Here is a 115,343-nt window from a genome sequence, read left to right on the forward strand (position 1 = left end):
GACTCATTAAATTTCTTTTTATATTCTCTATCTATATTTCTTAATGTATCACGAATATTTACTATGCCTAGTTCCTCTCCTACGTCATTTGCATTAAACCAAACTTCTTCTCCATTTTTGGACCACATTACTTTTACATTTTTATCTTGTAAAATTTTCAACATACTACTACCTCCTAAATTAGTTATTAATAAAGGGTGCTCAACTTGAACACCCTTATTTTCTGTTATCAGAGTTACTGATATCTAAAACTTATTAAATTTTTGTATAAAAAAGACCTAGAAATTAATCTAAGCCTTTTTAATGGGGGATACATATTATTAAGGGAGCAAGTTCTAGGAATCGAACCTAGATTAAACCACTACCTGCATGGTGAGTGAGGTTACCAAGCCCCACCCGATTTTTTAGATTTCTGAATTAAGATACAAAACTGTATGAGATTTTAATCTTAATTCAAATACTTAATATAGTGTATCAATAGATTTTGAACATAGTTAGAATTGAACTAACAGCGTCCTCACGCCCTGCCTAGTCTGTTCATATTGCTAGATTAGCCCTTTAAACTAACCTAGCAATTATTTAGTTTTGAGAGGGAAATCTTTCATTTCCACAATATTATTATCTCATGGTTTTGCCAATAAAAAGTCTCACGATAGTCTCCAAAAAGTCTCAAAATAGTCTCATTTTTAAGCTTTCCATGAAAAAATAGGCAACTCAAACTCTTTTATTTTTGGATATAACATATCTATAATCTTACAAACTATCCTCTTTCTTATTCTAAAGCAATGACTTCTATCTATGTGCATAGCATTAGACATATAATCCATGTTTATCTTTTCATTGTTCATGTACATTTCATTGAAGAACTCTGTTTCAAAGCTATTTAGACTTGTTAATGCACATTCTATAGTTTCTTTTTCAATTTCTAATGTTTTCTTATCCTCTTTTAATCTATTTAAATCTTCTTCTCTCTTAATAACTTCATTTTCAACACTTGAACTTATATTATAAGTAGGTCCTGTTTTTTCTTCATAACTTTGAGCCTTACATCCACAAAATTCATTTTCTAATTTTTTAATATATATATCTTTTATTCTTATTTGACTTTCTAGTTTTTTATAGTTATATAATCTACCTTCAACCTCTTGAAATAGTGTCTTTTTATTCATACTTCCACACTCCCATCAATTTTTTATGTTTTTATGTTATAATAATATTTGTATATAAAAGTTTTATATTTTTGACAAGTGGAGTGTGAAAGCACTCCTTTTTTCTTTTTATTAACAGAAATTATCTTTTTCAAAGAAACTAATTTGATTTGTTTTTCTCTCAGATTTTATAATTCTGATTGATTCATCTATTAAGTTTAATGAATTAAGTAATACATCTTTCGGGATATCCTCCCATTTGTCAGCACCTAATGCCAATAGAGTTCTTTTCTTAACTAATTCAAATTCTTCATTAACTTTTGATATACCTAGTCTTTCTTTTATATAAGAAGATATATCATATTTAGTTTTAGAGGTTGGTCTATAATATTCTGAACACTCTTTTTTAAGTTGCTCTATTTGGATATTATGTTTAACTTCCATCTTAAGTAATGATTCATTCACAATAGTATTAATTTGACTAAGCTGTGAATTTGATAAGGTTCTATTTAGTAACTTTTCTAATCTTATAAAATATCTTCTTATTTCTCTTCCTTTATTATTGTTTTGTACCATAGCAAGTTCTTTTGCTACATCAAGCTTCAATACATATTCTTTTGAAGGTCTCCCTCCAGTTGAGTTTTTCATATTTTTGTGAAAAACTGAATAATCCTCATTTTCCTTAAATCCATATTGTTTAATTCTATCTTCAATCCAGTCTATAAACTGTCTCTTAACTTCTAAGTTATTATGTAGTTCTCTTGCAAAAACTATTTTCTCTCCTGTATCAGTTTCATAAACTGTAACTAAATCATCTGCTACAACTCTTAAATTTTCATTTGTCATAATCTCATTCATATTTATAGTCCTCCTTAAATAATATCTTCTAATATAACCTCAACCCTTGGCTTATCACTATAGTATTTACTAGCTACAACCTCAACAATCTGTGTATCATCTTTATAAGCTATCTCATTTAGTGAATCAGCTATAATCTTAACCACATTATCAATATCGGGTTTCTTGCTAGGTCTTAACACATTATTTCTTTTCTGCTCTTTAACTTTTTTACTGTTACTTTTAGCTATAGAATAGTAACATCTTAAAGTCATTTTTATATAACCTTCAAAGTAATGTTTAACTTTAGATTGATATAGCCATTTTATTAGGTCCTCGTAATTTTTAGTTTTATTAGGTGTATAGGTCCTTTTAGTTATAGAGTTCATTCTAGGTCTTTCTTTGCCAACTGGCTCTCCATCTATTACAAGAAAAACTTTCATTTTTTCACCTTCTTAGCCTTCTTTCTACATTCCTTACAACAATAAACATCCTTAGATTTTTCCTCAAGATAAAATAATTTGCCACACCAACTGCATCTTCTTCGTTTCATAAACTCACTTCCTAGTCACAAAACATTTATTTTATTCCTAAAACAACATACCCATCTTGCAGATAATTGCTATTATCAAGTAAATAAGTAATTTCTTTGCGTATCTCAAGACCTGTGTATTTTTCTCCATCAAATTCCTGCAACACCAACAAGTCGCCTTTTTTAAAACCTCTATCATTTTTCCTAACTTCAAAATTTTTGTTCCCATTTACAACTTCTTTAAAATATTGAGGTAATATTTTTAATTCATGTATCATAAGCTCACACCCTTTAAAAGTTTTAGTCTATTTCCCCTTTTTCAACTTGTTCATCTTCTATTTGCGATATCACTCGTTCGTATGCTATACGACCTTGCCATTCTTTTATTGCAGCATTTTCAATATCTTGTACAAATATAGCTAACTTGCCATTTACATTCGCTATTTTTAACCATATAAGTTCATGTGTGTTATTCTTTTCTACCCATATGGTAATTTCCTTATTTTCTTCCAAACATATATTATTTAGATATATCTCATTATTTATCTTATACATTTGAGTAGTAATCATAATCTCGCTCCTTTTAAAAGTTAATTTTCTCAAAAATTTTTTTATATTTTTTAATAAAATATAGCAATACCAATGACTCTATTTTATTTTTTATGGTCCTACAATTTTTTAAAACTTTTACAGTTTTCTCCATTATTTTTAAACTTTTTTTCATATCCTCTGCTACAATACTCTTCTCTACATATACCTCCTTCATAACTTCCATCTGAGTAAAAATAAACTTCTCCATCTTCCTCATAAGCTCTATATTTGCAATCTTCACATTTATTCATTTTATTACCTCCTATTTTTTAAAAACTCCCTTTTATAAGTCAAAGTAAGTCTATAGACTTCTAGTTTCATTCACAAACTTACCTTGACCAATTATTTTATTTATTTTTTCTTCTTTCATAGAAATCTTTATTAATCCATGAAGTTAAATTTTCAAAATAAAATGCTTCTCCACAAATCGGACATACTGGTAACATTTTTTTACCCCTGTATTTACTTTCAAGCCTCTTAAAAACTATCAAGTGAGGTTTATAACTAGCTATTTCTTTTCTCTGTTTTAATAATGTGTTTACTTGCCCATTTACTCTTTCAAAGTTCATTGCTAGTTCATATAGGGCATCATATGGTTCTACTCTAAATCCACATTCTGAACAATGAACAGATTTATTGACTGTATCTACTATAAATTCTCTATTCTTACACTTACATTTCTTATCATTATTTCTATTAATTCTTAATATATCAATTTCGATAACATTATCTGGTAAATCCATTTCTAAACCACTCCTTTACTAAAGAAACTTATCTGTCTTTCATTTTCTATATCTTCATTACTAAATCGCTTTTCTAGGTCATTCACTGTGACCCCATTAGCTCTAAAAGGTACAGGGCTATCTCTATCAAACTTAAGCATCTTTTGCCACAAAATGGGATAGTATTTTCTTAGTGTTTTTAGGCTCTCTAAGCTTTGTTTAGGGCACAAATAGCAACCAGTTCTCTTGAATCTGTGATGTATCTCATAGTAAAAGTCTTTTTCCTCTAGATACTTCAAACAATCACTTTCAGTCATTTTTTCTTCAAACAATGGTGCTATACAGTTTTTTTCTAGTCTTTTATATCTGCTAGGTTCATCGTACGCAATTCCAATATACCTCTTATGCTCTCCTAGTTTATTAAAATATTTATTAGCAGGAGCAAGCTTTAATCTGCTATTACACCATGCCCCTAGAGTATACGGAAAACCCCATATTTGCCCTTTGCGTTTGCCTTTTTCATTTACAGTATAAAAGTATTCCTCAAAAGTTTTTTCTGCTTTAATTCTTGTTATTTTAAAGTTTATTCTTTTCTCAAAATCATCTATTATATCATAAATTTCTTTAAATTCTAGTCCTGTATCTATGAAAACTATGTCATCTAATTTAAGACCTTTTTCTAATATTAAAAGAAGCATTGCAGCCGAATCTTTTCCTCCACTAAAACTTGCAATATACTTCATAAAATCACTCCTTGCATTTTCTAAATGATTCAACTAACATTTCAGTCTCTCCACAAGTATCTTCTGTAAAATCTATTTGTCTCCCATTAAATTCTCTTATATAATCTGCTATATCATATACTCTTTGACATTTATTCTCTATACAATGGCAAATGTCATTTATACTTATTTCTTCTGGTATTTCAACTATAATTTCATGTTCTAAAGTTACTTTTTCCTCAAACTTAATTTTATATTTTTTCATTTTAAATACTCCTTTATTTCGTTTTTGAGAGTTACAAAACACTTCAACAATAATTTATACTAAAAGACATTTTGCAACTCTCTAAACTGTTTTAATTAGATATTTTCTGTATATAAAAATCCTTTTAATCTTTCTATTTCTTTGCTTATTTCATCATTCCAGATGTTTATAGCTGTATCTCTATTTAAAGAAGCAACATAACTAGCACTTTTTACATCAAGTACATTTTTATTAATAACTCTTAAATATTGACTATTACTCCCCACTTTGAATCTACCTTTTGTTCCTTCTAGTATTTCAACTTCTTCTACTCCTTGTGAACTGCATATATAAAGTTTATCCATTATTCTTCTACCTCCATATAAAGCCATTCTTTGAACCCTTCGGGACTTTCATAACATATATAACCACAAGGTTCTCCCTCATATATACAATACTCACAAATACAATCTGTACTTCCAAAAAAATTAGCCATTCCATCCTCATCCAAACTTTTTATCATTTCAAAATTAGTCATTTTTAGCACCCTCTTCATTTCTCAATAATTCATGAGCTTTTTCTTCATCATAACTGCAAATATTTCTACCATCACAATAATGACAAAGTAATCTAGTATTTTTAGTAATGATAGGAAACATTTTTTTGCAAATCTCCAATCTATCATCCATTCTTATACACCTCTTTTGTTATCACAATTTTCACACTCTTTAAGATTCAATCTATACTCATAAACTCTACCAGCTATAAAACTAATTCCTATCAGTAGCACACTAGCCAAGATGTTCATTTTCCAACATCTCCTTACGTTCTAAGAACTCTTTTTTAATTTCTTCCAAATTCTCGCATTCATTACCAACTACTACATATTTTTTGCTATTCATTATAGTTGCTTTACTTGTAATTTCCTCCCATTTACCTTCAAATTGCTTTAAATAATGCCATTCAACATATAATTCAAGAGCATAATTTTCTTGTCTTACAATTCCATATTCATATTTATTTTTAGTATTATAGGGTTCTTTCAATATATCTCCCTCATAAATTTCTTCATTATTTCCAGACCAACATTTAGAGAATACTCCAACATTAGATACTTTTTGCCATTCGCAATTCTCTTTTAGCATAAATAAACAATCTACTGCATCACTCCACTTTATTGTTTCAGAATAAATCCACTTCTCATTCTCAAAATCATAACCTCTGTACTTAATTAAACTCACTTTTAATCATCTCCTCATATTCTTCTCTAGCCTTATCTATAGCAATAAATATGTCCTCTCCATTGTCATACAACTCTTTTGCTCTTTTAATTGTGTATTCAGTCCTTGAAACTTCCATTATTCCTCCTTAATATATTCAGCTTTCCAGCCACTTCTTGTTTTAGTTTTCTTTTTAATTGTTTGGTAAACTGCCTGACTCTGTAGTCTTAAAAAACACGCTGCACTATCTATAGAATCAAATATTTTTTCTTCACCAGTTTTGGCATTAATCAACTTTACCTTTGAACCTTTCTTTTTCTTTTTTCTATTTTTATCAACATTAAACTCTATTAGCATTTTTTCAGAAGTTGGAAATACAAGCTCTCCATTTTTTCTTACTCCATGAACACAACAATATAGTGCTAAGTAGTTTCTAAGAGTCAAATCATCTTCAAATATGTTATCTGCAACAGAACCATTAAAATATTTTTCAACCTTTAACATTTCAGCTCCCTCCTTATTCAACTGGCATTTCAAACACTTTTTCTTTGTTGCATCTAACCCCGTCTTTATTTATAATGTCAAACTTAGTTCCTGCAATAACAGCATTCTGTATCATGTTTAATACTTCAATAGCTCTTTCTTCTGATTTATACCTACCTATTTCTCTAGCATTTGATTCCTCTTCAAACACTGCACATACTTGTTTATTACTTATTTCAACTCTATTAACTCTCATTAAATCTAATCTATCTTGACTTCTAATTATTATCATCCCTAATCTCCCCCTCATCACATCTTCTTATATCATTTAACTTACTTAAATCTTCATATATATTCCCATCAATCTTAACTATTGCAAGTTCAGATAATCTAAAGCAATCTCCTGACATTTCATTCACTGCAATAAAACAACCATCTTTAAATTTTACCTCCCCTGCAAACTCTGTAAAAAATATACTTCTACATAAAACAATATCGCCTTCATAGATTTCTTTTCCATCACAATCCTTTAAACCTGTGTATATCATAACCTCAAAATTTTCATTGTTTTTTGGCAAATAAACACCACTATAAACCTCTCTAAGCAAATTTTTAGAATAGCACACCATTTCATCATAACTATACATTTCTTTACCATTTTTATTCCATTCTCTAAATTTTAACTCCATCTTTCATCCCTCCAATATTTTTCAACTCCTAGGAAGTAATATTGTATAACTACCCCCTAGACTATTTAACTTAATTAAAAAGGTATATCGTCATCATCTATTGCTTGAAAACCTTGTGGGTCTAATCCTGGTAGTACATATTCTTGTTTAGCATTATTATCATTTTTACTAGAAAGTAGTTCTAAGGCATTTACATTAACCTTAGTAATAGATTTCCAGCAACCATTTTCATCTTTGTAATTATATATATTTAACTCTCCAATAGCATAGACAGGCTTAGCTTTAACAAGATATTGCACTAGATTCTCTACATGTTTTCCTAATTGTTCACATTGAATAAAATCAGTTATTTTATTTCCATTTTTATCTTTAAACCTTCTATCTACTGCCATTGAAAAGGTTATTTTTGGAGTACCCGAATTTGGAAGGTACTTCAATTCTGCATCTGCAACTAATCTTCCAACTAAAGTTATTGTATTCATTTAACTAGCCCCCTTCTATTTTTCTTCCTGCTCTTCTGTATACTCAACAAAGTAAGTATAAGTTGTCTTGCTATTTTGCTTCTCTCTAGCAATCTTTACTGTATATCCAGCTTTCCCAAGTAATCTTAATAATTCCAATCTATCTTGTTCGTTTAAAGAACCACTTCTTTGTGCATATATTCTCGCCATTTTATACCTCCCCTTTCTAGGAAGTAATATATTGATATTTACTTCCTAGAAGTATAATTTTATTTAAATTTAACCTTTTGACTTTTCTTAATTATGTCATCTAGTTCGTCAGGTGAATATTGAGTAAAGGTTTCATTGAAGTTATGAAACTTATTTTTACTCACATTAGGAGTATTCACATTTTTATGATTAGACTGCTTCTTCTCCTGTTTATTCTTTTTCTTCCTCTCAAACTCATTTTGATACTCTGTAAGTTCTAAATTAGTTTTTACACCTGCTTCTATCCAATTGTTTAATATTGTCTTTACATACTTATAATTCTTAACTCCATTTGATATTGCTTCATCAATAGCTCTTATAATTACATCAGCTTCCATTCCATCATCTAAGTAACTCATTAACTCTATAAAGTTATTAGGAGTAATCACACCTATATATTTTTCAAAGTATTTTTTTATATAGGTGGTTTTATCTTGTTGAGGTTGTTCATTAATAACAATAGTAGTAATATCATTATTTACTTTAAAGTCATTACTTACTACTTCCGTGTTTTCCGGTTTCCGAGAAACCCGGTTTCCGGGAAATCCGGTTTCCGGGAAATCAGTTTTTCGGGATTTTAGCTTCTGAGGATTTTCAAGTGGTATCTCATATACTTGATAATCATATCCTCCAAGCATCTTATTAGTATTAGAATCTCGACAAGGTGTTCTTGTTATATATCCATTTTCTATGAGCTCCCTTAAAATATTTGCTGTAGCATCCCTCCCATTTTTACTTCTTTTATATAAATCATTAACATAGATTTTCCAATGGTCGGGCTTACTAATCAGATATGAATGTAAACCTTTTGCTTGCCAGCTTAATTTTACATCTTCCAAACAAGTTTTATTTAAAACCACATATGGATTATCTTTGTCTTTGCTTACTCTTATAATCCCCACAATATCACCTGCCCTTATTGCTTATTTTCATAAGCATTACAAATAGTGTCATACTCTTGTTTTGTTAAATCTTTTATCTCTTTTCCAAATCTTTTAAATACTTTTTCTTTCAAACTTTCTTTATCAACATTTGCATTACTTGCTATTGCATATAACCTACTTAATTGTTTATCTGTTAAAATTCTATTGTTAGAATTACTTTTAGCTTCATTTTTGCCACTGGTTGCGTCAAAAGTGTCACTTTCAGTTATATTAAGTAACTGAATATATAAATATCTAGTTTGATAGGTTTCTATACCTCCTAGTGCTTGTAATTCATTAGAACCTTTAAGTTGCAAGTCTCTCATTGGAGAAGTGAATACAATCTGCTCTGATGGGTTTTCTCCATTAATTAATGTTAGAGTTGCATATTCATTTGTAAAGGTCACTATAGGGCATAGCTTAGCTTCTTCAAGTAATCCAGTTGCTTGTGGTAGAAAGTCTGCTAACTCAAAATACTTGAAGTTAGCGAACTTATTTTCTCCACTTTTCTTTAAATTCAACTTACTAAATTTAACTCTTACATTCATCAATTTAATGTAAATATTATTAATTTCCATGGTCCTCACCTACTCTTTTTTAGCTTTTGGAATTGTTAGTGTAGTTCCATATTCAATCCTGCAACCTTCGACCTCATGACCTTTTTTAATAAAGTCTTTTATACTATTTTTATCTACTTTTACAACTTGCTCTACTGTTTTATATATAGCAGGTATCTTTTCTTCATCTTCTATGACTAAGCTACCTGCTGACTTTCTTATACTTATATTTCCTAAAAATGTTTCTACTTTTTTAGTACCAAGTAGTTCCATACATTCCTTTATATTGCTTTTTAATCTGTCAAGAGCATTCTTCTTAATCTTCTTTAACTCTTGCATTCTCTTAATCTCTGAATCTATAGAGTTTATATCACTGTCAATGTTTAATATTACTGAAACTATCCTAGTGTTTTTATTTTGTATCTCTTGTTTTATTATTTCTTTTATTTCCTCTAGTTTTTCAGTTTCATTTCCTGTTGTTTCTGTTAAACCTTCTTCTATTTCTAATAAATCTGTAGTTAATTCATATAAAGTACTCATAATTTCCCTCCGTTTGTGCTATAATTAGCTTAATTAAATTTTGATATATTTATTTGAATTGAGCCACGGCAATGGCTCTTTTCTTATATCTGAACATCTATAGGTCTATCTCTTTCAAGTTCTTCTAAAATTAATTGAAATATCTTGCAATCCTCATTTTCTTCATATTCTTTTATTTCAATTTGTGTATCTATAATTTCTAGTAATGACTCAGCAAATATTTTTAATCTTTCGTTTACACTTTTTTCTCTTAAAGCATTACTCAATTCAATTTCTTCTGATATATTTCTTTCTTCTTTTTTTCTAAGTTTTGTATAAAGTTGCTCGTTTTTATTTATTTCTAAATTAGCTCTATTTAGTTGTTGTTCTACTGCATTTCTCACTATAATTAAACTTTTCATGATTAATCCCCCTTAATTTAGCATTTCAATACAATAATCATAGCTTATTGCATCATCTATAGTTATAGACGATTGTACTAAATCATCTAATTCTTTATCAAAATAAACTACTGTTAATTCAAATTCTTGTGATTGAGTTATTATACAATCGCTTTCAAAACCAAATCTTGCACATGTTACTCTGATTGCTTTACCTGCTTTAAGAATTTTTGTAGGAAATTTTACTTTAAGTATTTTCATATCACTATCCCCTTATTGTATTTTTTAAGACCTTCAAAACTTGCTTTCTTATTGTATTGCTTACAGAATTGTACATAAGCTATCAGTACTCTTACATTCAACTAAATCACCCCCTTTCTTTTTTTCATTACATCTTTATCTTTCATTGCATTTTTCATAATAAATTCTTCAAATGATATTCTATCAATCATGTACTTTCTTCCTATTTTTAAAGCAATAAAATCTTTTGTTATCATGGCTTCTCTTGCCATGTTTCTAGCTGTTACATCAGATATTTTCAAGTACTCACAAAATTCTTCTATAGTCATTAACTCCATTCTTTTAATTCCTTCTCTATCTAAAAACATCTTGATGATGTCTGTTGTATCATCTCTTCGCATTAACTCTTGTACTAAGTCTTTTGTGTCTATGAATTGTAATGCTACACTCATTTTCAAACCTCCTTCTCATATTAATTGAATATCCTGTATTTAGTTTTCAAGGTACTGTCATGATTTAACCTAATTTTTGCTTAAATCACTTGATATTCCATATTTTAAAGCCATATCTTTTACAATAGCCACATACCCCTCTATTAGCTTCTTATCATCTTGTATTACATCTAAATTGTTAACTTTCTCTCTTTTAGATTCAGATACACCTTCTTCTGCCATTTTTCTTCTTTTATTGATTAATCTTCTATGTAGGTCAACTCCAAATCTCTTATTTAATAATTCATAACTTTCTGTTCTAAGCATATTTATATGTTCAAAACCACCTTGTTTTTTTGCTATTCTTGCAATTAGTTGATGTGTATTTGTTCTCCAACTATTTGAGTCTAATGAAACTACATCTTTTATTGTTTCAACCTCTGTCTTTGCTTCTAAAGCAATGCTATTTGCTTGATTAACTTGAAGTCTTAAATCTTTCATTTCTTTTAAACTTTCTATTAATACATCTTCTATACAAGTTGGCTTATGTTGCTTAACTTTGAAATATGTTTCTTCTAAGTTATCAAACTGCTCCCAAGCTTTGTCAGTATCCAATATTTTGCAGTGTCTATTTGCTCCTCTTTCAGTCCAAAGATACATTTTTGAAGTAAATTTTAGGTTTTCATATTCTGTATGAATACCTTTAAAATTTTTTAAATCATCACCTTGCAATAAAAAATAATGTTTACCTTCAATAAATCTATCTTTGTTATTGTTAAAATTGTTGCTTATATTTCTTGCATCTGTTTCATATACATCTGCTAGTTGCTGTGTAGTTAAAACTCTTTCGTTATTTCTTTCTATTACTTGTAAGTTATTCATATTTTTCAGCTCCTTTTTCTTTAAATGTACTTTTAGTACAGTTGTTTTTCAAAAAAATATACTCTATTGAAGTATTGAAATAAGCTGCTATTTTTACAGCTGTATTTAGAGACGGTACTCTTTCGCCATTCTCTAAGAAAGCTATATACCTACTTGTAAGACCTAATTCAGCTCCTAACTGATTTCTACTTAGTCCTTTTTGTATTCTAAAATCTTTTAGTTTATTCATTTTTTCACCTTCTTTTACTTTATCTTATGTACTAATAGTACAGTACTATTAGTACATTGTCAATAGCTTTTTTAAAAAAAATGAGCTATAATTGATAATTAAGAACTAATAGTTCAATATAAATTAAAAAGGTGGCTAAATAACATGATTGGATATAGAATAAAGGAATTAAGAAAAGAAAAAGATATTACTCAAAAAGAACTTGCAACTTTTTTAGGTCTTACTCCTAAAATGATTTCTTTTTATGAGAAGGAAGAAAGATTTCCTCCACATGACATAATTTTAAAATTATCAGATTTTTTTAATGTATCTACAGATTATTTGCTTGGAAAGGTCAATGTAAAAAATATAGACAATCTTAGTGAGTTAGAGCTAATTGAAAATCTAAATTTCTCTGATGATATAAAAGAAGCTTTAAAACTAATTAGCGAATTAAGTCCTTCTAGTCAAGAAAAAATGTTCAAAATAGCAAAAGTATTTCTTGAAGAAGAACTTAATGAGAAAAAATAAGAAAGAGAAGAAAACTATTCTCTTTCTTTTTTATTTTCTTGTTTATAATATTCTTTTAATAATTCTATGTACTTTTCTAACTTCTCACTATTATTTTCTCTTAATTTGTTCAATGTATCCCCTGTGTCAATTAGTAGTTTTTTTGATTTTTCCACACGCCTTCCCCCTACTATCAGAACTTACGTTCTTATTTTTAGTCAAAATTCCCTAATGAATTTTAATAAAATATAACTATGTATTTTCATTTCTAAAAATATTTTTAGATTATTCAAAATTTTCTTGGATAATTATCTTACTTACATAATAATACTTTTGTTAAATATATGCAATAAAAAAAGGGGAATTGTAACAAAAAAATCGAATTTTGTAGAGTCTTGGTTATTTTTTCCATTCCTGTGTATTATTAATCGTCTTTTTAATTATAATTTTTTGTATTTTCTTGTTTATATAATATTTTTTATTATTTAATTTTAAAATCTTCGTTTTACTTTTTATACCATATAAATATAGTATTCTTTTCAAAACTATTTAATTCTATGTTTTTTCCTAATATACATAGCATTTATACAGAAAGTTTTATATACTTAAATTGTTATTGTCACAAAGTAGAATACACTAGAAATTAATTAAATACAAAAGGAGTAATTTTTTATGAGCATTTTGAATCTATTTAGAAAAAATAAAAACAAAAATAATGTTGATTGCAATGAAAAATCGAACGAATCAAAACAAAGCTATAATGATAGTACTACACTTTCACTAGAATGTAATTCTAATTCACCTCATAACATAGAAGTAAAAAATGAAATTAATAAAGTGCTGAATGTAAGTTGTAATGATACAACAAATTTATATGAATTAGAAAAACAAGCAAGAGAAAAATCAGATGCTTTATATGATATACATACTAATAGTATTAATAAGTTTAACCCACAAAACAATATATTAGAAACAGATACTAAACCACTTACATCAATAGAAAAATCTTTCCTAAAATACATAATTGGAGAAAATATATACGAGCCTTATATAGCAACCTATTGGACATATGAATATAATATTAACTATTCATATTTAATTTCTAAGTTTTTCAACATGGATTATCTTAAGATTTCAAATTACATTGAAGACCTTACTAAGTTAACAGTTTCGGAATTGAAAGAAATATTAAAATCTAATAATATTAAATCAACTGGTAAAAAGGCTGAATTAATAGAAAGGATAGAAAAAGAAATCTCATGCAAAGATTTATCTAATTTTTTTAATAGCTCCAACAAATATTATGCTTTAACAGATAAAGGAAAAGAACTGTTGAAAGATGTGCGTAAATCTGTTACTAAAAATACTGACCTAGAAGACCAGTGTTTAGAATTAATTTATATTGATAAATATGAGGAAGCATATGACTTAATTTGTAAATATGAATCCTCTAAAAATATCCAAAGAGGAATTAATATAAACTGGGAAAATCATAAAATTACACCTATGAAAATTGAGTCTTACAAAGCCATAAAGGAATTAGATATAAATTTAAAAGACACACTTTTAGATAACATAATTAAATCATCCTATATACTTTGTGATATGTTAGGAAATAACTCCAAAACTTCTATATTAGTAAAACGTTTGGTAGGAGAAAAAATTGATAATATCGAAATTAATAATGCTATAAATAGTATAAATGATGTAATATACAATCACTCTACTATAACATATAACGCAAATGATAGTATTAATAATAAAAATTTACATTATATGGATATTGTTAAAAATAACAAATCAATACCATTCGAAGTTAATAATAAAAATTACAACTTCAAAATTAATGAAAATGAAATCTACTTTTTTAATATACTTAAAATTAAAATGTACGAAAATGAATTAAAAAATAATTTTGTCTTTGATAGAATGTCAGATGGAGCATTTAATGTATTTGATACTTCAGATAACTTCATTGGTAAAGTTAAATTGCAAGGTAGAAAAAAATGGATAATGTACACGAAAAATGAATTTGGTTCAGAACATATTTATGGCGAATTAATTCACTTAATCGATGGTATTGATGCTTGGATTAAATATTCAAAGGAGTATCTAAAATAATAAAAGAGCTACTTAAAATGATTAAAACTAATTTTAAGTAGCTTTTCCTTATGTTCAAAATACTGATAACATACTTTTATAAGAATGTTATATTATTTTTATAATTTCTGTTAACATACCTTTATAATCCAACTAAATTCTTTTAAATAACTACCATTTTGTTTTATTTTTACCTTTTTTTGCAAATATATGGAAATTGCACATAAAATTTTATATACTTAAATTATTATTATCATAAAGTAGAACAAAAAATAAAAAAGGAGTTTTGATATGAACAATGAAAATGAACAGTTAAAAAGTGATTTACTCATCAACGATGAAAAAATCAAAAATCTTAATTTCAAGATACCCTGGTATTATTCTTTATGGACTATATCCATACTAATTCTTTCTACGTTTTCAACATACTCTATATCATTTATAGTTGCAATAATATTCTTATTTAAAAGAAATAAGATAATGAAAAAACATAAAGATAGCATTAGTATACTATTATCTGATGTCGAAAAAATCAATAATAAATATATTTTATTAAATGATGAAATTAAAATGAAAGAAAAACACTTTGAAGATTTATGTGAATCAAATGAAAATAAGTTAAAAGAATTATCCAATCTATTAGACAAAAAGAAAGTTGAAATTGATAAATTTGATTCAGAAAACCAAGATAAATTTAAACTTATCGAAGAACTAAAAATAGAAAAAGAAAGACTTGATAATCTTATAAAAGATAAAAATATACTTAAAGATAATATTAATACTTTAAATTCTCATTTAGAAGAATTAAAAAATGAAAGGGAAGAGCTTAGAGATATAAACACAACTTTAAAAAATAAAAAAGAAGAGCTAAAAAGATTATCAGAAGAATTAATACAGACTGAAGATGAGGTTCTGCTTCAATCATTTGGATTATATAATCCAAAATATGATTTTGAAAACTCTGATGAATATATGGAAAAATTAAAAGAAATAAGAGAAATGCAAAAACTATTAATAAGAAATAAAACAGGTGTAAAATATTCTGATTCTTGGACTGTTGATGGAAGTGTTCAAAAAGGTAGAACTATGACTAATCAAAATATTAAAACAGCTCTTAAACTCTTCAATAGTGAGTGCGACATTGCTATGTCAAAAGTTAGTTTTAAAAATATTGATTCTATAGAAAAAAGAATACGAAAAGCATTTACTGATACAAATAAATTAAATACTTCAAATAAGGTTTCTATAAAAGAAAACTATCTTAATTTGAAAATAGATGAGCTTTATTTATATTATGAATACCTTCAAATGAAAGAAGAGGAAAAAGAAGAACAAAGAGCTTTGAGAGAACAAATGAAAGAAGAAGCTCTTGTTCAAAAAGAAATTGAAAATCAGAAAAGAAAACTAAAAAAAGAAGAATTACAATTCAAGAATGAATTACTTAGACTAAAATCAACTATCCCAGAAGATGAAAATGATAAATTAGAATGGGAACAAAAAATTAATTCTATAGAAGAAAAACTAGCTTTGCTATCAAAAGATTTAGATGATGTATTAAATAGAGAACAAAATACAAGAGCAGGACATGTATACATAATCTCCAATATTGGTAGTTTTGGAGAAAATATATATAAAATAGGAGTAACTAGAAGATTAGACCCAACTGAGAGAATAAATGAATTAAGTAGTGCATCAGTTCCTTTTAAATATGATATACATGCGACTATATTTAGTGAAGATGCACCTAAATTAGAATCAGCTTTACATAAAGCTTTTGATAATAAGAGAGTTAACAAGGTAAATAATAGAAAGGAATTCTTCAAAGTTACGCTTGATGAAATAAGAACAGAAGTTGAGAAAAATTTCGATAAGACTGTGGAATATACAAAATTGGCAGAAGCACAAGAATATAGACAAACATTAAAAATACAAGAATTAAATAATAAATTAGCTTAAATATATTCAAACAATTATACTTTAATAAAATATTATTTTTGAATATCTATACCAATTTGTGATATAATAATAGCAAGGAGATAAAATTTACTTTTTAAAAGGTGAATTTCTCTAATTGATTAGAATTTAAAAGTTATTTCTTTAAATCACCCTTATTGGCGTTTGGGTGATTTTTTATTTTGTCATATATGAAAGCTGATACAATACCAGCTACTATACTCAATAAAAAGTTAATTAACATATAAATTCACCTCCTTCCTATATTGGAATTTGGCGTTTATATGAGAAAATCACCCTTCGCTTTTCAATTTTATTTTCCTTGCTAAAAATATTATAACATATAATTCTTACATATTTTACCTATATATTACTTTTTTAAAGATTCGTCTATATATTTCTGTATACATCTACTCTATCATCGAATAGAATTTATAACTTAGATTTGATATAATAAAACCATAGTTATTCAATATATTTTAAACATGAATAATACTTATAAAGGAGTGTACATATATGAATATCAAATCAGCTTTTATAAGAAAAAGAGGGGAAAAATTTCATGTATATGTGGAGTACATAGAAGAAACAACTGGCAAAATAAAGCAAAAAAGTTATGGAAGCTATGAAAAGAAAAAGGATGCTGAAAAACATTTAATTGAAATAAAGTCTACTATAAACAATAATAAGTTTATAACTCCAAACAAAACAACTCTTGTAGAGAGATGCTATAAGTACATAATGACAAATGAAAAAAATTGGTCTCCTTATACAGTTATAAATAGGAAATCTTGGGTTAAGAATTATATAGAACCTTTTTTTAAAGATACAATATTGATAGATGTAAACCCTAGCCTTCTTCAAATCTTTATAGATAAAAATTTTGATGGTTCTGCACCATCAACTGCAAAAGTTAGATATAATTTTCTATCTTCTGTTTTAAAAGAAGCTTATAGGCTAAAAGAAATATCTGAAAATCCTTGCGATTTTGTAAAATTGCCAGCTCAAAATGTTACATATGAAATTGAAATATATAATAGAGAAGAAACGCTATTGTTAATAGAGAAGTTGAAAGATAGTTTGATAGAGATACCCATTCTCTTAATGTTGCTGTTAGGTTTAAGAATTGGAGAGGTAGCTGGTCTTAGATGGTCTGATGTTAATTTAGATAATAGTATAATAAATATTAATCAAATTCTCATATATGCAAATAGCAAAATAACTTTTAAAGAACCAAAAACTGCAAAATCAAAAAGAGCGTTATCTGTTCCAAAAGAGTTAGTTGAAAAACTAAAAATAGAAAAATTAAAACAAAACAAAATGAAATTACAAGGTACACTTATAAATGAAAATAACTTAGTATGTCTAAATACAAATTTTAATGCTTGGATACCAACTGCATTAAGTAAAACTTTTCATAACTTTATTAAAAGAAATAATTTAAGAAATATTAGAGTACATGATTTAAGACACACAAACGCAAGTTTGCTTTTGCTAGGAGGTACAAATATGAAAGTTGTTTCAGAAAGATTAGGTCATACAGATATAAAAATAACTATGAATAGGTACTCTCATGTGTTAGAGGAAATGGACAAAGAAGCTTCTGATAATTTAAGTAAACTTCTATTTAAATAATAAAAACTGACTGTCAGTTAAATGTCAGTTGAACCTAAAAAAATAGGTTTTGTCAGTTAAATGTCAGTCAGTTAGTTTATAATAATTTCTTTTAAATACCGCTAAAACTGCACGTTTTAATACTTATTTATGTTTGTTTATATGTATTTATTATTCTTTAATAAAGTAGTAACTTCTTTTATTGCCTCATCACCTTTTGAATGACCGTAGTAATCATTATATTCTTTGAAAAAATCGATATCAACCATAACATATCCAATGGATAAAACCTCATCATCTTGGATTAATTTACTTATAAGTTTACTGCTGTATCTTCGATTATAAATTTTTGTAAGTTCATCTATATCTGCTACTGTTTGTAGTCTAACTTGCTTTTCCAACATAAGGTTTTGTTCTTTTTCTGTTTCATAGAGAGAAATAAGACTTTTGAAGCTTTCCCCCATTGATATCTTACCTATCACTTCTCCTTTTAATATGGTTTCATAAAAAGTTTCATAAATTTCATCAGTCTCATGTCCAAATAGAATTGCATATTGAACATGTAATTTTTGAATTTGTATAGTTATATTTTGATCCTTGTTGTTATACAATGTGTCTAATTGGTTTAAGCACCAGGCTGCCTCTTCTTCTCTTTTCAACAAAAGCAAAAACTCTATTAAATACAAATAAGTGGATTTCAGCAAAAACGCATCTTCCTTATTTTCAATCAACTTTTTTATCAAACTATCTATTTTATGTAATGCTTCTGTTTCCTTATTTTCTAATAATAGAAGACGTATTTCTCCTTCCATAAATAATAAAGGTAAAATGCCAACTTCACATTTTACACTTAAACATTTTTCATGATACTTCAGAGCTTTATCTAATTCTCCTTGAACACAAGAAAGGTGTAATAGATTCACAAGTATAGACTTGTAGTAAAAGAGTACACTTTTTATAGGAACATCTTTTATAACATCTAATGCTTTTGTATAGAACTGCTCTGCAATTGTATATACTCCACTTGTATAAAATATATCAGCAATATTGTTATAGAAAATAGCACATGATTTTTTATCTTTAATTTTATATGCAATTTTGATACCTTCTAAATATATAGTAAGAGCTGCTATTTCGTCACAAATAGTAACATTTCGCAAGCCCTCAAGTTTAAAATATTCAATTAACACATCAAAATAGTTTTTATGTTCAGCAAGTTCTCTTGCTTTTTCTGAATGAAAATTATAGGCATCTCCATCCCACTTCATCTGAAAATATTGTGCTAAATACACATGAGCCAGTGCTTGTCCATAGAAGTAGTTTAACTGTTCTGATATAGTTAGCAACCTATCACAATCGTGTTTATTAAATCTAGAATTATGTTCAAAACGATGCTGAATTCGATCAATCAGCAATTGAATTTGTTCAAGTGCTACATTATAGTTAGTCATTATGCACCCCTTCCATATCAAGTATTGATTTAGCATTATTTCTACCATTATTCTTAACAGCATATAGTGCTTTATCTACTTCGTCAAACAAATTAAGTACATCAACTTTAGTTGAAACGGTCTTATTCCCATAGCCAATTGACAATGTTATTATTTTTGAACATCGTGAATGTATATGTTCGATACTTTTTAATTTTATTGCTTCTTTTATTTGATTCACATAATTAGCCATTTGTTCAAGATTCAAGTCCCAACTAAGACAAATAAATTCATCGCCACCATAACGAAAGACTGCCATTTGTTCATTTGCATTATCTTTTAGGATACTAGCTACTTGTTTTAATATTTCATCACCTGCCAAATGTCCATAATAATCATTGTATTCTTTAAAGTAATCAATATCAAATATTGCAAGACCAATATTAGTATACTTATTGCTATTGAGAATTTCATCTTGCTTAATATTAAAATAATAACGATTGTATATATTGGTCAATTCATCATAATTGACAAGGTCATATAATTCTTTTAATACTTTTTTTGATTGATTATACTTAGTATATGTATCATTTAATTCAATCTTAGCACACAAACCCTCTATCTTTAACAAATTTGATTGAGCTTGTGCTTTTAAATATAAGCTATAGTAGTCACGATAATGAAGATACAGTTCCTTTTTTGTTTCAAATTGCTGTGAATACTGAATTTTCAACTTACACAATTTCAATAAAGGTTCTGGTTCATCTTCTTTTATTAATTCTTGTAAAGATTGTAATAATTCACTTGATTTTATTTTACTTTTAATATGTATCATTGCTTCTATTGCATTCATCAAAAATTCTATTAAGTAAACGCGATTTGGAAAAGTCATAAGTCCATCATTCTTCATTTCCTGCAGATAGTATAAACTCTTTTCTTGATTTTGTATCTCTGCATAATAAAGTAAATATCCATAATCAACATAGATTTTTAAATCTTTCTCTTCAAATGGAAGTGAACTCAATTCTTCAATAGTTGATTTCATCAATTCAAGCTTACCTAGTTTTAAATATATACTAATGAAATTAATTAACAACATTCGAAGAAAACGTGGTTTTGTATCTGGCAAAGAACGCAATACTTTCATTGCTTTATCTAAATAAAGCATTGCTTCATCATATAATTCGTAATCCAAATAATAAGAACTAATATTTCCATAATTTATACCAATTCGGTATTTAATGTCTAATCTTTCAGAAATGTCCAAGGCTTTTAAAGTATATTTAAATGCAGATTTTTTATCATATGAATTTGAAAAAAGCAAACTATGCATTGCATAAAATTTTTCTAATAACTCACTTGGTTTCTTTTCATCAATATACTCCTGTGCATACTCTAACTCTTTTGATACGCATTTCATATTTGATTCTACATAGAAATAATAATCGGCACGCCATACATATCCAAAAGCCACACTTTGCCAATCTTTATTTTCTTTTGCAAGCGAAATCAGTTTATCACAAATTCCACAAACAATATCATCGTTCACATTAATGTTTTTATGTATTTTACTCTTTAATTCCTCAATTTCACACAAAGTGTAGTTTTCAATCATGACATTACTCCAAATTTATTTTTTATAACATTATAACACGCAAGTGTAGCTTTTCACAATGAGATGTTTACAACACCTGTATTTGCTACATTTATCACATAGGTTAAGAGTTCTTCGAAAACACCTTTTTTATTTTTTATATAAAAAAGGAGATGATTCAAATTGTTATTTTGAGGCATCCCCTTATAGTAATTATATATTATTAGGTTTTATGTTATAGACTTTATAGGTTATGGGCTATATAAATCAATATATTTAATCTTCAAAATACCCTTCTGGATATAATGGGAACTTAGATATAAGCTCTTGAGCTTCCACTTTACAATCATCTAGTACTTCTTTATTATCAATATTTTCTGCTACCTTATTCATTATTCCTGCTATTTGTATAACTTCTTTTTCTTTAAGACCTCTTTGAGATATTGATGTAAGACCTATACGAACACCACTAGTTACAAATGGTGACTGTGGGTCATCAGGAATAACATTTTTATTAACTGTTATTCCTACATATTCAAGAGCTTTTTCAAATTGTTTTCCTGTAAGATTTTTGCTTCTTAAATCAACCATAACTATATGGTTATCAGTTCCTCCACTTACAATACTAAAACCATGTGAAATAAGTTCAGATGCTAAAGTTTGAGCATTTACTACCACTTGTTCCATTATTTTTTTAAATTTATCTGTGCTTAAATACAATAGTGAAAAGGCTTTTGCTGCAACTGTATTAAGATGTATAGAACCTAATGTTCCTGGGAAAACACCTTTGTCTAGTTTCTTTGCATGTTCAGCTTTACAAAGTACAATACCACTTCTTGGACCACAGAAAGTTTTTGTTGTAGATGAAGAAACAAAATCTGCATAAGGTACAGGGCTAGGAATTACTTTTGCTGCTACCAAACCTGCAACATGTGCCATATCTACCATAAAGTAAGCCCCTACTTCTTTTGCAACCTTTGATATTCTTTCATAATCTATTAGTCTTGGATATGAACTTGCTCCTGCAATTATAAGTTTTGGTTTACATTCTTTTGCTTTTGCTTCAAGAGCGTCATAATCTATACGTCCAGTACTTGGGTCTACTCCATAAAATTCATACTTATAAATGTCATGTAAAAAATTAACTGTGCTACCATGTGTTAAATGTCCACCTTGGTCAAGACGCATACTTAAGACAGTATCATTTGGTTTTAATATTGATGAATATACACAATAGTTGGCTGTAGAACCTGAGTATGGCTGTACATTTACATGTTCTGCTCCAAATACTTCTTTTGCACGTTTGATTGCTAGAGTTTCAAGTTTATCTGCTTCTTCAGAACCTGCTTGAAAACGAGCCCCTGGATAACCTTCTTCTGTTTTATTTGTAAATACACATCCACTTAATTCGAGTACTTCTGTTGGTGCTGTACTTTCAGAAGCTATCATCTCAATATTATGCTCTTGTCTAACCAACTCTCCAGCTACAATATTATATAACTCTGGGTCTGAAATTTTTGTTGTTTTTAACATAATAATCCTCCTCTTAATTAAAGAATATATTTTATTGATTTAATCTTTATTAATAAATTTATTATAAAAACCTATAAAATGTAAGATATTCCTCCACCAGGTCCTAATGGTATGCCAATCCCCATGAACAGTAATAACAATATTATTTCTATTAATGTAAATACCACCGAGTATGGAATCATATTCGATATGACAGTACCTATACCTAGATTCTTATCATATTTTCTAGCAAAAGCTAATATAACTGGGAAATACGGAAAAAGTGGACTTATTGGATTTGTTGAAGCATCCCCAATACGATAAGCTATCTGAGTTAATGCTGGATTAAAATCTAGTAACATAAACATTGGAACAAATATAGGTGCTAAAATAGCCCATTTCGCAGAAGCACTTCCTACAAATAAATTGATAAATCCAGATAGAAATATAAATCCTATTATCAATCCATAACTAGGTATCCCGGATTCTGCCAAGACTTTTGCTCCTGCTATTGATAAAATTGTTCCCAAGTTACTAAGATTAAATAGATTAATAAATTGAGATGCTATAAATGCTAAAACTATATATCCACCCATATCACTCATACTACTACCCATCATAGATACTAAGTCTTTGTCATTCTTTATCTTCTTACTTACTTTTCCATACACTAATCCTGGAGTTAAAAATATAATAGTGATTATAGGAACTATACCTTTCATTAAAGGTGCATTACTAGATAGTATGGAGCCAGTTTCTGAATCTTTCATAAATGCATTGTCACCTATACATAAAGCAACTATTACTACCACAACAACTAACAATGATAATAAAGCGTATTTTATACCTTTATTTTCAAGTTCACTCAATTCCTGCATATCCTTATCATTCTCTGAATCACTGTATTTTGAAAAACGAGGAGCTATAAATTTTTCAGTTACAAATGCTCCTGCAAAAGTTAAAACTATTGCTGATATAAAAGCAAAATAAAGGTTCATTGCTGGATTACCTTGATAAGATGGGTCCATCATTTGAGCTGCTGGTATTGTAAATCCAGCTAATAATACATCTGTCGTACTAAGCATGACATTTGCTGCAAATCCTCCTGCAACACCTGCAAAGGCTGCAAACATACCTACAAGAGGATGTCTTCCAATGCCTAAAAAAACAAGTGCTGCAAGTGGTGGTAATATTATAAATCCTACATCTGCTGCTGTATGTGATAACATACCTGCAAATACAATTGCTACAGTTACAAGTTTTTGTGGAACTTTACTTATCCCTTTTTTCATTAATACTTCCATAAATCCAGATTTCTCAGCAACACCTGCTCCAAGCATCGTAACTAATACTAATCCTAATGGAGCAAATGACTGGAAGTTTGTAACTATACTACCTAAATAGGATTGAATCTGCTCTTTCTCTAGTAGATTTACTACTTTTACAACCTCTTTTGTAGAAGGGTGTATTTCTTCTACTCCTAAACTGGATATAACTGCTGACAATATTAAGACAATTATACATAGTAGTAAAAATATGGTTACTGGGTCTGGAAGTTTATTACCTGCTCCCTCTACAACATTTAATGCTCTCATTAACAATCCACTATCTTTGTTTTTTTCCTGTGAATTAATTTTTCTCAAACTAATCCCCCCCATAAACTTTATCTCCAGAAACACTCTATGTTAAATTTTACTTTTTAAATTTATCCATATAATTTATAACAGATTGACATAGTACGTTTGTACCTACTAAAATAGAATTTTTATCAGCTTTAAATTTAGGATTATGCCACTGATACGTACAACCTTGTTCTTTGTTGCCTACACCTAACCAGTAAAAAAATCCTGGTGCTTTTTCCATAAATATAGAAAAATCTTCTCCTCCTGTGGAAGGTATTGGATCAACTACAGCATCTTCTGAATACAAGTCACATACAGATTTACAAGCTATTGTGTACATTTCTTTACTGTTTATAACAGCTGGTAAATCAAATAAATAATCTAGTTTTGCAGTTGCTTGATATCCACGTGCTATTTCACAAACTATATTTTCCAAATTTTCAGATATTTTCTTTCGTACCTCATTACTAAAGCTTCTACATGTACCTGTCATATCTACTTTTTCTGAAATTACATTATTTGCAGTTCCTCCATTTATAGTGCCTATTGATATAACAGCTGATTCTAATGGACTTATATTTCTACTTACTATTGTTTGAATACCCATTATAATTGCACTTGATGCTACTATAGGGTCTATTGTTCTATTTGGTATACCTCCATGCCCTCCAAAACCATTTACTTCTATCTTAATAGTATCTACTGCTGCCATTAATCCACCCAACTTAACACCTACTTTTCCACAAGGTATATCTGGATGATTGTGAAGACCAAATATAGCATCAACTTTTGGATTTTCCATTACTCCTCGTTCAACTAGCATCTTTGCTCCTTTATTAACTTCTTCTGCTGGTTGAAATATAAACTTTACATTTCCATGAAGGTTATCTCTAATATGGGATAGTACATATGCACATCCTACAAGACAAGATGTATGTATATCATGTCCACATGCATGCATTATACCATCATATTGTGATTTGTACTCAATATCAACCTCTTCATGGATTGGTAAAGCATCAATATCTCCTCTTAATGCTACTGTAGGACCATCGTACTTTCCTTTCAATAACCCTACAACTCCTGTTTCCATTCCCATATCTAATATCTCTATATCTAAACTTACTAATAAATCTTTTATAGCTTTTGTAGTCCTAAATTCTTTAAAACTTAGTTCTGGGTGCATATGAATATCTGTAAAAAACTCTAAAATATCTTCTTTGTACTTTTCTGATATCAAAATAAGTTCATGCATACTAACACCTCTCCAAAATTTTTATTTTTGATTTTTCTACTATGTTAACTACAAATTATATATAAGTCATTAATATTAATAAAGATATTTTTTATAAATTCAATTTAATTTCATTTATATTTATATTTTACTACATCGTTTTAATTAAATATATTATCATATCTTGCAATTTATTTAACTATTTTGACTTTTTAAAATCTATATTATATAAAAAACTTCCCTTAACTATAATCTATTGATAAGTAACCCTATTCCTGACTTTGTGTTGATTTTTCTCTACATGTAATAGCTTTATATACCATACAGACTAAAATTAAAAGTCCCATATAACCTGTATATGGATATAGAATGTTTACTAGTTTACCAAATGGTAAAAATCCACCTATACAAGCCAAAACAGCTATTACTGTTGTTACAAGTTTAAATTTAGGGTGTTCATCTTCAACAATCCTATTAGTTACAGACCATAAAAGTGGAACAGCAGTCGTATAAATACCTAATATAAGTGCAACTGAGAAAAGTACACCTACAATAGGAGCTATATTATCTGCTAAATAAAGTGATGGTATTTCTTTCATATATAAGTTTCCTATATCTGAAATCATAGCCAAATACATAACTATTCCAGCAGTCATAAATACTACTCCACCTAATAGACCTCCCCAGAAAGCATCCTTTTTACTTTCAATAGAAGCTCCCATTCCTGTTAAAAAAACAATCATTACAATAATATTTAATGTATTATAAATTACTCCTGAAACTATTGGACTTCCTGATGCTTTTGTAACTTCAATATTCTTCATAGCTTCTCCAACCATAGATAATCCATCTAAATGTTTAAATAAACTTATTAGCCCAACAGCAATCGTAAATACTGCTATTACTGGTCCAATACGACCAAGTATACTTACTAATTTTTCTAAACCCATAGACACTGTGATTAACGTAGCAACAGCCATCAAAACTCTTCCCAAATAAGGATTTATACCATAGTATTCAGTTAAAGTTGAGCCTGCACCCGAAATCATTACTATAAGAATTCCAAATAAAAATATTGGGCTAAACCATTCATAGAATTTACCTAAAATCTTTCCACAATAAAAAGTATAAATTCTCGTTGGTTCTTTAAGTTTTAATTCTCTACCTCTAGTTATAACTTCAGCTCCAAGAAATGAAAATAACACCATTGATATTAATGCTCCAACTAGCCCCATATACCCTTGGGAGGCGAAAAATTGGAGTATTTCTTGACCTGTAGCAAATCCAGAACCAATTGCTGTTGCTAAATAAGCCCCTGCAATACAGATAATATTTTTCACATTTACTTTGTCTGACATATTAAATTACCTCCATTATAAAGTTACCTTCTTCAACAAATATAAATCCTCAGCAAATTAAATGAAAATTCTGTCTTTTTAGAATAGTATTTGATTTGCTTTTTTTATTTTGTATATCTTTTTATTTTTATTTATATATATTTTTTTATATAAATAGGTACAGCTTTTATAAGGTTTAATGTTATTAAATATGTTTAAAGCGCTTTAATTTTTACTATAATTAAAGTATACTTATTCAGGCACACTCAAACAATTATCTATATTGACTTTTTATTTATCAATTTCAATTTTTAGTATTTAATTTATAGACTTTAGGAGTCATTCCTTTTTCTATCTTGAAATTTTTGTAGAAATTATTTAGACTATTATAACCAACCATTTCTGCAATCTCATTTATACTTTTCGTAGTATTTTCAAGTAACTCAATAGATTTTTCTATTCTTATATGATTTAGATATGATATAAAAGTTGTATTCAAATTACTTTTAAAAATCCTAGATATATTAGATGGATTAGTTAAAAATAATTTAGCACAATCATTTAGCTTTAAGTCCTTACTATAATTTAAGTTTACATACTCTAGTATCTCATTTAATAAATTATTATTAGTATATTGATAACCGATAATATTTTCTACAGACTTATTAAACTCGTTCATGTCTAATGGTTTAAGGAGTATATCTTTTACATTTAATCTCAAGGCTTTTTGTGCATATTCAAAATAGTCAAAAGCAGTTATTACGACAAAGTTTATTTTTTTGGCTAGGTGAGATGTTTTTTCTATTACCTCTAACCCATTATATATTGGCATCTGAATATCTATAAACACTATGTCTGGCTCTAAATCAATTATTTTAGCTACTGCTTCATCACCAGATGTTGCTTTACCAACAATCTTTATTGGCATATCTTTCATTTCTATAAAGTGTGTTATTATTTTTAGAACAGCTTCTTCATCATCTATTATTAGTGCTCTTCTCATGAGAATTCCTCCCTTTTAGCTTAATAATATAAAAAAGTAAGATATATAAAACAACATAAAAACATCTAATATATTTCTTAACATTTATAAAACTTATTAATTTTTCATAAGCTCTATACATGTTCCTTACAATTTTCAATAGGAATTTTAATCATTATGTAAGTCCCCTCTTTATCACTTGACTTTATATTCATATCAAAATCATTTCCATAAGCAGATGTAAATTTTGTATATATTAAAGACAATCCATGACCATTATTACTACGAATACCTGCCCTTATTTTGTCTATACTGTTCTCCTCTAAAATAGTTCCATTATTATGAATTTCTATAATAGCATACTCAGAATCAACTCTTGCAATTATCTCAACTCGTTTTTCCGTATCAATATCTCTAAATCCATGTGTAAAAGCATTTTCTACAATAGGTTGAATAAAGTTAAACGGTACAGAAAGACTATAGAGCTTCTCAGGAATAAGATACTTTACTTTAAGCGCATCTCCATAACGCAATTTCTGTAAGTTTAAATAATTTTTAATATATAGTATTTCCGATTCTAATTCTACAAAGCGTAAATCAGACCTCATTGTATATCTAAACATTTTAGATAAATCTATTATTGCACTATACAAATCATAACTACCATCATCAAGTGCTATACTTGCCATTGAATTTAGAGTATTAAATAAAAAGTGATGGTTTATTCTTAAGTTGGTAACCATATCTTGAGCTACCTTTAAATTCATTTCAAGTTGCTCGCCATAATGATATGTTCTTGCAATAGTATTCTCTTTTTCTTGTAAATCTTTTCTTATGTCATTGAATGAACAAAAATTTATTATATTTTTAGATATTTGTTTTAAGAGACGTTTTATACTTCTAGCAGCACCTTCTGGTATATCATATAAATTACTATGTGTTGTATCTAAATTTAAATCAGATAATAATACATATCCTCCTCTTATCACTCCTATACTATTGTTTTTGTATAATATTGGAATATTATATATTGTTATCCCATACTTACATACAAACTGGTTGCTACTTTTTTGATTCATACAATCACAGTTTTGAGGAAATTTCATAGGGTTACATTTTTCAAAACAAAATAGAGGAAAATAAGGATTTTTTAAAACTATATTCCATGAATCATCATATATAATCAATGGAATTTTGAATGGGTCTATAAATTGACCACGAATTGATTCTATTGCTGCATACAAATTTAAAGTACTTTCGCTATAATTTATTAAAGTTTTCTTCAAATAATTATTAGGATTAACATCTATAACCTCACTCTCTCCTACATCGTTTACATTATTTGAAACAATAAGTTCTTTTATTGGTCTATCACCTGTATTTATAGTTTCATGTGTACTGCCAGATTCTATATAAAAAATCATACCTTGGTAAAATGGCTTCCATACTCCATTTATGATATACAGACCTTCTCCTTCTAAAATATATATCATTTGCTCTTGACCATAATGAACATGATTAAAATGTTTTTTACCTTGCATAGTTACTGCAATATATATATTCATAGCTTGTTTTGGATTGTTTTCATCATAAGTGTGTTTCCATTCAATATATCCCCACTCTGTCTTTTGAATTTTCATAAAAAATTCCTTTCTACTTGTAAATTATTTATGTTTATTTTTTAATAAATTTAGTAAATAAAAAAGTATACATACTCTTTCATATGATAGCTTACTATATCAATATTCATTAGTTTGTACACTTTTTTATATTCATTATTATTTTTTAATTACTTCTAGCTTATTGTATTATTTAAAAATACATAATTTAACTCTTATTTAATAACAGAAACTCCCATATATGGTCTCAAAACTTCTGGAACAACTACAGAACCATCTTCCTGTTGATAATTTTCCAATATAGCTGCAACACTTCTTCCAATAGCTAATCCAGAGCCATTTAATGTATGTGCATATTCAGCTTTAGAATCTTTATCTCTTTTAAATCTTATTCCTGCTCTTCTAGCTTGGAAATCTTCACAGTTTGAACAAGATGAAATCTCAACATATCTATTATAACTTGGCATCCAAACTTCTACATCATATTTAAAAGAAGCTGTGAATCCTAAATCACCTGTACATATCTTCACTACTCTATATGGTAATTTTAATAATTGTAGCATAGTCTCAGCATTGTTAGTAAGCTTTTCTAACTCATTGTAAGATTCTTCTGGTGCTACTATTTTAACCATTTCTACTTTGTTAAATTGATGTTGTCTTACCAATCCTCTTGTATCTCTTCCAGCAGAACCAGCTTCTGACCTAAAGCATGGAGTATATGCTGTATAATTTATTGGTAATTGTTCAAATTTAAGTATTTCATTAGCATGTATATTGGTCAAAGGAACTTCTGATGTTGGAATTAGAAAATAGTCCAGTCCTTCTATTTTAAACATATCTTCTTCAAACTTAGGAAGTTGCCCTGTACCTAAAAAACTATTTCTATTTGCCATAAATGGTGGAATAACCTCTGTATATCCGTTTACTGTTGTATTTGTGTCTAAGTAAAAATTTAATAATGCCCTTTCTAACCTAGCTCCTAATCCTCTATAAAGAGTAAATCTTGAACCAGTTATTTTGCTAGCTGTTTCAAAGTCAAGTATACCTAGTCCTGCTCCAATTTCCCAATGAGCCTTAGATTCAAAATCAAAATTAGTAGTCTCTCCCCAAGTCCTTACCTCAACATTATCTTCATCAGTTTCACCTTGTGGAACTTCTGGATGTGGTACATTTGGTATTCTCATTAACAGATATTCCATCTTATCTTCTACTTGTTTAAGGTTTTGGTCTATAATTTTAATCTTGTCAGATAACTCTTTTAACTTGACCTTTTCAATTTCTACATCTTTACCTTCTTTTATAAGATTTGGCATATTTTTAGATGCTATATTTAATTCATTTTTCATGACTTCAACTTCTTGAAGAATTTTTCTTCTTTCATCATCTAACTTAACTACTTCATCAAGGCTAAAGGCTTTTTCACCCCTTCTTTCCATAGCTTTTTTTATACCATCTAGATTTTCTCTTATTCTTTTTATATCAAGCATTTTTTCCTCCTCAGTACTTAAGATTGGATGTTATCTCTTAATCTCAAATAATTTTGATAATATGTTTTCTGTCTGAGGTTAAGAAATCTTTTTTGTTTTATCCGAACCTATTTATTTTTATTTAATTTATTTATATTTTACTAACTTTTTTATATGTTGTCAAATTATATTTAATTAAATTAATACAATTTAATTTTTAATTGTTGTTTTTATAATTAACTTCATTATAATTATATCGATTTTACTAATCAATTATCTATTTTGACTTTTTATTTACCAATCTTATATAATTATTAACTTTCATATAAATTTTTTTACCTTATGATATAATTCTTTATAAATAATTTATTTGAATAGGAGGATTTAGATGAGCGATTCAAATATAGGTAAGAAATTGACTTTATGTAGAAAAAAACAGAATCTCAGTATAAAAGACTTATCTAAACTAATTAAAGTTACACCTTCATTAATAAGCCAAATAGAAAAAGGAAGTGTAAATCCATCCATAAGTTTTTTAAAATCAATTTCAAATGCTTTAAATGTACCATTAGTCAATTTTTTTATTCCTTCTATAGATAATTTAGAACTAATTGTGAGAAATAATCAAAGAAGGATATTAATTCTGCCAGACTCAAAAGATATTTTATATGAAATGTTATCAAGTAATCCATTTAATGAATTTGAGTTTGCCATTATGAACTTAGCTCCTAAGTCTTATTGTAAAGAAAAAAATGGGCATGACGGAGATGAAGTTGCATATGTTCTCAAAGGAAGTGTCCAGCTTAGCTTAGAAGACGATATATTTCAACTAAATGAAGGTGATAGTGTAAAAATTCCATTTGGCATGAGACATAAATGGGGAAATCCTAATGAAATTGAAAGTAAAGTAATATACATAATTGTTTCATAAACTATTATCTACTTAATTATCTGACATACTACATAGATAACTCAATAAATTGATATTTATTTAAGAAGGTAGAATTAACAAAATTATACTGGTAAATCTTCAATATAATAAATTGTTGATTTAGCTATAATATCATTTAATTCTACCTAATTTGTTATTTAAGTCTATTTTTATATAGTAACAAACTCATGTAACTTGTATCTATTTTAAAGAATATAATACTTCTCCTTCTCTTATAGTCTTTAGTACTTTAATATCTTTTATTTTCATAGGGTCAATTGTAAGTGGATTTTCATCTAGTATTATTAAATTAGCTAATTTACCTTCTTTAATCGAGCCTTTTTTGTCTTCTTCAAAATATTGATACGCTGCATTTATAGTAACACCCTTTAAAGCATCTAATGGGCTTATCTTTTCATTTTCTCCTATTTGCACATCTTTTTTCGTAATTCTATTAACAGCACACCATACTGTTTCAAGCATATTAGGAGCTATTACTGGTGTATCCTGATGTAAAGTGTAAGTTAGACCTTTTTCTATAGTTGTTTTAAGTGGACTAATTTTAAATGCTCTATCTTCTCCAAGGTTTTTGATATGAATATCTCCCCAATAGTATGTGTGAGCTACAAAGTATGAAGGTATCATATTTATTTTCTTCATATCATCAATTTGGTCTTCTCTCACTGTTTGAGCATGTATCATAACTGGTCTTACATCATTTTTACTATTTTCTTCTTTTAAGTTTAAAACTTTTTCAAATGAATCTATCAACTGGTCTGCTGCCGCATCTCCATTACAATGAGTTAGAAGTTGCATTTTTTCTTTTAATGAAATATTTATAAATTTCTCTACTTCTTCATTTTTATATATAGGATATCCACAATAATCATCATCTGAATTTTCGTATGGTCTAGTTAACCATGCTGTCTTACCTTGTGGAGAGCCATCCAAAAATATTTTATATCCTCCTATTTTAAATCTATTTGTATATTTCTTTATAAAATCTCTATTTCCATCTGCTACAGATTTACTTTTTTTCAAATCCACATATCCTACAATATCCATCTTTAATTTCTTTTGACTTGCCATTATTTTTAGAAGGTTAAACTGATTCTCTGCCATTAGACCTTCTTGAGCTGTTGTAATACCATAGCTTAGATATATGTCCTGTGCTTTATCAATTGATTTAAAAATCTCATCTGGTGATGGTTGCTTTATTTTAGACGATACATTAAAAAATGCATTCTCCTCTAAGTATCCATTTGGTTCTTGACTTCCTTCTACTCTACCAATATGCCCACCTTCTGGGTCCTGTGTTTCATGAGTAACACCAAGTTGCTTTAATCCTAGTGTATTTGCAACACCCATGTGACCAGAAGCATGTGAAATTAGTATTGGATTCTCTAAAGATGCACTATCAAGTACATCTTTATCTGGATGTCTATTTTCTTCTAAGAAATTATTATCATATGAAAATCCAATTATCCATTCGCCTTTTTTTATATTATTTTTATCTTTGAAATCCTGTATTTTTTTTACTATATCTTTAAAACTAGTTGCATCTTCTAAAGGAATTAACTTTAGTGTAGTAGCAAAAGCTATCAAGTGGCTATGTGAATCAATAAAAGAAGGCATCAATGTCTTCCCTTTTAAATCTATAACTTCTGTATATTTATTTTTTAAAGCAAAGACTTCTTCTTTTGTTCCTATCTTTTTTATTATCTTATCTTTTATAAGAATAGCATCTCCACATATTGAATCTTCCATTGTAATGATATTTCCATTGTAATAAATTTTTTCTTTCATAAAATTCTCCTTAAGCTGTCTATTTTTATAAATTTTCTTCATTGTTTTCTTTTTAATTATATTACATTACATTAAATTTGTTTCTTTAGACTTTATTCATGTAAAAGTTTTGTTTTTAATTATTGTTCGCCAAGAAATAAATACTATTCATTATAAATAAGACAATTTAATAGTCTTCATATTGCTAAAAAGCTATTATAAAATAGTGAGATTAAATATTTGAACTTACTTGTTTTTGCACAATTGTAATTTTTTAAATCATGATGTATCATTTTAAGTATACAGTTACATCATTATTCACAATATAAAGACTTTACTTATCAAATATCATTTGATGTAGTCTGTTCAAAGCAACAAATTTAAATATTTTTAGGAGGTTTTTTATGAGCAAAGAAAATAAAAGTGTAAGAATTGCTGTTGTTCAGGCATCACCAGTCATAATGGACTTAGAAAAAACAGTTGAAAAAGCATTAGAATTAATTAAAGAAGCTGGTAAAAAAGGAGCAAATATTGTAGTTTTCCCAGAAGCATTCATACCTGCATATCCAAGAGGTCTTTCATTTGGATTTGTTGTTGGAAGTAGAACAATGGAAGGTAGAGAAGATTGGAAAAGATACTATGATAATTCTGTGCCAGTTCCTAGTGCTACAACAGATTTATTAGGAAAAGCAGCTCAAGAAGCAGGTGTATACTTATCAATGGGTATAACAGAAAGAGATGGTAATGATATAAACTGTACTCTTTATTGCACAAACTTATTTTTCTCTCCAGAAGGTAAACTTATTGGTAAACACAGAAAACTTAAACCTACAGGAACAGAAAGATGTATTTGGGGCGAAGGAGATGGAAGTACTCTTACAGTAGTTGATACTCCATATGGAAAAATGGGGGGCTTGATTTGTTGGGAAAACTATATGCCATTAGCTAGAACAGCTCTTTATGCTAAAGGAGTAAAACTTTATATAGCTCCTACCGCAGATTCAAGAGAAGAATGGCAATCAACTATGAAGCATATTGCTTTAGAAGGAAGATGTTTCGTTATCGGATGTAATCAATACGTTGAAAAAAATATGTATCCAACTGACCTTAATTACTATAAAGAATTAGATGTCGAACCAGAAATTATGTGTCCAGGAGGAAGCTGTATAGTTGACCCTTTTGGAAAATATGTAGCTGGACCTATTTTCAATAAAGAAGAAATGTTAATAGCTGATTTAGACTTAGAACAGATAGTTCTTAGTAGACTAGATTTTGACTCAGAAGGTCATTATTCAAGACCTGATGTCTTTGAATTAATTGTTCATGAATAATCCTTTACATAAAAATCAAAATGAGATACTCCTAAATAAATTTAAGGTATCTCATTTTTTCTTAATATTCTAAAATTATATTTGCTTAATATCTAAAATTATACTTATAAATTTAATTTAACTACCTACTTTTTTTCTAAATCAACTACTGTTCTTCCTACATGCTTTCCTGCCATTATTGAATCTATACTATTATTTAATTCCTCTAGCGATACTACATTTACCATATCATCTAAATCATGTAATTTCCATTCATTAGATAATAAATCCCATATCTTTAATCTTACATTCATTGGGCATTCTACAGAGTCTATACCATATAAAGTAACTCCCTTTAAGATAAATGGATACACTGAACTTGTAAACTCAATTCCACCTGCATTACCACAAGTTGTCACTGCTCCACAATAATTAGTTGTCTTTATTGCTGTTGATAAAGTATTTCCTCCTACTGTATCTATCACTCCAGCCCATCTTGGTCTAAGTAGAGGTCTACCTGAATTATCGTCTACTTCTGACCTATGTATAACATCTTTAACTCCTAAATCTAACAGTACTTCTTTCTGTTCTTCTAGTTTTCCTGTTGATACTACAACTGAATAACCTAATTTAATCAATATTTTGGCTGCAATTACTGCAACTCCTCCTGTACCACCAGTAACTAATACATCTCCCATATCCTTATCTACAGAGTTTATAAATTTGTATATAGATAAAGCTGCTGTAAATCCTGCTGTACCATAATCCATTGCTTCTTTCAATGAAAGATTTTTGGGAAGTCTCACTACCCATCTAGAAGGAACTCTTATATATTCTGAAAATCCACCAGAAGTATTCATCCCCAAATCATAACCTGTTACTAAAACTTCATCTCCAACTTTAAAATCATCACAACTACTAGATTCTACTATACCAGATGCGTCAATTCCTGGTGTATGAGGATATTTTCTAGTAACACCCTTATTTCCATTTGCAGAAAGTGCATCTTTATAATTTAGAGAAGAATATTTTACTTTTATTAAAACTTCTCCTTCTGGCAATGAGTCTATTTCTCTTTCAACTATATTTCTCTTAAAACTGCCTTCTTCTTCTGTAATATATAATGATTTAAATTTTTTATTCATAAATTTCCTCCCAATATAATTAGTTTTATGTTAAACTAATTATAGTTTATAAATAGTTTTATGTCAAACTAATTTAAATAGATTAAGGATTGGAGATTAATTTATGGAAGATAAATATATTATACATTTCATAAGTAAAACAAAAGCTAATATGGTTAAGTTTATTGAAAGTAAACTTAGTCAAAATGGTTTAGATGAATTGATACCTACTCATGGAAATATTTTAACTGCACTTTATGAAAACAACAGAATACTTACAATGAAAGAAATTGCAACTAAAATAGGAAAGGATAAGTCTACTGTTACAGTATTGGTTAATAAACTCATAAATCTAGGATATATAGAAAGACAAAAATGTACTAGTGACAAGCGTATTACATATATAAAACTTACAGAAAAAGCATTACTTATAGAAGATACTTTTAATAGTATTTCAACACAAGTTAAAGAGACAGCATACCATAATATTACAGAAAATGAAAAACAAGAATTTCTTAGAATTTTAAAAAAAATCAATGATAATTTTAAAAATGCTGACTAAATTGAGCATAATTATATCTCCTATTGGAATAATAAATAAAAAGAATCAAATATTGTAAAAATTTATTGTGATAGAGAGGTAGAATATGAATTTAAAAGATAGTAAAACTAAAGAAAATTTATTAAGAGCTTTTGCAGGTGAGAGTCAAGCTAGAAATAGATATAATATTTCTGCATCTGTAGCAAAAAAAGAAGGATTATATATAATAGAATCTTTATTTAATTATACTGCTGACCAAGAAAAAGCACATGCAAAACAGTTCTTTACTAAACTAAAAGAATTTGCTGGTGAAAATATAAATATATCAGGAGCATATCCTGTAGATTTATATGATAAAACAGCTCAACATCTTAAAGCAGCACAACATAATGAGCTTCAAGAATGGGATGATGTATATAAAAACTTTGGAAAAACAGCTCGTGAAGAAGGATTTGAAGCTATAGCTAAATTATTTGAAAATATAGCTGAAATAGAAAAGGTTCACGGTGATAGATTTGGTAAATATGCTACTGATTTAGAAGAAGGTACTTTATTTAGAAGAAATGAAGATATACAATGGATATGTACACATTGTGGGCATATCCATGTAGGTAAAGAAGCACCAAAAGCTTGTCCTGTATGTCTTCATCCACAAGGATATTTCTTAGATTTTAAAAACTCATTATTTGAATAAAGCAATGTAATTATTTTATTTAAATAGTCTATTATATTTATACAGGTGGCGTTTAGTAATTCCCACAAGGGAAGATAGAAACGCCGCTTTTTTATGCCCTCATGTCACACAGTAGGAGCATACAGAGCCTTATCACGTAGCTTTGCTGTCACAATGGTGGCTAGTTATTGGCTAGCAAACTTGATTCTTTTTTTCTATTTGTCTTTATATAAAAGTGAAAGGCACATAAATACAAACTATACTGGCATATAAGAACTTCTAAAGAAATAATCAAAAAGTATAGGTTTGATTTTACTTAAATATGTTTATAAGTACCATGTTATCTTCATAGCAGTAAAATGAACCATAAAGATTACTATAGATATAAAATATCCTTTGAATATAATTTATAGTAATACATTATGGTTCATTTTATTATTCCTTTAAAACTATAACTTCGTCTAAATTTATCTTAGCTAATTTAGATAGGATAATCTACTATGACAATCTTATACTAATGTCATTTATTTCTTTCATCAAATCGATTTCAATAATCTTAACTACATCTTTTTCAAATCTTATCTTTTTGTAATCTAAACATCCTACTACAAATGGAACTCCAAACTTTCTAAATAAATAAATCTTACCATTTTCATTATATATTGCTGTAAAGTTTTCTTCTATTATGTTCACTATAAGTTTTAATTCTTCAAAAGTTATTGTAGATTTAACTAAGAATTTCTCTATTATATTCAATATAAGTAGTTCTTTTTTACCTATACTCTGCTCTTTTTTATATAAGTTTTGAAATATTTCCTTTGTATAATTACATATAACTTCTTTACTGAGAATAAAATCAATATCGAATTCTTTATTAGTATCTTTTTTCATAAACATATTTGCAATATCATCAAGAGAAGTCTCTTCTTTCATAGATAATATTAGTTCTATTCTCTCTAGTATTTTATCTCTTGGAAAGAACGTTTCTTGACCTGTAAAAGCTGATTTTTTTATAAACCATTCTTCTGGTATAATATTTTTTCTTTTCCATCTATATAATTGACCATAAGATATATTAGTTTTACTCAGTAAATCTTTCTTAGATATTAATTCTTCCATAACTTCTCTAGCCCACCTTTATACTGTTTTTTACAGTAGAATTATCTGAAATTGATAAATTATCACTGTATTCAATATTTCCAACATCACAATTATCTACTAAAGATATATTTTTTCCACGTATATCTTTTATTGATGCATCCTCTAATTCAATAGTATCTCCCTCTATCAAATCACATTTAAATTTTCCAGAAAAAATATTAATAATTTTGATTAATTGAAAAGCATTTTTACTTCTTCCTATTTGTATATTAGTTGCTCCTATCTCCTTACAGTAAGAACCTCCTCCTGAATAAACATATATATTTTCTCCATTTAAAAGGCCATCACATTTTATAGCTCCATATACCTTTATATCTTCACATTCTATATTTGCTTTATTTCTCATTTCACCATATATTTTTATATCTTGTGCATACATATTTTCATTTACACTTAATTGTCCTTTTATTGTAACATTATTACATTTCAGTTTCCCATCAACTTTCTGTTGAGCAGTTATAACCAAGTCATCTACCTCTGCATCTCCATCTATACTAAGTTGACCATTCACTCTTACACGTTCTGCTTTAAGATTACCTCTTATAACAGCCTTTCCATTTACTACAAAGTTTTTTATATTTATATTACCTTCAAACTTTGCATCTCCAAACACTTTTACTTCATCACTTGTAACATTGCCTTTTGATTTAGCACTTCCCATGATTTTTATGCTTTCATATTCCCCACTGCTTACAAAGCCTTCTCCAAGTATTTTTATAGACCCTTTTTCCATACTATTACCTCATTTTAAATTTTATTTTTAAAACCATTTATTACTTATCTTTCTTTAAGTTTACTGTCTCATTTATATTCTTTATTTCAGCAACTATTGAATCTTCATCAATCTCTATACTTTCACTGTACTCTAGACTTTCTATATAACAGCCCTTACCTACTTTAATATTTTTACCTCTCACAACTTTGATTTCACTATTTTCTAAGCTTATTTCATCTGCTTCTATAATATTTGCAAATAATTTACTTTCTGTATATGTTCTAATTGATAATAGACCTAAACCTATTAAATTTGAAGATACTTTTTCAAAATTTATGGACTTTTTTTCCAATATATGAAACTTTTTACAATAGTCTCCATGACCTTTTTTTATATTTATCCTACTTGCTCCAACTTCATTAAAATTAGAAATTCCATTCAAACTAATATTAATTTCTTCACAGTTTAAAAATCCGTTACAATTTAAAATTCCACTTAAATTGATGTTTTCACAATCTATATTCTCATTGGCCTTTAAATATCCTTTTCCATGAATAATATCCGACTTTATATTTCCCTCAACATTAATAATTCCACCAGTATCTATTTCGATAGAATTAATATTTCCTGTGCATTTAAGAAGTCCAGATATATCCACTTTTGAAGCCAATATATTTCCTTCCACTTTACTTAAACCTGATGTAAAAAATTCATTACATTCTGTTGTTCCAAACACTTTTGCTGAACCAGAAGAATCAAATTTACTACATTTTACATTTCCTTCTATCTTTCCTGTTCCTTTTACATTAACATTATCAAAAATTCCACCTTTACACTTTCCAACTCCATTAAAGTCTAGTGAATTTAATCCTTCATTCATAATGATATCCTTTCATTAACATATTTTATCCTTAAATTTAATATAACAAAACATTGTTACGTTGTCAAGTATAATAATTATACTCAATAAAACAATCCTCATTTAATATCTATTTCAATTTATATAAATAATCAAAAAAATAATAGGGAAATATTATATTCAAACTATAAATCTAAGTCGCTTAGATTTGTGGTTTAAGTAAAATATATCCCTATTACTCAGTCTTTATATATTTTTTTATATAAACTTATAAAGTATTATTCTCTAAACTCTATAATAATTCACAATCCGTCACCTTCTACATATTGATGAATTTTTCGATTATATCAGCCAATCTCTCCATGTCTGTTGGATAAACTTCTCCTATACTACCTATTCTAAATGTATCTATATCAGTCAATTTTCCTGGATAAATAACAAATCCATTCTCTTTTAGATAAGTATAAAATTCCATAAATTCAAATTTTGCATTTTTAGGATATAAAAAAGTTGTTATTACAGGTGATTGAGCACCATCATTTACTAAAGTGTCAAAACCTAAAGATTTTAATCTTGATGCTATTGTAAACTGATTCTCTTTATATCTAGCGTATCTTTTTTCAACAGAACCTTCTTCTTCTAACTCCAATAATGCTTGATAAAATGCTCTTACAACATGTGTAGGTGAAGTAAATCTCCATTTACCATTATTCTTCTCCATAGTATCCCATTGTGCATATACATCAAGAGACAATGACTTAGCTATACCTTTACATTTAGATAATTCTTCTTTATTAGCTATTATAAAACCAAATCCAGGTACTCCTTGTATACACTTATTAGAGCTACTAACTAGAAAATCTATATTAAAATCTTCAACATCAATCTCAATTCCTCCAAAACTACTCATAGCATCAACTATATAAATCTTATTATATTCTTTTGCAAGTTTTCCTACTTCTTGTATAGGATTTAATCTACCTGTAGTAGTTTCACAGTGAACCATTGATATATGTGTTATATCTTTATTTTCCTTCAATAAATTTTCTACTACATTTAAATCAACTGCCTCTACATCTTTAAATGTACAATCAATAAATTCTATATTTAAATAATTACATATATCTTTCATTCTCTTTCCGTATGCTCCATTTGCAATTACAAGAAGTTTACCATCTTCTGGAATGGTACTTCCTATTGTAGCTTCCACTGAGAAAGTCCCACTTCCTTGCATTAATACACTTGTGTACTTATCTGTATTTTTTGTTCCTAGAGATACTAATCTTCTTCTGACATCTTGTACTAAGTCATTATATTCAACATCCCAAGTACACCAGTCTTTTAACATAGACGCCCTTACTGATTTAGTAGTAGATAGTGGCCCTGGTGTAAGCAATATGTAATCATTTTCTGGTACAAAGTCTGACTTAATAGTTTCATTTTCTATTTTTACTAAAACATCTTCTAATTGAGCCATAGTTTCTATTACAAAATGTGCACCTGCTTCTTTAAATTTCTTTGAAACTGCATCCATCTTAACTTTTAACTCTTCTTTATCCATGTTATCTACTTCTTCTTGTGTAAGTCCTAATTCACTTGAACCTTTTATTACAGCAACACTCCACATTCCTGCATTTACGCCTTCTTTTACATCACTTATTGTATCTCCTACTTTTACAATAGAACTCATAGGTGATACTCCTAGAGCTTCAGCATTTTTATAGCACATCCAAGGATATGGTCTTCCTTGAGATACTTCTGATGGTGTTACAAGAAAATCTGGTGAGTACCCTTTTTTTGCTGCGTTTGGTTCAACTATATTCATCATCTCTCTTGTATAACCTGTTGTAGAACCTATTTTTAATCCATTCTTTCTTAATTTCTCAACAGTTTCAACAACATGAGGAATTGGAGTTGTATATTCTTCTAATGTTTCAAATAACATTGGCTCAAATTCAGCATAAAGCTCATTCACATCTTCTTCAGTTGGTACTTTACCAAACTTTTCTGACCAAAGTTTTTTTATTCTATCCATTTCACACATTTCTCTTATATGGTCTATCTTTAATTTTCCCATAGGCTTTCTTGCTTCTTCCATTGTTACATCTATACCTCTTCTTTTAAATATCTCTATGAATACATTAAGAGGTGCAAAACATCCATAATCAACTGTTGTTCCAGCCCAATCAAATACTACTGCCTTTATTTTTTCTCCATATATCTTTTTCATATTTATAGCCCCCATAGATTTTTTTTAGAATTTTTGTGTTTTTAATTGTTTTTACTTTTAAAGTATAACTTTTACATGTTAATTATACATCATATTTAGGTTAAATGTATATTAAATTTCTGTTTTTAGTTGGTTTTAGTTGGTTATACTTGTTTTTACTATTCTATATAAAAACTTCACAAAACTCCAAATTATAAGTTGAAATTTCCTTTTTCATATAAATCTATGAGTCAGTTACATTTTATAATTTTATTGTATTTATTTTGCTTCTATCCATGTTATGTTTATTTCATTTAATTTATCTCTCCATTCATTTGGAGGTTCTATATCACAAATTACAAAATCCAATTCTTCTAAATCTGCTATCTTATACATACTTACAATTCCAATTTTAGAACTATCGCACAGTACAAAACTCTCTTTTGAATTTTTTATATATTCTTTTGATAACAGTGCTTTATTTTGGTCTATACTACTAATCCCAAAGCTATCAAGTATACCTTCACTAGATATAAAAGCTTTATCTACATATAAGTTTTTCATAGTATCTATTGACATTGGACATGCTGTTCTTTGATGCTTTAAATTTACTTTTCCCCCAATAAATATAACTTCCCCATCAAATAAACCTTGATTTTCATAAGAAATCAACTTTGATAGTACAGGATAAGAATTTGTAATAACTTTTAGATTTTTTACGGATACTATGTAATCCACAATTTGTAAATTAGTAGTACCTTCATCTATGACAATTGATTCATTATCATTCACGAATTTAGCTGCATATTTAGCAATAATCTGTTTTTTATCTAAATTAGTACTATTTCTCTTTATATGCGCTGGTTCAATTACTCCATAATTTATTTTTACAGCACCACCATAAACCTTATTTAATTTATTTTCATTTTCTAATTCTTCCAAATACCTTCTTATTGTTTCTGATGATACCTCTAGTTTTTTTACTAACTCTTTTGTATTTACTTTACCTTTTGAATCTAATAATTTAAGTATTTCTTTCTTTCTATCTATTGAATTTAAAGACATTGACTTTCCTCCTAAATATGTATATTTTGCTCCTATAATATTACAATAATACCTACCTTTACAAAATTATTATTCCATGATAAACATTTTCACTCAATTAAAGTTCAATTTAAAAGAATGTATATTATAATAAAAAAAGTCCATCAAATATTAATATCAGATGGACTTGGTAAAACTTTATTTTATAAAATAATATTTAAAACTTAACTATTAATTTATTTTCTTGTCTCCAAGAATTTTACTAAATTATTTACAGTAGACATATCTTTTCTCTCTAAATCAGTTGGTTGAAGTTCTATACCTAGTCTATTTTCAATTTCAAGTAAAACCTCAATTATAGCTAATGAGTCTAAAAGCTCTGTCTCAAATAAGTTAAGGTCTAAATCTTCTCTTATCTCATCAGTTCCTAATACATCTTCAAATATTTCTATAACTGTTTCTTGCATAAATTTGCCTCCTTAAAATTAAGCTAAATAACCTGAGAATATCAGTAATCCAAAACATACAATATGGAATGTAATGAAAATTTGAACTCTCTCGAACCATTTTTCTTTTTTATGTTTTTTATAAAATTTAGATTTTCTCTGATATATATCAGTTAAAACAAGCGCTAGTCCTTGATATACTCCATATGCAACGTAATACCAAGTTAGCCCATGCCAAAATCCCATAGTTATCATGGTTATCATCTGAGCTACATGAGCAGCAGTAGTCCTTTTCTTAAACCTTTTCTTTCTCATTGATGACATAACGAATCTTGAAAAAATATAATCTCCAAACCATCTTGAAAGACTTATATGCCATCTTGTCCAGAATTCCTTCATATCTTTACTGATGAATGGCTTGTCAAAGTTTATAGGTACTTGTATTCCAAATATGTATCCTGCCCCTATAGCAAATAGACTATAACCTGCAAAGTCGAAGAATAAGTATAAGCTGTATGCATACATATAGCTTAAAATATTTATAAAACTCATATCTTTAGGTATTCTTGATACCCAATATGTATTTATCAAAAATGCTATAACAAATTTATAACCTACACCCATAACAATATTTTTTATTCCAGGCAGTAAGTATTCTTCTAGATACTCTTTTCTAGATATTTGTTTTTCCAAATCTTGCTCAAAACGTCTTGACCTGTCAATAGGACCAGAACTTAATGTTGGAAAAAATAGCATGAAATAAAGCATTTTTGAAATTTTAACTTCTTTTATAGCTCCATCATAAATCTCAATAACCATTTGTATAGTTCTGAAATTTAAGTATGATATTCCAATAAATCCAATTATCCCAAAAGAAGTAACTGGAGATATTTTGTTGATTATTATTGGGAGCATTGATGCAAACAAGAAGCCCCAATATATGTATTTATTTTTAGTTTTTCTTCTTACATATTCATATCCTTTAACTATTATCACTTCAAAAATAATAAATATCACTAGGTATTTTAGTTGGACATCTATTCCTACAATTAAGAATACCATGAATAAACTTGCCAACATACCATAATACTTTATATTCTTACCCATTAGACCTAAAATCACTGCTGGTATTGATGTTAATAATAATATATAAAGATAAAAATAATCTCCATACTGTGAAAAAATCATTAAATTTCCTCCATAAGTTTCTTTCTGTCTATTTTACCATTGATATTTGTTGGAAACTTAGAGATTATTGAAATATTTCTTGGAATCATATATGAAGGTATATATTTTCCAAGTTCCTTTTTTATTACCATCCCATTTTTAATATTACTTAAATCATTCTTTTCATTTAACTCAACAATACCTTTTAAGTAAGCAATTTTTTCATCCTTATATATTGGTAAAACTACTGCATTTTTTACATTATGTACTTTTCTTAAGTTATTCTCTATATCTTCTATTTCAATTCTAAATCCATTTAATTTTATTTGGAAGTCTTTTCTTCCACAATAGTATATGTTTCCATCTAGAAGATATCCCATATCTCCAGTTTTATAAGCTCTCCATTTTACACCATCTATTTCATCATAGAAGAATACTTCGTCAGTTTTTTCTTTATTATTAAAATAACCTTTAGAAACTGATGGCCCAATTATTATAATCTCACCTTTTTCATTTTCTTCAAGCTCATTTCCATCCTCATCAAGTATTTTTATTTTGCAGTTTGGCATAGGATATCCAACTGGAAGACTTTTTTCATCCTCTATGGCTTCCTGAGTCATATCATTTACACTCACACCAACAGTAGCTTCAGTTGGTCCATATCCATTGATGACTCTTGTATTTGGAAATCTACTCATAAGTTCCTTAGTGAGATTTTTTGAAAGTGCTTCTCCTATGAATATCATTGATTCAAGTTTAGGAAGCATCTTACTATTAAATTCTTTTTCTGTTACACATACACCTGCAAAAGACGGAGTTGACACCCATACAGCTATATCTGACATACTAAACTGTCTAAATAGTTCTTTATAGTCTGCTAATACATCTTTTGATATTGAAAATAAGGTTGCTCCATGAATAAGACCAGGATATATTGTTGTAACTGAAAGGTCAAAAGAATATGCTGCTTGATTCATTATTACTTTTTCACTTCCATCTATATTTAGATATGGGCTTATCCAATCCGAAAAGCTATCTAAATTGTTTGAACTTATTTGAACCCCTTTTGGTTTTCCTGTACTTCCTGAGGTAAACAGTATATATGCATTTTCATCATCTTTTACCCAGTTTTCTTTATGTAATGATTTTCCTTGATATTCATTTATTATGTTATTTAGTTTGTCCATATCAATTACATTGATATCTCCAAAATCTTTTTCATCACTAAAATTAAATAATACCTTTGGTTTTATCTCTTTAGTAACTTCAAAAACTCTATCTATTGGAAAACTAATGTCAAGAGGTACATATGCTCTACCTGATTTTAAAGCTCCTATCATACATGCCATTATCATATTTTCTTTATTTCCATAAATCACTATTGGAGTATCTTCTTCTTTGTATACATCTTTTAGAAATACTGATATAGCATCTGAATACTGATTTAAATCTTTATAAGAAAGTTTATTTCCATTACACATTAGTGCTATTCTATCTGTATTTGAATATTTTTTTATTCCTTCAATAATTTTCATATAAAAATGCTCCTTTAAAATCCGTTATAAATAAATGGCAATTCTTTAAATGGAGTAAATGTTAGTACTCCTATCGCCAATATTATAACCATAGTTAAACAAATACTAGTTACCAATTCCTTATTGCTCTTTAAATATTTTAAATAATCTCTCACAGACATCTACCCATCCTTTCGTACCAAGATGCATTACATCTCTTAAATAATATTTATCTGACCCTTTATCTTTAAGATTTAGAACTTCAAAACCCTTACTTTCTGCTATTTTTTGTGCTTTATCATAGTATTGGTCTCTTTCTTTTTCAGATATCCCAGTCAAATCATAGAATTTACCCATACTTGGGATTAGTACAACAACTGGCTTAATATCTAAGTCAGTACATACATTTAGCATAAGTTTATAACTTTCAAACTCCTTAGAAGTTAATAAATCTACGTCTTTATCTCTTCCTTTAAATTGTTCTATACCATCCTTAAAATGCATTTGATAATAATATTTATCAATATTTAGTGGATTTTTACCAACTCTTTTTTTAGCATCTTCAATAGCTTTCTTTCTCTCATGTGACCAATTTATTGACCCTTTTCTTTTTCCTTTTCTTCTTTCATCTAGCCTAATTAATTTTTTATAAAGTATCCCTTTTTCTTTAAGAGCTATACAATACTTTCTTCCTTGAAAATAAGGCTCTAAAATCACCTTCTCAGCTTTTTCCGACAAGGTCTTAGGTTCATATAATTTTGCATATAGTGCCTCTGCTTTATACTCGTCACTTCCCCATAATAGTTTGCTTGATTTTTTTGCATATTCAATCTTATTTTCTTTAGATATTTTTGGATTATCTAAAAACCTATAAAATTGTATTGGTGAAAATCTAGACTGATAATGATGGCTTGTTACCCCATCCTTCTCCATAAACCATTGCATAGAAATTAACAAGACAACTTTCTTATTGTCAACATTAGGATTCATACTTCCTAATATTGCAGCATCTTGTAATGTCTGAGTATAGGCTCTCCCAATTGCAAATACCTTATCTTTACTTCTATCTGTGTTAAAATAGTACTTTGGATGTTGTTTTGTTGAATTACCAAGTTCTGATGACCCCAAAATCATAATATCTTTTTCTCTTAAAAAATGATTATTTGCTGTAACTCCTTTATCCTTTATATCACTTAAAGTATCATCCATAATTGGAATTAGATTTTTCTCCCTCAAAAGTTCATCAGTTTTAGAATCAAGAAATTTGTCTAGCCCAAATAAAAATACTACGCCTATTATAAACGGAGTAATAAAGTATATCAATTTTCTCATATTTTCTCTCCTCTAAAAATATTCAAATTTATGTTATTATTAATCATATTAGTTTTGATGTATATATTCAACTACAAAATTGTAATAAAATCGTCAAAACTTTTTTTGATACTGTTACAAAATTGTAAAAAAAATAAAAAAAAAGTACTAAAAGAGAGTTTCCTCTTAGTACTTTTTTATACTTATAATCTGACATTTTAATACTTAATTATGTATACATTTTAACTTAATCTAAAATTAAATTTATTCAAAAGTATACTTTAATCCCCATTGATTTCTTATCTCATCCATTAAATCCATAACATCTACAGACAATTCTATAGTATCAGCTTTTACTTTATTTAAGATACAATTATTAATATATTCAATTTCATACTTTAGAGCTTTTTCTGTATATCCACATTCTATATTTTCAATTCTTCCATCATCTGTATAAGTTATTGTAGCTTTTGATGCTCTTGGAAAATTTTCTACAGCTATAAATCCTAATTCACCTGCAACAATACCTCTTTTAGGCATCTTAGCTCTCATAGTTAATGATATTACAGCCATCTCATCGTTAGAATTTTTTAAAATTATTCCAGATTGTTCATCTACACCTGTTTCAAAGTTTTTAACAGTTGTTAAAATCTCACTTGGTTGAGTTGACATAAAGTATCTAGTAAATGAAAGTGCATATGTACCAATATCGAGTAATGCTCCTCCAGCTAAGTCTTGGCTAAAAAATCTATTATTAACATCATACTCTTTACAACTTCCGAAAGATACTTGTATCATTTTAATTTTTCCCAAAGTTCCAGATTCTATTATATCTTTTAATTTTTTATATAAAGGCATATAATAAATAGTCATTGCCTCAGCTACTATTAAGTTCTTTTCATTAGCTAAAGTTACAATCTCTTTTAGTTGACTTCCATTTACTGTTATAGCCTTTTCACAAAAAACATGTTTTCCATTTTCTAAGCTTTTCATTATATATTCATAATGGTTACAATGTGGAGTAGATATATACACTACATCTATTTCCTCATTCTTTAACATTTTATCATAATCATCATACACTTTTTCTATACCAAACTTGTTTGCAAAGTTCTCAGCTCTTTCAATACTTCTTGAAGCAACTGAATACACGCTACAATTTAACTCATTCATAGCTTGTGCAAACTCTGAAGCAATAGTCCCAGGTCCCAATACAGCCCACTTTATATTATACATATACATCTCCTCACACTTTTATATATTATCAATACTTTACAATATAAATTACATACTATCAGCTGGATAAACAATATTACATTGTCTTCTTATCTCATCCATAAGTTCCATTACAATTATTGAGTTTTCATGAGAGTTTATATTAGACTCTATTTTATTGTTATTTATAAGACTTATAAACTCCACAAGTTCATAATACATTCCTTCTATTTCTCTAGGTTTTTCCTCTTCTTTTTCTTTTAAAATAGATATATCTTCTTCTCTTCCATCTCTATACTTTATAATAGCTTTTTCAAATAGATTCAGTTTTTCAATTATTATGCTACCTTCTTCTCCTTGTATCTCAGATGGTATATAAGAATCAGCTATTTTTGAATATTGAATTATTGCATCCATATCGTCATATTGAAATACAGCTGAACCTTCTCCATCAACTCCAGTTTGAAGTATATGAGAAGTTGCCTTTACTGACTTTGGAGCTCCAAATAAATTTACCATAGGATGTATACAATACACCCCTATATCCATTAATGCACCATTCGATAATTCTTTTTTAAAAGCATTTTCTATAATTCCATTCTTATATTTATCATATCTTGAAGAATACTGACAATAACTTCCAAAGTATCGTCTTATCTTTCCTATTTTATACAAGTTTTCTTTAACTGACTTAAAGTTTGGAACACATGTAATCCTCATAGCTTCCATAAGAAGTACATTATTATCTCTAGCTGTTTCTATCATTAGTTTTACTTCTTTTAAATTAGATGCTAATGATTTTTCACAAAGTACATGTTTTTTGTATTTTAAACAAGTAAGAGCTTGTTTTGAATGTATAGCATTTGGAGAAGCTATATATATAGCATCTATATCGTTTGATTTAGCCATTTTTTTTAAATCATCAAAAAAAATACTTGCTCCATGTGACTCTCCAAATTCCTTAGCTTTTTCTAAGTCCCTTGAATATACAGCAACCAATTCAAATTCTTTAATTCTAGAAGCAGCTCTTAGAAATGTTTTTGCTATATTACTTGTACCAATAATACCAAATCTTACTTTACTCATTATCAATCACTCCCTATTTTATATGATTTATTTTGATTTAAGTAGAAAACTTTATAACCTATTATAATATTCTCAAATAAATTCATCAAATAAAAAAGAAAGCTAATTTTAAATGATTTCATCATTTTAACATAGCTTTCTTTCTACTACAATCTAAGTTTAACCTATACTTTTTAAAGTTATCTTTCTACTATATCTCTATTTCCTCTCAATAGTTTTATAGTAAAAATTTCATCTATAAACAGTGCTATCAATAGTACAGTTACAAGAATTGGCCAATAAGGCATTATAAGTCGATACAAGTTATCAACTATATATACTTGAAAATATCTTACTCCAATAAAAGTCAATATAGTCCAGTACATAGAAAACTTTAGACATACTATTCCTCTACTATTGTACTTGTAATCAGAGTAATCCCAATATACCTTATTAAAATATATTTTCATAAGTATACCTGTAATATATTCTACGGTTGTTGGTACCAGTAAACATAACAAAAGCAATGCAAATATATTATTAGGGTCAATAAATCTTGAGACCTCTACTATAATCGACATTGCAATTGCATACATTGGCTTAAATGGACTGTTTAAAAATCCATCCTCTTGAAAATGACCTTGTGTATAATAACTGTATAAGTTTTCAATTATCCAACCTATAAAACCATACAAGAAAAAATTAAATAAAAAATATAATAGAGAGCTTACATTATCCATGAATATTCCTCCTAGTTGTTTATAATTATTTTTTCTCATATTCATGGATTTATTCTAAATCAAAGAAATTATATTTAATTTGTTTAATTTAACATTTTATATTATAGGTTATTACATGTTTTAGAATTTAAACTTTTTAGATATTCTCTAACTTCTAGTAAATTTTCAAGTATCTTATGTGATTGTGCTTTAATCTGTTCATCTGGTTCTTTTAAATCTGGTACATTTATACACCTTATGCCACCATTATATGCAGCTTCCACTCCCATAGGGGAATCCTCTATAACAATACAATTTTGGGGATTTACATTTATCTTTTTAGCTGCTTTTAAGAATATCTCTGGATTTGGTTTAGAGTTTATAACGTCGTCACCACAGACTATAGCATCAAAGTAATTTTTTAAATTTGCTTTGGCTAATCTCTTTACTGCTCTTTCTCTCTTTGTAGATGTAGCAACAGCCATTTTATATCCACTTTCCTTTAAAAAAGAGATTAATTCATTTACTCCTAATTTGATAGGAGCCCCTTCTCTATCCATAAATTCAATCATGTTTTTAGTTTTTTCATCATATAAATCTATTATTGGCACAGAGCTATCGTATATATTCGTAAGACCTTCTATTATCCCCTTACGATTTCTTCCCATAACTGATGTGTATATTTCTTTAGTCATAGTATATCCATGCTTTTCAAATGTCTCTATCCAAAATTCAAGAGATATTCTCTCTGAATCAAACAAGACTCCATCCATATCAAAAATAATTCCTTCTACTTTTTGCATACAATTCCTCCAATATTTTTTGATATAATTATATTACACTTTTTATGATTAATTTTACAACCCTCAATTTATCTAATTCTAATATGGTGAAATTATAATTTTCAAAAGTCACACTTTGATTTACTTTAATATTTGAACCAAGCATATAAGATATCCATCCACCTATACTGTCAAACCCATCATGTTCTATATCAAGCCCAAAATACTTATTAATATAGTTAATCGACTCAGTTCCATCAACTAAATAAGAATCTGCTCCTATTTTCTTAATATGAGTCTCTTCTTTATCAAATTCATCTTGGATTTCTCCAACTATTTCTTCTAGTATATCTTCTATTGTAACCACGCCAGATGTACCACCGTATTCATCCACGACTATAGCAAGTTGAAGCTTCTCTTTTCTTATTCTTTCAAGAGCTTTATCTATAGTTAAGTTTTCAGATATATATATAATATCCCTCAACATCTGTTCTAGTTCAATTTTATTTTCATTTATCTTTTGATTATATAAATCTCTTATATGTACAAAACCTAATATATCATCTTTATTTTTTCTACATACTGGGTATCTTGTAACACCTTCTTCGTTTAAAGTAGATAATATCTTTTCTTCTGAATCACTTTCATATATACATACCATATCAGTTCTAGGCACCATTATCTCTCTAATTTTCTTTTCCTCAAATTCGAAAATATTATCAACCAATCTTTGCTCTGATTCATCTATAAGCCCACTTCTATAACTTTCTTCCACCAATAATCTTATTTCATCACCTGTATGTGGTTCATCAACCTCATCACCTTGTGAATATCCAAAGGGTTTAAGAAATAAATCAGTACTTAGGTTGAAAAAATATATTACTGGATAAGTTAACTTGTAAAACCCTATTAATAAAAAAGATGTACTTAGCATTATTTTTTCTGTATTATAAAGTGCTAAAGCTTTAGGAACTAATTCTCCTATTACAACTTCTACCATCGTTATAATTAAAAATGAAATAGAAATTGATATAGTATATATAATACTTTCACTAAGATTAAAGATACTTATTATTGGTAAAATTAACTCTTTAACTGTAGATTCTCCCATCCAACCTAATGCAAGTGAACAGAGTGTTATCCCAAGTTGACATGCAGAAAGATAGGAATTTAAATTATCTTTTATTGTTTTACATCTTATTGCATTATTATTGCCTTCAGCTATCATAGTATCTATTCTAGAACTACGAAGCTTTACCATAGCAAATTCACAAGCTACAAAAAAAGCATTTATCAAAACAAGTACTGCTATAAGTGTTACATTTAATAAATCCCGCATAAAGTATTGGTTCTTATAATATAAGAAATCTATAAGAACTCAAAGTTCCCCCCTTATATTTCTAAAATTTAATTTATAATATATATTCTATCATATTTATTAATATATCTTACTTTATTACAAATAATTTTTATATACCAAATAACCCCTTTTAATATTTATGATAGTCTATCTAATAAACATTAAAAGGGGTTATTTAAATATATATCAGCAAATAAATTCTAGTGGTCTTTTACTGGACTCTTTTCATCTTCACTTAATATTCCTAGTTCATCTTTTTCTGTATTCCATTTTTCAAGTCCATATTTAGATACCTTAACAGCTTCAGCTATCCCTCTACCAAGTCTTTTTATAGTATTCATACCTACCTCATCTTCTTTTGCACCTTGTTCCTTTGCGTCCTTACTCCAAATACTAGCACCAGTATATCCCCCAATAAGACCTCCTGTTACCAACACCTCATGCATTAAAAAGAAATTTATAATTGGCAACCTAGCCATTTCTTGACCACCATATCTAGTCCCTCCAGTAGTTATGGCAGCACCTACCTTGTTTTGTAAATTACACCCATGTACCAAATACATATGTCTCAATCTATTTAATACAGCAGTCAATTGAGCAGTTATACCCATATCATAAACAGGAGAACCTATTATAAATCCATCTGCTTCTAGTAATTTTTTTTCTAATTCTCCCATATCATCTTGTATTGTACATTTTTCTGCTTTTCTCATACAAGCATCGCAATGTATACATGGGGCTATATTCTTCCCTCTTACAGTCCAAAAATCAACTTCTATCCCTGGTATCTTTTTAGCTTCTTCCAGTGCTTGTAGTATTGCATATTCAGTTGCTCCCTTTCTTGGACTTCCACATATTCCCAATATTTTAGCCATGACTATACCTCCTATAAATTTTAATTTAAGCCTCTATTTTTATATCATTAGACTTATTCGATTTTATTGATAATATATACTTAATTATCATTGCTACGATAAATACTGATACTATACAAGAGTTTCCAACTAAAGTTCTAATAAGCTCTGGAAACTTTTCCAATGTCTGAGGTACAGAAGTTATACCTATACTTAAAGTAATTGATACTCCAGCTATAAGATTGTTATCTGATGTAAATCCTGATTGACTTATCATATCATAACCAGCCATAGCAATTGATGAAAATACGATTAAAGTAACGCCTCCTATTATACATGAAGGTATAGTTGTTATTATTGCTCCCAATAATGGCGAAAATCCAACCAGAATTAATACAACACCTGTAATTGCCAATACAAATCTACTAGTAACCTTGTTTATAGCTACAATTGCAGCATTTTGACCAAATACTCCAGTTGGTATTGAACTAAATATAGATGATATTATAGATGTTAATGCATTTCCCATTGTAGCAGATTCTAACTCTTTATCTGTAACCTCTCTATTCATAGCTCCCATGGTAGCAATTGTTGCAGCTCCCATCATATCAGCTATAGCTACCATAAACAGTATGGCAAACATCAATATTAAATCAAGTCTAAATTCTAGACCAAAAGCTAATGCTTTTGGAAATGAAAATATAGGAGTCCCTTGAACTGCTGAAAAATCAACCAATCCAAATACAAGTGATACTATATAACCAAATATTATGCCTATTAAAATTGCGGCATCTTGAACCAGTCCCTTACCAAATTTCATAAGCAAAATTATAGCTATAACGACCATAAGCCCAATCATGAAGTTTATAGGTTCTCCAAATGTCGCTGAACCTTCTCCTCCAGCTAAATTTTTTACAGCAGTTGGAAATAGGCTAATACCCATACAGGCAATCATTGTACCTGCTATAATTGGAGTAAATAAATGTCTTATCTTTTTAATTCCAAAAGCTATAAAGAATACTACTATTGCTCCACCAATTTGCGCTCCAAAAAGAGCTTTAAGTCCATATTTACCAGCTACTGAAAGACATGCTCCTAAAAATACATAATTTGTGCCCATTATTACAGGAAGCTTTGAACCCAACCTATAACCTTTAAATAATGGTATTGAATATAATTGCAGTAAAGTTGCTATTCCAGCTACCAACATAGCTCCTTGCATAAGCATAGTCGACATCTGTTTATCAAGTCCTACTATATTTGATATAAGCATGGCTGGAACCATGTTACCTGCAATCATTGAAACAAAATGCTGTAACCCTAAAGGTAATGCTTCCTTTAAAGGTGGTCTTCCCTCTAGATGAAATTTTGATGTATCGTGCTCTTTCATAAATAAATCCTCCCATAAATTTTATTTTCTTTACGACCATGAATTTATTAACAATCAATTTTGAGCTATACACACCTTAATATAGTTAATTTTCAACTTGAATGATGCTTATTTTGACCACAATATTATCTATGTATAGTTTTTAGTGACACTCAATTTTATTCCTTGTATTCTCTAAGTTTATATCTTTTATTGACCTCATGCTCTGCCTTTATAAATTCTAAATTTCCCTCACCCATCAATTCAGACATTTTTCTCTTTCTATCATAGAGCCAGTTTTTATCAATATTTTTATAGTACTTATAATCAGTCCAATATATTATTGATGTTATTTCTCCTGGATTACTTTTACTAATCCATATCTCAGAACCAGCAAATCCCTCTAATAATTCCAGACCTTTAATCCAAATCTCATAATCTAACTGTAAGTACTTTTCTATTAAGTTGGTATTTATCCTGAAAGTTAGTTCTTCAACAAACAAAGGTTTTTCAAATACTTTTAATTTCATATTATATACTCCCTTCTTTAATATTTGACTACTTTTTCTATCCCACTATTTTCAATTTAATCCACCTATATATAACCACTTCTTATTCTTACATTTATTTATTACAATATCATTTTCTGACAGGTGGCATGTGTATTGATTTATCTAATATTCCCATAGATGCTTCTAAAAAAGCTTCTGATAAAGTTGGATGTCCATGCATAATACTTGCAACTTCTTCAACTGTCAACATAGCTTTCATTGCAACCACAGCCTCATGTATTAAATCGCTAGCATTAGGTCCTATAATATGAACACCATATATTGTAGTTTTATCCTTTGAGGCAATTATCTTAACCATGCCTTCTGAATCATTCATTGTAAGTGCCTTTCCATTCCCAGAAAACTGAAACTTACTGACAACATAATCTAAGTTTTTATCCTTAACTTCTTCCTCAGATAATCCAACTGTAGATACTTCTGGAAAAGTAAAAATTGAATTTGGCACTAAATTATAATCTACACTCGTTTTTTCTCCTACTATTCGTTCAACAGCAACTTTGCCTTCTTCAGATGCTACATGTGCAAGCATTACCCCTCCAATCACATCACCAATTGCATATATTCCTGGTATAGACGTACAATAATTTTCATCAACTTTTATCCCTTTTTTATCATATGTTACTCCTATACCATCTAGATTTAATCCCTCTACATCAAGTTCCCTTCCTGTGGATATAAGTATGTTGTCACAGGCTAGTTTTGTTTTTTCTCCATTCTTACTTATCTCTGCAACTAATCCTTCGCCATTCTTATATATTTCTTCTACTTTAGATGAAACCATTATTTTAATTCCTCTTTTATTTAGTAATTTGCTTAATCTAGAAGATACCTCTTTATCAACCATAGGAATTATAGTATCCAAAAATTCAACAATAGTCACATCTGAACCAAATTCGTTTAAGATTCCTGCAAACTCAATTCCTATAACTCCTCCTCCAACAATTACAATTTTCTTAGGCAAATTATTCATTTCTAAGGCTTCTTTACTCGTTATTACGCCTTCTAAATTAGCTCCTTTTATTGGTGGCTTAGAAGATTTTGAGCCAGATGCAATTAAAATATTTCTACCTTTAATTATTTTCTTAGACCCATCATCCAAATTTACTTCTACAGAATCTCTACTTATTAGTTTTGCTTCACCTTTTTCTATTACTACTTTATTAGCCTTTAATAGTCCTTTTACACCACTAGTTAAAGTTTTTACTACCTTTTTCTTTCTTGATTGTACTTTTTCTAAGTCCAGTTCATATTTGTCAACTTTTATACCGTATTCTTCAGCATGATTAAAATAATTTAAAACTTGTGCATCCTTAAATAATGTCTTTGTAGGAATACAACCTGTATTTAAGCAAGTACCTCCAAGTTCATTTTTTTCTATAATTACAACATTTAATCCAAGTTGAGCTCCTCTAATTGCTGCAACATATCCTCCTGGTCCACCACCAATTACTATTAAATCAGTGTTCATCTTCACTATTCCTCCTTTTAAGTCATAAATATTAATCCACTATACACAAAATTTTGTTATCAATATTTATACGCTGTTAAATCTATTTGATTTTTAATATCATAATGAAGTTTTTGACGTGTAAATATAAAATTATTTTTATGAATTCCTATTGTCAATAATTCTGAATGTGGATGTTCTAAATGGCTATAAGGTATTGTACAACCTGGAGTCATACTTCCACCTACAAATACCATCGAATAATTTATAAAATATTCATCGAGTAACTTACTCTCTATTAAGTGCGTACAATATGAAGGAGATTCTACACACACTTTTTCTATCCCTAAATTTTTAAGAACATAAAGCAATACCTCAGAATCTGGCGTACTATCTTTTCCAGTGACAATTACAGGAAAAACATCAAAATCTTTATATAATTCTTCAAATATATAATCATCAACATCCTTAATTGAACTAAAATTTCCTATACATACATGTTTTAAAGGAGAGTTTTCTTTTATATACTCCCATCCGTTTGGAGATGTAGCTATAACCATTTTGTATTCTTGGCTTTTATCAACCTTAAATGTATAGTGATTAAATGGAATATCTGTAGCATCAAAAGAAACTACTACCCCACATGGTTGATATTTTTTATTTAAACAATCTTTTCTTTGTTGTGTCAGACCTTCATCATATACATGACATGTTATTCCAGGTTCATTTTGAAGAGTTCTGGCTCCAATAATCACAGCATCTGAACAAGCTCTTAATACATTTAAAACCCAAAAATCTGCTAGGGCACCATCTGGGTCTATAAAATTATTTTTCCCAATTAAAGGTCCTGCCTTATTATCTTCATAGGCCATCTTTCCATCTGAAGATAACACCATAGATGAAAATATGTATGGTCTTTTTTCACTTGCCTGAGGAAAAAATAATTCTGTATAATACTCTACAACATCTGGTACACATACATCTTCTTTAGAATTTGACTTTATTGTACTTAATATCTTTTCATTTCTATTTAATACATCTATTTTTAAATTACCTCTTGGTATACTGAAAAATTCAAGATTATTCATACTCTTACCATCCTCTCTTAATTGTTTTACAATCTATAAATTCTTTTTCCCCACTGTACATTACCTAGACCAACATCAGCTATTAATTTACTTGCTATTTGTTGAGTTTTATATAATACCTTTTCTTCATCTATAGTTGTTATCTGATTATTCTCCATAACCACTTTTCCATCTATAATAGAAGTTTCTATATTATTTGGAGTAGATGAATATATTAGTGAACTAATTGGGTCGTGAATTGGTATAGAAATTGAACTTTTATATGGGTTATAAATTACAATATCGGCGTTTTTTCCTACCTCTATTGAACCTAGTGAATCTAATTTATTTATAGATTTTGCTCCCCCCAACGTTGCCATTTCAAGTACACTTGATGAAGGTAAAAGTTTTGCATCTCTATGAGTAACCTTTTGTAATAATGTAGTCATCTTCATTACTTCTAGCATATTTTGAGTATCATTACTAGCTGAACCATCGCATGCCAAACTTATAGTTAATCCCTCTTCTATAAACCTTGGAATTGGTGCCACTCCTGCTGCTAGAACCATATTAGATACAGGGTTATGAGATATTTTAACATCATACTTTTTAAATAACTCTATGTCTTCATCTGACATGTGTATACAATGAACTGCAATAAAATCAGGACCCAAAATCCCCATTTTTTCAAGATATGGTACAGTTCTCATACCTCTATCATCTAAACAATATTTATCATCATCTTCAGTTTCAAGTAAATGCATTGTTATTGGTATATTAAGTTCATCAGCTATCTTTCTTATCTCTTTATAGCCATCTTCTGTGTTATCCCATATAATCCCAGGTGCCAATGCCATACTAATTCTTGAATGGTTTTTATATTTTTTATCTAATCTTCTGACATCATCAAAGAATTTTTGCTCTGTATCATGATAAGTACAACCAAATTCCTCAGGAAATTTACTTGTATCTGTAAATCCTCTGCCAAGTATCCCTCTTATTCCTAAGTCTTCAAATGCTCGTATTATACTATCATCAAGCCCTTCTTTTCCATGACAATACATATAATCGAGTATAGTAGTTGTACCTGTTTTAATTGCTTCTATACACCCTGTTAATGCTGCATAATAGCAACACTCTTCATCTATCTTATGGATAGCTCTTCTAACAGAACTATCAAGCCAGTCTAGCAATAATTTATCTCTTCCTAATCCCTTTAACAAAGTCTGAAATAGATGAGAATGAGTGCTTATGAATCCAGGAAAAACCACTTTACCTTTAGCATCTATAGTTTTTTCTGAAATATATTTTTCTAATAAATTGGCTTTCCCTATATCAATTATCTTGCTATTTTCAATTATTATACAAGCATCATTTAATATTTCCCTCTCAGTATTCATTGAAACTAGATAAGCGTTTTTAATTATCAAATCTACTTTTCTCATGCAGTAACCTCCATATAATTTTCTGCCATACTTTAATTTTGACAGATAGTTTGGAGAGAAAAATCTTTCGATAAACGCATAACAAACTATCTGTCGATTACTGTGGTGCTTATAATATTATTTTACATCCATCTAAAATCTAAGAGATTTTGAGTAACTTCTTGAAGAAAACGTGCACCAGGGGCTCCATCTACCACTCTATGGTCATGAGTCAAACTCATATTCATTATAGAACCAGCATAAAATGCACCATCTTTTACAAGAACTTTTTCTATTATACTTCCAATACCTAAAATAGCACTTTCTGGTGTATTTAATACTGGAGTAAAATATGTTATTCCGAACATGCCTAAATTAGTTATAGTAATAGTTCCATTACTCATTTCATCTTGATTTAACTGATTATTTTTAGCTCTTTCACTTAAATCACTCAACTCTATACATATTGTTCTTAAATCTTTTAAATTTGCATTCTTTATTACAGGTACTACTAATCCATTTGGAATGTCTACAGCTACACCTACATTAATTTCATCATTTATTTTAAAATGATTTTCATCAAATACTTGTGTTCTAAGTTTAGGATGATTTTCGAGTGCTTGGGCTACAGCTTTTATTATAAGAGCTGTATAACTCAATTTAACACCTACATTTTTATACTTTTCTTTTAGACTTTTATATACTTTGGTTAGATTTGTAATTTCTAATTCAGTAGCAATCGTAGTTTGAGCTGTTGTCAATAAACTCTCATGCATTTTTTTCGCTATTATATTTTGCATTTGAGTCATTTTAGTTACCACATCATTTTCCCCTATAGTTGCCTTAGCACTCTTTATTTGAGGAATAGATGTAGCATCTTGCCGTACTCCTTTTTCAGCTACTTTAATTTGATTAGTTTCAACGACCTTTTCTTCTAGATTTTTATTCATGAAATTTTTTAAATCATCAATTGTTATTGCTCCATGTATTCCTGTACCCTCTATGTTTGAGTAGTTAATGCCTTTTTCTTCAGCTATTTTTTTAGCTCTTGGAGTTATTTTCTTCTCTACCACTAAATTTTTTACCTCTGTTATCTGCTCTAAGCTTGGAGTATCTTCTTCTTTTTCTATATCTGCTTTAACTGTTGGGTTAAGCCCACTAATATCTTCATTTTCATCTGCAATTATACAAATTATTTCTCCACAGTCTACAACTTCACCCTCTTCAAACAGTATCTTTCTTAGTACTCCATTTTCTGTAGCTTCAACTGTATTTGTTATCTTATCAGTTTCAATTTCTAAAAGTTCATCTCCCTTATTTACAATGGCACCTTCTTCAATCAACCATGTACCAATTGTCCCATCTTCCATAGAAAGACCAAACTTTGGCATTTTAACCTCTGTAATCATGACTTATCCTCCCTTGATTAATATTGCATAACTTCTCTACAAGCTTTAACTAGATTTTCTAATTTTGGCAAAACGAAATCCTCTAAAACTGGTGCATATGCCACTGGAGCATCAATTGATGTAACTCTTTTTATTGGTGCACTTAGATACTCAAATACATCTTCATTTATCATGGCAGATATTTCAGCTGCCCATCCTCCTACTCTTGGTCCTTCTTGAGCAATGACCAATCTGCTAGTTTTTGCTACTGATTCTACTATAGTTTTTTTGTCATAAGGAAAAACAGTTCTAAGGTCGATTATTTCTACATTAATTCCTTCTTTTTGAAGTTCATTTGCCGCTTTGTGTGCTAGACCTAACATCATTTGAGTAGCTACTATTGTAACATCACTACCAACTTTCTCAATCTCAGCTTCATATAGAGGAATCTCATATGGTTCAACTGGTACTTCACCTTTAACGTTATATAGCATTTTATGTTCCAAAAATAATACTGGATTATCGTTCTTTATAGCCGAAAGTAACATTCCCTTGGCTTCATAAGGTGTTGTTGGTGAAACTACTACAAGCCCTGGAGTGTTCATAAACCATGATTCTGCACAAACTGAATGATGATATGCACAACGTATACCAGCCCCCTGTACAGCACGAACGGTAATTGGACAATGAGCTTTTCCCTGAAACATAAAATTAAGCTTTGCTGCATTATTTACAAGTTGGTCAAAACAAACACCTAAAAAGTCTGCAAACATTATCTCAGGTACGGGTCTTAGTCCACAAAGTGCCGCTCCATTTGATAATCCTAATATAGCTGACTCAGATAAAGCTGTATCCTTGATTCTATTTGGCCATTTAGCCATTATTCCTTTGGTAATTCCAAAATCTCCACCCATTTTAGCGACATCTTCACCTAATATAAAAACTCTATCATCATTTTCCATAGCTTGATGAAGTGCTTCATTTATTGCCATTCCATACGAAAGTTTTCTTCCCATTATCTTATTTCCACCTCTCTATCAACATATGTGTGTGTAACTGCATCTTTAACATCTGGTGATGGACTCTCCAATGAGAATCTTAGCATTTCTTGAACATCATCTTCTATCTCTTCTTCAATATCTTTAAGTACATCGTCTGACATACCTTCTCTTTCAATAAGTATTTTTCTCGTTAACTTTATTGGGTCTCTGTCTTTCCAGTACTTAACTTCTTCTTCAGGTCTATATGCTGCTGGGTCCCCTGCAAAATGACCTTGCCAACGATAAGTAAGAAACTCTATCAACGTTGGACCTTCTCCTTTTCTTGCTCTATCTGCTGCTTTTTCTACTATCTCAATTACTGCTTCTACATCATTACCATCTACTCTATAACTTGGAATCTCGTATCCTTCACCCCATGTTTTTAATTCTTTTTGAGGGTGAGAATCTGTATAGTGTGTAGATATAGCATACTGATTATTAAGCAAACAGTATATGATTGGTAGTTTCCATGTGGCTGACATGTTAAGGCTTTCATGACAAGTACCTTCTCCCAAAGTGCCATCACCTAAAAATACTGCTGTAACATCGTCAGTTTCTTTATATACAGATGCAAAAGCTGTACCTAGGCAAGTTACCATCGTAGAACCTTGTATTCCATTGAATCCCATATTTCTACATTCAATATCATTTATATGCATTGAACCACCTCTGCCACCATTTATACCTGTAGCTTTAGCAAATATTTCAGCCATTACAAGTTTTGGGTCGGTTCCACAAAGTGCTATAGTTCCATGTCCTCTATGGTCTGGAAATTTATAATCTGTTTTTCTAAGTGCATCTACTATACCTGCTTGACAAGCCTCCTGCCCTATACTTAAATGCACAAATCCTGGTATAGTTCCATTTGCAGCATACTCTTCTATTACTTCTTCAAATCTTCGAATCATAACCATATCACGGTATAATTTTTCTAATCTTGTTTTATCTAATACCATTTTGTATCCCCCTAAACTAATAGAATTTAAATCATTTATTTTAAGAAACTTCTTTCAAGAGCTGAATAGTTTATCTCTCCTGATGAAAATGATTTTCCAGTATTTATATTGTGTATCTGTATTTTGCCAATTGAATGTACATCATGGTCTACATAGAAAAAATCTCTTCCTGCTTTTTCAAATACATCCTCAAACAACTCTCCATAATTTGGAGATGATGTTTTTCCTGCCAATTGGTGTATAGTCTTTGCAATAGCAGTGTCAGTTGAGTCTACCCAAAACTCAGTTTCACTACCATAAATTAATGCATCATTTATTCTTCCCATAGTTTTAATTTCATCTTTTACTATTGGTGCTATTGGCGCTTTTCCTCTTGCAAGTACAATTTGACCTGCATCGAAGTTTTTTTCAAACATTTTATGACATACTTGCTCAATGATTCTTGCTGATACTTGCATTGATGCTACAATACATGTACTCGGTGAAATCAATATATATGTGTCTTCTGGTTTTACTCTACAAGCATTTGCAATTTCTAAAATGGTTTTCTCATCAGGGTATTTTACATCTTGAATGCATAAGACTGCTTCATGATAATCATCTTCATATGGAGTCATTTCAAAATACCAATCTGATTTAACTCTTGCTAAAGCTCTTGCTGGACCTGACCCTATAGTTGCAAACTCTCCTTCACCCAGTTTCCATCCTGCAATCTGTGAACCCATACATGCAATTAAAGGCTTATCTATGAATACTTCAACAGATGAAAAAGAATATTCTTCATTTAATTTAAAATCTCCCAGTGTTACTATTCCTAAATCACCTATAGAAGCTCTGGTAAATAAAACACCTGCTTTCCAACTTCCACTACAATTTAGACCCATATCAATTATAGTTGCTCCACAATCTGTCTTAATAACTTCACATCCTAATGATTCTGCATCTTCCAGTATTTCTCTTACTACTACCATTGCCTTTTTATTTAAACTTATCATTTTTATACCTCTCAATATATTTTATTTATGCCTTTTTTCCACAGACATCAATTGCAGCCCCCATTATTGGACTAGCTTCATCAGATGCTAAAAAAGTCACAACCTTTGATACTTCTTCTACTTGCAACATTTCTTCAAGTGGTATTGTAACTGCATCATCATAGTCAAATCTTTTTCTTGTATATTCTGTATTTGTCATTCCTAAATATATTGCGTTTACATTAATTCCATATTCTTTCACTTCTTCAGATAAAGTTTGAGTAAAACTTACCACGCCTCCTTTAGAAGCTGCATATGCACCAAATCCTGGAAAAAAGTGCTTTGCTGCTGTAGAACTAATATTTATTATTTTTCCATATCTTTTATCTATCATTGTCTTGAGAACAGCCTTAGTACAATAAAAAGTTCCACTCAAATTCGTCTTTATTTGAGCATCCCATTCTTCAGCTGTAGTGTCAATTACTGGAGATGATTTATGAATAGCAACATTATTAATCAAAACATCTACAACTCCAAAGTTTTCTATTAAATTTTTAAAGCAATTGTCTACTTCTTCAGAGTTACTTACATCACAAACTGAAACAAATGCTCTACCGCCAGATTTGATGATTTTCTCTGCAATACTATCCAACTTACTTTTAGTTCTACCAAGCAAAATTACAATTGCCCCTTCTATACCAAAATCTAAAGCAAAACCTGCTCCTAAGCCTTGACCTGCTCCTGTTATCACAACAACTTTATCTCTAAACCTTAAATCCACAACCATCACACCCCTTACATTTACATAATTTATACTTACTCTAGAGAAAATTATTACACTACAATATCTAAAATTTCTTAAATAGTTTTCTATTTTTTATAAGAGAAGATTAAATATTTATATTCTCTAGTAAAATATCTTTCTTTAATGGCAAACTATAAAAATCACACTTCAATGCATTTGCTACAGCATTTGCCACTGCTGGTGCTGATGGTACTACTGAACATTCCCCTATACTCTTAGCTCCAAATGGACCTCCAGGTTCTCCACATTCTATCATCCCTACTTTTATCTTAGGCATTTCACTTGCTTTTATCATGTGATATGAGCGAAATGAATTAGCCTTTATTCTTCCTCTATCATCAAATTCAAGTGCCTCTGTCAACGCATATCCTATTCCCATTTGAATTGCTCCTTCAATCTGACCTTCTACAGACATTGGGTTTAGTGCTTTTCCTACATCATGTACTGCCACATACTCTAACACCTTTACATTTCCTAATTTTGTATCAACTTCAACTTTGGCAAAATGTGCACCATATGAACTTGCACCAGTATTTGAAGCAAATGTTTCAACCCCAATAATTTCCCTTAAATTTACTCTTTGTGCATGTATCATGACATCACATAATGTAGCTTGTTTATCTTTATTCTTAATAGAATATACTTTGTCATTTTTTAATTCTATACATTCCTCATCCTCTTCCAAAAGTTGCGATGCTTCTTTTAAAAGTTGTTTTTTCACTGAATTTGCAACTTTTAAAGCTGCATTTCCAGATACGAATACTCCTCTACTTGCATAGTCACCTAGATTCCATGGTGATGCTTCTGTATCTGCCTGTATACATTCTATTTTTTCTTGGCTTATTCCAAGTATTTCAGATATAATTTGTACTTGAACACTTACAGATGCATTTCCCATATCGTGAGTACCTGTATATAATACAGCTGAACCATCTTCATTCATCTTAAGCATCAGAGCTGTTATATCTCTATGTGCCCCAAAGCATCCATTTCCATGTGAACCAACTGCCATACCTATACCAATTAAGAATCTACCACTTGAATCGTTTTGTTGTTTAATCTGTTTTTTCCATTCAAATAGTTCCATTCCTTTCTTGATACAGTCCATTGGTCTTGGATTTCCATGAGGTCTTTTAAATCGCTGGTCTATTCCATCAGGCTCAACTAAATTCTTAAGTTGTAAATCTAAAATATCCATGTTGAGTTTCTTTGCAATTTTATTTAGTTGTGATTGTTGAGCAAAGAAAGCTTGTGGAGAACCATATCCTCTCATAGCTCCTGCAATTGGAGTATTTGTATACACTGGAATCCCAGTGTATCTCATATTTTCAATTTTATATGCTTTAAATACTTTATGGCTCATAGCTCCTATCACATTTAAGGCACTTGATGCATATGCTCCTGTATTTGTAATAACTTTCATATCTTGTGCTATAATTTGACCATCTTTCATAGCACCTGTTTTTAGATATACAACTGCACCATGTCTAGTTCTTGTTGAGGCTATAGTTTCTCTCCTATTAAGCTCTAATTTGACAGGTCTACCTGATAGTTTTGCTAGCAAAGCTACTATTGGCTCAATAGTAATTTCCAATTTGCCTCCAAAAGCACCACCAATAGCTGGACTTATCAATCTTACTTTATTCATTGGCAACTCAAATATTTTAGATAATATTACTCTAAAAGCAAAAGTATTTTGATTAGGGCTATAAACTGTAAGTTTTCCACTATAATCATAATCTGCAATAGCAACATGAGTTTCTATAGCTCCATGATGTATAGCTGGTAGTGTATATTTATCTTCAAAAACATAATCAGCTTTTTTCATAGCTTCTTCCACATTTCCACATTCTTGCACATTTTCTGGAAGTTTATTACCGCCTTTATGTATTGGATATGCATTTTCTTTTATTGCTTCTTCTGGATTGAATACTGAAGGTAATTCTTCATACTCAACTTCAATAAGTTTCAATGCCTTTTCAGCTGTTTTTAAATCTTCAGCTGCAACAGCTGCAACTTTATCCCCCACAAAACGAACAACATCGTCAAAAATGTATTCAACTTCAGGCAACTCATGCTCATAAAACCTCATTGCACTATTAAAAGCTATTCTTGGTGAATTTTTATATGTAGCTACAGCTTTTACTCCTTCTAATTTTTCTGCTTTTGATGTATCTATTCTCTTGATTTTTGCATGTGCTACAGGACTAAATAATACTTTTGCATATAGCATATTTGGGATTTTCATATCTGCTGTATATCTAAGTTGACCAGTGGCTTTAAGCACGGCATCCCTTATTGGAACTCTTCCACCTATAACACTTAGTTCATTACTCACATACCACACCTCCCATCCTTTTTGCTGATAAAAGTATAGCTTCAACAATTTTTACATATCCTGTGCATCTACAAAGATTATTGTCTATGGATTTTCTAATATCCATTTCAGAAGGATTTGGATTTTTATCCAACAAAGCTTTTGCTGACATTATCATACCTGGAGTACAATACCCACATTGTACAGCTCCACAATCAATAAATGCTTGTTGGATTGGATGTATACTGACTCCATCTGATAACCCTTCAATTGTCAGGATTTTCTTACCCACTGCGTTTTTTGCTAAAATCAGACATGAATTCACTGCTTCTCCATCTAAAATTATTTTACAAGCTCCACAATCACCTGTACTACATCCACATTTACTTCCAGTTAGATTAAATTTTTCTCTTAAGACATAAAGTAAAGTCCACTTATTTTCTATGGCTACCTCTCTGACTCTGCCATTTATATCGAGTTCAATAACCTCCATAATCTTCACCTTCCATCTACAGAATTTAATTATGTATATCTCTACAAAATTGAGATTTTAATTACTTTGTCTATATTATTTAAGCCCTTTTTTCAACTCTTTTTCACACAAAGCCCTCTAATTATGGCTAAAAAAAGAGGAGCAAGGCGCTCCTCTTGGATATCCTTTCAGATTATACTTTTATTAAAATGAGTATCATATCTTTTGATTATTCAAATTTTTAAGGTTTTTGGGTAAAAAAAATAGAAGCAAGGCGCTCCTTCTTGGATATCCTTTCAGATTGTATTATAAGCTATTAGGTTTCCTTCAAAGTTCAATCCTATTTTTGGTAAAAAAAATAGAAGCAAGGCGCTCCTTCTTGGATATCCTTTAGAATTACGTTCTCTAAGCTTTACAACTTACTTCACTTTCAACTACATCTTCTTTTTCTTTAGGTAATATGATATTTAGTATTAAAGACAATAAAGCTGTTCCAGATATACCAGTCATTAAAGTGACTACTATACTTGGTAAAAATGCTAATGCAGCTTGATTAAAATAACCACCCATACCAATACCTAATGAAATTGCTAAAATTGTTATATTGCGATTTGTCATTTTACCCATTCCAATAACTTTAATACCTGATGATGCAATTGTTCCAAACATCATAACTAATGTTCCCCCAATAACTGGGTCTGGTGTTAAAGCTAATATTTGTGCAAACTTTGGGAAAAATGCTAAAATACCTAACATTACTCCTCCAAGTGCTACTATGTACCTACTTGCAACACCTGTCATACAAATTATTCCTATGTTTGGGCTACCTGATATAACTGGAAGTCCATTGAACAAAGCTGCAAAACAACTTCCAACTCCATCTGCTCTTACTGCTCTCATCAATTCTGTTTGTGTAGGTAATCGATTCTCAACAGAGCTGACAACGCCTGTCGTATCTCCTATTATTTCCATAACTGTAACAATATGAATCGTACATATGGTCATAATAGCCCCTAAGTTGAACTCCAGCCCCCAAAATACAGGCTTTGGCATTGCAAACCAATTTGCTTGTGCCATACTAGAAAAATCAACCATACCAAATATAACTGCTACTACATACCCTATCACTATTGAAATTATTATGGATGCTACCTTTAGAAAACCTTTTCCGAATTGATTTAAAATGAGTGTCAACAGCAATGTAAATACAGCTAAAGAAAAATTAGCAACTACATCTGGGCTATGAACATCAAATGATACTGCATAGTCAAACGAAGAACTCATAAGTGATAACCCAACTGCTAAAACGACACTTCCTGTAACCGTAGGTGTAAAATATTTATGCAAATATTTTACTGCATATGGTCCTACTAAAGTTAAAACTACACTTCCTACAAGTACTGCCCCAAAAGCTCCAGCAATACCAACATCATTATTTGTACCTAAGGCAATTAATGGTGCTACAAAGGTGAAACTACCACCAGTAACAATTGGCAACCGTGACCCTACTGGCCCAATCCCCATAGATTGCAGTATGGTGCTCACTCCTGCAATCAACATCGAACATTGAATCAAAAATGCAGTCTCACTTAGTGAGAGACCCATGCCAACAGCTACTAAAATAGCACCAGACATAGTACCCGCAAAAGCAGAAAAAACATGTTGCATACTAAGCGGTATTGCTGTTAGAAACTTTGGCTTGTCGTTAAATCCATACTTGTAATTTTCCATATCTTACCCCTTATCGCTCCCGCCATTGCCGCCAAATGTATGGAGCTATGTAATAAATTATTAGTAACCTTAAAAGTTAGAGCCTAATAAATATTGCACAGTTAAATTATGAAGTTTTAGTTATACATTTTGAAATTAGAAAAGCTCTAATTTAAGGAGTGGCGGAGGATTACTTACTAAAAAAATAAAACGTTTGCTTTTAGCATTATTTTTATTTTTTGTAAACTAGGTAATTAATCCGATTTTTAATTGTATTATACAGTCATGATTTTATACTGTCAAGATTATTCTGACAATTTAATTTCAACTTTATTTATATTTCTTAAAATAAAAATAATACTTATTTTGTAGAACAAAGTCAGAATTAAAATTCTTTAATGCTTAAATATATGTTATTTTTTTATCATTTTTACTTAGCTTTATAAGATATATATAAAGAATTATAGCTTAATCTAAAGTTATTTTACATGTTATATTTCTACGATAACCATAATATATAATACTTATCTATATTACATTTATCATATTTTGTATAAGTAAATTATGTTAACTAATAGGTAGAAAAGCTCTTCTTAAGCAGTTAGAAATTTTCTTTATCAGACAACTGTAATACTGTGATAAATACTATATTTTACATATACTCACAACCAACAAACGTATATATTTAAAATCATAATTTTATTTTATATCATTTTAATATATATAACATAATTTGAATTATTTCTATGATTTTTAAGTCATGAAACATATAATTATTTTTTTAATATAACTTCCATATTTTCGTTATAATTTTATCATTTTTTGTTTATAAAGTATTTTTCCCAAAACGATATAATTTTTTATTTATCCAATTTTTCTACATAATTTAATGTTTAAAAATATTAATTTTTTCACTACAGAATAGAAATATTTTTTATATGCATCTTCACTTTTATTAAAATAAATTAAATTTTATTACTATAAGTAAAAACGAAACATGATTTTTATTTAAATAAATTTCAAATTTCGTCTTTACTTGTTTGGTATTTATTTAATTTTTAGATTTCTATTATTTTCAAGAATTTATTTTTTTAATACTTCACCATATTGATTACCAGTAACCTTCCCATCTTCCAATGCAATTTTTCCATTTACAATTACATATTCAACACCTGTAGCTAATAATTGTGGATTTGAAAAATCAATATTTTCTGACCTAGGATAACTATAGTTCTCCATATCAATAACAGCTATATCAGCTATTTTTCCTTCTTCAAGAATACCTCTATTTTTTATTTTAAACTGCCTAGCTGGTAATGAGGTTACTCTTCTTACAATTTCTTCTAGTCTTACACCTGATTTTCTGTACATATTGAAGAAAATTGGAAAAGCTCCTCTTCTTTGTAGTTCAAACCATGACATATCCCCACCTACACTAAACAAACAATCTGAACCAACCATAACAAATGGGTTATCAATTATTTTATCATCATGCAATTTATCCGGAAAATCAGCTCTATACATTCCCCCTAAACAAAAGATAAGCTCTTCATCTCCATATAAAAGTAAATCGAGTAATAACTTGTCCTCATCCATACCTTTTTGTATGGCTATTTCACGTATTGATTTCTTTTCCATGTCAATATCCTTAGTGTTTAGGAGTATTATACTCCCTCTATCTCCAAGTATAAATGCCTCTTTTAATATAAGCGCTCTTCCCTCTTCATTTCTAAGAGCCTCCATTACTCCATCTATACCTAATTCAAATAGACTAGATGATATTGCCATAATAAATTGAATCACTCTTTTTTTCTTCATGCAATGCCCAGAACTTCTTGGCACTGTATCAACCATTATATCAACACCATTGTATCTTGCTTTTAATATCTCATCAAAGGCTTCTACTTCAACTGGACTTAAATGCGATACTTGGACTCTAGCACCACTTTTTTGACCTACCTCTATAGTTTCTTTTACTGCGTTATATCTTCCTATGTAATCTCTAATATGAGATGTATATATACCATCATGTTCTTTAATTAACTTTGCAATATCAACCAGTTCATCGATATCAGCATACTTACTTGGTATATATGCCAATCCAGTAGATATTCCAAAAGCTCCGCTTTTCATGCCATCATTTATTATCTCTGCAATTTCATTTTTTTCTTTTTCTGTAGGAGGTCTATCTTTAGACCCTCCCATAACACTCCATCTTATAGTACCATGCCCCAATAAAAATCCCATATTAATAGAAATACTACTTTCAGATATAAGGTCGCAATATTCTGTAAAATTATTCCAATATTTATTTTTATCTATAAGATATTTTTTCTCTTCTTCAAGTAATAGGCCGTTTTTATGCATATATTCATATATATTTTCAGAGGAATATGGTGTTATAGAGTGTCCACAGTTACCATTTATAGTTGTTGTAACTCCTTGTTTTAGGAATTTTTCAAATTTGCCATCTAGTATTGCTACTATCTCTTCATGAACATGAGGGTCAATAAATCCAGGTGTTATAACTTTTCCACAACAATCAATTTCTTTATTTGTATTTTCATTTATCTCAGAATTTATTTTAACTATTAAGTTGTCTTTAATTGCTATATCTCCATAAAAACCAGTATTTCCCGTACCATCTACTATAAATCCATTTTTTAAGATTAAATCGTATATCAAGATACTCCCTCCCTAAAGCCACATTTTTAGTAATATTCATTGTAATTTTTTATACCTTAAAAGTAAATTATTATATTTAAAAACTTATTATCATTTCACTATTGTTAATCGCTAAGCTTATCTTTATACAGAGCTCTTGCAATTAATATAGTTCCAAATACACATATAAGAACTACTAAAGACTGAGGTATTATACCTTGCTTTGATAATATAATAGTCAATACAGATATTACTATTGCTACTAAACCTAATTTTTTATCTTGTAAAAATACTTGTCCAAATACTGACCCAAATAGAGCTGGTAAGATTAAATTTAGTTTCTCTACTACTTCAGCTGGAATCTTAGATAATACACTTCCTCCTAGAATTACTCCTATCGTTAATATACTTATATTCACTAAAATAGATACGGCTATACCTATTGTAGATATTATTGAACCTTCTTCTGTTCCTGATTCAACTTCTGCTGCTTTTTGAGCTGCTATTGAACATGGTAGCCTCATATTAGATATATTCCCAGAAAGAAAACTCATATAAGTTCCTGGTATACCTAAAATTGGCGAATAAGAAACTGGTTCTATTATATAGTTTGGTGCACTCATACTAACAATTGCCATCGTGCTTGCCAATAGTGCTGATATTGGAGGCATAAGACCAAATCCAAAACTCAAAATTATTCCAGGTACCAATGCTGCTATAATACCCAAAGATAATGTCAATCTTCCATACCTTATCATAAAAGGTAAGTATTCTTCATTGTATATAGATTTTACTTTACTCATAAAACTCCCCCCCCTTTATATTATTGAAGCTATTATCATTCCACTAAACATTGATATTGTAAGCCCCCACTCTCTTAACCATTTTATATTTTTCTTCTTTTCAAGCATACATAATATTATCATTATAACCATCCCACTTATACATGCGATTGTACCATTATCAAAACGCAACACCCTATCAGCGTTTAGATATGCAAATGAACCTAGCATAGCTCCTAAAGATATTATTGGTATAAATGATTTCTTTCCACTAGATATAACATTGGTTATCTTGTCTAGTTTATGTCCAAATAGTAATGTGAATATTATCCATCCTAAAGAACCCAGTATCATAGTCCAAACTGCATTTGTAAATGCAAGTTTTGTCATTTCAGAAGAACCCAAAGTTATACCTAATGCATCTGTACCAAATCCAGCTGACATAGATTCAAAAATTACAGAACCTATAAAAGATAGTCTCATCCATGCTATAGGTCCACCCATAGTAACTATAAGTGATACCATTCCAGCAAATATAGTCATTGAAGGTCCTATAGCTGAAATAGCACTACTTTTGACAGCTGACTTTATTTGTTTATCTGTTATTCCCATTGTTTTACCAACTTTACAAGACTTTATAGCAAATATAAGTGACTGTACTACTACTATTGATACTGCTACTGTACTTGCTATCCACAAGAGTGGATGATTAGCTAATTTTAAATAATCCATTTATAAAACCTCCCTACAAATCCTCAAATTTTATTAATACTTCTACTCTATTTACTTATTTCCATACCTGCTTCAATACCCTAAGTATATTTCCACCTAGTACCTTTTCTATTTCCTCATCACTATAACCATGTTTTACTAGATATCTAACAATATTTTTTGAAGTCTCAGTTGGATTCTCAAGACCTTTTACGTATTCTACTTTTGGATGTTCTTTTGTACCTGTTATCTTTTTTATATCAAATCTAGCAGCTAGTACTGAGTGTAATTTTACATGGTCACCATATACTGTATCTGGCCCAAAAGCCACATGATCTATTCCTACTAAATTTTTAATATACTCAAAATGCTCCATAAATGACTCTATTGAATGTTCTTTATTTTTCTCAGTTATCGTAGTATGAGGTGCTGCTTCTACACCTATAACCCCTCCTTTTTTAGCACATGCTATTAGCACTTCGTCTGGAGTTAGTCTCTTTGTATCCCATAAACTTCTTGCCCCAACATGGCTTAATATTATTGGGTCCTTACTATACTCTATAACATCAAGTGTTGTCTGTACTCCAACATGAGAACAATCTATTGCCATTCCAATCTTATTCATTCTTTCAACAGCTTTTCTACCAAAATTTGTAAGACCGCCATCTTTTTCTTCTTTTAATCCTGAGCCTAGTGCATTGGATTCACTGTATGTAATACCCATTAACCTTATACCAAATCCATATAGTATATCTATTCTATCAAGTTCATTCTCTATTGGTGCTGCCCCTTCTAGTGTTGGTATTAATGCCACTTTACCTTCACTTTTAGCTCTGTATATATCCTCCACTTTTTCACACTTTATAACAAAATCTTGGTGTGCTAAATCACATAACCTCATACCTAAATCTATTAATATATCATCCCACTTCCATCCTGCATTTGATGTTATTGTACATACACCATCCATTAAATTATCAAATATAGCATCGTAATATCCTCTTGATAATGCTTCATAAGCACATCTTTGTTTGCCCTCTCTATTGTATTCAAATATATCTCTTTCTAAGTGTTCTGGAAATAAAACTGGATGTTCATGTAGTGATATAAATATTTTGTTATCTACTATATTTTTAACCTTAGCTTCTTGAACATCATCTAACTCGATAAGGTACTCTTTTACTCTCTTATCTCCTTTACACATCTCAATATATGAAATATCTTTTCCCTTTTCTAAATAACTATAAGCTTCATATCCTTTATAAGCTGACTTCATAACAATATCCTCCAAATTCTACAATTTTTTATATTTTCACTATGTAGCAATTGATATGCCAAAATATAAATTTTAATTGTATATTAAATCTTTCAAAAAATAAAAACGGTAGTAAAGTGATGATTTACTACTGTTTATTAGAAATAATATTTTTTATTTTTAATTTAATATTTTTAAAATTATCTCAATATTTAAAATAATTTTACTTATTTAGAATTATTATAGGGAGTTTTTAGGGGATTTCACATTTATAGCCCCCTATATTTCCCCCTTAAATTTTACATATGATATAAAATTCTTTCCTTCATCAGTTATAAAACTCCCTTGTTTTTTTACTCCAGATGACAGTAATCCATGTTTTTTTAACTTATCTATTCTTTTTCTAATTTGGTCTACACTTAATGTCATACTTTTTTCTTTTAAGATTTCTTGTAATTTATTTCTTCCTAATGATATATTTTTATTATTCCAAGTTTCTATACTCATCAATATACAAATACTCTCATTAAAGAAATTTGATTGTTTAAAATCCAATATAATTGAATCAAAATTTTCATTAACTAAAGTATTGTTATTTTGAAATTTAAATTGTTCTGGCAAATGCTCATAGTCTACTCTATCTTCCTCTACTATAGTGTCGATATAATAAATCAAATTCTTAAGCTCTCTCACATTACCTGGCCACTCATACAATTTTAATACCTGCATTGATTTTTCTGTAAAACATTTATTGCTATTTATTTCATCCAAAAAATACTTACTTATAAGGGGTATATCTTCCTTACGCTCCCTAAGCCTTGGTATTTCTATATGTAATACATTAATCCTATAATACAAATCTTCTCTAAAAGAACCTTCTTTGATTTTTTTCTTCAAATCTTTATTTGTAGCAGCTATAATCCTAACATCTATTGGTATAATTTTACTTCCGCCCATTCTCATAACTTCTTTTTCTTGTAAAACTCTCAACAATCTTTGCTGTACCTCTAGAGAGATATCACCTATCTCATCTAAAAAAATTGTTCCTGTATGTGCTCTTTCAAATATCCCTATTTTTCCGCCTTTTATCGCACCTGTGAAACTGCCTTCTTCATACCCAAAAAGTTCGCTTTCAATAAGTGTATCTGACAAAGAAGATAGATTGACTGCAACAAACGGCTTGTCTTTTCTTAGAGACTCATTGTGTATTGCCTGGGCAAATATTTCCTTTCCTGTTCCATTTTCTCCAAGTATCAACACAGAAAAATCTGTAGATGCTATTTTTCTTGCTATATTAATTTTTTCTTTTATTATTTTACTCTCACCTACAACATTCTCAAATGTGTACTTTGATACAAATCCCTTTGTCTGAAATTTATTTTGAATCTTATCCTCAAGCATCTGAATTGCACTTATATCTTTAATACTTATAATACTTTTTATTCGTTCATTATTTTCATACACATTTACTTTATTAATTATGAGTTTTTTGTTATTTAGGCTTACTACTTCATCACTAACTTCATCCTCTTGAAAAAATATTTTTTTAATAATTTTATCACTAAATAAATCCATAAAATTATTAGATATAATCTCATTTTGGTCTATTCCAACTAGATTAGAAAATACTTTATTGCAATATATAAATTTCCCTAATTTATCAATAGAAGCAATACCTTCATCGATAATCTCCAAAAAACTCTTCATAGTTTTATTCATAGTTGTATAGTATCTATATCCACTTACTGTGTCTTCATTATATTTTTCTTTAATAATATGTAATTTATCTATAGATATATTCAGCTTTGTAAAGATTTCTATGACTGTATTTATATCGATTATTTTAGCCCCTATATCTATTATTTGCTTTAAGTTCTGTGGTACTCTATTTCTACTTCCTGTAATAATTCCAATCTCACATTTAGACTTATCACATCCTGGATAATATGGTATTAGATTAATATGAATTAATCCTAATTTTTTAATTATCTTGGCGGTTTCATCTGCTGATTCTTTATAATCATCTATAACCATAACTTCAGAATCATTTTCTATACTTATTATCTGGTTTATATTTTCAATATTTATTGTACGATGTACTATTACAATAGGTATATTTTTATCTATATTATTGTGTATATGCTCTTTTATCTCATTATCTGAACACACTATAAGCTCATACTTTAATAGTTCAATATTTATGCTATCCATATAGACTAAATTATCTATATTACAAAATTCTCCAAATATATTTTCTAATTGTTTTGAGATATCTATATTTATTTTGTCATCTGTTGATACAAATAAAATATTATGTTTTTTCATACCATCACCTCCTGTTTAGTGAATATAGAAACTAATAATTTGGTCTATTGTAGCACTTTTTAAAAAAGTTTTAAATCTTAAAAAGCATATTTTATATCATTTGTTATTATTTTCCATAGGAAAACAGTGTATCTTCTATTTTTTCATCTATACTTCAATTTCTAATATGATTATTTTGACGTTGTTGTAATAGTAACAAAAATTTAATATAATATTGTTAATGCATCAACGAATTGGAGGACGGTTCATGAATAAAGAAGAACAAGTCATAACAGGCTTTAGGAACTTATTTAACAAACTGGCTTGGCTTAATAAGTCTAAGATGGAAGAGGCACTTAAGGATTATAAACCTTCTGAGGTACATTGTATAGAATACATTGCAAAAAATACAGATTCCAACGTAACAAAACTTGCAGAATCTTTTTATATGACTAGAGGAGCTATGAGCAAAATAACTAAAAAGCTCATGAAAAAAGGCTATATTGAAAGTTATCAAAAACAGGATAACAAAAAAGAAATCTATTTTAGGCTTACTAAACAAGGAAAAGAAATTAACAAGGTTCATGAGGAACTGCATAGAGAATTTCAAGAAAGAGATAAAACTGTATTTGAAGATGTAACAGAAGAACAGTTTAATAGTATGATTAACCTTGTAGAAAAGTATAACAGGCATTTGGATGCAGAGATTAGAAAACTTGATATAGATATTAAATCAGAATAAATTTAAATGAATAAAATGAAACTGTAGCAACCAAACTCTGATGAGAACAGGTTGCTTTTTTATCGCCATTTTTTGTTGACAAAGAAACAAAATGATGATACGATAAATATGTTTCCAAGGAATCAAAACCAACTTTTGAAAGGAGAATTTAAATGTTCAAATTTAAATCAAACAATAGAGGAAGCATAGAACAAACCCTAAATAAAAAAGCTTTAACATTTGGTCTTATGTCTGTGTTTCTTTGTGGAATAGGCTTCAGTATTATAAATCCTGTTGTTCCATTCTTAGTACAACCTTATATAACTAACCCCCAAAATCAAGCCATAGTCGTTACTCTACTTACATCCATTTATGCATTCTGTGTATTTTTTGCTGCTCCTGGGCTTGGGGCTTTAAGTGATAGATATGGCCGTCGACCTTTACTCTTAATATGCTTCCTAGGCTCTGCAATTGGATACTTAATCTTTGGTATAGGAGGAGCTCTATGGGTATTATTTGCAGGACGTATAATAGAAGGACTAACAGGAGGTAGTATAAGTACTATCTTCGCATATTTTGCAGATATCACCCCTATAGGACAACGAACAAAATACTTTGGGTGGGTTAGTGCAGTTGCAGGTGCAGGTGCTGCTATAGGACCCACTATTGGAGGATTACTTGCAAGATTTGGTTATTCTGTACCTATGTATTTCGGTGCAACAATTACTTTATTAAATTTTATCTATGGATTCTTATATATGCCTGAGAGCCTTGACAAAACTAATAGACTTAAGAAGATTACTTTTGTAAGATTGAATCCCTTTACTCAACTCACAAATGTACTTTCCATAAATAACTTAAAAAGATTACTTATCTCAGGATTTTTACTTTGGATACCCAATGGCTCTTTACAGGCTGTCTTTTCTCAATTTACACTAGATACTTTCAATTGGGGACCTACACTAATTGGGCTTATGTTTTCAATTATGGGTATACAAGATATAATTTCACAAGGTTTTATAATGCCAAAGCTTTTATTAAAGCTTAGTGATGTACAAATAGTAATTTTAGGAATGGTTTCGGAGATTGCAGGTTACTGTTTTATTGCAGCATCAGCTTTACTCTCATTCTATCCCCTTTTTATTATTGGAATGTTTATATTTGGCTTTGGTGATTCAATTTTTGGACCTTCATTCAATGGAATGGTATCCAAATCTGTTGATTCTAGTGAACAAGGAAGAATTCAAGGAGGTAGCCAATCTATTCAATCTTTAGCGAGAATAATTGGACCTATCATTGGAGGTCAAATCTATGTATCATTTGGTCATGCTTCCCCTGCTTTCATGGGTATAATACTTATATCAGCAGCAATATCAGTCCTATACAAAAGTATACATATAAATAAATAGACATATTCTTTATTCAGATAAGCATTTATTTTTATTTTTGATTATAGATTAATTAATTTCTCTTTATAGAGGAATTCTTCCTAAATAACATACATAGCAGTTAACTTTAATGACATATAATAATAGGGTCTCAGAACTTAGTGATAGTTCTAAAACCCCATTTATCTATAGTATATGAAGTGGCATAAGACTTAATCTATACCACTTTATATAATATTATCTTATTTTTAAATGCTACTAAAATATTTCTATTCCTCTAAAAACTGTAAAAATTCCTGATTAAATAGTTTGAGTTCATCATAGAATATAGCATGACCACTATACTCAAAAGTATATAAAGTTGAATCTTCTATTTTTTCATTCATAAAAACTGCAAACTCATATGGGCATACTTGGTCTAATTTTCCATGGAATATACCTGTTGGCACTCTTACACATTTTAAATCGTTAAACAATTCTTCATCTCTTAAAGATACAGCTGTTCCAATCGTGCCAATACCCGATGCGCTAAAACCAATGTCGTCAAACCACCTTCTAAAGCTTTCTGATGGATTAGATGCAAATACTTTTTCTCCAAAATTACTTACCATTTCTGGTCTATCAGTACATGCCTGAGCTATTAATTTATTAACATCCTCACGTGTCATACCATATGGAAACTCTGGAGGTCTTTGTACAAATGATGGTGCAGCGGCAGCAAACAATGCCAATTTTGATACACCATACCCATGAAATAGACTCATATATCTAAGTACAATTGCTCCCCCCATTGAAAAACCAACAAGGGTAAAATCTCTTAATCCAAGAGCATGCACCACCTTATAAATATCATCTGCTAATTGGCTATAATTATACCCTCCTGATGTTGCATCAGACTTGCCAAAACCTCTTAAATCAATTGAAACTGTTCTATATCCAAGTTTTGGCAGTATATTAGTTTGATATTCAAATATCTCATGCCCTAATGGCCAACCATGTATAAAAAGTACTGTTTTTTTAGCGTGCGGATTTAAATCATACACTGCTATATTTATACCATTTACATATACATAATACATATCAATAGCAACTCCCTTCAAGAAAATTTATGATATCTATTTTATATATATGAATAAAATTATGAATAGCTAAACTTTCGAGTTTATCTGCAGTACTTTTCTATTGCTTTTTTAAACAAGCCTACATGAACTTTTTCGTCTAAAATTATTCTATTTAATATAGCTTTTATATAAGGGTCTTCTATAATACTTATATCTCTATAATAATTATCAATAGCTACATACTCCAAGTGTAAATCTGATTTTAGTCTGTCGCAAATGGAATCTCCATAATATACAAAACTGCCATTCCAATATGCACCACATGAACTTGTAGAACCCCTGTATACAGGGTTTCCACCCAACAATCTTATTGTCTTTGCCAATATCTCCATATGTAACATCTCTGTTATAGATATATTTACCCACATTTCATTAAGTTCTTTATAATTTTCATCTGAATCAAAATCATGGTACAAGTACTGTGTTACACTTGTAAATTCACTAGCTCTACCAGAATAATCATCCATCAGTAGTTCTGCATAATACTTATTTGGTCCTAAGACTCTTATTTCTGGGTATGGTTCATCACTTGAATATCCCTTTCTCTTGTGCATATCGTAATGTGCATCACTCATAATATATCCTCCTCTAAATTTAACATATGATATTAATTGTATGCATATAAATCCGTCTCTATGATTTAAATACTAAAACTTAAATTACATAGTAAAAAGCCATGTTAATTTTGATTAACATGGCTTTTTACCTATACAATTACTTTTTAATTATTCATCTTTACCTGCTACTGATAATTCTTTAATAACAACTGAAGGTGAGCCTATACTACTCATTGGAAATTCTAAATCTTCTCCTATAACTTCAATATTTTTCAATAGGTCAAAATAGTTTCCTGCTACTGTAATTTGCTCTACTGGAAATGCTTTTTGCCCTTCTTTAATATAAAAACCTTTAGCTGCCAAAGAAAAGTCTCCTGTTACTGAATTTGCACCTGAATGAAGACCTGCAAAACTAGTAACCATCAATCCTTCACCTATATCCTTCATAATTTCATCTAGAGATTTATCTCCTTTCTCTATATAAAAGTTAGTTGGATGTATACCTATAGGTGATGAATACGAAGATTTTATTCCATTTCCTGTAGTCTTTACATTTGCCTTATTAGCCGTCTTTAAGTTATGAAGTAAAGTTATAAGCTTTCCATTTGAAATGACTTCTTTTTTAAATGTGGCTACTCCTTCATCGTCAAAAGGAGTAGATGCCATACCATTTTCTAAAAGTGGGTCATCAACTATTGTAACTATAGGAGATGCTATCATATCTCCTTCTCTGTCTTTTAATAAAGATAATCCTTTTTGAGCTGAATCTGCATTAAATATTCCAGAAAATGTGCTAAGTAAAGATACCATAGCTTCATTAAACAGTATAGTTTTATATTTACCTGATGGAATACTCTTACCACCTACTTTAGATAAAGCATTATCAACACCAAGTTTTGCTATCTTGTAAGGCTTTATTTCTCCAATAGAAGTTGCTATATTGTATCCTACTCCATCATATTTTTGCCCATTGTCTTCTATGATAGGAACTACAAACCCTATAAGCATATTAGTTGTATTACTCAAATCAAGACCTTTAGTATTATATATACCATTGCTTGATACAGAATAAGATATAGTACATCTAGATAAATTTACTACCTTATCTGAATAAGCTTTAGTCTCTCTTTCCATTTCTAGAGCTAAATCAATCAACTTATCTGCTTCTAAATTTTCCAACTCTTTAGAATAAGTCTTTACATAATTATAGTGCTTGTCACCTTCATATATAAACTGTACATCTTCATTTTCAATGGTATTTACCCCATCTTTTACACTTTTTATCAACATATCAACAGCTTTATCATCTAAAATTTCAGTATAAGAGTAACCTATCTTTCCATTTACTTTTCCTCTAAAAGATAAACCAAAAGACTTATCAAGATTGTATTTTTCAACTTCTCCTTCATATATATTTATACTTAAATTTTCTCCTGTATAATAATATACTTCACACTCTTCAAAACCTTCACTTAGAGCTTTTTTAAATAATATATCCTTAAAACTTTTAAGTTCCACAATTATCCCTCCTATCTTCCACCTACAGTAATTTCTTTTACCCTTATCATAGGTTGACCTACATTGGTTGGTATACTTCCTGATGATGAACCACACATCCCCTGAGCTTGTTTTAAGTTATCCCCAACCATATCTATATTCATAAGTACATCGCTACCTTTTCCAATTAAACTAGCACCTCTAACTGGCTTTTGTATTTCTCCATTTTTTATCAAGTAGCCCTCTGAAACTGCGAAATTAAACTCTCCTGTTACAGGATTTACAGAGCCGCCACCCATTTTTTTAGCATAAAGTCCATCTGGTATTGACTTTATAATATCTTCTGGTTTATCTTCTCCAGCAGCAATATAAGTGTTGGTCATTCTTGAAGTTGGAGCAAATTTATAGTTTTGTCTACGAGAACTTCCTGTAGGATTCATTCCCATTCGTCTACCATTCAGCTTATCTATCATATAAGACTTCAATATTCCATTTTCAATTAGTATATTTTTTTGAGCTGGATTTCCTTCATCATCTATATTCATAGAGCCCCAGTAATTTGGTATTGTACCATCATCTATAGCTGTAATCTTTGTAGAAGCAATCTGTTGACCTAATTTATCTGCAAATACAGAGTTGCCTTTTGCAACTGATGTAGCTTCCAAAGAATGTCCACATGCTTCATGAAAAATTACCCCACCAAATCCATTATCTATCGCCACCATCATATTACCTGCTGGACAATTTTTAGCATGCAACATAGTATGTGCTACTCTAGCCGATTCTCTTGCATAGTATTCTGGGTCTATCTCTTCAAATATCTCAAATCCTTTGCAACCTCCAGGACCTTCAAATCCAGTTTGATTTTCATTGCCTTTAGACGCAACTGAACTTATTCCAAGTCTCGTTCTTATTCTTCTATCTTCAACATATACTCCTTCAGTATTTGCAATTAATATTTTTTGGTCTTTATCTGAATAGCTAACACTCACTTGTGATATATCACTACTAAACTCTTTTGCACTCTTATATGCAATCTTCATTACATTTACTTTATCTCTATTACCTATTGAATTTGGATAAATTTTTATATTATGTACGTTATTTATTTTAATATTGTCATTTAGTATTACACTTTTTCCATCTTCTAATCTACCTAGAGCAACAGCAGCTTTATATGCTACATCCAACAAACTATTTAACGAATTGTCACTTGTATAAGCATATATACTTTTTAATCCTTTAAATATTCTTATTCCTATACCATAATTTCTTCCACCTATTGCATTTTCTACCTTATTATCTATTAAACTAATAGAATTATTTATAGTGTCTTCTTCAAAAATCTCAGCGAAGTCTCCTCCAGTAATTAGACACTTTTCTAATACCTTTGAAGCTATATCTTTTGAAAGCATAAATTTACCTCCTACTTTAAATTTTTAATTAACTTTTATCTAATCCTTTTACTTATTAAAAACATTATATACCACTATTACTTAAAGTAAAGTACTTATGAATATATTATACATATGTTTTACACTAAAATGTTATCACATTTTTATTTATACATACCCATATATCTAGATAATTAAAATGTATAATATTATTTGCTATAGAAAATAATACACTCATACATAATAAATTTTAGGAGTGAAATATATGAATCAAGAATATGTAAAAGGAAAACCTATTTTTACTAATATAAACAAAATTCCAAAACAATTTCCGTATCTTACTGATGACATTGATACTGATGTTATAATTGTTGGTGGTGGTGTTACTGGATGCATTTGTGCTTACTATCTAGCTAAAAACAATATAAAATCAGTCATTCTCGAAAAAGGAAGGATTGCACATGGAAGCACTAGTGTAACCACTTCTCTTTTACAGTATGAGTTAGATGACAATTTGATAGACTTAACAGAAGTTATGACTTTAACTGATGCTCTAAAAGCATACAACCTTTGTGTATCAGCACTTGAAGAGTTAGATGAATTTATAGAACTCTATGGAAATAAGTGTGATTATGCCAAGAGAGATACTCTACTTTATACTGCTAATAAACTTGAAGTTAAGGCTATAAAAGAAGAATATAATTTAAGAAAAGAAAATGGATTCGATGTTGAATATATTGATGAATCTACAAACCCTTTTAGTTTTGATTTGAAATCAGGGTTGATAGCAAAAAACGGAGGAAGAGAACTAGACCCATATAAGTATAGTCATCATTTAATCGATGTAAGTCTAAAAAATGGTCTGCAAGTATATGAAAATACAGAAGTAAAAAAAGTAGACTTTTCAAATGATAAAGTGACTGCTGAAGTATCTTATGGTTATAAAGTTCATGGAAAAAAACTAATCGTAGCTACAGGGTACAATACAAGTTTATTTACAAAAAGAAACTTTGCAACTAAGTCAAATACTTTCAATATAGCGACAAAACCGATTGAAAATATAGACTCTTGGAAAAACAATGTTCTAATTAGAGATAACTGTGACCCATATAATTATCTAAGAACTACGAAAGATAATCGATTAATTATAGGTGGCGAGGATGTAAGTTTTGATGATATAGAAAACGAAACTTTAGCTAATGAAAAGTATGACATTTTAGAACAAAGATTAAAAAGTATGTTTAAGGATATAGAAGATATACAGATTGAGTATAAATATTGTGGTTGTTTTGCTTCTACTTTAGATAATTTAGGTTTTATTGGTCCAGATAACAAAAACCACAATCTATGGTATTGCCTAGGTTATGGAGCCAATGGAATACTCTTTGCAATACTTGGTGGTATAATGTTAAGTGAATTGTATCTTGGTAAAGAAAATAAAAATATGAAATTGTTTAGAGTAAATAGATTTGATAAATAGACATTATATATTAAAAGACTGTACAAAAAAAGAACTTTAGAATTCTAAAATCTAATTTTTGTGCAGTCTTTTATAATGTTCTTTTTAAAAACACTTTATTTATAATTAAATATAAAGTAAAATATTAAAATATAACTGATAAATTTAGCCATAGTATAATATTTAAGTTTATTTGATGAAATATGGAGGAATCATTATGAAAGAAATACTCGTTATTGCTCCCACTAAAGGAACCTATGAAAAATCAATTCACATAGTTAAAAAACACAAGTATACAAATATTGATGTTGTATTTGGTAATCTAAAAGAAGGGATACCTCTTGCTGAAAAAAGTATTAATCATGGAACCAGAATTATCATAAGCCGAGGTGGGACTTACAATATGCTAAAATCTACTTACAACATACCTGTAGTTGAAATTAAAGTAGATGCTTATGATATCATAGAAAGCTATAAAGAAGTAAAAAACTCTAATGAACCATTTGGAATAATTGGATTTAATAATGTAATCTATGGTTTTGACATTATAGAAGAAATATTGAATAAAAAAATAACTATGATTGAAATTGAAAAAGAAGAAGAGATTTATGATGCTATAGAAAAATATAGAAAGAAAGGTATCAACACATATATAGGAGATACTACTGTTGCACATATTGTTAAAAGACTCAATTGCAAGGGGATATTAATCGAATCTAGGGAAGAAAACATACTTAGAGCTATTCAACAAGCAGAGCAAATACTTGATGCAACTAAAGATGAACAAAAAAGAAGATTACAGATAGAAGCTATGACAGATTTCGTACATGATGGGATAATAACAGTCGATAAAAATTTTAAAATCACATTATTTAATAAGAGTGCTGAAAAAATATTTGGTATAAAAAAAGAAAATGCACTTTATCATAATGTTATAGATGTTATTCCAAACACAGTTCTTCCACAAGTAGTTGAGACTATGGAACCTCAAATTGGTGAAATACAAAATATAGGAAGTACAAAAATCATTACAAATAGAGTTCCAATCATAGTTGATGGTCAAATTCAAGGAGCTGTTTCTACATTTCAAGATAGTAAAGAAATAAGTTCTTTTGAACATACAATAAGAAGAAGTCTATTAAATAAAGGACTCTCTGCCAAATACACTTTTGACGATATAATACATGCTAGTGAAAAAACGAAAAATTGCATAGAAATTGCAAAGAAATATGCCTGTTATGATACTCCAATGATTATTACTGGAGAATCGGGTGTTGGTAAAGAGCTGTTTTGTCAAAGTATACACAACTATAGTAAACGTAAAAAGGCACCTTTTGTTGCTGTAAATTGTGCTGCTATACCTCCATCTTTAATAGAAAGTGAATTTTTTGGTTATGAGGAAGGTTCATTTACAGGTGCAAGAAAAAAAGGTAAAGCAGGCGTATTTGAGTTAGCACATGAAGGTACAATCTTTCTCGATGAAATAAGTGAAATTCCTCTTGAACTTCAAGGACGACTGTTGAGAGTATTACAGGAAAAACAAGTTATGAGAATTGGTGGTGATAAAGTCATCCCTATAGATGTAAAAATTATTTGTGCTTCTAATAAAGACTTAAAAAATATGATGCGTGATGGTTTATTTAGACAAGACCTTTATTTTAGAATAAATATCTTAACACTATATCTTCCTTCCTTAAAAGAAAGAAAAGAAGATATTTTAGAGTTGTCAGAATTTTTTATACATAAATATTCAATCAAATACAACAAAACACCTTTAATAATAACTCCAAATATTAAACAAGTACTTCTTGAACGAGAATACGAAGGGAATATAAGAGAACTGGAGGGAATGATGGAAAGAGCTGTTATTGTAGAATCATTTGACTCAATTTTATCAGAAAAATATAACAGCGAGTATACAAATAATATAGCTAATACAAATAATAATAATTTTGAATGTAATAACTTAGATTTAAAGACATTAGAAAAAATATATATCTATAAAATTTACAACGAAAACAATAGAAATACTACAAAAACTTGTGAAATTCTAAAAATAACCCGCTCTACTCTATGGAGAAAGTTAAAAGAAATAGAAAATGATGTTTAAAAATAATACATATTTAATATAACGAAACGTTTTATGTTTAATTTTAATACATAAAACGTTTCGTTATTTTGCTGAAAAATACGATTATATAATAAAATAATTATTTTCAATTTTAAATTTCACACAATTATGCATTTAATTCTAAGTAATCTACAGCATTTCAAACAAGCAACAAAAATAATCAAAATAACTTTAAATACAAAATCTATATATTGGCATAGTAATTGCTTTTAGATACTTATATAAAAATGTAAAGGAGTGATACTAGATGCACATCTTAAAATCAGTGAAAAAGATACCGGGAGGACTTATGGTATGTCCCTTGTTATTGGGAGCACTATTTAATACAGTATGTCCACAAGCTCTAGAAATTGGAGGATTCACAACATCCTTATTTAAAACTGGTGCAATGAGTATACTTGCTCTATTCTGTCTATGTAATGGTGCTCAAATTAACATTAGACAAGCTGGTAAACCATTGACTAAAGGAATAGTGCTTACAGCAACAAAATTTATAATTGGTGCAGTATTAGGTATTATCGTCAGTAAATTTATAGGGCCTAAAGGCATAATTGGTATTACACCTCTTGCCATAGTGGCTACCATGACCAATTCAAATGGAGGTCTATTTGCTGCACTTGCAGGTGAATATGGAGACTCTACAGATGTTGGAGCAATATCTATATTATCTTTAAATGATGGTCCTTTTTTCACAATGCTTGCTTTTGGAGTGACTGGACTTGCAAATGTACCTATAGTTGCACTATTTGCAGCACTCATACCAATACTACTTGGATTTATACTTGGGAATCTCGATGAAGATATACGAGAATTCCTTGCACCTGGTACAACATTATTAATTCCTTTCTTTGCTTTCCCTTTAGGAGCAGCATTAAACTTTAATCAAATTATAACTGCTGGATTACCTGGGGTTGTACTTGGCTTAGGAGTTACTCTAATAACAGGTATGGGTGGATACTTTGTAATGAAACTTATACGTGCAGAGCATCCAGCAGTGGGTGCAGCAACTGGAACAACAGCTGGCAATGCAGCTGGTACTCCTGAAGCTTTAGCAGCTATAGACCCTACTCTAGCTACAATTGCAGCTGTTTCAACAGTACAGGTTGCTGCTGCTATCATTGTTACAGCAATATGTTGTCCAATGTTAGTTTCTTTTCTAGATAAAAGAGAAAAAAAGAAAAAAGCTATTTTTAAAACAAATAAAAATATTGAAGTAAATTAATATTTAAGGAGGTAAAAGTGATGAATGCAATTATTCATGCAAATGAAAAAGATAATCTAGTTACATGTGTTAGACCTTTAGTTAAGGGTGAAAAAGTTTCAATTGATGGAAAATCTTACATAGTAAATGATGATATCCCTGTTTTTCACAAGATGGCTACAGAAGATGTAAAAAAAGGTGACGTTGTCTATAAATATGGTGAAGTTATAGGAATCGCAACAGTTGACATAAAAACTGGTGACTATGTTCATGTACATAATATTGAAAGTACACGTGGTCGTGGAGACAAAAAATAGGAGGTAATTGAAATGAAATTAATGGGTTATTTAAGAGAAAATGGACAGTTTGGTATTCGTAATCATGTTTTAGTTATTCCAACATCTGTATGTTCAAGTGAGACAGCTACAAGAATAGCATCACTTGTACCTGGAGCAATAGCTATCCCTCATCAACATGGATGTTGTCAAATTGGTTCTGATATAGAACTTACAGCAAAAACATTGATAGGATTTGGGAAAAATCCTAATGTTGCGGCAGTTTTAGTAGTTGGTCTTGGTTGTGATGGTATACAAGCAAAAGACTTAGCTTCTGAGATAGCTACAACAGGAAAAAAAGTAGATTATGTTGTTATACAAGAATGTGGTGGAACCTTAAAAACAGTCTCTAAAGGAGCTGAAATAATAGGTCAAATGTCTCGTGAAGTATCAAAAGAAGTAAGAGTTGAATTCGATATGAGCGAAATTACATTAGCACTTGAATGTGGTGGTTCTGACCCAACAAGTGGAATAGCTTCAAACCCTTCAATAGGGGTTGCATCAAATCTTCTTGTAGATGAAGGTGGAAGCAGTATACTAAGTGAAACTACAGAAGTAATTGGTGCAGAACATTTACTGGCTACTCGTTTTGAAGATGAAAAAATGAAAGATAAGTTTCTTAAATTTGTAAGTGATGTAGAAAAGAGAGCAATTGCTATGGGAGAAGATTTACGTAGTGGTCAACCTACTCCTGGTAATAAAGCTGGTGGACTTTCAACAATCGAAGAAAAATCACTTGGATGTATGTATAAAGCAGGTAACAAGCCATTTAAAGGTGCTCTTGAATATGCTGATATTTTACCACATGATAAAAAAGGTCTATATTTTATGGATACTCCGGGACAAGATATAGATTCTATTACTGGTATGGTAGCAGGTGGTGCACAGATTGTAATCTTTTCAACTGGTAGAGGTACTCCAACAGGAAGCCCAATTTCTCCAGTTATTAAAATCACTGGAAATAGTGATACATACAACAAAATGCCAGACAATATAGATATAAATGCAGGTAGAATTATAACAGATGGTGCTAAAATAGCAGATATAGGGCAAGAAATATTCAACGAAATAGTAGAAGTATGTAATGGTAAATATACTAAAGCTGAAAGTCTTGGTCATAGAGAATTTGGTATTTATAGAATTGCTTCTACATTTTAATATCTGATAAATATAATATATAAAGTATCTTTATATAAATACACTCCCCCTATATATACAAGATAAAAATCCTTTAACATAAAATTTAAAATATATAAAAGGGTCTATCAGTCAATAATTAAAATTATTAAGTGATAGACCCTTTTATTTTTTGATAAATTTATACTTCTCTCGTTTTAAATTCCCTTTTTAAGAATAATAGCACAATTATCATAGCAATAAAATCTGCAATTGGTTGTGCTAACCAAACTCCATCTAAATTAAATTGAATTGGAAGCACAATAATTAATGGTATAAATAAAATAAATTGTCTTAAAAGAGTTAAAAACATAGAATGTTTAACTTTACTTATACATTGAAAATACACAGGTCCTACAATGGAAATTCCCATTATTGGCAATGTAATTAGATTTATGTTTATACCTCTTACAGCTATCTCCATTAAATCTGAATCTTTATTAAATATACCTACAAATACTTCTGGGAAAACTTGTACTACTAAAAATCCAAATGACAATATAACAATTGACACTATAATAGATAGTATTAAAGTTTTCTTTGCACGTTCATATTGCTTTGCACCATAATTGTATGATATTATAGTTTGCATACCTTGATTCAAGCCAAATACAGGCATCATAAACATCAATAAAATAGATGTAAGTGCTGTCATAGCTCCAATAGCTAAATCCCCACCATAAGCCTTTAAAGAATTATTTGTAAATATATGAGTTATGCTTATAGCTACTTCCATAGCAAAAGGTGTCATACCTATTGCAAATACATTTTTAACTATATCTTTATCTAATTTTAAATTATATTTTTTTAGTTTTAAATTGGACTTCCCTCTTATAAAATAATATGTTACCCAAATACACACCACTACTTGACAGAGTACTGTTGCTATAGCAGCTCCTTTTATACCTAAATCAAACACAAATATGAATATAGGGTCCAATATCAAGTTTAATACACAACCTACAATCATTGTTCTTGCTGCTAATTTTGGATTACCTTCTGCCCTAATCGCATTATTAAGAGAAAATGCAACTAGATTAAATATACTTCCAACCAATATAACACTCATATAGTCTTTTGCATAAGAGATTGAATCTTTACTTGCACCCAAAATAAAAAGTATATCTTCTAAAAAAACTAACCCTAATACAGTTATTATTAAAGATATAATTATAGATAGTGTCAAAGCATTACCTAATATCTTTTCTGCTTCTTCCTTATTTCTTTCACCTAACTTAATAGACAATCTTGTGCTAGCACCTACTGATATTAGCATTCCAAAAGCTATTATTAGTGTAAATACTGGCATAGTTACGCCAAGACCTGCAATAGCTATGGAACCAATACCTTCCATAGAACCAATAAATGCTCTATCTACTACATTATAAAGTGAAGTTACCATCATTGCTATTATTGCAGGTATCGAATATCTAAGTAATAAAATCCATATTTTTTCATGTCTTAATGCTTCTTGATTTTCCATGTTGTCACCATTTATACCATGTCATAAGTTATACAAATTGGTTTATTTGTTCTTGGATCTGTTGCTATTTCTGCATCAATGTTAAATAATTCTTTTAGATTATCTTTCGTCATGACATCATATGCATCACCTTCACAAACTATTTTACCTTTCTTAATACCTATCATGTGGTCAGCAAATCTCGCTGCATTATTAAGTTCATGTATTACCATAACAATAGTTCTTCCTTGTTTTTTATTTAATTCATCTAATAATTTTAATATTTCTAACTGATGAGCTAAATCTAAATATGTTGTAGGCTCATCTAGTAGTAATATATCAGTCTCCTGTGCTAAAGCCATAGCTATCCATGCCCTTTGTCTTTGTCCTCCCGATAAGTCTTCTATATTTCTGTCTTTAAAATCTGCAATTCCAGTAACTTCTAAACTCCAATTTACAATATCTCTGTCTTCTTTACTAGAATTACCAAATCCACTCTTATGAGGAAATCTTCCATAAGAAATTAACTCTGAGACAGTAAGACCACTAGGAGCTTGAGGACTTTGTGGAAGTACAGCCATATCTTTTGCTATTTCTTTAGATTTCTTTTTATAAATATCCTTTCCATTTATATATATACTTCCACTCTTAGGACTAATAATTCTTCCTATAGTTTTAAGTATTGTTGATTTCCCACAACCATTAGCCCCTATTATAGTAGTTATTTTTCCTTTTGGTATATTTAAATTTAAATTTTTTACAATATCTGTATTTCCATATGATATATTTAAATTTTTAGTATTTATACAGTTCATAACAACACCCTTTCCTAATCATTTGCCAACATTAAATAGATAAAGTATGGCACTCCTATTATAGAAACCACTATACCTACTGGTATTTCTATAGGTGCCAGAATATTTCTAGATATAGTATCTGCTACTAAAAGTAATAATGTTCCTATAAGCGCTGATACTGGTATTAATCTTTTATGTTTTGGTCCTATTATTTTTCTACCTATATGTGGAGCTATTAAACCTAAAAATGAAATACTACCTGCTACTGCTGTAGATACACCAGATAAAATTACTGCATATATTATGAGTCTTCTTCTTTGTTTTTCTACTTCTACACCAAGACTTGTAGATACTTCATCACCCAAGTTTAAAACATCTATATATTTAGCTTTATACATAGTTATACCCATAAAAACTACTATAAATGGAAGTACAGCTATCACGTATTTCCAACTAGTTCCCCAAATACTACCTGATGTCCATGCCATAACTCTATTAAATTCTTGTGTTGTAAATTTCAATTGGAATATCGTCAAAATTGAGGTGAAAGCTATATTTATGCCTATACCAATAAGTAGTAATCTTGAAGAATTTATCCCACCTTTCCATGCAAGAGAATATATAAGAAAGGCTCCAAATAAAGCTCCTACAAGTGCAACAATTGGCATTGTAAATACGGTTAGATTACTCATTCCTTCATAAACATTCCCATTCATAAGGTATATGTAAACGACTACAAATAGTGCAGCACCTGAATTTATTCCCAAAATACCAGAGTCAGCCAAGTCGTTCTTTGTAACACCTTGAAGTATTACTCCTGCTGTTGATAATGCTGAACCAACCAAAAGTGCTATTACTATTCTTGGTAATCTCAATTTAAATATAGCAATTTCATGATTACGCTGACCTTGACCTAAAAAAGTCTTTATGACATCCATTGGTTCTATAGAAAATGAGCCCATATTTAAACTCACCAGAAAAGTGATAAAAATAAGTACCACTAAAATTGATATAACAAGCAATGCTTTAGAATTTATTTTCATAATACTTTTCATAGTACTTATTTCTCCCCCTTTCTAACAAGATATATAAATATTGGCACTCCTATAAGTGCTGTTATAGAACCTACTGGTGTCTCATATGGAGGATTTATCATCCTACTTAATATATCTGTATATACAAGCAATACAGCTCCTAGAACTAGAGAACTTGGTATTATATACTTATAATCTGAACCTACTATTCCTTTAGCTATTTGAGGAACTATAAGCCCTATAAAAATAATATTACCAGACACCGAAACAGATGCCCCAGTCATTAATATTACGAGTATTATACATATGAATCTAACAGTGTTAGTTTTTTGACCCAGTCCTATTGCTACTTCTTCTCCAAGGCTTAATATAGTTATTCTTGGAGCCATAACCATAGCTAATATAAATCCAATACCTCCAGCTATAAATAACAGCTTTACACCTTCCCAATTTACTCCTACAAGACCTCCTGATATCCAGAAACTCAATTGTTGAGATAGATTAAAATACATAGATATCGCTGATGCTAAAGAAATTAACAGTGTTCCAAGTGCTACTCCTGCAAGAGCTAACTTTACATTATTAACTCTTCCTCTTGACTTGGAACTTATAAAATATATAAATAATCCACTTATACTTGCTCCAATAAATGCAAACATCATTACACTAAGATTTCCATGTATAAGTTGAGGAAGTTTTTTTTGAAGCACTAGTGATATTGCAATTGCAAATGTAGCCCCTTGTGTAATCCCTATAACAGAAGGTTCAGCTATAGGATTTCTTGTTATTCCCTGCATTATTGCTCCAGAAACTGCTAGAAAGCCTCCAACAAGAGCTGCTGCTATTGCCCTTGGAAGTCTAACATCCTTTACTATTCTCATATTTATTCCATCTTCCATTTTTATTAAACTATCTATAACAGTTGATAGATTCATATCTTTTGCCCCAATAGCTATGGATAATACAATTCCAAGTACAAGTACAACTATACTTACTAGTATCAATAAATAAGTTAAATTTTTTTTTCTAAGCGTAGTCAATTATTCTACCCCCTTTTCCCTTTTAATCATTAGTATAGTAACATCTATTAAATATTTTTTATTTTAAACTTTATTAAAAATAGGTGTGAAAAATGAATATCATTATCTCACACCTACTAAGTTAAGAATTACTTTGTTAATTCATTTTTAACTGATTCTAATAATAACTCTTTTCCAATTGGATTATATGATTGGCTAAAAAATGGGGCTGCATCAAGTATTGTTACATTTCCATCTTTTACTGCTCTGATTTGAGCCCAGATAGCACTATTTTCTAAATCTTTTTTATCTGATTCTGTAGCAATTACAACTATATGGTCTGCATCTATATCTGTTAGACCTTCCATACTTACCATTGGTAATGTTATTCCATCTTGTTTAGGCATATTTTTAGGTCTAGCTAGTTTCATATCATCATTGATTAAAGTTCCTATTCCACCATCACTAAATACCATAAATTGACCTGAGCTAGCTAACACTGGTAAATAAGTTTTTTCTCCATTTTTCTCTGTAACTTCTTTACCTAATTTTGTAGCTTTTTCATCATACTTCTGTAACCAGTTTTTAGCATCCTCTTCTTTATCAAATAACTTTGAAACATCAGTTAACTTACTTCTCCAGTCATTTGCATAATCTTTCATCATTACTACAGGTGCTATTTCTTTTAATTGGTCATATATTTTTTCTTGTCTCTGACTCATTATTATTAAATCAGGATTTACTTCTAATATAGCTTCCATATCCATAGTGTCCATCATTGAGTGTCCAACTATTTTTACATCTTTAAGTTCTTCTCTTATGTAACTTGGTAATTTATCAGTTTCATATGAGTCTACGTTTGCTGTTGCAACAGGTTTATGACCTGCTAATAATAGTTCTTCACTACTTCCTGATATATCAACTATTTTTTTAGGATTTGATGGTATCTTAACATCTCCCTTAACAGACTGTACAACTCTTGTATCTGATTTATCTTTATCCTCTGTATTCTTATCTGAACATGCTGTAACAAGTACTAGCGTAGTTATAATAGATATAAATATTGCAAGTGATTTTATTTTTTTCATGATTTTTTCTCCTACTTGTTTATTATACTTACATGATATTGATTATCATGAGCACATATTTATTATAGCATTTTTCTACTTTTAGTCAATATTATTTTGTAAAAGGATAAAAATTCCTAATCAATCTTAATTATATTTACTGTAGATAAGGTTTTCTTAATTTTAAGTAATCTATTTAAATTTTAATAAAATAACTTTTTATGTTAAGCAATGATAAAATGATATTGTATTACTAAACTCTATTAATGTAAGAAATGCTATTGCAGATAATCATAAACTATAGCAATAACCCTTATTTATCTTAATTCTATTACATAAAAAAAGTCCTCACTCTTATGTGGGGCAAGAATGAGAACTTTTATTTAAATGAATATTTCACTATATAGGTCCAATAAATATGTATTTTTACCTTTTCTTTTGGCCTTGTATAAAGCTGTATCAGCATGATGATATATATCTATAAAGTCTGTACTTATTTTTGAAACTATGACTGCCCCAATACTGACAGAAACCTCAGTCGCTATTGATAACTTCTCTTTAGACTTTGCAACTTCCTTTAAAATCATTTCCAGTCTTTCTTTTATTTTATTTTTATCAATCTCCTGAAAAAAAATGAAAAATTCATCTCCACCTATACGTCCCACAAAATCGTAAATATCACATGTATTTTTAAGTACATTAGCTACATACTTCAATACTTCATCTCCAAACACATGTCCATATAAATCATTAAATTTTTTAAAATTATCAATATCTATAACCCCACATACATATTCATCGTATTCTTCAATTACTCTATTTACAGATTTTTCTAGACCATATCGATTGAAAAGGTCAGTTAAAGAATCTATTTCAGAATATTTGATTAGTTCGCGCTCTCTGTTCCTTCTCCATTCATCTATTTCTTTCTGCCTTTGGATATTCTCACACCTTCCAATTACAATATTCCATGTATTATTTTCTTTTTTCAATCCCTTCGCAGAAATACGATACCAGTTCAATTCATGCTTATTATTGAAAAGTAAAACCTCAAGCTCTATAAGATTTTCACATTCTCCTAAACTTTCTAGAAATAGTTTGATATTCTCTTTTGTTGGGGCGGCTTTTTTATCTTCATCATAGCAATCGCCACCAAATAATATGAGTGGACATTGTTCATTACTTGCATCATATTCAAAAAACTGTTCGTGAACCAAAGAAGTAAATGCTTTATATCTTTCTTTTTCAAATTGTAGTTTTTCATTTGTTTCAACCAGCTCTGTAATATCTGTATACAACAAGTACATAATAGGATAGATTCCCTTATAATAGTCCTCCATGAAAATCCCCTTTACCTTTACCCATATGTTCTTACCAGTAATATGTTTCAATCGGTAACGCATTTCAAAAGCTTCTTTATTATTCATAGCATTTACTGTTTCTTTATGAACATACTCTATATCATCAGTATGAATATAAAGGCTACTATTAAAGCCTTCTTTTTCAATTCGCCCTCTTGTTGTGCCAACTAGTCTTGCTAGACCATCATTATAATAAAGTATAGTAAAATTTTCATCACATGCGAATTTTCCTATGCCATCAGCAGCATAAGCAAGCACACCTTCTAATTCTTTATCTTTTGCTTGTGCCATGCGTAGCAGATATTCTAAATCATTATTGTGTTCTTCCTGCGTCTGTTTCATATTTTCACATCCCCCCAGTTCTGTATTTTTCATTATAAATCCTTATTTATTAAGAACACAATCTATTTTCCATATCAAATTATGATATAATTTTAATTATAAACTATATAATACCACATATGTAGAGCAAATATATAATTTACATAAATTAATGTCATAATAAGCTATATAGTTTGTTCAAAATTCTGCAATGTCATTTCACATTGCCAAGTAATAACTAACGTATAGAATTCATAATGACAGGAATATACTATCTTCTTTATATATCTCATTTCTTATATTATGATAATTAAATTGTTTGCAACTGTAATTTATGAAATGACTTATTTTATGACATCATTATAATACTTTTTTACAGAGGTTACAATATATGAGAATACTTTTAATGAAAGCACGACTAACCTGTGTTTTCATTTTGATTTTGTGTCATAAATTATAAAAAAGTAGGAATATCTCAAAACAAAAAAGGAGTTCTTAAGAACTCCTTTTTTGTTTTGAGATATTCCCTTATATGATAAGATTTTAAATTACTTATTTTCTAATCTTTCATATACATCTATAAATTCTTCAGCTAATTGTTGAAAATTCATAGACGTCATTAAATGGTCTTGTGCATGAATAAGTATAACACTTATATCAGTTTTATTACCACTAGCTTCATTTTGTATTAGTTCTGTTTGAAATTTATGAGCTTTATGAATTGATTCTTTTGACTTTTCAATACATTCTCTGGCTTTGTCTATATTCCCACTCTTTGCTTCTTTTATAGCCTCAAATGCCAACCCTTTTGCATCCCCTGCAAATCCAATTATTCCAAAAGATATTTCTATCATTTTTTCATCCATCTATTCTACCTCCTAAATATCTCTATAGCTTGATATGACTAATCCATTCTTTTCTAAAAATTCTTTGACTCCTTTAGATGTAAGTATCTTATGCTCTTTTGTTCTATCAATCGCATAAGATGTAGAATTTAAAATATAATCATCTAAAAAAGCTGGGTGAGACATAATATCCACTACATCATACTTCATTATTTTGCCTATATTTTTTATAAAAAACTCTTCACTTACATTTTCCTTATAAAAACTATCAATTAAGGGAACTATTTTTGAATACTCCAAATTATATTCAAATCCACCTCTTATTGGAAGATTATACTTATTTACAATCTGCTCTATTACTGGTTTTAAACTTACTAAAGTATGGATGTGATGGTGACTATCCAAATGAGATATGTCTATTCCAAGCGCTTTTACTTTATCTATTTGAGCACAAAGTTCTCTATAAATCTCATCACAATCCATATTTTTAATAATTTCATCTGTAATTCTTCTAATAAAAAAACCATCTTTGTCAACAATAGTTTTTAAATCAGATAATAATGGTCTACCACAACTTAAAGTCATATGAACGCCACAATTTAAAGACTTATTTTCTTTAAGCAATTTCACTCCATGTTCTACCCCAGGCATATTTGCCATCATAGAAGTAGACTTAACTATTCCATTATTATGAGCTGATATTATACCATAATTGACAGCTTCACAATAGCCAAAGTCATCTGCATTTATTATAATTTTAGTCATACTATAACCTACTTTCTATAGATTATCTATTAAATCTAGGAAGATAATCTTTATGAGCTTCTAACATTTCATCTAATATAGTTTTTGCCAAATCATCTGAAGGAATTAATGGGTTTATACAAAGCGCTAAAAGAGCAGACTCATAATCTCCATACACAGCTGCTTTAGCTGCCAAGACTTCAAATGACTTAATTTGACTTACTAGCCCATGTACAGAATCTGGTAAATATCCCATACTTAATGGCTTTGGACCATTTTTTGTTATTACGCTACTAACTTCCACAGCTTGCTCGTCTTTAAAATCTCTTATGGCACCATTGTTTAATGTATTAACTACTTGGATGTCTTTTTTATCATTATATATAGAACTTATTAGATTACAAGCAGCATCGCTATAATAAGCTCCTCCTCTTTTTTCAAGCTGAGGTGGTTTTATATCTAGTTTTTCATCCTTATATAATTCAAATAATTGTTCTTCTAATTCTTTAACTACTTGACCTCTGGCTTTTCCTTCTTTAAACTCTATTAACTCATCTTCAAGCATTTCTTTAGTTTTATAATAATATCTATGGTATGGACAAGGTATAGCACCTAGAGATTTTACAAATTCCGAATTAAAATCAATAGCCTTTATATTTTGCATACTTATATCTGCTTTAACAAACTTATCTATGGCTTCTTTTGTAACATCTTCTCCATCTAAAAATACATTTAAACCATAAACCATATGATTAAGACCTGCAAAATCCATACTTATTCTATCACTTTCTACGTTAAATAGTTTAGCAACATCATTTTTTAAATGAATTGGAACATTACATAAACCTATATATTTTTTGAAGTTAGTATATTTTAATACAGCTTCTGTTATTATACCTGTTGGATTTGTAAAATTCACCATCCATGCATTTGGACATAATTCTTCCACATCTTTTATTATATCAAATATAATTGGTATTGTGCGAAGGGCTTTGAATAGCCCTCCAGCACCATTAGTTTCCTGTCCCATAACTCCATGAGATAAAGGAATAGTTTCATCTTTAATTCTTGCATCTAAAAGACCTACTCTAAGTTGTGTTGTCACGAAATCTGCATCTTTTAGAGCTTCTCTTCTATCCAAGGAAAGATTTATTTTCATATCTATTCCAGCTTTTTTTACCATTCTTTTAGCTAGATTTCCTACTATCTCTAATTTTTCTTTTCCATCTTCTATATCTACAAGCCACAATTCCTTTACAGGTAGCTCTTCATATCTATTTATAAAACCTTCTACAAGCTCAGGAGTATAACTTGAACCTCCTCCGATTGTAACTATTTTTAGTCCATTTTTCATCTTATTATACCATCCTTACCTACAATTTAGCATATTCTATATAACCATATACATTTATTAAACGAATAAAACTACCTAGTTGTTAATTTTTTAGTTTCTTAGCCTCCATTTTTTCAGATGCTATTACAAATGGAATATATATTAATATTGATATTATTAAATTAAATAGTGCCAAAGCTCCACCAGTCCAATCACCAGTAGCCATTGCTCCACCTAGTATAGGAGGTGTTACCCAAGGTATTTTAGGTAAAATTACTGGTGCTACTAACCCAAAATCTATTGCTAAGTATGATACAGCACTACATATTACTGGTGCAAGTACAAATGGAATCATAAATATAGGATTTAAAACTATTGGAAGTCCGAATATCAATGGTTCTCCTATGTTAAATATTGCTGGTGGTCCACCTAATACTATCATTTCTTTACGTCTTCTTCCTGCTATTATTAAAGCTATAACTAATCCTAACACCATTCCAGAACCACCTAAATATACAAATGCATCAAAGAATGAGCCTGCAAGTACATGGTATCCTTCAGTTGCTCCTGCTTGAGCTAAAGCGGCATTTTCTCCACCTAACTTCATAAGTATAGTTTCTGTAAAAGGAAGTGCTATATTTGCACCATGAAGACCAACAGTCCAAAGTATATGAATTATAAATGCAATAAGCATTGTAGAACCTAGACTATCAGCTACATTTGATAGTGGTGCTCCCAAATAAGTATTTAAAATATCTGTTAAGAAACTTCCATTTGAAAGTATCTTTATCAATACTCCTATTACTGTAAATATCATTATAGTTAACATTCCTGGTATTAACTTTGCAAATGACCTTGAAACTGCTGGTGGAACTCCGTCTGGCATTTTTATAGTCAATTTCTTTACTTTAGATAATCTTACAAATATTTCAGTTGATAATAATCCTATTAATATAGAAGAGAATAAGGCAGCTGTCCCTAGGTAAGTTTGTTGTATCATTCCCCATCCTTCAACTGCTGTAGTTCCACCTTCTGGAACTATTTTACCAATTTGTGGAGCCATTATAAAAAAGATAGATAATGCTATAAGTCCAGCCTGTAACCCATCACTTTCATAAGATTTGGCTAAAAAGTAGGCAACACCTATTACTAAAAATACTGCCATCGTACCTATTGCTCCCCACCAAAGGTCAGCTCCAAATGTAGTCCAGTTTTCTCCAAATATACTTGCCATTAAGTTCTTATATGCTTCTAATGGCAAGTTGTTTATCAATGTTCCTAATGCACCTACCATAGTTATAGGTATCATTGCTATAAATGCATCTCTTACTGCTACTAAGTGCCTTTGAGCTCCTATTTTAGCAGCTACAGGCACTATATATTTATCCATAAATGACATGAAATTTTCCATTTTACATCCTCCAGTACAACTTTATTTTGAACTATTTAATTCTATAGCTCTATCTAACACAGCTTTTCCATTACATCTTCCATAATCCATCATATTTATAACTTCTACTGGAATATTATGTGGTTTTGCCATTTCAGTTGCTTTTCCTAATACATATCTAACTTGAGGTCCTAAAAGTAAGACATCACAATTTTCTATTTCATTTTTTAAGTTTACTTCTGATATAGCCCATATTTTCGCTTCTATACCGTTTTCCTTCGCAGCATCCTCCATTTTTGTAACTAACAAACTAGTTGACATTCCTGCTGAACAAGCTAACATTATTTTTATCATTTTTTTCCCTCCAAATTAGATTTATTAAAATATTTTTTTAAGTCATACTGTCTTTAAACTATACATTTAAAGTATGCTCTTTTATTAATTATTATTCTAATGTATATATCTTATTTTTAAATGTATATACATTCAATTCTTGATATTATTATATATCAAATGTATATACATTTCAAGAAAACTTTTTCATTTTATTTAAATTTTATTCGACAACAGCACTCAAAGTTAAAGTGTATCCATGATGATATGTGTGTGAGTATTCAAAAACCTCACTATTTTGTAACTTACAGATTTGATTTATATACAAAAGTGGCTCTGGTCCTTCCAGCTTCAAATTTACCATGCACTCTTCATTTGATATTACAGCTTGTACTTCTCTCTCTGACATAGCTATCTTATATCCACACACTTCTTCAACAAAATTATAAAGAGAATTTTCACAGTGCATCTTATTTAAATTTGGAAATAACTTAACTGGCATATAAGTAATCATATATGAAACTCTTGTATCATTTGCTAATCTTACTCTTTTTATTTCCCATACGTTTTCTTCCAGACTTATATTTAACCTACTTGATAACTCTTCATCTGCCTGAACTATTTCAAGAGATACCAATATATTAGACACTTTATATCCCTTACTTTCCATCTCTTTAGTAAAACCACTCACAGATGATATATTATCATATATATTATTTGCAAGAACTATACTTCCTACACCTCTTTGTCTTGTTATATACCCTTCTTTCACTAGATTGTTTAATGCAGACCTTACAGTCATTCTAGTTACATTAAACTCTTCACTCAACTGTTTTTCAGAAGGGATTAAATCCCCTTCCTTTAAACTATCTGAATTTATCAATTCTCTAACATGATTTTCTATAACTTTATAAATTGGCTCTTTCATTTAATTCACTCCTCATCAATTAAAGCTTTTATATAATAAGATAATTTTATATACAAATAAAGAAAATGTCTATACATTTAGGATAAATTAAATTTTATTTGGACATCTTATACAACTTTCCAACTTTCAGTAAATATATAAATAAACTTATCATCAATATTCCTTTTAAGATACTCGATAAGGTTATACTCCACCATACACCGTTTAATCCTAATATTTCTGGTCTAGATATAAAGTAAGCTAATGGTACTCTTGCGCCAGTCAATATAGTAACTATAGTAGAAGGTATATAAGTTCGCCCTAATCCTTTAAAAGCTCCTGTTGTTATTATTTCTAAACACATAAAAAACTGAGAATAGCCTAATATTTTAAGATAAGTTGCTCCTTTTTCTATAGCCTCACTTTCATCTATAAAAACAGAAAATATACTTTCTCCTGCAAATACTAGTACTAAAGTGGTTATTATCCCAAGTATAGAAGATGCAATTATAGCTATTTTACAACCTTTATTTATCCTAGAATACTTTTTAGCACCATAATTTTGTCCAACAAAACTACCTAATGCAACTGCTAATCCTTCAGCAGTCATCCATGATATTGCTTCTATCTGTGAACCTACTTTTTGAACTGCAACTGCTACAGGACCCCATGATGCTACTATTACTCCTAGTAACATTGAAAATACTGTAAACATACCATTCTGTATAGCTACAGGAAAACCTAACTTGTATAACACTTTATAGTATCTAAGTTCTATTTTTCTAAATATTTTTATTTTAAAATATTCTTCTTTGCTCTTAATTACTATACATAAAAAACATGTAGTAACTACTATCTGTGCAAACACAGTTGCAATAGCAGCTCCTGCTACTCCAAGCCTTGGAGCAGGTCCCCATCCAAAAATTAATATAGGGTCAAGTATAATATTAGTTATTAATCCTACCGTATTAATGCAAAAAGGAGTCTTACTATTTCCAAGTCCATTAAAAATTGCAGTAAAAACTGGATTTATGAAATAAAATATCATGCCTAAAGCTACTATTATCAAATATTGTCTAGACATAGTTATAACTTCTAAATCTCCCAACTTAAAAAAACCTATCAGCTGTTTATTGAATACTATTAAAGATATTGTATATATTATTGCTAACATAATATTTATTTCTATTGCTGATTTTATATATGATTTGGTAGTGCTTATATTATTTTCTCCTATACTTTGTGCTACTTTTACCTCTCCACCCACTTTTGAAATCATAATAAATGCCATTGCAAGCCATGGGAAAAAACCAGCCGTTCCAACTGCAGCTACTGCTCTACTTCCAGCTTTACCGACCCATATCATATCTATCATATTGTATCCCATTTGTATAAATGAGGTCCCCATTATTGGAAGTGATAGTTTAAGTAATTTTTCTGTAATTCTTCCTTCTGTTAAATCAAGTCTATCTTTCATTTCCCACCTCTTCTATATTATAAATTTTTAAATTTACTTGTTTATACAGCTAGATTTATTAATTTGTTTAATTAAAATCTCTATAATAAATAAAATATCTATATACTCATAAGTATAAATATAATTATTGCCTCAATTCCTATTATAATTCTTATCTTAACATCAATTAAGTATATATAGCTAAATAAATAATAAACTTGTACTTAATTAGAATAATTTATACTATATTTTCCAAACATTGACAAGTTTTTTTGAGGTTGATATACTAATATTTAAAATATTTTAAATTCTTATGAGGTGAATCAATGAACATAAATGAATATATAAAAGACTCTATTTTAGTTTTTGATGGTGCTATGGGAACGTACTATTCTAAACTAAAGAATAACGCTTTCAACTGTGAAATGGCTAATATAAATGACGCATCTACAATTTTATCTATTCATAGAGAATATATAAGAGCTGGATGTAAGGCCATTAAAACAAATACCTTTGCTGCCAATGAAATCCTATTGGAATGTGACTTTAAAACTGTCAAAGATATTATCCAAAGTGGATATGAAATTGCATTAGAAGCTACAAAAAATACAGATGTATTTGTATTTGCTGACATAGGCCCAATACCTGCTTTAAATGATAGAGACTTACTATCTGACTATAAAAAAATAGTGGATATATTTTTAGAGATTGGTGCAACAAATTTCATATTTGAAACATTTAGTAGTGACGAATATCTACCAGAAATCTCAAGTTATATAAAGAAAAAACGACCAAATTCATTTATATTAACAGAATTTGCAGTTAATCCTGAGGGATTTACTAGACTTGGAAAAAGTGGTATTAAAATATTTGAATCTATTTCAAAAAATAAAGACATAGATTCATTAGGATTTAATTGTATCTCTGGACCACATCATTTATTACACTTTATAAAGACAATTGATATTAATGACAGTATAGTTTCTATTATGCCTAACGCTGGCTATCCTACTATCATCAATAACCGTACTTTTTTTGAAGATAATTCAGACTATTTTTCAGAACAAATGTTGGAAATACTAAATCAAGGAGTACGTATATTAGGTGGATGCTGTGGTACAACACCAGAATTTATTAAAAAGACTGTTGATATAATAAATTCTTCATACATATATGAAAATACTATAGAAAAAGTTCTTTCTCCAAGGGAAAAAGTTAAACCAATATCAAAAAATAAACTCTTGGAAAAGCTTGAAATAGGCAAAAAAATTATAGCAGTTGAATTAGACCCTCCAGTTGATACAGATATTGAATTTTTTATGAATAGTGCTAAAAAATTAAAAGACTATGGAGTTGATGCAATTACAATTGCTGATTGCCCAATAGCTAGGGCAAGAGTTGATAGTAGTCTATTAGCCTGTAAAATAAAGAGAGAATTAGATATTACTCCTATACCTCATATGACATGTAGAGATAGAAATATTAATGCCACTAAAGCTCTACTTTTAGGATTGAATATCGAAAATATAGACAATGTACTGGTAGTAACTGGAGACCCTATCCCATCTGCTGAAAGAGATGAAATAAAAGCTATGTTTAGTTTTAACTCTTCCATATTAGCAAATTACATAAAAACATTGAATGAAAATACATTTAATACACCTTTTAATATATTTGGAGCATTAAATATAAATGCAGTAAATTTCGATTCTCAACTTAAACATGCTAAGATTAAAATAGAAAATGGAGTTACTATGTTTTTAACCCAACCAGTTTTAACAGAACAAGCTTTATTAAACTTAAAAAAAGCTAAAGAAATACTTCCTGTAAAGATATTGGGAGGAATAATACCTGTTGTAAGCTATAGAAATGCTTGTTTTATGAATAATGAGATTTCTGGAATTACTGTTTCTCAAAATATTATAGATATGTACAAAAATACGTCAAAAGAAGAGTCTACTGAACTTGCTATTAATATATCTACTCAAATAGCAAAAGAAATTGAACCTTATGTAGATGGTTATTATATTATAACGCCATTTAAAAGAATTGATATAGTATGCAATATAATAGCAAATATTAACAAATAAAACAATTATAATATAATTACTATTAACACATTTTAAATACTATTTATAGAGTATATTATAATTCTAAGAATCCCTATATTTGAACATTTTAAGCTTGTTTATTCATTGTAATTTTTATATAAGTTTGGTAATATATAGATATATTATAGTAAAATTTATATATATTAATTATGGGAGATTGTGGGAGACTCTTTTCACAAAAAATTTAAGCTATGAAAACAAATAAAAAATTTAATAGAGTTGATATGCAAGTTTCAATACTTACTGCAATTATTGTAATAATATCTTCTTCATGTGTATATTTTTTTAATTATGTATTGACTTATCATGATATGATACATACTCTAAGTGAAAGGTCGAGACGTATCTATAATTATGTAGAAAAAAATATTGATAAAGATACGTTTACTGAAATTAATTCTAAAGAAGACCAATCAAAAGACTCTTATAAAAGTTCTAAAACCTTATTGGAATCTGTAAAAAATACTACAGGAGTTATGTATCTATATACTGCTAAAAAAACAAAAGATGACTCATTAGTATATGTTGTTGATGGCTTGGATTCATCTAGAAGTGATTTTAGAAATGCTGGTGATTTGATAGAAAAAGAGATTTGGAGTGATCTTAACAAAGCACTAGATAATAATATATTGCTACCTAAAAAAATTAAAGCAACATCTTGGGGATATATATTCATATCATACTTTCCTATTCACAATAACGCTGGTAAAGTTGTTGGGGTAATAGGAATTGAATTTGAAGCAAATCATCAATATAATACATTTAAATTCATAAGTATAGTTACACCAATTATAGCATTATTGACTTGTCTAATATCAGCATTGGTTGCAGTAGTTCTATTTAAGCGTATATCTAATCCTACATATACTGATTTTGCCAATACAGATTACTTAACAGGTTTAAAAAATAGAAATGCTTTTGAAATAGATATGAATAATTTAAACAATTCAAACCTAAAGAATCTAATATCTATCATATCAATAGATTTAGATGGCTTAAAAAAAATTAATGATAAATTTGGTCATCAAACAGGAGATTTATACATTAAGCATGCAAGTAAAATTATACGAAATGTTATAGATACAAAACATGTAGTTTATCGTGTTGGTGGAGATGAATATCTAATTATTCTAAAAAATTTATCTTCTGAAGAGATAGATAGTATTATAAATAATATCAATTTAAAAATAATTGAAGAAAACTCGACTAACGAATTGAAATTATCAATGTCTATTGGATATGCTATATTTGATGAAAAATTAGATGTGTCTTTGTTTGATACATATCACCGTGCAGATTCTCAAATGTATGATAATAAAAGAAAATTGAAAGAGCGTGATTGATTTTAAGTTTAAAAAGAGAGTGTTTCAAAATGAACTTTTTAGTTCATGAGGCGCTCTTTTTTGTATAAAATCAAATATATTTTCATCATTTCAACAATGAAAAAGAAGCTTATCTCTATTTTGAGACAGCCTCTTTTTAAATTTATGTTTTTTTAATAATTTATTTAATTGAGATTATTTCTTTTTTCTAAACGATTTTTTATAAATTCATGTATTACTTTCACTAATATATTTGTAATTAGTATTAATACTGCTAATGCTGCAGCCTGTGCAGTGCTACCTTTATCATCCAATTGTACAATTGATATCGCAGCTACTTTTGAGCTAGCAGTGTATATAAATACTAAAGCTGATATTGTCACCATAGAGTTTAAGAAAAAATACATAAAGTTTTCTAAAACTGCTGGTAAACAAAGTGGTATAGTTACATTCTTAAGAATTGATACACTGTTTATTCCCATTGACTTAGCTACCATATCTAATTCCTTATCTACTTTCTTAATGGCTGTAGTGGCAGTTATAAATGCTACTGAAAAGAAATGTACTATATTACATATAACCATTATGAGTAATGTCCCATATAATCCATTGAATAAATTCTTAATGTATATTGTATCCATAAAATTAAACTCTAACTTATTAAAAAATAGTACATAAGCTATACCTAAAACCAACCCTGGTAATGCCATAGGTAATGTACTTAAAAAATATCCAAATGATTTTAAATATGGAGCTTTTTCTGTTTTTTCATTTAGATATGCAAATAAGAAAACAAAGCTTGTGCCAAGAATAGCTGTTAATAGCGACATTTTTATTGAATTTATAAATGGTTTAATTCCATCAATACTATTCTTCATAGAAAAGTGTTCCAGTGTAAGTCTTAAGTCATATGGCCAAACTGAAATTAATGATGATAAGATTACAGTTAACATTACAGCTATTATACCAAATGCAATAAATCCTAAAATTCCTCCTAAGATACCATCTCTTAACTTATTAGATTTAACTTTATATGGAATTGACTTTGAGTTTATATATGAATTTTGATTTTTTTCAATTTTTTTAGTTACTATAAATGATATTATTGCTGGTATTAAAAGTAATATTGATACAGTAGCACCCATTGGCATATTTTGTTGTCCTATAATTTGCTTATACACATCTATTGATAATACATTAAACTCCCCTCCAATTACTTTTGGAGCTCCAAAATCTGTAAAGCATAATGTAAATGACACAAATGCAGAGCTTATTAAAGAGTATTTTATACTGGGAATTGTTATGCTAATAAATTCTCTTATCTTACTTATACCCATAGTGTTACTAGCTTCATACAATCTGTAATCTGTTGAACTTAATGATATATAGAGTATTTGAAATGATTGAGGAAATACATATATAATTTGTGCTAATATTATTCCCATTGCTCCATATATTGGAACATGTATTCCAAGTAAATTAGTGACTAACCCCTGATTTCCAAACAAATATACTAAACCTATTGCATGCATCATTGTTGGAGCAAACATAGGAAACATCGCTAAAGACTTAAAAAATCCTTTAAATTTAATCTTTGTCCTCGTTAGTGCATACGCATATACCAATGCAAGTGTTAACGATATTACAGTTGATATAATAGATACAAATACTGTATTTTTCAGTGAATTCAACAGAGCTTCAGAAGCTAAGTATTCTCGGAAGTTTTGTAATCCAACAAAGACTCCATCTTTATCTAAAAATGCCTGCATAAATAGATATATTATAGGTGCCAATAAAAAGATTACTAAAGACATGACCAATACTGTGAGCATACACTTTTTTATATCTAGATTCATTTTTGATTTAAGATTTATACTTTTAGAACTTATAGCATTATTATTCATATACTTATGCTCCTTTAACTTTTGGATACTTTAAATAGTATTTTTCATCTATACTTATTTTTACAAGGTCACCTTCTACTAAATTTAAATTAACCCATTCTTTTATAGAAACATCACTTATTATGAAATTTTCATTTAATTTATCTTTTATTTCCACTCTTAGTAGATTTCCTCTGAACTCTATATTAGATATTATTCCTTGATAATTTTCTTTTGTTGATTTCTCTATTTGAACATATTCTGGTCTTACAGTTAATATAGAATCTCCATTATCAAAGCAGTTTGTATCTCCTATAAATTGAGCTGTAAATAAATTTTGAGGATTTTGATATATTTCTTCTGGAGTTCCTATCTGCATTATATCTCCTCCATTTAAAATGGCGATTTTATCTGCCATTGTTATAGCCTCTTCTTGGTCATGTGTTACCATTATTGTAGTTATATTAAGTTCTTTTTGTAATCTTTTAATATCCATTCTAAGCTTGTGTCTAACCTTTGCATCTAATGCAGACATTGGCTCATCTAAAAGTAAAAATTTTGGTTCAAGTGCTAATGCTCTTGCTATTGCAATTCTCTGTTGTTGCCCTCCTGATAATGCTTTAGGATATTTATGAGCTTCATGAGTTAATCCAACTATTTCAAGAACTTCCTTAACTTTACTATCTATTTTTTCTTTTGAAACTTTTCTTTCTTTAAGTGGAAAAGCTATATTGTTATATGCAGTCATATTTGGAAACAAAGCATATGATTGAAATACTATTCCAAAACCTCTCTTTGATGGTTCTAAATTTGTAATATCTTTATCTTGAAGAATTATAGCTCCACTATTTACTTCTTCAAGACCTGCTATTATTCTAAGTAATGTAGTTTTACCACATCCACTAGGTCCAAGTAAACATAGAAATTCACCTTCTTCAATATCTAAACTAATATTATTTAAAACCCTTTTTTGGTCATAATTTTTAAACACATTATTTATTTTTAAGTAACTCATATCTTATCTCCCCTTATATACTTATATTTTTATTTTAAATTTTTTTCTTATAACATTGCATCTTCTAGATTATAAAATTAAATTTTACTTGCTTTCAGATTTTGAACCATACTTTGATTCCCAAGTTTTCAATATTGTACTTCTATTTTTTGCAGCAGAGTTTAAATCTACTTCCTTTATTAGCTGTTCAAATGGTTGTTTAGAATAACCTTTTGGAACTGGATTATCTGTCTTTATAGAAGTAACTGCTACTTCGTGTGCATATCTATCCATAGCTGAATCGCTCATTGCCCAGTCTAAAAATAACTTTGCTTCTTTTTTTATATTATCTTTTTTAACTAAAGCATTTGCCTCTAAATCCCAACCTGAACCTTCTTTTGGAAATACTACTTCTATAGGTTCACCGCTAGATAATTGTTGTGTAGCTCTATATCCAAGTGTAATACCTATTGGATATTCTCCAGAACCAGCTAGTTTGGCAGGCTTTGAACCTGAATGTGTATATGTAGCTATATTTTTATGTAATTTATCCATATAATCGTAAGCATCTTTTTCGCCCATCATTTGAATAAGTCCTGATACTGTAAGATATCCTGTTCCAGATGATGCTGGATTTGGCATTGTTATGAGTCCTTTGTATTCTGGTTTTATCAAATCTTTATAGCTTTTTGGAATATCAATACCTAATTTCTCAAGCTCTTTATAATTAACTACTATTGCAGTTTCTGGTACACTCATTCCTACCCAAGATACATCTTCTTCAGTATCTTTAAATTTTTTATCAACCTTGTCATAATTTTTAGGCTTATATGCTTCAAGTGCCCCATCTTCTTTTAATTCTATCATGTTCATTGCTGATAACCCCCATATAACATCAGCTTGTGGATTATCTTTTTCTGCTAATAATTTTGAAGCTATTACCCCATGAGAATCCATAACTATCTCTACATCTATATTGGGATACTCTTCTCTAAAACCTTCCATATAGTAAGCTATTTGTTCTTCCTCTAATGCTGCATATATTGTAAGTTTATTATTTCCTTTTCCTTGAGTAGTTTGTGGTGTTGTTGATATGCAACTTGTCATAAATGTAATTACTACAATACACAGACAAGTAAATATAAATTCTTTCATATCGTCCCCCTTTATGTGCTTTTTTCTTTTTTTAATTGTTTTTTGTTGTTTTTGCTTATATTTATATAATACACCTAATTTGTTAATATAAAGTTAAGTGTAAATTAACAGTTCGTTAATTTTTAGAAATTTTTGTTAAATATATTATTTTTAATTAAATATAGTATGTTTTTAAACAATCTATCTTTTTTACAGTATCCATATTTTTAATTTAAACATAAAAAATAAGCCTAACTTCTATAAATTAGAATGTTAGACTTATTTCTATAAATATTTAATTACACAACCAAATTATTTTTTTTCTTTTCTTCAAGTGCTTTTTTAAGCACCATATCCTTAACCTTCATAAGTCTAGTAGTACTTGCTCTCTCATTTTCTTCAAGCTTCATAGCAATATACTTAATAGTCTCAATGTAATTTGGTATCATTACATTTTCAAGAGCATTAACACGTCTACGTGTCTTTTCTATCTCTTGTGCAAGAAGCTGTGCACTTTTTTCACTTTCTGCAAGTCTTAAAAGTGGTTCCATAGCAGCTGAAAATGCTTCCATAGCAGAATCCAATTCACCTGATGTAAAAGCAAGACCATAAGGATAAATATCACTTTGATTGTTTTCAGTTTTAAAGTCAAACACAGGAACGTCAACACTCATTATATTTTTCGTAGATACATCTACGGAAACAGATTGCTTTGGCATCATAAGTGCTGAACCTAGATACTCCTGACTCATAACTGCTCTTGCAATTATAAAATTCTTATAAGCACCATCGAGAGCATTTTCTGCTTCTTCACGTAATCGCTTATTTTCTCTTACAATCTCAAGAAATTGTTTCATAAGTTCATCAAGTTTATCTTTAAGAAGCTTATGACCTCTTGTAGCAGTTTTAAGGAGTTTCTTAAGCCTAGTCATTTCCATACGTGTTGGATTTATATTTAATCTAGCCACAGATATCACTCCTTAGGCATATATTTTTCAAAATATTCATCGCGAATACGTTTAAGTTCACTTTTTGGTAACATACTAAGAAGCTTCCATCCGATTTCTAATGTCTGCTCAATAGTTCTATCAGTTCTAAATCCCTGTGAAACATATTCTTTCTCAAATTCATCTGCAAACTTTGCATACATTAAATCAATCTCAGAAAGTGCAGATTCACCAAGTATTGCCATAAGTTCTTTTGCATCTTTACCTCTTGAATAAGCTGCAAAAAGCTGGTTCATTGTATCTGCATGGTCCTCACGAGTCTTACCCTTACCAATCCCTTTATCTTTTAGACGAGAAAGTGATGGTAAAACATCTATAGGAGGCTGTATATCTTTTTTATAAAGTTCACGATTAAGTATAATCTGTCCTTCTGTAATATATCCTGTAAGGTCAGGAATTGGATGTGTTTTATCATCCTCAGGCATTGTAAGTATTGGAATCATAGTTATAGAGCCCTCATGCCCTTTCATTTTTCCTGCTCTTTCATACATTGTAGCAAGGTCAGTATAAAGATAACCTGGATATCCACGACGTCCTGGAACCTCTTTTTTAGCTGCTGAAACTTCACGTAATGCCTCTGCATAGTTTGTAATATCTGTTATTATAACGAGTACATGCATGTCTTGCTCAAAAGCAAGGTATTCCGCTGCTGTAAGTGCCATTCTAGGTGTAGATACACGCTCTACAGCTGGGTCATTTGCAAGGTTTACAAATACTACAGAACGGTCAATTGCACCAGTTGCTTTAAAGTCACTTATAAAGAAATCTGCATCTTCAAAGGTTATACCAACTGCGGCAAACACAACGGCGAACTTAGAGTCAGTTCCACGTACTTTTGCCTGTCTTGCAATTTGAACTGCAAGATTAGCATGTGGCAAACCAGAACCTGAGAATATAGGAAGTTTTTGACCTCTAACTAGTGTATTAAGCCCATCTATAGCAGAAACACCAGTCTGTATAAATTCAGCCGGATAGCCACGTGCCGCTGGATTTATTGGAGCTCCATTTATATCAAGTCTTTTATCTGGTATAATTTCTGGGCCTCCATCAATAGGTTTACCCATTCCACTAAAAACACGACCTAATATATCTGGTGAAACTCCAAAGTCAAGACTCTTTCCTAAAAAACGAACTTTACTTTCAGCAAGGTTTATACCTGTTGAACTTTCAAAAAGCTGAACAAGTGCAGTATCCTCATTTACCTCTAGAACTTTACAACGGCGAATCTCTCCATTTGAAAGCTCAATTTCTCCAAGTTCATCAAATTTTACACCTTCTACACCGTTTATTAACATAAGAGGACCGGCTACCTCTTGTATTGACTTATATTCCTTTATCATAGTTCTTCAGCCCCCCTCTTTTTAATAAGGTCTGCAAGCTCATTGTCTATTTCATCTTCAATTGAATCGTAAGTAGCATCTATATTGTCTTCTTCTACATACTTAGCACGACCAATCTTTTCAAGAACTGAAAGCTTGATAATATCATTTATAGTAACATTTTGCTTGATGGCATCTTGTGCTGACTTATAGAATTTTAGTATAAGTCCCATCATTCTATATTGCTTATGAAGTGATGTGTAAGTATCCACTTCATGGAAAGAGTTTTGATGAAGGAAGTCCTCTCTTATAGAACGAGTAACTTCTAATATCAATCTATCTCCATCTGAAAGTGAATCAACTCCAACCAATTGAACTATTTCTTGAAGTTCAGACTCAACTTGTAAAAGTTTCATAGCTTGAGCTCTTTGAGCTGAGAAATTATCATTTACATTTTTATCTGCCCATACATCAACTTTTTCCTGATAGAGTGAATAACTTGTTAACCAGTTGATTGCTGGGAAATGACGCTTATATGCTAAAGAAGCATCAAGCCCCCAGAATACTTTTACTATACGAAGTGTTGCTTGGCTGACAGGTTCTGATGTATCACCACCAGGAGGAGAAACTGCTCCAATCGCTGTAAGTGTTCCTTCTCTGTCATCCATACCTAGACAATTTACCTTTCCAGCTCTCTCATAGAACTGAGCAAGACGTGAACCTAGGTATGCAGGATAACCTTCTTCACCAGGCATCTCCTCTAGACGACCACTCATCTCTCTAAGAGCCTCGGCCCATCTTGATGTAGAGTCTGCCATAAGTGCAACACTATATCCCATATCTCTAAAATATTCAGCTATTGTAATACCAGTATATATAGAAGCCTCACGTGCAGCAACTGGCATATCTGATGTATTGGCTATAAGCACAGTTCTTTGCATAAGTGACTCACCTGTTCTTGGGTCTTTTAATTCAGGAAATTCAAGAAGAACATCCGTCATTTCATTTCCACGCTCGCCACATCCTATATATACAACTATATCTGCATCTGCCCATTTAGCAAGCTGATGCTGTGTAACAGTTTTTCCACTTCCAAAAGGTCCTGGTATAGCTGCTACCCCACCTTTTGTAATTGGGAAAAATGTATCTATAACTCTTTGCCCTGTAACAAGAAGTGAATCTGGTGTTTTCTTTTCTCTATATGGTCTTTCTTTTCTAACTGGCCATTTTTGCATCATAGTCACAGGTATGTCATTACCTTTTTCATCTGTAATAACACAAACTGTATCTTCAACAGTAAATTCTCCAGAATATATTTCTTTTATAGTACCTTTAACTCCATAAGGAACCATAATTTTACATTCCACTACAGCTGTTTCTTGAACTCCACCTATTATATCTCCAGATACAACTTTATCGCCAACAGCTTTTTTAGGTTTAAATTCCCACT

The 115,343-nt window shown here is 29.4% G+C and carries 113 protein-coding genes (2 of these 113 only partly in view); 17 read left to right on the top strand and 96 right to left on the bottom strand.

Annotated features, from left to right (window positions below; translation table 11 throughout):
• The 28 genes from ACTG44_RS15965 to ACTG44_RS16100 all read right to left on the bottom strand — a co-directional run.
• Window positions 1–164: the start of a BRO-N domain-containing protein gene (locus ACTG44_RS15965; protein ID WP_018112741.1), read on the bottom strand. Its footprint begins 514 nt before the window's first position; the window shows 164 of its 678 coding nt (coding positions 1–164); the start codon lies at window positions 162–164; the stop codon falls past the left edge of the window.
• A 522-nt stretch (window positions 165–686) separates the two neighbouring features.
• Window positions 687–1,169: a hypothetical protein gene (locus ACTG44_RS15970; RefSeq protein ID WP_021387474.1), complete on the bottom strand. Its 483-nt coding sequence runs from the start codon at window positions 1,167–1,169 to the stop codon at window positions 687–689.
• Window positions 1,170–1,280: 111 nt separating this feature from the next.
• Window positions 1,281–2,006, bottom strand: coding sequence for an antA/AntB antirepressor family protein (locus ACTG44_RS15975; RefSeq protein ID WP_021387458.1), 726 nt, complete (start codon window positions 2,004–2,006; stop codon window positions 1,281–1,283).
• Between the two features lie 14 nt (window positions 2,007–2,020).
• On the bottom strand, window positions 2,021–2,428 hold the full coding sequence (locus ACTG44_RS15980) for a RusA family crossover junction endodeoxyribonuclease (protein ID WP_021387468.1): 408 nt from the start codon (window positions 2,426–2,428) through the stop codon (window positions 2,021–2,023).
• Window positions 2,429–2,564: 136 nt separating this feature from the next.
• Entirely contained in the window at window positions 2,565–2,795 is a 231-nt protein-coding gene (locus ACTG44_RS15985; RefSeq protein ID WP_021366339.1) for a DUF3850 domain-containing protein, read from the bottom strand.
• A 22-nt stretch (window positions 2,796–2,817) separates the two neighbouring features.
• Window positions 2,818–3,087, bottom strand: coding sequence for a hypothetical protein (locus ACTG44_RS15990; protein ID WP_021387461.1), 270 nt, complete (start codon window positions 3,085–3,087; stop codon window positions 2,818–2,820).
• Between the two features lie 98 nt (window positions 3,088–3,185).
• Window positions 3,186–3,359: a hypothetical protein gene (locus tag ACTG44_RS15995; protein ID WP_021387465.1), complete on the bottom strand. Its 174-nt coding sequence runs from the start codon at window positions 3,357–3,359 to the stop codon at window positions 3,186–3,188.
• A gap of 96 nt (window positions 3,360–3,455) precedes the next feature.
• Entirely contained in the window at window positions 3,456–3,851 is a 396-nt protein-coding gene (locus tag ACTG44_RS16000; protein WP_021371035.1) for a hypothetical protein, read from the bottom strand.
• Between the two features lie 2 nt (window positions 3,852–3,853).
• On the bottom strand, window positions 3,854–4,573 hold the full coding sequence (locus ACTG44_RS16005) for a phosphoadenosine phosphosulfate reductase family protein (protein WP_021387469.1): 720 nt from the start codon (window positions 4,571–4,573) through the stop codon (window positions 3,854–3,856).
• Between the two features lie 4 nt (window positions 4,574–4,577).
• Window positions 4,578–4,817, bottom strand: coding sequence for a hypothetical protein (locus tag ACTG44_RS16010; RefSeq protein ID WP_021387462.1), 240 nt, complete (start codon window positions 4,815–4,817; stop codon window positions 4,578–4,580).
• Between the two features lie 95 nt (window positions 4,818–4,912).
• The gene (locus ACTG44_RS16015) at window positions 4,913–5,161 is read right to left on the bottom strand and encodes a hypothetical protein (RefSeq protein ID WP_018112750.1); all 249 of its coding nucleotides are present in this window, start codon (window positions 5,159–5,161) and stop codon (window positions 4,913–4,915) included.
• Complete coding sequence (locus ACTG44_RS16020) at window positions 5,161–5,334, bottom strand: hypothetical protein (protein ID WP_018112751.1); 174 nt, start codon at window positions 5,332–5,334, stop codon at window positions 5,161–5,163. The genes ACTG44_RS16015 and ACTG44_RS16020 overlap by 1 nt, the downstream gene beginning before the upstream one ends.
• The gene (locus tag ACTG44_RS16025; RefSeq protein WP_018112752.1) at window positions 5,327–5,485 is read right to left on the bottom strand and encodes a hypothetical protein; all 159 of its coding nucleotides are present in this window, start codon (window positions 5,483–5,485) and stop codon (window positions 5,327–5,329) included. Before ACTG44_RS16025 ends, ACTG44_RS16020 begins: the two co-directional genes overlap by 8 nt.
• Window positions 5,486–5,587: 102 nt before the next feature.
• The gene (locus ACTG44_RS16030) at window positions 5,588–6,037 is read right to left on the bottom strand and encodes a yopX family protein (RefSeq protein WP_021387466.1); all 450 of its coding nucleotides are present in this window, start codon (window positions 6,035–6,037) and stop codon (window positions 5,588–5,590) included.
• Complete coding sequence (locus ACTG44_RS16035; protein WP_021372199.1) at window positions 6,024–6,155, bottom strand: hypothetical protein; 132 nt, start codon at window positions 6,153–6,155, stop codon at window positions 6,024–6,026. Before ACTG44_RS16035 ends, ACTG44_RS16030 begins: the two co-directional genes overlap by 14 nt.
• Window positions 6,155–6,520 carry an NUMOD1 domain protein gene (locus ACTG44_RS16040; RefSeq protein WP_021387467.1) on the bottom strand — a complete coding sequence of 122 codons (366 nt, stop codon included), beginning with the start codon at window positions 6,518–6,520 and terminating at the stop codon, window positions 6,155–6,157. Before ACTG44_RS16040 ends, ACTG44_RS16035 begins: the two co-directional genes overlap by 1 nt.
• 13 nt (window positions 6,521–6,533) lie before the next feature.
• A complete protein-coding gene (locus ACTG44_RS16045; RefSeq protein ID WP_021387476.1) occupies window positions 6,534–6,791 on the bottom strand; it encodes a hypothetical protein in 258 nt (85 codons plus the stop codon).
• Window positions 6,778–7,188, bottom strand: coding sequence for a YopX family protein (locus tag ACTG44_RS16050; protein WP_009901718.1), 411 nt, complete (start codon window positions 7,186–7,188; stop codon window positions 6,778–6,780). The genes ACTG44_RS16045 and ACTG44_RS16050 overlap by 14 nt, the downstream gene beginning before the upstream one ends.
• A gap of 74 nt (window positions 7,189–7,262) precedes the next feature.
• Window positions 7,263–7,670 carry a single-stranded DNA-binding protein gene (locus ACTG44_RS16055; RefSeq protein ID WP_021387473.1) on the bottom strand — a complete coding sequence of 136 codons (408 nt, stop codon included), beginning with the start codon at window positions 7,668–7,670 and terminating at the stop codon, window positions 7,263–7,265.
• Between the two features lie 15 nt (window positions 7,671–7,685).
• Window positions 7,686–7,859 carry a resolvase gene (locus ACTG44_RS16060; RefSeq protein WP_011861749.1) on the bottom strand — a complete coding sequence of 58 codons (174 nt, stop codon included), beginning with the start codon at window positions 7,857–7,859 and terminating at the stop codon, window positions 7,686–7,688.
• Window positions 7,860–7,918: 59 nt separating this feature from the next.
• Window positions 7,919–8,800 (bottom strand): DnaD domain-containing protein, encoded by an 882-nt coding sequence (locus tag ACTG44_RS16065; protein WP_021387457.1) that lies wholly within the window; start codon window positions 8,798–8,800, stop codon window positions 7,919–7,921.
• A 14-nt stretch (window positions 8,801–8,814) separates the two neighbouring features.
• The gene (locus ACTG44_RS16070; RefSeq protein WP_021387475.1) at window positions 8,815–9,399 is read right to left on the bottom strand and encodes an ERF family protein; all 585 of its coding nucleotides are present in this window, start codon (window positions 9,397–9,399) and stop codon (window positions 8,815–8,817) included.
• 9 nt (window positions 9,400–9,408) lie between these two features.
• Window positions 9,409–9,918, bottom strand: a complete 510-nt coding sequence (locus ACTG44_RS16075) for a siphovirus Gp157 family protein (RefSeq protein ID WP_021387470.1) — start codon at window positions 9,916–9,918, stop codon at window positions 9,409–9,411.
• A gap of 83 nt (window positions 9,919–10,001) precedes the next feature.
• The gene (locus ACTG44_RS16080) at window positions 10,002–10,319 is read right to left on the bottom strand and encodes a hypothetical protein (RefSeq protein WP_021387460.1); all 318 of its coding nucleotides are present in this window, start codon (window positions 10,317–10,319) and stop codon (window positions 10,002–10,004) included.
• A gap of 12 nt (window positions 10,320–10,331) precedes the next feature.
• On the bottom strand, window positions 10,332–10,559 hold the full coding sequence (locus ACTG44_RS16085) for a hypothetical protein (protein ID WP_021387459.1): 228 nt from the start codon (window positions 10,557–10,559) through the stop codon (window positions 10,332–10,334).
• 101 nt (window positions 10,560–10,660) lie between these two features.
• Window positions 10,661–10,990: a helix-turn-helix domain-containing protein gene (locus ACTG44_RS16090; protein ID WP_009894680.1), complete on the bottom strand. Its 330-nt coding sequence runs from the start codon at window positions 10,988–10,990 to the stop codon at window positions 10,661–10,663.
• A 69-nt stretch (window positions 10,991–11,059) separates the two neighbouring features.
• Entirely contained in the window at window positions 11,060–11,851 is a 792-nt protein-coding gene (locus tag ACTG44_RS16095) for an ORF6N domain-containing protein (protein ID WP_009894678.1), read from the bottom strand.
• Window positions 11,844–12,080, bottom strand: coding sequence for a helix-turn-helix transcriptional regulator (locus ACTG44_RS16100; RefSeq protein ID WP_009894676.1), 237 nt, complete (start codon window positions 12,078–12,080; stop codon window positions 11,844–11,846). The genes ACTG44_RS16095 and ACTG44_RS16100 overlap by 8 nt, the downstream gene beginning before the upstream one ends.
• Before the next feature lie 144 nt (window positions 12,081–12,224).
• On the opposite strand from ACTG44_RS16100, the gene ACTG44_RS16105 reads away from it, so the two are divergent.
• Window positions 12,225–12,590, top strand: coding sequence for a helix-turn-helix domain-containing protein (locus ACTG44_RS16105; RefSeq protein ID WP_009894674.1), 366 nt, complete (start codon window positions 12,225–12,227; stop codon window positions 12,588–12,590).
• A gap of 14 nt (window positions 12,591–12,604) precedes the next feature.
• Here ACTG44_RS16105 and ACTG44_RS16110 read toward each other — a convergent pair whose 3' ends face one another.
• Entirely contained in the window at window positions 12,605–12,745 is a 141-nt protein-coding gene (locus ACTG44_RS16110; RefSeq protein WP_009894673.1) for a hypothetical protein, read from the bottom strand.
• Between the two features lie 496 nt (window positions 12,746–13,241).
• Between ACTG44_RS16110 and ACTG44_RS16115 the strand changes: the two genes are divergently transcribed.
• From ACTG44_RS16115 to ACTG44_RS16125, 3 genes are all read left to right on the top strand, one after another.
• The gene (locus ACTG44_RS16115; RefSeq protein ID WP_009894672.1) at window positions 13,242–14,690 is read left to right on the top strand and encodes an SAP domain-containing protein; all 1,449 of its coding nucleotides are present in this window, start codon (window positions 13,242–13,244) and stop codon (window positions 14,688–14,690) included.
• Between the two features lie 270 nt (window positions 14,691–14,960).
• On the top strand, window positions 14,961–16,625 hold the full coding sequence (locus tag ACTG44_RS16120) for an SNIPE associated domain-containing protein (RefSeq protein WP_021387471.1): 1,665 nt from the start codon (window positions 14,961–14,963) through the stop codon (window positions 16,623–16,625).
• A 513-nt stretch (window positions 16,626–17,138) separates the two neighbouring features.
• Entirely contained in the window at window positions 17,139–18,257 is a 1,119-nt protein-coding gene (locus ACTG44_RS16125) for a site-specific integrase (protein ID WP_021387472.1), read from the top strand.
• Window positions 18,258–18,394: 137 nt separating this feature from the next.
• Here ACTG44_RS16125 and ACTG44_RS16130 read toward each other — a convergent pair whose 3' ends face one another.
• The 9 genes from ACTG44_RS16130 to serS form a co-directional block, all read right to left on the bottom strand.
• Window positions 18,395–19,687: a diguanylate cyclase gene (locus ACTG44_RS16130; protein ID WP_479920821.1), complete on the bottom strand. Its 1,293-nt coding sequence runs from the start codon at window positions 19,685–19,687 to the stop codon at window positions 18,395–18,397.
• Entirely contained in the window at window positions 19,680–21,281 is a 1,602-nt protein-coding gene (locus tag ACTG44_RS16135) for a diguanylate cyclase domain-containing protein (protein WP_021385798.1), read from the bottom strand. The genes ACTG44_RS16130 and ACTG44_RS16135 overlap by 8 nt, the downstream gene beginning before the upstream one ends.
• Before the next feature lie 255 nt (window positions 21,282–21,536).
• Window positions 21,537–22,793, bottom strand: coding sequence for a serine hydroxymethyltransferase (locus ACTG44_RS16140; protein ID WP_479917389.1), 1,257 nt, complete (start codon window positions 22,791–22,793; stop codon window positions 21,537–21,539).
• A gap of 71 nt (window positions 22,794–22,864) precedes the next feature.
• Complete coding sequence (locus tag ACTG44_RS16145; protein WP_479920822.1) at window positions 22,865–24,415, bottom strand: AbgT family transporter; 1,551 nt, start codon at window positions 24,413–24,415, stop codon at window positions 22,865–22,867.
• A 49-nt stretch (window positions 24,416–24,464) separates the two neighbouring features.
• Complete coding sequence (locus ACTG44_RS16150; RefSeq protein ID WP_479917391.1) at window positions 24,465–25,649, bottom strand: M20 family metallopeptidase; 1,185 nt, start codon at window positions 25,647–25,649, stop codon at window positions 24,465–24,467.
• A gap of 248 nt (window positions 25,650–25,897) precedes the next feature.
• Complete coding sequence (locus tag ACTG44_RS16155; protein WP_021385774.1) at window positions 25,898–26,986, bottom strand: YkvI family membrane protein; 1,089 nt, start codon at window positions 26,984–26,986, stop codon at window positions 25,898–25,900.
• 283 nt (window positions 26,987–27,269) lie between these two features.
• Complete coding sequence (locus tag ACTG44_RS16160) at window positions 27,270–27,968, bottom strand: response regulator transcription factor (protein ID WP_021385764.1); 699 nt, start codon at window positions 27,966–27,968, stop codon at window positions 27,270–27,272.
• Between the two features lie 113 nt (window positions 27,969–28,081).
• The gene (locus ACTG44_RS16165; RefSeq protein ID WP_479917394.1) at window positions 28,082–29,587 is read right to left on the bottom strand and encodes a histidine kinase; all 1,506 of its coding nucleotides are present in this window, start codon (window positions 29,585–29,587) and stop codon (window positions 28,082–28,084) included.
• Between the two features lie 194 nt (window positions 29,588–29,781).
• Window positions 29,782–31,053 carry a serine--tRNA ligase gene (gene serS, locus ACTG44_RS16170; protein ID WP_479917395.1) on the bottom strand — a complete coding sequence of 424 codons (1,272 nt, stop codon included), beginning with the start codon at window positions 31,051–31,053 and terminating at the stop codon, window positions 29,782–29,784.
• 367 nt (window positions 31,054–31,420) lie between these two features.
• Between serS and ACTG44_RS16175 the strand changes: the two genes are divergently transcribed.
• A complete protein-coding gene (locus tag ACTG44_RS16175; RefSeq protein WP_479917396.1) occupies window positions 31,421–31,963 on the top strand; it encodes a helix-turn-helix domain-containing protein in 543 nt (180 codons plus the stop codon).
• A 201-nt stretch (window positions 31,964–32,164) separates the two neighbouring features.
• On the opposite strand, the gene ACTG44_RS16180 is transcribed toward ACTG44_RS16175, so the two are convergent.
• Window positions 32,165–33,769 (bottom strand): amidohydrolase, encoded by a 1,605-nt coding sequence (locus ACTG44_RS16180; RefSeq protein WP_479920823.1) that lies wholly within the window; start codon window positions 33,767–33,769, stop codon window positions 32,165–32,167.
• Between the two features lie 383 nt (window positions 33,770–34,152).
• Between ACTG44_RS16180 and ACTG44_RS16185 the strand changes: the two genes are divergently transcribed.
• Window positions 34,153–35,079, top strand: coding sequence for a carbon-nitrogen hydrolase family protein (locus ACTG44_RS16185; RefSeq protein ID WP_021385776.1), 927 nt, complete (start codon window positions 34,153–34,155; stop codon window positions 35,077–35,079).
• 125 nt (window positions 35,080–35,204) lie between these two features.
• Here ACTG44_RS16185 and ACTG44_RS16190 read toward each other — a convergent pair whose 3' ends face one another.
• Window positions 35,205–36,203 (bottom strand): YhdH/YhfP family quinone oxidoreductase, encoded by a 999-nt coding sequence (locus ACTG44_RS16190; RefSeq protein ID WP_479917398.1) that lies wholly within the window; start codon window positions 36,201–36,203, stop codon window positions 35,205–35,207.
• Window positions 36,204–36,306: 103 nt separating this feature from the next.
• On the opposite strand from ACTG44_RS16190, the gene ACTG44_RS16195 reads away from it, so the two are divergent.
• Both ACTG44_RS16195 and rbr read left to right on the top strand, forming a co-directional pair.
• Complete coding sequence (locus ACTG44_RS16195) at window positions 36,307–36,744, top strand: MarR family winged helix-turn-helix transcriptional regulator (RefSeq protein ID WP_479920824.1); 438 nt, start codon at window positions 36,307–36,309, stop codon at window positions 36,742–36,744.
• Window positions 36,745–36,829: 85 nt separating this feature from the next.
• Window positions 36,830–37,417 (top strand): rubrerythrin, encoded by a 588-nt coding sequence (gene rbr, locus ACTG44_RS16200; protein WP_021385797.1) that lies wholly within the window; start codon window positions 36,830–36,832, stop codon window positions 37,415–37,417.
• Window positions 37,418–37,894: 477 nt separating this feature from the next.
• On the opposite strand, the gene ACTG44_RS16205 is transcribed toward rbr, so the two are convergent.
• From ACTG44_RS16205 to ACTG44_RS16365, 33 genes are all read right to left on the bottom strand, one after another.
• Window positions 37,895–38,515: a YhbD family protein gene (locus ACTG44_RS16205; protein ID WP_021385860.1), complete on the bottom strand. Its 621-nt coding sequence runs from the start codon at window positions 38,513–38,515 to the stop codon at window positions 37,895–37,897.
• A 7-nt stretch (window positions 38,516–38,522) separates the two neighbouring features.
• Window positions 38,523–39,290 (bottom strand): polymer-forming cytoskeletal protein, encoded by a 768-nt coding sequence (locus ACTG44_RS16210; protein ID WP_021385866.1) that lies wholly within the window; start codon window positions 39,288–39,290, stop codon window positions 38,523–38,525.
• Between the two features lie 40 nt (window positions 39,291–39,330).
• Window positions 39,331–40,152: a hypothetical protein gene (locus ACTG44_RS16215; protein WP_479920825.1), complete on the bottom strand. Its 822-nt coding sequence runs from the start codon at window positions 40,150–40,152 to the stop codon at window positions 39,331–39,333.
• A 298-nt stretch (window positions 40,153–40,450) separates the two neighbouring features.
• Window positions 40,451–42,361, bottom strand: coding sequence for a 2-aminoethylphosphonate--pyruvate transaminase (gene phnW / locus ACTG44_RS16220; protein WP_479920826.1), 1,911 nt, complete (start codon window positions 42,359–42,361; stop codon window positions 40,451–40,453).
• Window positions 42,362–42,619: 258 nt separating this feature from the next.
• Window positions 42,620–43,405, bottom strand: coding sequence for a DeoR/GlpR family DNA-binding transcription regulator (locus ACTG44_RS16225; protein ID WP_479917405.1), 786 nt, complete (start codon window positions 43,403–43,405; stop codon window positions 42,620–42,622).
• A gap of 215 nt (window positions 43,406–43,620) precedes the next feature.
• Window positions 43,621–43,851 carry a D-alanine--poly(phosphoribitol) ligase subunit DltC gene (dltC, locus tag ACTG44_RS16230; RefSeq protein WP_003422749.1) on the bottom strand — a complete coding sequence of 77 codons (231 nt, stop codon included), beginning with the start codon at window positions 43,849–43,851 and terminating at the stop codon, window positions 43,621–43,623.
• Window positions 43,852–43,869: 18 nt separating this feature from the next.
• Window positions 43,870–45,018, bottom strand: a complete 1,149-nt coding sequence (gene dltB / locus ACTG44_RS16235) for a D-alanyl-lipoteichoic acid biosynthesis protein DltB (protein ID WP_479920827.1) — start codon at window positions 45,016–45,018, stop codon at window positions 43,870–43,872.
• Window positions 45,018–46,532, bottom strand: a complete 1,515-nt coding sequence (locus tag ACTG44_RS16240) for a D-alanine--poly(phosphoribitol) ligase (RefSeq protein WP_021385927.1) — start codon at window positions 46,530–46,532, stop codon at window positions 45,018–45,020. Before ACTG44_RS16240 ends, dltB begins: the two co-directional genes overlap by 1 nt.
• A gap of 120 nt (window positions 46,533–46,652) precedes the next feature.
• Window positions 46,653–47,843 carry a D-alanyl-lipoteichoic acid biosynthesis protein DltD gene (gene dltD / locus ACTG44_RS16245; RefSeq protein ID WP_021385877.1) on the bottom strand — a complete coding sequence of 397 codons (1,191 nt, stop codon included), beginning with the start codon at window positions 47,841–47,843 and terminating at the stop codon, window positions 46,653–46,655.
• A 243-nt stretch (window positions 47,844–48,086) separates the two neighbouring features.
• Window positions 48,087–49,058, bottom strand: coding sequence for a Gfo/Idh/MocA family protein (locus tag ACTG44_RS16250; protein WP_479917408.1), 972 nt, complete (start codon window positions 49,056–49,058; stop codon window positions 48,087–48,089).
• Window positions 49,059–49,106: 48 nt separating this feature from the next.
• Window positions 49,107–50,123, bottom strand: coding sequence for a Gfo/Idh/MocA family protein (locus ACTG44_RS16255; RefSeq protein ID WP_021385901.1), 1,017 nt, complete (start codon window positions 50,121–50,123; stop codon window positions 49,107–49,109).
• 179 nt (window positions 50,124–50,302) lie between these two features.
• The gene (locus ACTG44_RS16260) at window positions 50,303–50,842 is read right to left on the bottom strand and encodes a putative ABC transporter permease (protein WP_479920828.1); all 540 of its coding nucleotides are present in this window, start codon (window positions 50,840–50,842) and stop codon (window positions 50,303–50,305) included.
• A gap of 101 nt (window positions 50,843–50,943) precedes the next feature.
• On the bottom strand, window positions 50,944–51,624 hold the full coding sequence (locus ACTG44_RS16265; protein WP_479919364.1) for an HAD family hydrolase: 681 nt from the start codon (window positions 51,622–51,624) through the stop codon (window positions 50,944–50,946).
• A gap of 28 nt (window positions 51,625–51,652) precedes the next feature.
• A complete protein-coding gene (locus ACTG44_RS16270) occupies window positions 51,653–52,942 on the bottom strand; it encodes a hemolysin family protein (RefSeq protein ID WP_479919365.1) in 1,290 nt (429 codons plus the stop codon).
• Between the two features lie 221 nt (window positions 52,943–53,163).
• Entirely contained in the window at window positions 53,164–53,838 is a 675-nt protein-coding gene (locus tag ACTG44_RS16275; protein ID WP_021385824.1) for a flavodoxin family protein, read from the bottom strand.
• 25 nt (window positions 53,839–53,863) lie between these two features.
• Window positions 53,864–55,207, bottom strand: coding sequence for a uracil-xanthine permease family protein (locus ACTG44_RS16280; protein ID WP_479920829.1), 1,344 nt, complete (start codon window positions 55,205–55,207; stop codon window positions 53,864–53,866).
• Window positions 55,208–55,365: 158 nt separating this feature from the next.
• Window positions 55,366–55,716 (bottom strand): TIGR03792 family protein, encoded by a 351-nt coding sequence (locus ACTG44_RS16285; protein WP_021385932.1) that lies wholly within the window; start codon window positions 55,714–55,716, stop codon window positions 55,366–55,368.
• A 109-nt stretch (window positions 55,717–55,825) separates the two neighbouring features.
• The gene (lpdA, locus tag ACTG44_RS16290) at window positions 55,826–57,226 is read right to left on the bottom strand and encodes a dihydrolipoyl dehydrogenase (protein ID WP_479920830.1); all 1,401 of its coding nucleotides are present in this window, start codon (window positions 57,224–57,226) and stop codon (window positions 55,826–55,828) included.
• A gap of 59 nt (window positions 57,227–57,285) precedes the next feature.
• Window positions 57,286–58,293, bottom strand: a complete 1,008-nt coding sequence (locus ACTG44_RS16295) for a dihydrofolate reductase family protein (RefSeq protein WP_479917412.1) — start codon at window positions 58,291–58,293, stop codon at window positions 57,286–57,288.
• A 26-nt stretch (window positions 58,294–58,319) separates the two neighbouring features.
• Window positions 58,320–59,717, bottom strand: a complete 1,398-nt coding sequence (locus tag ACTG44_RS16300) for an amidohydrolase family protein (RefSeq protein ID WP_021385836.1) — start codon at window positions 59,715–59,717, stop codon at window positions 58,320–58,322.
• A 122-nt stretch (window positions 59,718–59,839) separates the two neighbouring features.
• Window positions 59,840–61,105 (bottom strand): dihydrolipoamide acetyltransferase family protein, encoded by a 1,266-nt coding sequence (locus ACTG44_RS16305; RefSeq protein ID WP_479920831.1) that lies wholly within the window; start codon window positions 61,103–61,105, stop codon window positions 59,840–59,842.
• Between the two features lie 17 nt (window positions 61,106–61,122).
• A complete protein-coding gene (locus tag ACTG44_RS16310; protein ID WP_479920832.1) occupies window positions 61,123–62,100 on the bottom strand; it encodes an alpha-ketoacid dehydrogenase subunit beta in 978 nt (325 codons plus the stop codon).
• Window positions 62,100–63,080 (bottom strand): thiamine pyrophosphate-dependent dehydrogenase E1 component subunit alpha, encoded by a 981-nt coding sequence (locus ACTG44_RS16315; RefSeq protein ID WP_479917415.1) that lies wholly within the window; start codon window positions 63,078–63,080, stop codon window positions 62,100–62,102. The genes ACTG44_RS16310 and ACTG44_RS16315 overlap by 1 nt, the downstream gene beginning before the upstream one ends.
• 35 nt (window positions 63,081–63,115) lie before the next feature.
• Window positions 63,116–64,075: a methenyltetrahydromethanopterin cyclohydrolase gene (gene mch / locus ACTG44_RS16320; RefSeq protein WP_021385945.1), complete on the bottom strand. Its 960-nt coding sequence runs from the start codon at window positions 64,073–64,075 to the stop codon at window positions 63,116–63,118.
• 25 nt (window positions 64,076–64,100) lie between these two features.
• A complete protein-coding gene (locus ACTG44_RS16325) occupies window positions 64,101–64,835 on the bottom strand; it encodes an SDR family NAD(P)-dependent oxidoreductase (protein ID WP_479920833.1) in 735 nt (244 codons plus the stop codon).
• Window positions 64,836–64,944: 109 nt separating this feature from the next.
• Window positions 64,945–67,197: a xanthine dehydrogenase family protein molybdopterin-binding subunit gene (locus tag ACTG44_RS16330; protein WP_479920834.1), complete on the bottom strand. Its 2,253-nt coding sequence runs from the start codon at window positions 67,195–67,197 to the stop codon at window positions 64,945–64,947.
• A complete protein-coding gene (locus ACTG44_RS16335; RefSeq protein WP_021385912.1) occupies window positions 67,190–67,669 on the bottom strand; it encodes a (2Fe-2S)-binding protein in 480 nt (159 codons plus the stop codon). The genes ACTG44_RS16330 and ACTG44_RS16335 overlap by 8 nt, the downstream gene beginning before the upstream one ends.
• Window positions 67,670–68,053: 384 nt before the next feature.
• A complete protein-coding gene (locus tag ACTG44_RS16340) occupies window positions 68,054–69,379 on the bottom strand; it encodes a uracil-xanthine permease family protein (protein WP_479920835.1) in 1,326 nt (441 codons plus the stop codon).
• A gap of 1,062 nt (window positions 69,380–70,441) precedes the next feature.
• Window positions 70,442–72,043: an N-acyl-D-amino-acid deacylase family protein gene (locus ACTG44_RS16345; RefSeq protein WP_479920836.1), complete on the bottom strand. Its 1,602-nt coding sequence runs from the start codon at window positions 72,041–72,043 to the stop codon at window positions 70,442–70,444.
• A gap of 104 nt (window positions 72,044–72,147) precedes the next feature.
• Entirely contained in the window at window positions 72,148–72,825 is a 678-nt protein-coding gene (locus ACTG44_RS16350) for a hypothetical protein (RefSeq protein WP_021385833.1), read from the bottom strand.
• 15 nt (window positions 72,826–72,840) lie between these two features.
• Window positions 72,841–73,536, bottom strand: a complete 696-nt coding sequence (locus tag ACTG44_RS16355; RefSeq protein ID WP_021385864.1) for a DUF5058 family protein — start codon at window positions 73,534–73,536, stop codon at window positions 72,841–72,843.
• Between the two features lie 55 nt (window positions 73,537–73,591).
• Window positions 73,592–74,791 (bottom strand): dipeptidase, encoded by a 1,200-nt coding sequence (locus ACTG44_RS16360; RefSeq protein ID WP_479917420.1) that lies wholly within the window; start codon window positions 74,789–74,791, stop codon window positions 73,592–73,594.
• 258 nt (window positions 74,792–75,049) lie between these two features.
• Window positions 75,050–77,095 (bottom strand): sigma-54 interaction domain-containing protein, encoded by a 2,046-nt coding sequence (locus tag ACTG44_RS16365; RefSeq protein WP_021385845.1) that lies wholly within the window; start codon window positions 77,093–77,095, stop codon window positions 75,050–75,052.
• A 247-nt stretch (window positions 77,096–77,342) separates the two neighbouring features.
• Between ACTG44_RS16365 and ACTG44_RS16370 the strand changes: the two genes are divergently transcribed.
• Entirely contained in the window at window positions 77,343–77,816 is a 474-nt protein-coding gene (locus ACTG44_RS16370) for a MarR family transcriptional regulator (RefSeq protein WP_021385842.1), read from the top strand.
• Window positions 77,817–77,968: 152 nt separating this feature from the next.
• On the top strand, window positions 77,969–79,204 hold the full coding sequence (locus ACTG44_RS16375) for an MFS transporter (RefSeq protein WP_021385928.1): 1,236 nt from the start codon (window positions 77,969–77,971) through the stop codon (window positions 79,202–79,204).
• Window positions 79,205–79,452: 248 nt separating this feature from the next.
• Here the strand turns inward: ACTG44_RS16375 and ACTG44_RS16380 are convergent, their stop codons facing one another.
• The 4 genes from ACTG44_RS16380 to ACTG44_RS16395 form a co-directional block, all read right to left on the bottom strand.
• Window positions 79,453–80,262, bottom strand: coding sequence for an alpha/beta fold hydrolase (locus ACTG44_RS16380; protein ID WP_021385929.1), 810 nt, complete (start codon window positions 80,260–80,262; stop codon window positions 79,453–79,455).
• A gap of 83 nt (window positions 80,263–80,345) precedes the next feature.
• Entirely contained in the window at window positions 80,346–80,879 is a 534-nt protein-coding gene (locus tag ACTG44_RS16385) for a ferritin-like domain-containing protein (RefSeq protein ID WP_021385885.1), read from the bottom strand.
• A 150-nt stretch (window positions 80,880–81,029) separates the two neighbouring features.
• Window positions 81,030–82,379, bottom strand: coding sequence for a TldD/PmbA family protein (locus tag ACTG44_RS16390; protein ID WP_479920837.1), 1,350 nt, complete (start codon window positions 82,377–82,379; stop codon window positions 81,030–81,032).
• 11 nt (window positions 82,380–82,390) lie between these two features.
• Entirely contained in the window at window positions 82,391–83,773 is a 1,383-nt protein-coding gene (locus ACTG44_RS16395; RefSeq protein WP_479920838.1) for a TldD/PmbA family protein, read from the bottom strand.
• A 244-nt stretch (window positions 83,774–84,017) separates the two neighbouring features.
• Here ACTG44_RS16395 and ACTG44_RS16400 point away from each other — a divergent pair, with 244 nt between their 5' ends.
• The 5 genes from ACTG44_RS16400 (at window position 84,018) to ACTG44_RS16420 (ending at window position 90,036) form a co-directional block, all read left to right on the top strand.
• Entirely contained in the window at window positions 84,018–85,232 is a 1,215-nt protein-coding gene (locus tag ACTG44_RS16400; RefSeq protein ID WP_021385920.1) for an NAD(P)/FAD-dependent oxidoreductase, read from the top strand.
• Between the two features lie 175 nt (window positions 85,233–85,407).
• Window positions 85,408–87,321: a sigma 54-interacting transcriptional regulator gene (locus ACTG44_RS16405; protein WP_479917424.1), complete on the top strand. Its 1,914-nt coding sequence runs from the start codon at window positions 85,408–85,410 to the stop codon at window positions 87,319–87,321.
• Window positions 87,322–87,631: 310 nt separating this feature from the next.
• Complete coding sequence (locus ACTG44_RS16410) at window positions 87,632–88,564, top strand: 2-keto-3-deoxygluconate permease (RefSeq protein WP_479920839.1); 933 nt, start codon at window positions 87,632–87,634, stop codon at window positions 88,562–88,564.
• 20 nt (window positions 88,565–88,584) lie between these two features.
• Window positions 88,585–88,860 (top strand): UxaA family hydrolase, encoded by a 276-nt coding sequence (locus tag ACTG44_RS16415; protein WP_021385946.1) that lies wholly within the window; start codon window positions 88,585–88,587, stop codon window positions 88,858–88,860.
• Window positions 88,861–88,872: 12 nt separating this feature from the next.
• Window positions 88,873–90,036 (top strand): UxaA family hydrolase, encoded by a 1,164-nt coding sequence (locus tag ACTG44_RS16420; RefSeq protein WP_021385910.1) that lies wholly within the window; start codon window positions 88,873–88,875, stop codon window positions 90,034–90,036.
• 160 nt (window positions 90,037–90,196) lie between these two features.
• Here ACTG44_RS16420 and ACTG44_RS16425 read toward each other — a convergent pair whose 3' ends face one another.
• From ACTG44_RS16425 to ACTG44_RS16485, 13 genes are all read right to left on the bottom strand, one after another.
• Window positions 90,197–91,537 carry an MATE family efflux transporter gene (locus ACTG44_RS16425; RefSeq protein ID WP_479920840.1) on the bottom strand — a complete coding sequence of 447 codons (1,341 nt, stop codon included), beginning with the start codon at window positions 91,535–91,537 and terminating at the stop codon, window positions 90,197–90,199.
• A gap of 11 nt (window positions 91,538–91,548) precedes the next feature.
• Window positions 91,549–92,331: an ABC transporter ATP-binding protein gene (locus ACTG44_RS16430; protein WP_021385902.1), complete on the bottom strand. Its 783-nt coding sequence runs from the start codon at window positions 92,329–92,331 to the stop codon at window positions 91,549–91,551.
• Window positions 92,332–92,345: 14 nt separating this feature from the next.
• On the bottom strand, window positions 92,346–93,368 hold the full coding sequence (locus tag ACTG44_RS16435; RefSeq protein WP_044213892.1) for an iron ABC transporter permease: 1,023 nt from the start codon (window positions 93,366–93,368) through the stop codon (window positions 92,346–92,348).
• A gap of 5 nt (window positions 93,369–93,373) precedes the next feature.
• Entirely contained in the window at window positions 93,374–94,387 is a 1,014-nt protein-coding gene (locus ACTG44_RS16440; RefSeq protein WP_479920841.1) for a FecCD family ABC transporter permease, read from the bottom strand.
• Between the two features lie 128 nt (window positions 94,388–94,515).
• On the bottom strand, window positions 94,516–95,454 hold the full coding sequence (locus ACTG44_RS16445; protein ID WP_021385908.1) for an ABC transporter substrate-binding protein: 939 nt from the start codon (window positions 95,452–95,454) through the stop codon (window positions 94,516–94,518).
• Window positions 95,455–95,816: 362 nt separating this feature from the next.
• Window positions 95,817–97,136, bottom strand: a complete 1,320-nt coding sequence (locus ACTG44_RS16450; protein WP_479920842.1) for a GGDEF domain-containing protein — start codon at window positions 97,134–97,136, stop codon at window positions 95,817–95,819.
• A 527-nt stretch (window positions 97,137–97,663) separates the two neighbouring features.
• Window positions 97,664–97,981 (bottom strand): PTS lactose/cellobiose transporter subunit IIA, encoded by a 318-nt coding sequence (locus ACTG44_RS16455; protein WP_021385850.1) that lies wholly within the window; start codon window positions 97,979–97,981, stop codon window positions 97,664–97,666.
• A 12-nt stretch (window positions 97,982–97,993) separates the two neighbouring features.
• On the bottom strand, window positions 97,994–98,725 hold the full coding sequence (chbG, locus tag ACTG44_RS16460) for a chitin disaccharide deacetylase (protein WP_479920843.1): 732 nt from the start codon (window positions 98,723–98,725) through the stop codon (window positions 97,994–97,996).
• Window positions 98,726–98,747: 22 nt separating this feature from the next.
• Entirely contained in the window at window positions 98,748–100,058 is a 1,311-nt protein-coding gene (locus tag ACTG44_RS16465; RefSeq protein WP_021385835.1) for a 6-phospho-beta-glucosidase, read from the bottom strand.
• An 82-nt stretch (window positions 100,059–100,140) separates the two neighbouring features.
• A complete protein-coding gene (locus tag ACTG44_RS16470) occupies window positions 100,141–101,448 on the bottom strand; it encodes a PTS sugar transporter subunit IIC (RefSeq protein WP_021385843.1) in 1,308 nt (435 codons plus the stop codon).
• Between the two features lie 21 nt (window positions 101,449–101,469).
• Window positions 101,470–101,781: a PTS sugar transporter subunit IIB gene (locus ACTG44_RS16475; RefSeq protein ID WP_479917433.1), complete on the bottom strand. Its 312-nt coding sequence runs from the start codon at window positions 101,779–101,781 to the stop codon at window positions 101,470–101,472.
• Between the two features lie 202 nt (window positions 101,782–101,983).
• Window positions 101,984–102,688: a GntR family transcriptional regulator gene (locus ACTG44_RS16480; protein WP_021385834.1), complete on the bottom strand. Its 705-nt coding sequence runs from the start codon at window positions 102,686–102,688 to the stop codon at window positions 101,984–101,986.
• Window positions 102,689–102,782: 94 nt separating this feature from the next.
• Window positions 102,783–104,144 (bottom strand): MATE family efflux transporter, encoded by a 1,362-nt coding sequence (locus ACTG44_RS16485; protein WP_021385898.1) that lies wholly within the window; start codon window positions 104,142–104,144, stop codon window positions 102,783–102,785.
• Window positions 104,145–104,449: 305 nt separating this feature from the next.
• On the opposite strand from ACTG44_RS16485, the gene ACTG44_RS16490 reads away from it, so the two are divergent.
• Entirely contained in the window at window positions 104,450–106,213 is a 1,764-nt protein-coding gene (locus tag ACTG44_RS16490; protein WP_479920844.1) for a bifunctional homocysteine S-methyltransferase/methylenetetrahydrofolate reductase, read from the top strand.
• A gap of 212 nt (window positions 106,214–106,425) precedes the next feature.
• Entirely contained in the window at window positions 106,426–107,577 is a 1,152-nt protein-coding gene (locus ACTG44_RS16495) for a GGDEF domain-containing protein (RefSeq protein ID WP_479920845.1), read from the top strand.
• 164 nt (window positions 107,578–107,741) lie between these two features.
• Here the strand turns inward: ACTG44_RS16495 and ACTG44_RS16500 are convergent, their stop codons facing one another.
• The 6 genes from ACTG44_RS16500 to ACTG44_RS16525 all read right to left on the bottom strand — a co-directional run.
• On the bottom strand, window positions 107,742–109,460 hold the full coding sequence (locus tag ACTG44_RS16500) for a putative 2-aminoethylphosphonate ABC transporter permease subunit (RefSeq protein WP_021385827.1): 1,719 nt from the start codon (window positions 109,458–109,460) through the stop codon (window positions 107,742–107,744).
• Between the two features lie 4 nt (window positions 109,461–109,464).
• The gene (locus tag ACTG44_RS16505; protein WP_021385874.1) at window positions 109,465–110,454 is read right to left on the bottom strand and encodes an ABC transporter ATP-binding protein; all 990 of its coding nucleotides are present in this window, start codon (window positions 110,452–110,454) and stop codon (window positions 109,465–109,467) included.
• Window positions 110,455–110,538: 84 nt separating this feature from the next.
• On the bottom strand, window positions 110,539–111,588 hold the full coding sequence (locus ACTG44_RS16510) for a putative 2-aminoethylphosphonate ABC transporter substrate-binding protein (RefSeq protein ID WP_021385922.1): 1,050 nt from the start codon (window positions 111,586–111,588) through the stop codon (window positions 110,539–110,541).
• A 278-nt stretch (window positions 111,589–111,866) separates the two neighbouring features.
• Window positions 111,867–112,535, bottom strand: coding sequence for a V-type ATP synthase subunit D (locus tag ACTG44_RS16515; protein ID WP_021385831.1), 669 nt, complete (start codon window positions 112,533–112,535; stop codon window positions 111,867–111,869).
• A gap of 5 nt (window positions 112,536–112,540) precedes the next feature.
• Window positions 112,541–113,914 carry a V-type ATP synthase subunit B gene (locus ACTG44_RS16520; RefSeq protein ID WP_479920846.1) on the bottom strand — a complete coding sequence of 458 codons (1,374 nt, stop codon included), beginning with the start codon at window positions 113,912–113,914 and terminating at the stop codon, window positions 112,541–112,543.
• A protein-coding gene (locus tag ACTG44_RS16525) for a V-type ATP synthase subunit A (protein WP_021385858.1) crosses the window boundary here: on the bottom strand, window positions 113,911–115,343 show its 3' portion. Its footprint extends 346 nt past the window's final position; only the last 1,433 of its 1,779 coding nucleotides appear in the window; its start codon lies beyond the right edge, outside the window; its stop codon occupies window positions 113,911–113,913. Before ACTG44_RS16525 ends, ACTG44_RS16520 begins: the two co-directional genes overlap by 4 nt.

The sequence above is a fragment of the Clostridioides sp. LIBA-2809 genome, from assembly GCF_056688965.1.

Coding starts and splice junctions, on each gene's coding strand:
- ACTG44_RS16365 (WP_021385845.1), bottom strand. CDS start 77,095: ATGAAAAAACATAATATTTTATTTGTATCAACAGATGACAAAATAAAT.
- ACTG44_RS16355 (WP_021385864.1), bottom strand. CDS start 73,536: ATGGATTATTTAAAATTAGCTAATCATCCACTCTTGTGGATAGCAAGT.
- ACTG44_RS16155 (WP_021385774.1), bottom strand. CDS start 26,986: ATGTCAGACAAAGTAAATGTGAAAAATATTATCTGTATTGCAGGGGCT.
- ACTG44_RS16050 (WP_009901718.1), bottom strand. CDS start 7,188: ATGGAGTTAAAATTTAGAGAATGGAATAAAAATGGTAAAGAAATGTAT.
- ACTG44_RS16095 (WP_009894678.1), bottom strand. CDS start 11,851: ATGAATAACTTACAAGTAATAGAAAGAAATAACGAAAGAGTTTTAACT.
- ACTG44_RS16210 (WP_021385866.1), bottom strand. CDS start 39,290: ATGGAAAAAGGGTCTATAAAAATACTTGGAGAAGGCTTTGTAAGCAGT.
- ACTG44_RS16120 (WP_021387471.1), top strand. CDS start 14,961: ATGAACAATGAAAATGAACAGTTAAAAAGTGATTTACTCATCAACGAT.
- serS (WP_479917395.1), bottom strand. CDS start 31,053: ATGCTTGATATAAAAAGAATAAGAGAAAATCTAGATGGTATAAAAAAA.
- ACTG44_RS16275 (WP_021385824.1), bottom strand. CDS start 53,838: ATGGCTAAAATATTGGGAATATGTGGAAGTCCAAGAAAGGGAGCAACT.
- ACTG44_RS16175 (WP_479917396.1), top strand. CDS start 31,421: ATGAGCGATTCAAATATAGGTAAGAAATTGACTTTATGTAGAAAAAAA.
- ACTG44_RS16280 (WP_479920829.1), bottom strand. CDS start 55,207: ATGAAAGAGCACGATACATCAAAATTTCATCTAGAGGGAAGACCACCT.
- rbr (WP_021385797.1), top strand. CDS start 36,830: ATGAATTTAAAAGATAGTAAAACTAAAGAAAATTTATTAAGAGCTTTT.
- ACTG44_RS16305 (WP_479920831.1), bottom strand. CDS start 61,105: ATGATTACAGAGGTTAAAATGCCAAAGTTTGGTCTTTCTATGGAAGAT.
- ACTG44_RS16045 (WP_021387476.1), bottom strand. CDS start 6,791: ATGATAATAATTAGAAGTCAAGATAGATTAGATTTAATGAGAGTTAAT.
- ACTG44_RS15975 (WP_021387458.1), bottom strand. CDS start 2,006: ATGAATGAGATTATGACAAATGAAAATTTAAGAGTTGTAGCAGATGAT.
- ACTG44_RS16160 (WP_021385764.1), bottom strand. CDS start 27,968: ATGAGAAGAGCACTAATAATAGATGATGAAGAAGCTGTTCTAAAAATA.
- chbG (WP_479920843.1), bottom strand. CDS start 98,725: ATGACTAAAATTATAATAAATGCAGATGACTTTGGCTATTGTGAAGCT.
- ACTG44_RS16375 (WP_021385928.1), top strand. CDS start 77,969: ATGTTCAAATTTAAATCAAACAATAGAGGAAGCATAGAACAAACCCTA.
- ACTG44_RS16450 (WP_479920842.1), bottom strand. CDS start 97,136: ATGAAACAGACGCAGGAAGAACACAATAATGATTTAGAATATCTGCTA.
- ACTG44_RS16075 (WP_021387470.1), bottom strand. CDS start 9,918: ATGAGTACTTTATATGAATTAACTACAGATTTATTAGAAATAGAAGAA.
- ACTG44_RS16465 (WP_021385835.1), bottom strand. CDS start 100,058: ATGAAAAATGGACTAAAAATAGTTACAATCGGAGGAGGTTCAAGTTAT.
- ACTG44_RS16505 (WP_021385874.1), bottom strand. CDS start 110,454: ATGAGTTACTTAAAAATAAATAATGTGTTTAAAAATTATGACCAAAAA.
- ACTG44_RS16020 (WP_018112751.1), bottom strand. CDS start 5,334: ATGACTAATTTTGAAATGATAAAAAGTTTGGATGAGGATGGAATGGCT.
- phnW (WP_479920826.1), bottom strand. CDS start 42,361: ATGAAAAAGATATATGGAGAAAAAATAAAGGCAGTAGTATTTGATTGG.
- ACTG44_RS15970 (WP_021387474.1), bottom strand. CDS start 1,169: ATGAATAAAAAGACACTATTTCAAGAGGTTGAAGGTAGATTATATAAC.
- ACTG44_RS16445 (WP_021385908.1), bottom strand. CDS start 95,454: ATGAAAAAAATAAAATCACTTGCAATATTTATATCTATTATAACTACG.
- ACTG44_RS16015 (WP_018112750.1), bottom strand. CDS start 5,161: ATGGATAAACTTTATATATGCAGTTCACAAGGAGTAGAAGAAGTTGAA.
- ACTG44_RS16285 (WP_021385932.1), bottom strand. CDS start 55,716: ATGAAATTAAAAGTATTTGAAAAACCTTTGTTTGTTGAAGAACTAACT.
- ACTG44_RS16520 (WP_479920846.1), bottom strand. CDS start 113,914: ATGATAAAGGAATATAAGTCAATACAAGAGGTAGCCGGTCCTCTTATG.
- ACTG44_RS16085 (WP_021387459.1), bottom strand. CDS start 10,559: ATGAAAATACTTAAAGTAAAATTTCCTACAAAAATTCTTAAAGCAGGT.
- ACTG44_RS16425 (WP_479920840.1), bottom strand. CDS start 91,537: ATGGAAAATCAAGAAGCATTAAGACATGAAAAAATATGGATTTTATTA.
- ACTG44_RS16225 (WP_479917405.1), bottom strand. CDS start 43,405: ATGTCTTTAAATTCAATAGATAGAAAGAAAGAAATACTTAAATTATTA.
- dltC (WP_003422749.1), bottom strand. CDS start 43,851: ATGCAAGAAACAGTTATAGAAATATTTGAAGATGTATTAGGAACTGAT.
- ACTG44_RS16400 (WP_021385920.1), top strand. CDS start 84,018: ATGAATCAAGAATATGTAAAAGGAAAACCTATTTTTACTAATATAAAC.
- ACTG44_RS16480 (WP_021385834.1), bottom strand. CDS start 102,688: ATGAAAGAGCCAATTTATAAAGTTATAGAAAATCATGTTAGAGAATTG.
- ACTG44_RS16335 (WP_021385912.1), bottom strand. CDS start 67,669: ATGGAGGTTATTGAACTCGATATAAATGGCAGAGTCAGAGAGGTAGCC.
- ACTG44_RS16240 (WP_021385927.1), bottom strand. CDS start 46,532: ATGAAAATTATTGAAGGAATAAAAAAATATTCAAATACAGATAGAATA.
- ACTG44_RS16185 (WP_021385776.1), top strand. CDS start 34,153: ATGAGCAAAGAAAATAAAAGTGTAAGAATTGCTGTTGTTCAGGCATCA.
- ACTG44_RS16255 (WP_021385901.1), bottom strand. CDS start 50,123: ATGAGTAAAGTAAGATTTGGTATTATTGGTACAAGTAATATAGCAAAA.
- ACTG44_RS16315 (WP_479917415.1), bottom strand. CDS start 63,080: ATGGTATTAGATAAAACAAGATTAGAAAAATTATACCGTGATATGGTT.
- lpdA (WP_479920830.1), bottom strand. CDS start 57,226: ATGAACACTGATTTAATAGTAATTGGTGGTGGACCAGGAGGATATGTT.
- ACTG44_RS16395 (WP_479920838.1), bottom strand. CDS start 83,773: ATGCTTTCAAAAGATATAGCTTCAAAGGTATTAGAAAAGTGTCTAATT.
- ACTG44_RS16080 (WP_021387460.1), bottom strand. CDS start 10,319: ATGAAAAGTTTAATTATAGTGAGAAATGCAGTAGAACAACAACTAAAT.
- ACTG44_RS16100 (WP_009894676.1), bottom strand. CDS start 12,080: ATGAATAAACTAAAAGATTTTAGAATACAAAAAGGACTAAGTAGAAAT.
- ACTG44_RS16165 (WP_479917394.1), bottom strand. CDS start 29,587: ATGAAAATTCAAAAGACAGAGTGGGGATATATTGAATGGAAACACACT.
- ACTG44_RS16000 (WP_021371035.1), bottom strand. CDS start 3,851: ATGGATTTACCAGATAATGTTATCGAAATTGATATATTAAGAATTAAT.
- ACTG44_RS16420 (WP_021385910.1), top strand. CDS start 88,873: ATGAAATTAATGGGTTATTTAAGAGAAAATGGACAGTTTGGTATTCGT.
- mch (WP_021385945.1), bottom strand. CDS start 64,075: ATGATAAGTTTAAATAAAAAGGCAATGGTAGTAGTAAGAGAAATACTG.
- ACTG44_RS16340 (WP_479920835.1), bottom strand. CDS start 69,379: ATGGAAAATTACAAGTATGGATTTAACGACAAGCCAAAGTTTCTAACA.
- ACTG44_RS16115 (WP_009894672.1), top strand. CDS start 13,242: ATGAGCATTTTGAATCTATTTAGAAAAAATAAAAACAAAAATAATGTT.
- ACTG44_RS16125 (WP_021387472.1), top strand. CDS start 17,139: ATGAATATCAAATCAGCTTTTATAAGAAAAAGAGGGGAAAAATTTCAT.
- ACTG44_RS16150 (WP_479917391.1), bottom strand. CDS start 25,649: ATGCATGAACTTATTTTGATATCAGAAAAGTACAAAGAAGATATTTTA.
- ACTG44_RS16455 (WP_021385850.1), bottom strand. CDS start 97,981: ATGGATGAAAAAATGATAGAAATATCTTTTGGAATAATTGGATTTGCA.
- ACTG44_RS16350 (WP_021385833.1), bottom strand. CDS start 72,825: ATGAGTAAAGTAAAATCTATATACAATGAAGAATACTTACCTTTTATG.
- ACTG44_RS16410 (WP_479920839.1), top strand. CDS start 87,632: ATGGTATGTCCCTTGTTATTGGGAGCACTATTTAATACAGTATGTCCA.
- ACTG44_RS16010 (WP_021387462.1), bottom strand. CDS start 4,817: ATGAAAAAATATAAAATTAAGTTTGAGGAAAAAGTAACTTTAGAACAT.
- ACTG44_RS16265 (WP_479919364.1), bottom strand. CDS start 51,624: ATGCAAAAAGTAGAAGGAATTATTTTTGATATGGATGGAGTCTTGTTT.
- ACTG44_RS16060 (WP_011861749.1), bottom strand. CDS start 7,859: ATGGCGAGAATATATGCACAAAGAAGTGGTTCTTTAAACGAACAAGAT.
- ACTG44_RS16310 (WP_479920832.1), bottom strand. CDS start 62,100: ATGGGAAGAAAACTTTCGTATGGAATGGCAATAAATGAAGCACTTCAT.
- ACTG44_RS16475 (WP_479917433.1), bottom strand. CDS start 101,781: ATGATAAAAATAATGTTAGCTTGTTCAGCAGGAATGTCAACTAGTTTG.
- ACTG44_RS16370 (WP_021385842.1), top strand. CDS start 77,343: ATGAATAAAGAAGAACAAGTCATAACAGGCTTTAGGAACTTATTTAAC.
- ACTG44_RS16135 (WP_021385798.1), bottom strand. CDS start 21,281: ATGATTGAAAACTACACTTTGTGTGAAATTGAGGAATTAAAGAGTAAA.
- ACTG44_RS16260 (WP_479920828.1), bottom strand. CDS start 50,842: ATGGATAATGTAAGCTCTCTATTATATTTTTTATTTAATTTTTTCTTG.
- ACTG44_RS16295 (WP_479917412.1), bottom strand. CDS start 58,293: ATGAATAATCTTGAATTTTTCAGTATACCAAGAGGTAATTTAAAAATA.
- dltB (WP_479920827.1), bottom strand. CDS start 45,018: ATGATTTTTTCACAGTATGGAGATTATTTTTATCTTTATATATTATTA.
- ACTG44_RS16055 (WP_021387473.1), bottom strand. CDS start 7,670: ATGAATACAATAACTTTAGTTGGAAGATTAGTTGCAGATGCAGAATTG.
- ACTG44_RS16250 (WP_479917408.1), bottom strand. CDS start 49,058: ATGTATAATATAAAGTGGGCTGTATTGGGACCTGGGACTATTGCTTCA.
- ACTG44_RS16190 (WP_479917398.1), bottom strand. CDS start 36,203: ATGAATAAAAAATTTAAATCATTATATATTACAGAAGAAGAAGGCAGT.
- ACTG44_RS16215 (WP_479920825.1), bottom strand. CDS start 40,152: ATGAATGAAGGATTAAATTCACTAGACTTTAATGGAGTTGGAAAGTGT.
- ACTG44_RS16510 (WP_021385922.1), bottom strand. CDS start 111,588: ATGAAAGAATTTATATTTACTTGTCTGTGTATTGTAGTAATTACATTT.
- ACTG44_RS16360 (WP_479917420.1), bottom strand. CDS start 74,791: ATGAAGTCAGCTTATAAAGGATATGAAGCTTATAGTTATTTAGAAAAG.
- ACTG44_RS16205 (WP_021385860.1), bottom strand. CDS start 38,515: ATGGAAGAATTAATATCTAAGAAAGATTTACTGAGTAAAACTAATATA.
- ACTG44_RS16500 (WP_021385827.1), bottom strand. CDS start 109,460: ATGAATAATAATGCTATAAGTTCTAAAAGTATAAATCTTAAATCAAAA.
- ACTG44_RS16270 (WP_479919365.1), bottom strand. CDS start 52,942: ATGCGGGATTTATTAAATGTAACACTTATAGCAGTACTTGTTTTGATA.
- ACTG44_RS16385 (WP_021385885.1), bottom strand. CDS start 80,879: ATGAGTGATGCACATTACGATATGCACAAGAGAAAGGGATATTCAAGT.
- dltD (WP_021385877.1), bottom strand. CDS start 47,843: ATGAGAAAATTGATATACTTTATTACTCCGTTTATAATAGGCGTAGTA.
- ACTG44_RS16040 (WP_021387467.1), bottom strand. CDS start 6,520: ATGTTAAAGGTTGAAAAATATTTTAATGGTTCTGTTGCAGATAACATA.
- ACTG44_RS16435 (WP_044213892.1), bottom strand. CDS start 93,368: ATGAAAAGTATTATGAAAATAAATTCTAAAGCATTGCTTGTTATATCA.
- ACTG44_RS16415 (WP_021385946.1), top strand. CDS start 88,585: ATGAATGCAATTATTCATGCAAATGAAAAAGATAATCTAGTTACATGT.
- ACTG44_RS16300 (WP_021385836.1), bottom strand. CDS start 59,717: ATGAGAAAAGTAGATTTGATAATTAAAAACGCTTATCTAGTTTCAATG.
- ACTG44_RS16105 (WP_009894674.1), top strand. CDS start 12,225: ATGATTGGATATAGAATAAAGGAATTAAGAAAAGAAAAAGATATTACT.
- ACTG44_RS16130 (WP_479920821.1), bottom strand. CDS start 19,687: ATGACTAACTATAATGTAGCACTTGAACAAATTCAATTGCTGATTGAT.
- ACTG44_RS16140 (WP_479917389.1), bottom strand. CDS start 22,793: ATGTTAAAAACAACAAAAATTTCAGACCCAGAGTTATATAATATTGTA.
- ACTG44_RS16470 (WP_021385843.1), bottom strand. CDS start 101,448: ATGGAAAATTTCATGTCATTTATGGATAAATATATAGTGCCTGTAGCT.
- ACTG44_RS16180 (WP_479920823.1), bottom strand. CDS start 33,769: ATGAAAGAAAAAATTTATTACAATGGAAATATCATTACAATGGAAGAT.
- ACTG44_RS16035 (WP_021372199.1), bottom strand. CDS start 6,155: ATGGAAGTTTCAAGGACTGAATACACAATTAAAAGAGCAAAAGAGTTG.
- ACTG44_RS15980 (WP_021387468.1), bottom strand. CDS start 2,428: ATGAAAGTTTTTCTTGTAATAGATGGAGAGCCAGTTGGCAAAGAAAGA.
- ACTG44_RS16380 (WP_021385929.1), bottom strand. CDS start 80,262: ATGTATTATGTATATGTAAATGGTATAAATATAGCAGTGTATGATTTA.
- ACTG44_RS16485 (WP_021385898.1), bottom strand. CDS start 104,144: ATGAAAGATAGACTTGATTTAACAGAAGGAAGAATTACAGAAAAATTA.
- ACTG44_RS16430 (WP_021385902.1), bottom strand. CDS start 92,331: ATGAACTGTATAAATACTAAAAATTTAAATATATCATATGGAAATACA.
- ACTG44_RS16025 (WP_018112752.1), bottom strand. CDS start 5,485: ATGGATGATAGATTGGAGATTTGCAAAAAAATGTTTCCTATCATTACT.
- ACTG44_RS15995 (WP_021387465.1), bottom strand. CDS start 3,359: ATGAATAAATGTGAAGATTGCAAATATAGAGCTTATGAGGAAGATGGA.
- ACTG44_RS16490 (WP_479920844.1), top strand. CDS start 104,450: ATGAACATAAATGAATATATAAAAGACTCTATTTTAGTTTTTGATGGT.
- ACTG44_RS16005 (WP_021387469.1), bottom strand. CDS start 4,573: ATGAAGTATATTGCAAGTTTTAGTGGAGGAAAAGATTCGGCTGCAATG.
- ACTG44_RS15990 (WP_021387461.1), bottom strand. CDS start 3,087: ATGATTACTACTCAAATGTATAAGATAAATAATGAGATATATCTAAAT.
- ACTG44_RS15985 (WP_021366339.1), bottom strand. CDS start 2,795: ATGATACATGAATTAAAAATATTACCTCAATATTTTAAAGAAGTTGTA.
- ACTG44_RS16405 (WP_479917424.1), top strand. CDS start 85,408: ATGAAATATGGAGGAATCATTATGAAAGAAATACTCGTTATTGCTCCC.
- ACTG44_RS16070 (WP_021387475.1), bottom strand. CDS start 9,399: ATGGAAATTAATAATATTTACATTAAATTGATGAATGTAAGAGTTAAA.
- ACTG44_RS16195 (WP_479920824.1), top strand. CDS start 36,307: ATGGAAGATAAATATATTATACATTTCATAAGTAAAACAAAAGCTAAT.
- ACTG44_RS16495 (WP_479920845.1), top strand. CDS start 106,426: ATGAAAACAAATAAAAAATTTAATAGAGTTGATATGCAAGTTTCAATA.
- ACTG44_RS16090 (WP_009894680.1), bottom strand. CDS start 10,990: ATGAGTGTAGCATTACAATTCATAGACACAAAAGACTTAGTACAAGAG.